General features: G+C 65.9%; 103 protein-coding genes and 2 pseudogenes (2 of these 105 running past the window's edge). 49 read left to right on the top strand and 56 right to left on the bottom strand.

The window, feature by feature from the left end:
• Positions 1-779 carry the 5' portion of a LysR family transcriptional regulator gene (locus tag ACPTTF_RS32335; RefSeq protein WP_423369719.1) on the bottom strand. It extends 112 nt beyond the left edge of the window, so the window shows 779 of its 891 coding nt (coding positions 1-779); its start codon is at positions 777-779; its stop codon lies beyond the left edge, outside the window.
• Between the two features lie 99 nt (positions 780-878).
• Here ACPTTF_RS32335 and ACPTTF_RS32330 point away from each other — a divergent pair, with 99 nt between their 5' ends.
• Entirely contained in the window at positions 879-2,264 is a 1,386-nt protein-coding gene (locus tag ACPTTF_RS32330) for a dihydroorotase (RefSeq protein ID WP_423369718.1), read from the top strand.
• Entirely contained in the window at positions 2,261-3,538 is a 1,278-nt protein-coding gene (locus ACPTTF_RS32325) for a Zn-dependent hydrolase (RefSeq protein ID WP_423369717.1), read from the top strand. Before ACPTTF_RS32330 ends, ACPTTF_RS32325 begins: the two co-directional genes overlap by 4 nt.
• Before the next feature lie 32 nt (positions 3,539-3,570).
• Here ACPTTF_RS32325 and ACPTTF_RS32320 read toward each other — a convergent pair whose 3' ends face one another.
• The 5 genes from ACPTTF_RS32320 to ACPTTF_RS32300 all read right to left on the bottom strand — a co-directional run bounded on the left by ACPTTF_RS32320 (position 3,571) and on the right by ACPTTF_RS32300 (position 9,913).
• Positions 3,571-4,593, bottom strand: a complete 1,023-nt coding sequence (locus tag ACPTTF_RS32320) for an AraC family transcriptional regulator (protein ID WP_166955486.1) — start codon at positions 4,591-4,593, stop codon at positions 3,571-3,573.
• Positions 4,594-4,693: 100 nt separating this feature from the next.
• A complete protein-coding gene (locus tag ACPTTF_RS32315; RefSeq protein ID WP_423369716.1) occupies positions 4,694-5,890 on the bottom strand; it encodes a porin in 1,197 nt (398 codons plus the stop codon).
• A 144-nt stretch (positions 5,891-6,034) separates the two neighbouring features.
• The gene (locus tag ACPTTF_RS32310) at positions 6,035-7,219 is read right to left on the bottom strand and encodes an MFS transporter (protein ID WP_423369715.1); all 1,185 of its coding nucleotides are present in this window, start codon (positions 7,217-7,219) and stop codon (positions 6,035-6,037) included.
• Positions 7,216-8,622, bottom strand: a complete 1,407-nt coding sequence (locus tag ACPTTF_RS32305; protein ID WP_423369714.1) for a D-arabinono-1,4-lactone oxidase — start codon at positions 8,620-8,622, stop codon at positions 7,216-7,218. Before ACPTTF_RS32305 ends, ACPTTF_RS32310 begins: the two co-directional genes overlap by 4 nt.
• A gap of 64 nt (positions 8,623-8,686) precedes the next feature.
• On the bottom strand, positions 8,687-9,913 hold the full coding sequence (locus tag ACPTTF_RS32300) for an amino acid deaminase/aldolase (RefSeq protein WP_423369713.1): 1,227 nt from the start codon (positions 9,911-9,913) through the stop codon (positions 8,687-8,689).
• Positions 9,914-10,343: 430 nt separating this feature from the next.
• Here ACPTTF_RS32300 and plcR point away from each other — a divergent pair, with 430 nt between their 5' ends.
• Positions 10,344-11,057: a phospholipase C accessory protein PlcR gene (gene plcR, locus ACPTTF_RS32295; RefSeq protein ID WP_423369712.1), complete on the top strand. Its 714-nt coding sequence runs from the start codon at positions 10,344-10,346 to the stop codon at positions 11,055-11,057.
• A gap of 66 nt (positions 11,058-11,123) precedes the next feature.
• On the top strand, positions 11,124-12,500 hold the full coding sequence (locus tag ACPTTF_RS32290) for a pectin acetylesterase-family hydrolase (RefSeq protein ID WP_166955474.1): 1,377 nt from the start codon (positions 11,124-11,126) through the stop codon (positions 12,498-12,500).
• Between the two features lie 108 nt (positions 12,501-12,608).
• On the opposite strand, the gene ACPTTF_RS32285 is transcribed toward ACPTTF_RS32290, so the two are convergent.
• Both ACPTTF_RS32285 and ACPTTF_RS32280 read right to left on the bottom strand, forming a co-directional pair.
• Positions 12,609-12,932: a DUF4148 domain-containing protein gene (locus tag ACPTTF_RS32285; protein WP_166955472.1), complete on the bottom strand. Its 324-nt coding sequence runs from the start codon at positions 12,930-12,932 to the stop codon at positions 12,609-12,611.
• 285 nt (positions 12,933-13,217) lie between these two features.
• Positions 13,218-14,105 carry a J domain-containing protein gene (locus ACPTTF_RS32280; protein WP_423369711.1) on the bottom strand — a complete coding sequence of 296 codons (888 nt, stop codon included), beginning with the start codon at positions 14,103-14,105 and terminating at the stop codon, positions 13,218-13,220.
• On the opposite strand from ACPTTF_RS32280, the gene ACPTTF_RS32275 reads away from it, so the two are divergent.
• Positions 14,098-14,418 (top strand): hypothetical protein, encoded by a 321-nt coding sequence (locus ACPTTF_RS32275; protein ID WP_423369710.1) that lies wholly within the window; start codon positions 14,098-14,100, stop codon positions 14,416-14,418. The genes ACPTTF_RS32280 and ACPTTF_RS32275 overlap by 8 nt on opposite strands.
• Here ACPTTF_RS32275 and ACPTTF_RS32270 read toward each other — a convergent pair.
• Positions 14,409-16,793: a DNA polymerase II gene (locus tag ACPTTF_RS32270; protein WP_423369709.1), complete on the bottom strand. Its 2,385-nt coding sequence runs from the start codon at positions 16,791-16,793 to the stop codon at positions 14,409-14,411. The two genes, ACPTTF_RS32275 and ACPTTF_RS32270, sit on opposite strands and share 10 nt — an antisense overlap.
• Before the next feature lie 335 nt (positions 16,794-17,128).
• Complete coding sequence (locus tag ACPTTF_RS32265) at positions 17,129-18,109, bottom strand: LysR family transcriptional regulator (protein WP_423369708.1); 981 nt, start codon at positions 18,107-18,109, stop codon at positions 17,129-17,131.
• A gap of 103 nt (positions 18,110-18,212) precedes the next feature.
• On the opposite strand from ACPTTF_RS32265, the gene ACPTTF_RS32260 reads away from it, so the two are divergent.
• Positions 18,213-18,587, top strand: a complete 375-nt coding sequence (locus ACPTTF_RS32260) for a nuclear transport factor 2 family protein (protein ID WP_423369707.1) — start codon at positions 18,213-18,215, stop codon at positions 18,585-18,587.
• 205 nt (positions 18,588-18,792) lie between these two features.
• Here the strand turns inward: ACPTTF_RS32260 and ACPTTF_RS32255 are convergent, their stop codons facing one another.
• Both ACPTTF_RS32255 and ACPTTF_RS32250 read right to left on the bottom strand, forming a co-directional pair.
• Positions 18,793-19,551 carry a hypothetical protein gene (locus ACPTTF_RS32255; RefSeq protein WP_423369706.1) on the bottom strand — a complete coding sequence of 253 codons (759 nt, stop codon included), beginning with the start codon at positions 19,549-19,551 and terminating at the stop codon, positions 18,793-18,795.
• A 242-nt stretch (positions 19,552-19,793) separates the two neighbouring features.
• Entirely contained in the window at positions 19,794-20,102 is a 309-nt protein-coding gene (locus ACPTTF_RS32250; RefSeq protein WP_423369705.1) for a hypothetical protein, read from the bottom strand.
• A 115-nt stretch (positions 20,103-20,217) separates the two neighbouring features.
• On the opposite strand from ACPTTF_RS32250, the gene ACPTTF_RS32245 reads away from it, so the two are divergent.
• The 5 genes from ACPTTF_RS32245 to ACPTTF_RS32225 all read left to right on the top strand — a co-directional run bounded on the left by ACPTTF_RS32245 (position 20,218) and on the right by ACPTTF_RS32225 (position 28,635).
• Positions 20,218-23,064: a type VI secretion system Vgr family protein gene (locus tag ACPTTF_RS32245; RefSeq protein ID WP_423369704.1), complete on the top strand. Its 2,847-nt coding sequence runs from the start codon at positions 20,218-20,220 to the stop codon at positions 23,062-23,064.
• A 3-nt stretch (positions 23,065-23,067) separates the two neighbouring features.
• Positions 23,068-25,089, top strand: a complete 2,022-nt coding sequence (locus ACPTTF_RS32240; protein ID WP_423369703.1) for a phospholipase D-like domain-containing protein — start codon at positions 23,068-23,070, stop codon at positions 25,087-25,089.
• Between the two features lie 3 nt (positions 25,090-25,092).
• Complete coding sequence (locus ACPTTF_RS32235; protein WP_423369702.1) at positions 25,093-26,400, top strand: SEL1-like repeat protein; 1,308 nt, start codon at positions 25,093-25,095, stop codon at positions 26,398-26,400.
• A 7-nt stretch (positions 26,401-26,407) separates the two neighbouring features.
• Positions 26,408-27,511 (top strand): SEL1-like repeat protein, encoded by a 1,104-nt coding sequence (locus ACPTTF_RS32230; protein ID WP_423369701.1) that lies wholly within the window; start codon positions 26,408-26,410, stop codon positions 27,509-27,511.
• 206 nt (positions 27,512-27,717) lie between these two features.
• Positions 27,718-28,635, top strand: coding sequence for a hypothetical protein (locus ACPTTF_RS32225; protein WP_423369700.1), 918 nt, complete (start codon positions 27,718-27,720; stop codon positions 28,633-28,635).
• A gap of 81 nt (positions 28,636-28,716) precedes the next feature.
• Here ACPTTF_RS32225 and ACPTTF_RS32220 read toward each other — a convergent pair.
• Together ACPTTF_RS32220 and ACPTTF_RS32215 are read right to left on the bottom strand one after the other, a co-directional pair.
• A pseudogene (locus tag ACPTTF_RS32220) lies at positions 28,717-29,210 on the bottom strand (2-keto-3-deoxygluconate permease); the annotation flags it as partial.
• 92 nt (positions 29,211-29,302) lie between these two features.
• Positions 29,303-30,949: an EAL domain-containing protein gene (locus ACPTTF_RS32215; RefSeq protein ID WP_208101904.1), complete on the bottom strand. Its 1,647-nt coding sequence runs from the start codon at positions 30,947-30,949 to the stop codon at positions 29,303-29,305.
• A gap of 497 nt (positions 30,950-31,446) precedes the next feature.
• On the opposite strand from ACPTTF_RS32215, the gene ACPTTF_RS32210 reads away from it, so the two are divergent.
• The gene (locus ACPTTF_RS32210; protein WP_423369699.1) at positions 31,447-31,659 is read left to right on the top strand and encodes a hypothetical protein; all 213 of its coding nucleotides are present in this window, start codon (positions 31,447-31,449) and stop codon (positions 31,657-31,659) included.
• A 35-nt stretch (positions 31,660-31,694) separates the two neighbouring features.
• Here ACPTTF_RS32210 and ACPTTF_RS32205 read toward each other — a convergent pair whose 3' ends face one another.
• Complete coding sequence (locus ACPTTF_RS32205) at positions 31,695-32,000, bottom strand: hypothetical protein (RefSeq protein WP_423369698.1); 306 nt, start codon at positions 31,998-32,000, stop codon at positions 31,695-31,697.
• 74 nt (positions 32,001-32,074) lie between these two features.
• Positions 32,075-33,121 carry an AraC family transcriptional regulator gene (locus ACPTTF_RS32200; protein WP_423369697.1) on the bottom strand — a complete coding sequence of 349 codons (1,047 nt, stop codon included), beginning with the start codon at positions 33,119-33,121 and terminating at the stop codon, positions 32,075-32,077.
• A gap of 93 nt (positions 33,122-33,214) precedes the next feature.
• On the opposite strand from ACPTTF_RS32200, the gene ACPTTF_RS32195 reads away from it, so the two are divergent.
• The 3 genes from ACPTTF_RS32195 to ACPTTF_RS32185 all read left to right on the top strand — a co-directional run bounded on the left by ACPTTF_RS32195 (position 33,215) and on the right by ACPTTF_RS32185 (position 35,717).
• On the top strand, positions 33,215-34,240 hold the full coding sequence (locus ACPTTF_RS32195; protein ID WP_423369696.1) for a sterol desaturase family protein: 1,026 nt from the start codon (positions 33,215-33,217) through the stop codon (positions 34,238-34,240).
• Between the two features lie 36 nt (positions 34,241-34,276).
• Entirely contained in the window at positions 34,277-34,957 is a 681-nt protein-coding gene (locus ACPTTF_RS32190) for an alanyl-tRNA editing protein (protein ID WP_423369695.1), read from the top strand.
• Between the two features lie 229 nt (positions 34,958-35,186).
• Entirely contained in the window at positions 35,187-35,717 is a 531-nt protein-coding gene (locus tag ACPTTF_RS32185; protein ID WP_423369694.1) for a YcxB family protein, read from the top strand.
• Between the two features lie 90 nt (positions 35,718-35,807).
• Here the strand turns inward: ACPTTF_RS32185 and ACPTTF_RS32180 are convergent, their stop codons facing one another.
• The 3 genes from ACPTTF_RS32180 to ACPTTF_RS32170 all read right to left on the bottom strand — a co-directional run bounded on the left by ACPTTF_RS32180 (position 35,808) and on the right by ACPTTF_RS32170 (position 39,724).
• On the bottom strand, positions 35,808-37,427 hold the full coding sequence (locus ACPTTF_RS32180) for a histidine-type phosphatase (RefSeq protein ID WP_423369693.1): 1,620 nt from the start codon (positions 37,425-37,427) through the stop codon (positions 35,808-35,810).
• A 179-nt stretch (positions 37,428-37,606) separates the two neighbouring features.
• On the bottom strand, positions 37,607-38,041 hold the full coding sequence (locus ACPTTF_RS32175) for a phosphatase (RefSeq protein ID WP_423369692.1): 435 nt from the start codon (positions 38,039-38,041) through the stop codon (positions 37,607-37,609).
• Positions 38,042-38,365: 324 nt separating this feature from the next.
• Positions 38,366-39,724 (bottom strand): NAD(P)/FAD-dependent oxidoreductase, encoded by a 1,359-nt coding sequence (locus ACPTTF_RS32170; protein ID WP_423369691.1) that lies wholly within the window; start codon positions 39,722-39,724, stop codon positions 38,366-38,368.
• Between the two features lie 100 nt (positions 39,725-39,824).
• Here ACPTTF_RS32170 and ACPTTF_RS32165 point away from each other — a divergent pair, with 100 nt between their 5' ends.
• Entirely contained in the window at positions 39,825-40,778 is a 954-nt protein-coding gene (locus ACPTTF_RS32165) for a LysR family transcriptional regulator (RefSeq protein ID WP_423369690.1), read from the top strand.
• 30 nt (positions 40,779-40,808) lie between these two features.
• Here ACPTTF_RS32165 and ACPTTF_RS32160 read toward each other — a convergent pair whose 3' ends face one another.
• A complete protein-coding gene (locus ACPTTF_RS32160; protein WP_423369689.1) occupies positions 40,809-41,006 on the bottom strand; it encodes a hypothetical protein in 198 nt (65 codons plus the stop codon).
• A 192-nt stretch (positions 41,007-41,198) separates the two neighbouring features.
• Between ACPTTF_RS32160 and ACPTTF_RS32155 the strand changes: the two genes are divergently transcribed.
• The 3 genes from ACPTTF_RS32155 (at position 41,199) to ACPTTF_RS32145 (ending at position 44,707) form a co-directional block, all read left to right on the top strand.
• Positions 41,199-42,122 (top strand): helix-turn-helix domain-containing protein, encoded by a 924-nt coding sequence (locus ACPTTF_RS32155; protein WP_423369688.1) that lies wholly within the window; start codon positions 41,199-41,201, stop codon positions 42,120-42,122.
• 255 nt (positions 42,123-42,377) lie between these two features.
• On the top strand, positions 42,378-43,535 hold the full coding sequence (locus tag ACPTTF_RS32150) for a PDDEXK nuclease domain-containing protein (protein ID WP_423369687.1): 1,158 nt from the start codon (positions 42,378-42,380) through the stop codon (positions 43,533-43,535).
• A gap of 284 nt (positions 43,536-43,819) precedes the next feature.
• Complete coding sequence (locus ACPTTF_RS32145; protein WP_423369686.1) at positions 43,820-44,707, top strand: NAD(P)H-binding protein; 888 nt, start codon at positions 43,820-43,822, stop codon at positions 44,705-44,707.
• 34 nt (positions 44,708-44,741) lie between these two features.
• Here ACPTTF_RS32145 and ACPTTF_RS32140 read toward each other — a convergent pair whose 3' ends face one another.
• The 3 genes from ACPTTF_RS32140 to ACPTTF_RS32130 form a co-directional block, all read right to left on the bottom strand.
• Positions 44,742-45,944 (bottom strand): benzoate/H(+) symporter BenE family transporter, encoded by a 1,203-nt coding sequence (locus tag ACPTTF_RS32140; protein ID WP_423369685.1) that lies wholly within the window; start codon positions 45,942-45,944, stop codon positions 44,742-44,744.
• A 155-nt stretch (positions 45,945-46,099) separates the two neighbouring features.
• The gene (locus ACPTTF_RS32135) at positions 46,100-46,531 is read right to left on the bottom strand and encodes a hypothetical protein (RefSeq protein ID WP_166955446.1); all 432 of its coding nucleotides are present in this window, start codon (positions 46,529-46,531) and stop codon (positions 46,100-46,102) included.
• A gap of 129 nt (positions 46,532-46,660) precedes the next feature.
• Positions 46,661-47,686: a fatty acid desaturase gene (locus tag ACPTTF_RS32130; RefSeq protein WP_423369684.1), complete on the bottom strand. Its 1,026-nt coding sequence runs from the start codon at positions 47,684-47,686 to the stop codon at positions 46,661-46,663.
• Between the two features lie 299 nt (positions 47,687-47,985).
• On the opposite strand from ACPTTF_RS32130, the gene ACPTTF_RS32125 reads away from it, so the two are divergent.
• Positions 47,986-48,810, top strand: a complete 825-nt coding sequence (locus ACPTTF_RS32125; protein ID WP_423369683.1) for a phosphate/phosphite/phosphonate ABC transporter substrate-binding protein — start codon at positions 47,986-47,988, stop codon at positions 48,808-48,810.
• Between the two features lie 162 nt (positions 48,811-48,972).
• Here the strand turns inward: ACPTTF_RS32125 and dbpA are convergent, their stop codons facing one another.
• From dbpA to ACPTTF_RS32100, 5 genes are all read right to left on the bottom strand, one after another.
• The gene (dbpA, locus tag ACPTTF_RS32120) at positions 48,973-50,370 is read right to left on the bottom strand and encodes an ATP-dependent RNA helicase DbpA (protein ID WP_166955443.1); all 1,398 of its coding nucleotides are present in this window, start codon (positions 50,368-50,370) and stop codon (positions 48,973-48,975) included.
• A 1-nt stretch (position 50,371) separates the two neighbouring features.
• Positions 50,372-50,569: a hypothetical protein gene (locus ACPTTF_RS32115; protein ID WP_423369682.1), complete on the bottom strand. Its 198-nt coding sequence runs from the start codon at positions 50,567-50,569 to the stop codon at positions 50,372-50,374.
• Between the two features lie 770 nt (positions 50,570-51,339).
• A complete protein-coding gene (mqo, locus tag ACPTTF_RS32110; protein ID WP_423369681.1) occupies positions 51,340-52,983 on the bottom strand; it encodes a malate dehydrogenase (quinone) in 1,644 nt (547 codons plus the stop codon).
• Positions 52,984-53,512: 529 nt separating this feature from the next.
• Complete coding sequence (locus ACPTTF_RS32105) at positions 53,513-53,800, bottom strand: hypothetical protein (protein ID WP_166955439.1); 288 nt, start codon at positions 53,798-53,800, stop codon at positions 53,513-53,515.
• A 65-nt stretch (positions 53,801-53,865) separates the two neighbouring features.
• Entirely contained in the window at positions 53,866-54,354 is a 489-nt protein-coding gene (locus ACPTTF_RS32100; protein ID WP_423369680.1) for an Lrp/AsnC family transcriptional regulator, read from the bottom strand.
• 115 nt (positions 54,355-54,469) lie between these two features.
• Between ACPTTF_RS32100 and ACPTTF_RS32095 the strand changes: the two genes are divergently transcribed.
• From ACPTTF_RS32095 to ACPTTF_RS32085, 3 genes are all read left to right on the top strand, one after another.
• Positions 54,470-55,507: a histone deacetylase family protein gene (locus tag ACPTTF_RS32095; protein WP_423369679.1), complete on the top strand. Its 1,038-nt coding sequence runs from the start codon at positions 54,470-54,472 to the stop codon at positions 55,505-55,507.
• A 60-nt stretch (positions 55,508-55,567) separates the two neighbouring features.
• On the top strand, positions 55,568-56,644 hold the full coding sequence (locus tag ACPTTF_RS32090) for an ornithine cyclodeaminase (RefSeq protein ID WP_423369678.1): 1,077 nt from the start codon (positions 55,568-55,570) through the stop codon (positions 56,642-56,644).
• Positions 56,645-56,720: 76 nt separating this feature from the next.
• Entirely contained in the window at positions 56,721-57,854 is a 1,134-nt protein-coding gene (locus tag ACPTTF_RS32085) for a branched-chain amino acid ABC transporter substrate-binding protein (RefSeq protein ID WP_423369677.1), read from the top strand.
• A gap of 124 nt (positions 57,855-57,978) precedes the next feature.
• Here ACPTTF_RS32085 and ACPTTF_RS32080 read toward each other — a convergent pair whose 3' ends face one another.
• The 4 genes from ACPTTF_RS32080 to ACPTTF_RS32065 all read right to left on the bottom strand — a co-directional run bounded on the left by ACPTTF_RS32080 (position 57,979) and on the right by ACPTTF_RS32065 (position 61,523).
• Positions 57,979-58,563, bottom strand: a complete 585-nt coding sequence (locus ACPTTF_RS32080; RefSeq protein WP_423369676.1) for a fasciclin domain-containing protein — start codon at positions 58,561-58,563, stop codon at positions 57,979-57,981.
• A 127-nt stretch (positions 58,564-58,690) separates the two neighbouring features.
• Positions 58,691-59,410, bottom strand: coding sequence for an anti-sigma factor (locus tag ACPTTF_RS32075; protein WP_423369675.1), 720 nt, complete (start codon positions 59,408-59,410; stop codon positions 58,691-58,693).
• Positions 59,407-60,063, bottom strand: coding sequence for a sigma-70 family RNA polymerase sigma factor (locus ACPTTF_RS32070; RefSeq protein WP_423369674.1), 657 nt, complete (start codon positions 60,061-60,063; stop codon positions 59,407-59,409). The genes ACPTTF_RS32075 and ACPTTF_RS32070 overlap by 4 nt, the downstream gene beginning before the upstream one ends.
• Before the next feature lie 590 nt (positions 60,064-60,653).
• Entirely contained in the window at positions 60,654-61,523 is an 870-nt protein-coding gene (locus ACPTTF_RS32065; RefSeq protein ID WP_423369673.1) for a mechanosensitive ion channel family protein, read from the bottom strand.
• 332 nt (positions 61,524-61,855) lie between these two features.
• On the opposite strand from ACPTTF_RS32065, the gene ACPTTF_RS32060 reads away from it, so the two are divergent.
• On the top strand, positions 61,856-63,229 hold the full coding sequence (locus ACPTTF_RS32060; protein WP_423369672.1) for a M23 family metallopeptidase: 1,374 nt from the start codon (positions 61,856-61,858) through the stop codon (positions 63,227-63,229).
• A 60-nt stretch (positions 63,230-63,289) separates the two neighbouring features.
• On the opposite strand, the gene ACPTTF_RS32055 is transcribed toward ACPTTF_RS32060, so the two are convergent.
• The 3 genes from ACPTTF_RS32055 to ACPTTF_RS32045 all read right to left on the bottom strand — a co-directional run bounded on the left by ACPTTF_RS32055 (position 63,290) and on the right by ACPTTF_RS32045 (position 65,614).
• Positions 63,290-64,117 (bottom strand): AraC family transcriptional regulator, encoded by an 828-nt coding sequence (locus ACPTTF_RS32055; RefSeq protein WP_423369671.1) that lies wholly within the window; start codon positions 64,115-64,117, stop codon positions 63,290-63,292.
• 152 nt (positions 64,118-64,269) lie between these two features.
• Positions 64,270-65,106: a fucose-binding lectin II gene (locus ACPTTF_RS32050; protein WP_423369670.1), complete on the bottom strand. Its 837-nt coding sequence runs from the start codon at positions 65,104-65,106 to the stop codon at positions 64,270-64,272.
• Between the two features lie 118 nt (positions 65,107-65,224).
• Entirely contained in the window at positions 65,225-65,614 is a 390-nt protein-coding gene (locus ACPTTF_RS32045; RefSeq protein ID WP_043178912.1) for a fucose-binding lectin II, read from the bottom strand.
• A 946-nt stretch (positions 65,615-66,560) separates the two neighbouring features.
• Here ACPTTF_RS32045 and leuA point away from each other — a divergent pair.
• Entirely contained in the window at positions 66,561-68,270 is a 1,710-nt protein-coding gene (leuA, locus tag ACPTTF_RS32040; protein ID WP_423369923.1) for a 2-isopropylmalate synthase, read from the top strand.
• Here the strand turns inward: leuA and ACPTTF_RS32035 are convergent.
• Together ACPTTF_RS32035 and ACPTTF_RS32030 are read right to left on the bottom strand one after the other, a co-directional pair.
• Entirely contained in the window at positions 68,188-69,255 is a 1,068-nt protein-coding gene (locus ACPTTF_RS32035) for a LysR family transcriptional regulator (RefSeq protein WP_423369669.1), read from the bottom strand. The two genes, leuA and ACPTTF_RS32035, sit on opposite strands and share 83 nt — an antisense overlap.
• 102 nt (positions 69,256-69,357) lie before the next feature.
• The gene (locus ACPTTF_RS32030) at positions 69,358-70,131 is read right to left on the bottom strand and encodes an AraC family transcriptional regulator (protein ID WP_423369668.1); all 774 of its coding nucleotides are present in this window, start codon (positions 70,129-70,131) and stop codon (positions 69,358-69,360) included.
• Between the two features lie 98 nt (positions 70,132-70,229).
• Between ACPTTF_RS32030 and ACPTTF_RS32025 the strand changes: the two genes are divergently transcribed.
• From ACPTTF_RS32025 to ACPTTF_RS32010, 4 genes are all read left to right on the top strand, one after another.
• Positions 70,230-71,711, top strand: coding sequence for an efflux transporter outer membrane subunit (locus ACPTTF_RS32025; protein WP_423369667.1), 1,482 nt, complete (start codon positions 70,230-70,232; stop codon positions 71,709-71,711).
• A gap of 124 nt (positions 71,712-71,835) precedes the next feature.
• Complete coding sequence (locus tag ACPTTF_RS32020; protein ID WP_423369666.1) at positions 71,836-72,954, top strand: HlyD family secretion protein; 1,119 nt, start codon at positions 71,836-71,838, stop codon at positions 72,952-72,954.
• A complete protein-coding gene (locus ACPTTF_RS32015) occupies positions 72,951-74,543 on the top strand; it encodes a DHA2 family efflux MFS transporter permease subunit (RefSeq protein WP_423369665.1) in 1,593 nt (530 codons plus the stop codon). The genes ACPTTF_RS32020 and ACPTTF_RS32015 overlap by 4 nt, the downstream gene beginning before the upstream one ends.
• Positions 74,544-74,804: 261 nt before the next feature.
• On the top strand, positions 74,805-75,209 hold the full coding sequence (locus tag ACPTTF_RS32010) for a peptide ABC transporter ATPase (protein ID WP_166955416.1): 405 nt from the start codon (positions 74,805-74,807) through the stop codon (positions 75,207-75,209).
• Positions 75,210-75,376: 167 nt separating this feature from the next.
• On the opposite strand, the gene ACPTTF_RS32005 is transcribed toward ACPTTF_RS32010, so the two are convergent.
• From ACPTTF_RS32005 to ACPTTF_RS31995, 3 genes are all read right to left on the bottom strand, one after another.
• A complete protein-coding gene (locus ACPTTF_RS32005; RefSeq protein WP_166955414.1) occupies positions 75,377-75,697 on the bottom strand; it encodes a helix-turn-helix domain-containing protein in 321 nt (106 codons plus the stop codon).
• Positions 75,694-76,035 carry a SymE family type I addiction module toxin gene (locus ACPTTF_RS32000; protein WP_423369664.1) on the bottom strand — a complete coding sequence of 114 codons (342 nt, stop codon included), beginning with the start codon at positions 76,033-76,035 and terminating at the stop codon, positions 75,694-75,696. The genes ACPTTF_RS32005 and ACPTTF_RS32000 overlap by 4 nt, the downstream gene beginning before the upstream one ends.
• Positions 76,036-76,469: 434 nt before the next feature.
• Positions 76,470-77,069, bottom strand: a complete 600-nt coding sequence (locus ACPTTF_RS31995; RefSeq protein WP_423369663.1) for an NAD(P)H-dependent oxidoreductase — start codon at positions 77,067-77,069, stop codon at positions 76,470-76,472.
• Positions 77,070-77,179: 110 nt separating this feature from the next.
• Here ACPTTF_RS31995 and ACPTTF_RS31990 point away from each other — a divergent pair, with 110 nt between their 5' ends.
• Positions 77,180-78,097, top strand: a complete 918-nt coding sequence (locus tag ACPTTF_RS31990; RefSeq protein WP_423369662.1) for a LysR substrate-binding domain-containing protein — start codon at positions 77,180-77,182, stop codon at positions 78,095-78,097.
• 105 nt (positions 78,098-78,202) lie between these two features.
• Here the strand turns inward: ACPTTF_RS31990 and ACPTTF_RS31985 are convergent, their stop codons facing one another.
• Entirely contained in the window at positions 78,203-79,012 is an 810-nt protein-coding gene (locus tag ACPTTF_RS31985) for a TlpA family protein disulfide reductase (RefSeq protein WP_423369661.1), read from the bottom strand.
• Between the two features lie 181 nt (positions 79,013-79,193).
• On the opposite strand from ACPTTF_RS31985, the gene ACPTTF_RS31980 reads away from it, so the two are divergent.
• Positions 79,194-80,156, top strand: coding sequence for a hypothetical protein (locus tag ACPTTF_RS31980; protein WP_423391197.1), 963 nt, complete (start codon positions 79,194-79,196; stop codon positions 80,154-80,156).
• Here ACPTTF_RS31980 and ACPTTF_RS31975 read toward each other — a convergent pair.
• Both ACPTTF_RS31975 and ACPTTF_RS31970 read right to left on the bottom strand, forming a co-directional pair.
• Positions 80,077-80,664 (bottom strand): DUF4410 domain-containing protein, encoded by a 588-nt coding sequence (locus ACPTTF_RS31975; RefSeq protein ID WP_423369922.1) that lies wholly within the window; start codon positions 80,662-80,664, stop codon positions 80,077-80,079. The genes ACPTTF_RS31980 and ACPTTF_RS31975 overlap by 80 nt on opposite strands.
• Before the next feature lie 260 nt (positions 80,665-80,924).
• Positions 80,925-81,932 (bottom strand): hypothetical protein, encoded by a 1,008-nt coding sequence (locus ACPTTF_RS31970; RefSeq protein ID WP_423369659.1) that lies wholly within the window; start codon positions 81,930-81,932, stop codon positions 80,925-80,927.
• 193 nt (positions 81,933-82,125) lie between these two features.
• Here ACPTTF_RS31970 and ACPTTF_RS31965 point away from each other — a divergent pair, with 193 nt between their 5' ends.
• Entirely contained in the window at positions 82,126-82,851 is a 726-nt protein-coding gene (locus ACPTTF_RS31965) for a methyltransferase domain-containing protein (RefSeq protein WP_423369658.1), read from the top strand.
• A gap of 42 nt (positions 82,852-82,893) precedes the next feature.
• Here ACPTTF_RS31965 and ACPTTF_RS31960 read toward each other — a convergent pair whose 3' ends face one another.
• The 3 genes from ACPTTF_RS31960 to ACPTTF_RS31950 form a co-directional block, all read right to left on the bottom strand.
• Positions 82,894-84,237 carry a type II toxin-antitoxin system HipA family toxin gene (locus tag ACPTTF_RS31960; RefSeq protein ID WP_423369921.1) on the bottom strand — a complete coding sequence of 448 codons (1,344 nt, stop codon included), beginning with the start codon at positions 84,235-84,237 and terminating at the stop codon, positions 82,894-82,896.
• A gap of 2 nt (positions 84,238-84,239) precedes the next feature.
• Entirely contained in the window at positions 84,240-84,503 is a 264-nt protein-coding gene (locus ACPTTF_RS31955) for a helix-turn-helix domain-containing protein (protein ID WP_423369657.1), read from the bottom strand.
• Positions 84,504-84,814: 311 nt separating this feature from the next.
• Complete coding sequence (locus ACPTTF_RS31950; RefSeq protein WP_423369656.1) at positions 84,815-85,291, bottom strand: GNAT family N-acetyltransferase; 477 nt, start codon at positions 85,289-85,291, stop codon at positions 84,815-84,817.
• A 178-nt stretch (positions 85,292-85,469) separates the two neighbouring features.
• Between ACPTTF_RS31950 and ACPTTF_RS31945 the strand changes: the two genes are divergently transcribed.
• On the top strand, positions 85,470-85,646 hold the full coding sequence (locus ACPTTF_RS31945) for a hypothetical protein (RefSeq protein ID WP_423369655.1): 177 nt from the start codon (positions 85,470-85,472) through the stop codon (positions 85,644-85,646).
• Between the two features lie 34 nt (positions 85,647-85,680).
• On the opposite strand, the gene ACPTTF_RS31940 is transcribed toward ACPTTF_RS31945, so the two are convergent.
• Positions 85,681-86,718 (bottom strand): aldo/keto reductase, encoded by a 1,038-nt coding sequence (locus ACPTTF_RS31940; RefSeq protein WP_423369654.1) that lies wholly within the window; start codon positions 86,716-86,718, stop codon positions 85,681-85,683.
• Between the two features lie 132 nt (positions 86,719-86,850).
• Between ACPTTF_RS31940 and ACPTTF_RS31935 the strand changes: the two genes are divergently transcribed.
• The 3 genes from ACPTTF_RS31935 to ACPTTF_RS31925 all read left to right on the top strand — a co-directional run bounded on the left by ACPTTF_RS31935 (position 86,851) and on the right by ACPTTF_RS31925 (position 89,585).
• Positions 86,851-87,738, top strand: a complete 888-nt coding sequence (locus tag ACPTTF_RS31935) for a LysR family transcriptional regulator (protein ID WP_423369653.1) — start codon at positions 86,851-86,853, stop codon at positions 87,736-87,738.
• 174 nt (positions 87,739-87,912) lie between these two features.
• Entirely contained in the window at positions 87,913-88,212 is a 300-nt protein-coding gene (locus ACPTTF_RS31930) for an ArsR/SmtB family transcription factor (RefSeq protein ID WP_021160594.1), read from the top strand.
• 20 nt (positions 88,213-88,232) lie between these two features.
• Complete coding sequence (locus tag ACPTTF_RS31925; protein WP_423369652.1) at positions 88,233-89,585, top strand: pyridoxal phosphate-dependent decarboxylase family protein; 1,353 nt, start codon at positions 88,233-88,235, stop codon at positions 89,583-89,585.
• A gap of 3 nt (positions 89,586-89,588) precedes the next feature.
• Here the strand turns inward: ACPTTF_RS31925 and ACPTTF_RS31920 are convergent, their stop codons facing one another.
• Entirely contained in the window at positions 89,589-90,506 is a 918-nt protein-coding gene (locus ACPTTF_RS31920; protein WP_423369651.1) for a LysR family transcriptional regulator, read from the bottom strand.
• Between the two features lie 144 nt (positions 90,507-90,650).
• On the opposite strand from ACPTTF_RS31920, the gene ACPTTF_RS31915 reads away from it, so the two are divergent.
• The 4 genes from ACPTTF_RS31915 to ACPTTF_RS31900 all read left to right on the top strand — a co-directional run bounded on the left by ACPTTF_RS31915 (position 90,651) and on the right by ACPTTF_RS31900 (position 98,036).
• Positions 90,651-91,874: a Zn-dependent hydrolase gene (locus ACPTTF_RS31915; RefSeq protein WP_423369650.1), complete on the top strand. Its 1,224-nt coding sequence runs from the start codon at positions 90,651-90,653 to the stop codon at positions 91,872-91,874.
• Positions 91,875-91,994: 120 nt separating this feature from the next.
• Positions 91,995-92,462, top strand: coding sequence for a cupin domain-containing protein (locus tag ACPTTF_RS31910; RefSeq protein WP_166955384.1), 468 nt, complete (start codon positions 91,995-91,997; stop codon positions 92,460-92,462).
• Between the two features lie 327 nt (positions 92,463-92,789).
• A complete protein-coding gene (locus ACPTTF_RS31905) occupies positions 92,790-95,261 on the top strand; it encodes a GH92 family glycosyl hydrolase (RefSeq protein ID WP_423369649.1) in 2,472 nt (823 codons plus the stop codon).
• Between the two features lie 114 nt (positions 95,262-95,375).
• Entirely contained in the window at positions 95,376-98,036 is a 2,661-nt protein-coding gene (locus ACPTTF_RS31900) for a GH92 family glycosyl hydrolase (RefSeq protein WP_423369648.1), read from the top strand.
• Between the two features lie 60 nt (positions 98,037-98,096).
• Here the strand turns inward: ACPTTF_RS31900 and ACPTTF_RS31895 are convergent, their stop codons facing one another.
• Positions 98,097-98,771 carry an ArsR/SmtB family transcription factor gene (locus tag ACPTTF_RS31895; protein ID WP_423369647.1) on the bottom strand — a complete coding sequence of 225 codons (675 nt, stop codon included), beginning with the start codon at positions 98,769-98,771 and terminating at the stop codon, positions 98,097-98,099.
• A 72-nt stretch (positions 98,772-98,843) separates the two neighbouring features.
• Between ACPTTF_RS31895 and ACPTTF_RS31890 the strand changes: the two genes are divergently transcribed.
• The 3 genes from ACPTTF_RS31890 to ACPTTF_RS31880 are packed head-to-tail and all read left to right on the top strand — an operon-like array spanning position 98,844 to position 101,075.
• A complete protein-coding gene (locus ACPTTF_RS31890; RefSeq protein ID WP_423369646.1) occupies positions 98,844-98,993 on the top strand; it encodes a hypothetical protein in 150 nt (49 codons plus the stop codon).
• Positions 98,994-98,997: 4 nt separating this feature from the next.
• Positions 98,998-100,239 (top strand): MFS transporter, encoded by a 1,242-nt coding sequence (locus ACPTTF_RS31885; protein WP_423369645.1) that lies wholly within the window; start codon positions 98,998-99,000, stop codon positions 100,237-100,239.
• A 14-nt stretch (positions 100,240-100,253) separates the two neighbouring features.
• Positions 100,254-101,075: an SDR family NAD(P)-dependent oxidoreductase gene (locus ACPTTF_RS31880; protein WP_423369644.1), complete on the top strand. Its 822-nt coding sequence runs from the start codon at positions 100,254-100,256 to the stop codon at positions 101,073-101,075.
• Positions 101,076-101,267: 192 nt separating this feature from the next.
• Here ACPTTF_RS31880 and ACPTTF_RS31875 read toward each other — a convergent pair.
• From ACPTTF_RS31875 to ACPTTF_RS31860, 4 genes and pseudogenes are all read right to left on the bottom strand, one after another.
• A pseudogene (locus ACPTTF_RS31875) lies at positions 101,268-101,399 on the bottom strand (5'/3'-nucleotidase SurE); the annotation flags it as partial.
• A gap of 48 nt (positions 101,400-101,447) precedes the next feature.
• Positions 101,448-102,224 (bottom strand): 5'/3'-nucleotidase SurE, encoded by a 777-nt coding sequence (gene surE, locus ACPTTF_RS31870; protein WP_423369643.1) that lies wholly within the window; start codon positions 102,222-102,224, stop codon positions 101,448-101,450.
• Positions 102,225-102,401: 177 nt separating this feature from the next.
• Positions 102,402-102,710, bottom strand: a complete 309-nt coding sequence (locus tag ACPTTF_RS31865) for an AzlD family protein (protein WP_342310315.1) — start codon at positions 102,708-102,710, stop codon at positions 102,402-102,404.
• The gene (locus ACPTTF_RS31860; protein ID WP_423369642.1) at positions 102,703-103,437 is read right to left on the bottom strand and encodes an AzlC family ABC transporter permease; all 735 of its coding nucleotides are present in this window, start codon (positions 103,435-103,437) and stop codon (positions 102,703-102,705) included. The genes ACPTTF_RS31865 and ACPTTF_RS31860 overlap by 8 nt, the downstream gene beginning before the upstream one ends.
• Positions 103,438-103,562: 125 nt before the next feature.
• Here ACPTTF_RS31860 and ACPTTF_RS31855 point away from each other — a divergent pair, with 125 nt between their 5' ends.
• From ACPTTF_RS31855 to ACPTTF_RS31845, 3 genes are all read left to right on the top strand, one after another.
• Complete coding sequence (locus tag ACPTTF_RS31855) at positions 103,563-104,021, top strand: Lrp/AsnC family transcriptional regulator (protein ID WP_006749370.1); 459 nt, start codon at positions 103,563-103,565, stop codon at positions 104,019-104,021.
• Between the two features lie 219 nt (positions 104,022-104,240).
• Positions 104,241-104,810 carry a hypothetical protein gene (locus ACPTTF_RS31850; RefSeq protein ID WP_423369641.1) on the top strand — a complete coding sequence of 190 codons (570 nt, stop codon included), beginning with the start codon at positions 104,241-104,243 and terminating at the stop codon, positions 104,808-104,810.
• A 144-nt stretch (positions 104,811-104,954) separates the two neighbouring features.
• A complete protein-coding gene (locus ACPTTF_RS31845; protein ID WP_423369640.1) occupies positions 104,955-105,644 on the top strand; it encodes a YebB family permuted papain-like enzyme in 690 nt (229 codons plus the stop codon).
• A 79-nt stretch (positions 105,645-105,723) separates the two neighbouring features.
• Here ACPTTF_RS31845 and ACPTTF_RS31840 read toward each other — a convergent pair whose 3' ends face one another.
• From ACPTTF_RS31840 to ACPTTF_RS31830, 3 genes are all read right to left on the bottom strand, one after another.
• Positions 105,724-106,011: a helix-turn-helix domain-containing protein gene (locus ACPTTF_RS31840; protein WP_423369639.1), complete on the bottom strand. Its 288-nt coding sequence runs from the start codon at positions 106,009-106,011 to the stop codon at positions 105,724-105,726.
• Complete coding sequence (locus ACPTTF_RS31835; protein WP_423369638.1) at positions 105,998-106,339, bottom strand: type II toxin-antitoxin system RelE/ParE family toxin; 342 nt, start codon at positions 106,337-106,339, stop codon at positions 105,998-106,000. Before ACPTTF_RS31835 ends, ACPTTF_RS31840 begins: the two co-directional genes overlap by 14 nt.
• A 215-nt stretch (positions 106,340-106,554) precedes the next feature.
• Positions 106,555-107,187, bottom strand: coding sequence for a LysE family translocator (locus tag ACPTTF_RS31830; protein ID WP_423369637.1), 633 nt, complete (start codon positions 107,185-107,187; stop codon positions 106,555-106,557).
• Positions 107,188-107,622: 435 nt separating this feature from the next.
• Between ACPTTF_RS31830 and ACPTTF_RS31825 the strand changes: the two genes are divergently transcribed.
• From ACPTTF_RS31825 to ACPTTF_RS31815, 3 genes are all read left to right on the top strand, one after another.
• On the top strand, positions 107,623-109,254 hold the full coding sequence (locus tag ACPTTF_RS31825) for a ShlB/FhaC/HecB family hemolysin secretion/activation protein (RefSeq protein WP_423369636.1): 1,632 nt from the start codon (positions 107,623-107,625) through the stop codon (positions 109,252-109,254).
• Positions 109,255-109,317: 63 nt separating this feature from the next.
• Positions 109,318-112,641 carry a filamentous hemagglutinin N-terminal domain-containing protein gene (locus ACPTTF_RS31820; protein WP_423369635.1) on the top strand — a complete coding sequence of 1,108 codons (3,324 nt, stop codon included), beginning with the start codon at positions 109,318-109,320 and terminating at the stop codon, positions 112,639-112,641.
• 608 nt (positions 112,642-113,249) lie between these two features.
• Positions 113,250-113,464, top strand: the start of a protein-coding gene (locus tag ACPTTF_RS31815) for a hybrid sensor histidine kinase/response regulator (RefSeq protein WP_423369634.1). The gene runs 2,890 nt beyond the window's last position; 215 of the gene's 3,105 nt are visible here — the first part of the coding sequence; it begins with the start codon at positions 113,250-113,252; its stop codon lies beyond the right edge, outside the window.

The raw sequence follows: 113,464 nt of genomic DNA, 5'->3' as shown, positions 1-113,464 counted from the left end.
ATCGGCTTCACGACGATCTGCGGCCACACGGGCCCCGCGACCGTCAGTTCGTCGATCAGCGCGATGCCGGTGCCGGCCTGCGCGAGCGCGCATGCTACGTGCGCCTGCTGCACCTCGATCTTGACCTGCGGCACGAGCCCTTCGTCGCTGAACAGCCGCCGCACCAGCTGCCCGAGCGGGATGTCGCTGCCATAGCCGATCAGCGGCTGGTTCGCGAGATCGCGCACGGCCAGCGTCTTGCGGCGCGCGAACGGGTGCGATGCGGGCACGGCCGCGACCATCCGGTTTTCATAGAGGCGCTGGCTTTCGACGTTCGGGTGCGTGTCCTGCAGGAACGCGATGCCGAGCTCGACCTGCTGCGTGAGCACGGCCTGCAGCAGCACGCTCGGGATCATCGTGTGCAGGATGATGCGCACGTCGGGAAAGCGTTCGTAGAACGCGGCAATCGCGCGCGGCAGCAGCGATTGCCCGAGATTGGGGCTGCATGCGATGCGCAGGTGGCCCATCCGGTTCTCGATCAGGTCTTCCGCGATTTCGTTGACGCGCTGCACGCCCTGGTACACCGCATTCACTTCGACGAACAGCCGCTGCGCTTCCGGGGTCGGGTAGAGCCGCCCCTTGATGCGCTCGAACAGCGCGAGGCCGAGCCGCTGTTCGGCATACGAAATGAGCCGCGAGACGGCCGGTTGCGAGACGTGCAGCAGCTTTGCGGCGCCGCTGATCGAGCCGGTCAGCATGATGGCGCGAAACACCTCGATCTGGCGCAGGTTCAGACGCACAGCCTTAACTCCATGTTATGTGGGGGTGATAAATCGGCATGAGACATTCTGGCAGAGCGCTGCCTAAACTGCTCGTGATCAAAAAAGCAGGAGGCGCAGATGAGCGAATTCGAACAGGTGGTGTGCGGCCGGTTGGTCGATGCGCGCGAGGTGGTCGACGACGGCTGGCTCGCGATCAGGAACGGGCGGATCGCCGCGCGCGGCGCGGGCGCGCCGCCAGCGGCACGCGACACGATCGATGCGCGCGGGCAGTGGGTGCTGCCGGGCGTCGTCGACGGGCAGGTGCATGCGGCCAGCCAGGCGAACCAGGAGGGGCTCGGTCACGCGTCGCGCGCGGCCGCCGCGGGTGGCGTGACGGTGATGGTCGACATGCCGTACGACGATCCGGAGCCGGTCGCGTCGCGCGCACAGCTCGATCGCAAGATCGATGAGGCCGAGCGCGATTGCCACGTCGACGTCGCGCTGTACGGCACGCTCAACGCGAAGCACGGCCTCGAAGCGGCGGCCGGGCTGATCGACGGCGGCGTGTGCGCGTTCAAGTTCTCGACGTTCGAGGCGACGCCCGGCCGGTTTCCGCGTGTCGAGGAGGACGTGCTGTACGACGCGTTCAGGCTGATCGCGCCGTCGGGCCTTGCGTGCGGCGTGCACAACCAGATGCAGGACATGACGCGCAAGAATGTCGCGCGGATGATCGAAGCGGGCGACACGGGCTGGGATGCGTTCCTGCGCGCGCATCCGCCGCTGATCGAGAACCTCGCGACCGCGCTGATCTACGAGATCGGCGCGGAGACGGGCGCCCGCGCGCACGCGGTGCACGTGTCGACGTCGCGCGGCTTCGCGCTGTGCAACATGTTCCGGCAGGCCGGCCATCGCGCGAGCATCGAGACCTGCGTGCAGTACCTGATGCTCGATCACGAAACGCATACGAAACGCTTCGGCGCGAAGACGAAACACTACCCGCCGATTCGCCCGCGCGCCGAGCAGGACTTGCTGTGGACGCATATCGCGCGCGGCGAGTGCACGTTCGTGTCGTCGGATCACGTGAGCTGGGGGCTCGAACGCAAGGGCGACCCGAACGTGTTCCGCAATGCATCGGGCGGCCCGGGGCTCGAAACGCTGCTGCCGGCGTTCTGGACCGGCTGCGAACAGCATGGCATCGCGCCGACGCGCGTGGCCGAACTGCTCGCTACGAATCCTGCGCGGCACTTCCTGCTCGATGACCGCAAGGGCTCGCTCGACGTCGGCGCCGATGCGGATTTCGTGATCCTCACGCCGGAACGTTATGCGTTCGATCCGTCGTGCAGCCTGTCGGCCGTGCAGTGGAGCGCGTTCGAAGGGATGGAATTCACGGTGCGGATCGCCGCCACTTACTGCCGCGGCGCGCTGGTGTACGACGGCGAGCGTATCGTCAACGCGGCAGGCTCGGGCCGCTTCCTGAAACCGCACGGCAGCCGGTCGATCGCCACGCAACAGGAGCGTGTATGAACCCGACGACTTTCTCTTTCCCGCCGCTGAACGCCGAACGCCTGAACGCGCGTGTCGAGCAACTGGCGCGCTTCACGCGGCCCGACGTTCCGTGGACGCGCCGCGCATTCTCGCCGCTCTTCACGGAGGCGCGCGCATGGCTCGCCGCGCAATTCGCCGAAGCCGGGCTCGCGGTGTCGATGGACGCGGGCGGCAACCTGATCGGCCGCCGCGAGGGCAGTGGCCGCTGCACGAAGCCGCTCGTCACGGGGTCGCATTGCGACACGGTGGTCGGCGGCGGCCGCTTCGACGGCATCATCGGTGTGCTCGCGGGCATCGAGGTCGCGCATACGCTGAACGAGCAGGGCATCGTGCTCGACCATCCGTTCGAGGTGATCGACTTCCTGTCCGAGGAGCCGAGCGATTACGGCATCTCGTGCGTCGGCAGCCGTGCGCTGTCGGGCGTGCTCGACGCAGGCATGCTGCGCGCGACGAATGCCGAAGGCGAAACGCTCGCACAAGCGCTGCTCCGCATCGGCGGCAATCCGGACGCACTGCGCGAACCGCTGCGTGCGCCGGGCAGCACGGCCGCGTTCGTCGAGCTGCATATCGAACAAGGCCCGGTACTCGAGACGCGCGGCTTGCCGATCGGCGTCGTGACCAACATCGTCGGTATCCGGCGCGTGCTGATCACCGTGACCGGGCAACCCGACCATGCGGGCACGACGCCGATGGACATCCGTCGCGACGCGCTCGTCGGCGCGGCGCACCTGATCGAGGCCGCGCATGCGCGCGCGTCGGCGCTGTCGGGCAATCCGCACTACGTTGTGGCGACGATCGGGCGGATCGCGATGACGCCGAACGTGCCGAACGCGGTGCCGGGGCAGGTCGAGCTGATGCTGGAAGTGCGCAGCGACAGCGACGCGGTGCTCGACGCTTTCCCCGAGGCGCTGCTGGCCGGTGCGGCCGCGCGGCTCGACACGTTGCGGTTGAGTGCGCGCGCGGAGCACGTGAGCCGTGCACGGCCGACCGATTGCCAGCCGCTCGTGATGGACGCGGTCGAGCAGGCGGCCACGCAGCTCGGCTATCCGAGCATGCGGCTGCCGAGCGGCGCGGGGCACGATGCCGTGTACGTGGCACCGACCGGGCCGATCGGGATGATCTTCATTCCGTGCCTGGGTGGCCGCAGCCATTGCCCGGAAGAATGGATCGAGCCGCAGCAACTGCTCGACGGCACGCGCGTGCTGTACCAGACGCTCGTCGCGCTCGATCGTTCGCTGGCCGGCGAGGCGTAAGCGCGACGTTAGCGCGACGGCGGGCGGTGCCGTTACAACGCCGCCCGCTGCCCCTCTCTCGGCCCGTGCCCGGTCCACCGCTTGAACGCGCGGCGGAAGTTGTGCGCGTCGCTGAACCCGACTTCGTGCGCAACATCCTCGATCGACAGCCTCGGATTGCTCAGCAGCGTGAATGCACGCTTGCGGCGGATCGTGTCGATCACCGTCTGGTACGACACGCCCTGGTCGGCGAGCCGCCGCCGCAGCGTGCGCTCGCTCATGCACAATTGCGCGGCGATCTCGGCGAGCGATGGCGTATGCCGCAGGTCGCGCCGCATGATCCGTTCGATCGATTCGAGAAATTCGGTGCCTTCGGGTTCGGGCGGCAGCGCGTCCTGCAGGAATTCGAGCACCTGGCGATGCGCGAGCGGATCGTGGGTCGCGATCGGGCGGTTGCCGAGCGCGGCGTCGCATGACAGCAGGTTCTGCTCCTGCTCGAAGCGCACCGGGCACGAGAACACGCGCGCGTACTGCTCTGCGTAGGGTGGCGGCGGGTAGCTGAGGTCGATGCCCTTCGGCTGGAACGCCGGGCCGACGAGCGAGCGCCCGACTTTCATGAAGCTGCCGAACGCTTCCTCGACGAGGAACGCCTCGATATCCGGTTCGAGAAAGACGTTGGTCGCGCGGATCGACAGCGTGCGCGTGTCCGATACGAGGTCGAAGCGCATCAGCGGCCCCGTGTGGCGCTGCAACTCGAGGCCGACCGTGATCGCGTCCTTCAGCGTGGGGCTCGTCAGCATCGCATAGCCGACCAGCCCGATCGACGCGATCGTCTCGCTCGTGCCGAGTTCGAGGCCGAGCGCCCGCCCCGGCGCCATTTCTAGCGCGCGGCGGATCATCGTGCTCGCCTGGCGCAATGAAATCCGGCACGACGGATTCGACAGATCCGCGACGTCGAAGCCGAGCCCGAGGCACAGCCGCGTGGGGTCGATGCCCAGCTCCTTGCTTGTCTCCGCGAGGCACCGCAACAGATGGACCGGCAGATTCGCCGTCGTATAACGGTCGGTATCGTCCATGGATGCTCCGTATTTTTTTCCATGGATTGTACTCGTCCCGCCCGGCCGGAGACCCGGTGCCTCCCCGGCCACGATCGCCCACATCCTGCGCGGCCCCGCTTCAGAAGTAGTGACGCAGGCCGACCGTCGCGCCGAGCTGGGTGGTGCTGGTGCTCGGCGCCTGCCCGTTCACGCCGACCAGCTGCGCGCCGACCAGCCCGCCGCGATAGATCGCGTAGTCGACCTCCGCATAGAGCATGCTGCGCTTCGACAGGCTGTAGCCGGCGATCACCTGGAACTGGCGCGCGCGGCCGTCGAAATCCGCCGTATAGCCGGACTGCTGGGTCCACCACGCGTTGACGGCCGCCGTGAACGCCGACGTGAAGCGGTAGGTCAGCCCTGCGAGCGCCATCTTGCGGCGGCGGAACCCGCCGGGCACCGTCGGGTCGACCACCTGCGCGGGCGAGATGATGCCGAGGCCGGCCAGATCGGTCGGGCTGAACGGGCCGTTCTCGAACGACGTGAAGTCGTTGTCGCGCGCGTTCTCGATATAGCCGGCGTTGACGGTCGCGTTGCCGATCGTCACCGAGCCGCCGCCCGTGTAGATGTCGAATTTCCCGTGCGTGACGTCGTCCCAGCTGCGCATGAACGATGCGCCGACCGTGAACGGCCCCTTGTCCGGTGCATACGCGGCGGCCGCGCCGAGCTGGCCGCCGCGCACGCCACTGCCCGCGTGGCCGCCCGGCGCGTATTGCGCGAGCAGGTAGAAGCTGCCGAGCTGCGCGCCGTACTGGATCATGTTGCTGGTGCGCGCGCCCGCGAGCATCGTCTGCTCCGGCTTGAACAGGTTGAAGTACGGGTCCTGCGGGCCGGCCCACAGGTTCGAGCCGAAGGTCAGCGACACCATCTCGAACGGCACGTTGTACTGGCGCCCGAGCGAGAGCTGGCCGAGCGACGTCGACGTGAGCCCCACGTACGCGACCTGGAAGAAATTCGGCGAGCCGGCCGGCACGATGGCGCCGCTGTTCGGGCCGAAGTGGCTTTCCACGTTGAACTGCGCGGACAGCCCGCCGCCCAGGTCCTCATTGCCCTTGAGGCCCCAGTAGCTTTCGGTGAGGCCACCGCCGTCGGCCATCGAGATCTTGCGGCCGGTCGACACCGGCGTGCCGTCGGCGCCGTAGGACACGCCGTGCGTTTCGTAGCGGATGCCCGCATCGATCACGCCGTACAGCGTCACGTTGCTTTGCGCGTATGCGCCGGTACAGGCCAGGACCATCATCGCGCAGCACGCCGCGCGAATGCTATCGGGACGATTCATTCGGGACTCCGCATCTCTGCATGGAACAGGGGGACAGGCGGCATCGCACCGCCGGAAACGAATGTAGAAAGCCAAATTTGCACGGGCCAAGGCTGCGGCGGCCAATCTCGTGGTGCGCCGCGGCCACGCGATGGCGCAGTGCGGTCAGGGCGACGCGCGCGCCACGGCGGCGGGTTCGGCGCGGCGCAGCGCGAGCCGCACGAACGGCGCGGCGGCCAGCACGGCCACGCACAGCACGTGCGCGACGTGCGTGCCGCCGAAGCGGCCGAGCAGCGCGCCGGACAGCGCGGTGCCGATGCCGGCCGCGAAGAACGTGACGACGAGCGTGCGCGCGACGAGCGAGCCGTCCGGGTCGACGTCGGACAGCATGCCGGTGAGGAACGGCACGATCACGAAGAACGCACTGTTCAGCACGAACTGGCTCAGGAAGTACGCGGCGCCGCTGCGCGCGCTGAAGAACCATTCGATCGACCCGATCATCGCGAGCTGCGCGGCCCAGATCAGCACGAGGCGGTGCTTGTGGCTGGCCGGATGTGACGGAATCGCCGCGCCGACGAAGCCGAGCAGCGACGACACCGACAGCAGCACGCCGATCGTTGTCGGCGACAGTCCGGCGCGCTCGCCGACGAAGCCGGCGATTGCCCACTGCGACGCCTGCACGCCGTAGACGAGCGCGGTCACGACCCAGATCGCGATGACCGGCCGCCACGGCAGCGCATGGCTGCGCGCGCGGGCCGGCGATTGCGCGCTCGCGAACGCGTCGATGCCGCGGATCGCGGGCGCCAGCACGGCGACGACGGCGGCCAGCAGCGCGAACACCCAGCGCCCGAGCCAGGCGGCCGGCAACGCGGAGATCAGTACGAGGATGCCGCCGTTGATGCCCCCCGCGAGCAGGTTGATTTGCCCCCACAGGCGGTCGGTCGACGCGCGCTGCGACACGCCGGACGCGACGACGACGAACAGCATCCCTTCGAACAGCCCCGTCATCCCGCGCGCGAGCGCTGCGGACACGATGCCGGGCGCGACCGCGCTGAGTGCCTGGCCGGCGATCGTGCCGGCCAGGCCGGCCAGCGTGAACGGCCGCGCGGCGCGCGCGATCCGGTGCGACAGCAGCGCGCAACTGATCGCGATGCCGAGGATCTCGGCGCTGACGAGCGCGGTCGCGGTGCCTTCGTCGAGCCGGAAGCGCGTCATCACCGCCGCGACGAGGAACGGCGACAGGATCAGGCCGTTGGTGGCCGCCGCGAACGCGAGCGCAAGGCGGACGACGGCGCCGGTCGACGGGTCGGGACGCGACTGCGCGGCCGCGTGCAGGGTGGCAGTGCTCATGAGGCCTCCTGGTTGGATCGCGGCCGATCTTGCGCGACGCCGGCCGTTTCGTGCATCGGGTGTGTCCCTCGGCGGGCTGGCGTGGCGCGAGCGGTGGCGCTTGCGCCCGCGTGTTGCGGCAGGCCGAACAGCGTGCGCAGGTACGGCGTCAGGAAGCGGCCGTGCGGGTCCATCCGTTCGCGCAGCGCGAGGAAATCGTCCCAGTGCGGGTAGCACGCGGCCAGCTCGGCGGCTTTCATCGCATGCACCTTGCCCCAGTGCGGCCGCCCGCCGTGATTGCGGCAGATGGCCTGCACGCCCGAGAAGTACGCGTCGAACGGCATCCCGCGATACTGGTGCGCCGAGATGCGCACGCTGTCGCGCCCATAGTCGGGGCTCAGCCAGATGTCATCGCCGCGCACCCAGCGGTATTCGAGCGGGAACATCAGCGGGAAGCTGCGGCGCGCGATGAACGCGCGGATTTCGCGCAGCGCGTCGGCGCCGCGCTCGGCCGGCACCGACCATTCCATTTCGTTGAAGCGCACGCGGCGCACCGTCGACAGCATCGCGTAGCTCGCATCCACGTGCCGGCCGGGCGACACGGTCGATGCGCACAGCCGGCTCAGCGCCGGGCACAGCGACGGCATGCGCCGGCCGAGCCCGCACAGCGCGCCGAACACCGTGTTCTCGAGGAACGACTCGGACGCGCGGCTCGCCCAGTGCACCGCGTCGGCCGGCTCGTCGGTCATGTTCCACGCCTTGGTCAGCACGGTGTCCGTATGCGGGAACCAGTAGAACTCGAACGAGCGATGCTTCGCGATCAGCGCGTCCGCCTGCGCGAGGCAGTCGTCGAGCTGCATGCCGCCGCGCTCGAGGCGCAGCTTGAACGCGGGCACGAGGCGCAGGCCGATCTCGGTCAGCACGCCGAGCGCGCCGAGCCCGATCCGGCCGCCGGCGAACAGGTCGGGATGCGTGTCGGCGCTCGCGCGGATCTCGCTGCCGTCCGCGCACATGAAGGTCAGGCTGTCGATCTGCGTCGCCAGGTTGCCGAGCGTGATGCCGGTGCCGTGCGTGCCGGTGCTGGTCGCGCCGGCGATCGACTGCACGTTGATGTCGCCGAGGTTCTCCATCGCGAGGCCGTGCGCGGCGAGCGCCGGGCCCAGCGCCCACAGCCGCGTGCCGGCATGCACGCGGGCGACGCGCCGGTCGCGGTCGACGTCGATCATGCCCTGCATGGCGTCGAGCGACAGGATCACGTCGTCGGTCTGCACGAGCGGCGAGAACGAATGACCGGCGCCGGCCGCGCGCACGGTGGCGCCGGCCGCCGCCGCGTCGCGCAGCACCGCCGCGAGCCCGGCGTGCGACGCAGGCGTCGATACGGTTGCATCAGGACTGCAGACATATCCCGACCAGTTACGCCACATGGCATTGTCTCCGTGGTTGTCGTTTGAACGAGTTGAATGGCCTGGACGACGGGCGCGCAGCCCGTTAGAAAAAGCTCTTGCCTTCGCCGCGATAGGTGGGCGCCTCGCCGACCACGCGGCCGCCGCGGATCAGCAGCAGCATGTTGAAGCGTTCGCACAGTTCGCCTGCCTTCGCGTGGCGGAACAGGATCGGATCGCCGATCGCCGGTGCGACGCCGTGCGGCACGCGTACGGGCGTCTGCACCTCGCCAGCGCCTTCGTTGTCGATCAGCGTGCAGCCGGCCGGCAGCCACGGGCGGGGCAGGCGGCTCTTGCCGGCCGGGCCCGACGCGATATAGCCGCCGCCCGAGCAGGTCACGATGCCCGGCTGCGGAATCCGCACGACCGGCAACGCGAAGCCGGCGGCCGGTTGAGCGTGAAACGCCGCGTAGTGATCGAACAGCGCCGGCGCGTAGAGGCCGGAGCCGGCGGCGAGCTCGGTGACCGACGCATCGCCGAGCGTGCTTTCGAAGCTGCCGGTGCCGCCGCCGTTCACGAAGCGCAAGGGGTGGCCCGCCGCCGCGAGCGCCTGCACGGCCGCCTGGCGGCGCGCGTTGATCTCACGCGCCGAGCGGCGCTTCAGGTGGCGCACCAGCGCGTTGCGCGCGCCGCTGCCGGGCTCTGTGTCGGCCACGCCGGCGATCTGTCCTTCGTAACCCATCAGCCCGTCGAGCCGCACGTGCTGCCGCTCGCCGATGCGGTGCGCGAGCGCGAGTGCGCCGGCCACGTCGCGCACCGGCGAGCGGTACATGCCGAAATACAGGCCCGGATACGCGGACGACATGTCGAGATCGATCGCGAGCGGAATCGTCACGCGCTCCGCGGCTGCGACGCGGTCGATCGCGTCGACCTGCGCGGCGTCGTCGACCATCAGCGTGATCGAGCGGCCCCGCCTGAGCTGCGCGGCCACCGCGCGAAGGTCGTCGGGCTCGACGGTCGGATACGCGACGACGATGTCGTCGAACCCGCCGTCCGCAAGCCATGCGGCTTCTGCCGCCGAATAGCACAGCAGCCCCTGCATGAACGGGCCGGCGGCGAGCACCGCGCCGATCAGTTCGCGCGAACGTACCGATTTCGTCGCGAGCCGGATCGGCAGGCCGCGTGCGCGGCGCTTCAGGTCGGCGAGGTTCGCGTCGAGGCAGTCGAGATCGACGAATGCGGCGGGAAGGCGGCGGCCCGCGAGTGCGTCGCGATAGGTCGGGTAGTCGTGGACGGCGGCGGGTGCGCGATGCGGAAGGTCTGCACGGCTCATGGAACGGGCTCGGCTGGTTGGGGTGTGTGCCGCGCCGATCGTTCGGCGCGTGTCGGAAACCAGCATAGGGCTGGCCAAAATGACGACCAAGCGCTCAGCGGGTCGTTCGATGGGTCTTATCCGGCCATCCGTATCGGCCAAGCGGATGTGCGACCGTCTTGCGCCGCGTGGGTGGATCGCTGTTTGCTTGGTGTCGCGGCGCACATGGCGCGCGTCGGCCCGAACCGCCGCCGGACGGGCGCGTGGCTCGACATCACTCGCTTGCCGAAGCGGCGACGAAATGCGTTTCAAACGTTTTGCCGGACATCGTCGGTGTGCGCAGGTTTAGTGCCTGCGTTCTAGTGCCGCTTTTGACTGCATGCCGGATTCGACCTAGAACCTACTCGCGGATGCACCGGCGAAGAACGGCATGACGTGACGAGGAGGCGACGTGAAGAAGAACAGTGCACTCTGGCGGCGCACGGGCGCGATCGCGGCGATCGGCGTGGCCGTCGTTGCAATCTGGCGATATGAGGCGGCGACACCGGCGCAAGCCGCGTCGTCCGGCACACCGGCTGTGACGGCGAGCGCGCAGCCGGGTACAGCCGATGCGTTCGGCAGCGGCGCCGCGACACCCGGCCCGGAAGAGCGGCGGCTCGACGTCGACGCGCTGCGCCGCAGCCTTGCGGGGCGCCCCGACGCGGATGCGGAAGTGCAGCGCATCGTCGCGTTCGCGCGCTTTCGCGACGAGGTCGCCGCGTACGGCGATCGCCGCAACAGCCTGCCGCAAGCCGAGCGCGCCGCGCTCGCGCGTCGGATTCTCGACGAACTCCCAGACCATGTCGCGCGCAACGAGATCGTGCCCGTGCAGGCCGAAGCGCTGAGCGCGGCGCTGCTGACCGACACCGAAGCCGACCCTGCGACGCGCAGCGCGGCGATCCGGTCGATGCGCGCGCAATGGGACACCTATGCGCAGCAGACGGTCGGCCCGTCGCCGGCGCAGGATCCGCGCTACCTCTCGTACGAACAGCAGAGCCGCGACGTCGTCCGGCAGGTTCAGGCGAGCATTCCCGATCCCGACCAGCAACAAGCCGTCATCGCGCAGCGCCTGCAGGCGTTGCGCGTCCAGCTGTTCGACGGCGCTTCACCGTCCGGCGTGCACTGAGCGCCGAATCCGCGCCGCCGGAGCGGAGCCCGGCGGCCGCGTCATGTCCATCGACAAGGAGGGGAAATGTCCACAGCACGATGCCTGCTGCGCGCGGCCGTTGCCACGCTGCTCGGTTGCGCGGCACTGAACGGCCACGCGGCCGATACGACGATGCCGGATCCGTCGATTCCATATTATTCGTGGTACGAAGTGACGTTGCCGGAGAGCACGGGTGCATCGTGCGGCAACGGCACGCCGATGCGCTTCTACATCAATCGCGCGCAGTCGGACAACCTGCTGTACATGATGGAGCCGGGCGGCGCGTGCTGGGATTACGGCACCTGCACGCAGACGTCGACCGGCGCCGAGGCCGGCCTCGGCGGCTTCAACCCGGACGGCATCCCGCACAACTACATGAACGGCACCGCGAACGAGAGCCTGCTGTCGTCGTTCCTGTCGCCGCTGCTGACGCGGATGGATCTCGCGCACATTCTCGTCGGCGAACCGAAGGTCGAGACGCAGCAGTGGACACAGGTTTTCGTGCCCTATTGCACCGGAGATATCCACATGGGCAGCGCGGTGCGCAACTACACGTCGCCGTCCGGCGACTGGCGCCTGCAGCACTACAGCGGGCTGAAGAACATCCAGGCCGTCGCGCAGTGGCTGACGTCGCACGGCTTCGGCAAGCCGAACCGGCTGCTCGTGTACGGGATGAGCGCGGGCGGCTACGGCACGCTCGCGAACTATGCGACGCTGCGCAACACGCTGCAGCCGCAGGCGCATAGTTCGCTGCTCGACGACGCCGGCACGGTGTTCAACACGCCGTTCGATGCGGACGCGGCCACGCATCCGTCGGTCGGCCTGTACGACCGGGTGCGCACCGAATGGGGGATGACGGGCCCCGACGGGATGATCACCGTGAACAGCAGGCTGACCAGCCATTTCGATCCGGGCAACATGGGGAGCGCGTACGCGGCGCTGTCGGCGACCTATCCGCACGACCGCTTCGGCTTCTCGAGCTACCAGCGCGACAAGATCATCGCCGCGTATCACTATCGCGCGTTCGTGCCGGCCGTGATCGCGGCGCCCGACGACGCGACGAAGGATGCGCTGTCGCTCACGATGTTCGACCAGGAGCTGGACGGGCTGAAGCAGACGCTGAACCCGCTGCCGAACTTCGGCTACTTCATGCCGTGGGCACGCAACGACTTCATCGACAACCATCAGGTGACGGCGGTCAGCTTCACCGGGTCGGGGATCCACGAGAACGGCATCGACGCGGATATCGGCACGTTCGTCGACAACCTGCTGAATCAACAGGACCCGGCCGATACGCCTGTGATGAAGGCGTTCCGCACGCAGCAGTGGTCGGATTTCACGTTCTCGACGTTTCTCGCGTGGATCGACAGTGTGTTCAACCTGACCGGCGAAGCGGGGCCGATCTCGGGGCACCGGGCGTGAAGCGGCGGCCGGCGTGAACGGGTGACGGCGGTGCAGTGCGGCGGCCGGGTGTCGTGGCCGCCTGCCTGCATCGATGCGTGGCCGTCCGTCGCGTGACTGCGTCCGGCGTTACGGCTTCACCACCGCAACCGCCGGCGCACCTGAATCCGTGCCGGGCGCACCGGCCGGGCCGTAGGCCGCTTCGGCGCTCTTGCGTTCGGCGAGGCGCTTGGCGGCCAGGCGTTCCTGCGCGGCGACGATGTCGCCCGGGTAGTTGTCGCCGTCGCCGGCGACCGGCTCGTAACCGACCGACTCGAGGTCGAGCAACTCCTGGCGCACCTGCGCACGTGTGAGCGTCGAGTGCGACGACTGCGCGTACGACGCGGCCGGTGCGGCGAGGAGAGCGGTGGCGGTAGCGGCGACAGTGGCGATGGTGACGATGATGGATTTCACGGTTTCCTCAGACGGTTTCGTTGCGGTTCGGCGCGATTGCGGCTGATTGCGGCTGGCTGAACCGACGAGACAAGTTTAGGAACCCGGATCGGCCGGATAAATGCCGAATCCTGGCCAGCTGTGTTCCTGAATCCGTGACAGTGGGTGACGCGCGGCGTTCGGGGTGGGCGGTTTTGACTTGTATGGGGCGTGCGGAATGCCGATCGATGCGGGGTGCGCAGCCGTTCCGTCAGACCGGCCACGCATTCGATGGTCGGCGGGTAGATGCAGGCCCGCCCGGCACGGCTAGTCGTCGAAGCGCGGGAATGCCCTCTGGCGCTTCATGTCCTTCAGCCATTCCTTGACGTTCGCTGGATCGTCGAACTCGCGCAGCGTCAGGTTCAGATCGTGGATGCTGCGCTGAGTGCCCGCGATGTCGCGCGTGAGCATGCGGACGACGGTATCGGGCGCGACCTTGACCGACGGCGCAATTCCGTAAGTCCGCCGGAATCCGGTCTCGACGTCCTGAATCTCCTGATCCAGCTCGCGAAGCTGATCTTCCAGGATGCCGTTGTAGCGCGCGAGCCGATCTTCGCCGAGGCCGTTGATCGCGTGCCGGTCGATCTGCTCGATCTCCAGTTGCAGCTCCAGCAGTTGCAGGAGCTTGCCGTTCGCATAAGCGTGGTTGACCCGCTGCATCAGCACGGTCTTGCGTTCCTGTTCCAGGGGATCGGTTTCGCGATCGGGGTGCAGCGCGCTCGCCAGCTTGCGATAGACCTCGCGGATCGACCGGCTCGCTTCGGCCTGCTCGGCTTCGCGCTTCGCCAGCGCGGCCGATTGCCGGGGCGTTTTCTTGCGCTTGGCGCGCTGTGCCTCGCGGGCCGCGTGCTCGGCCATGTCCCGCTCGAACTGCTCGTCCAGTTCGGCCTGCATGCGCGCCATGAGTTCTTCGGGCGACAGCGCGTCGAGATCGTCCGCCGCTGTCACGCCGGGCGTCGATTCCGGTTCCGGCTCGGCTGCCGCGTTGCTGCCGTGATCGGCCGCGCTGTGCCGGTCGTGGATGGCTTTCAATTGCGCATCGTCGCTGAAGTCGAGCAAGTCGCGCGCCATGTTGGCGATCATCCCGGAAAGGGTGCGCTGCTCGGCCTTGCTCAATCCTTTTTGCAGATACGCGTCGTCGAGCTGATTGAGCAACCGGATCCGCAACGCGGTCGACGTCTGTTCGAGCGGCAACAGCTCGTCGACGAATTTCTTCTGGAAGACCGGCATCACGGCTTCCCACGCGCCGAGACGCTCGCGCCGTTTCTCGATCTGCTGGACGAGCGTATTGAATGCTTTCTGGGCGTTCGACAGGCTGGCTGTCTCGTGGCCGGGCGCGATGGCGACCGCTGTTCCGCGACGTGCGGTCATGATGAATCTCCTTCGGCTGCGGCAGGACGCGCAGCAGCGCGGTATTTTAACCGGCCCGGCGCGTCTCCCGGGCCCGGCATGGCACCGCTATTCCTGAAACAACTGCCCCTGCCCGGAGATCACGCGTTCGAAGTCGTCTCGCAGGAACGGCAGGATCGCGTCGGCCACGGGCTGCAACTGGCGGCTCAGGTAGAACGCGTAGTCGATCGGCGAGCGCATCGTCTCGAGCGGTTCGGGGCCGGCCGTCGTCATCACGTAGCTGATCCAGCCGCCGCGCTGATACTGCAGCGGCCGGCCCTGTGCGTGGTTGAATTCGTCGGCGATCCGGGCCGCGCGCACGTGCGGCGGCACGTTGCGTTCATACTCGCGCAGCGGCCGGCGCACGCGCTTGCGGTAGACGAGCTGGTCGTCGAATTCGCCGGCCAGCGTGCGCCGCACGGTGTCGCGTATGAAATCCTGGTACGGCTCGCGGTTGAACACGCGCCGATACAGCTCGCGCTGGAACCGCTGCGCGAGCGGCGTCCAGTCGGTGCGCACCGTTTCGAGCCCCTTGAACACGAGATCCTCGCCGCCGTCGGCCGCTGCCGCGAGGCCTGCGTAACGCTTCTTGCTGCCTTCTTCCGCACCGCGCACGGTCGGCATCAGGAAGCGGCGGTAGTGCCGCTCGTACTGCAACTCCAGCGCGCTCTCGAGCCCGAAGTGGTCGCGCAGGTGCGCGTGCCACCAGCGGTTCACGTGCTCGACGAGCGCGCGGCCCTTGGCGCCGGCTTCGTTGTCGTCGTGTGCGCGGCCGAGCCACACGAACGTCGAATCGGTATCGCCATAGATCACTTCGTAGCCCTGCGCTTCGATCAGCTCGCGCGTGCGGTGCATGATCTCGTGCCCGCGCATCGTGATCGACGACGCGAGGCGCGGGTCGAAGAAGCGGCAGCCCGTCGAGCCGAGCACGCCGTAGAACGAATTCATGATGATCTTCAGCGCCTGCGACAGCGGCGCGTTGCGCTGCCGTTTCGCGTCGTCGCGGCCTTCCGATACGCGGCGCACGATATCGGGCAGGCAGTGCACGGTACGCGAGAAGCGCGCGCCGAGAAAGCCGGGCACCGATGCGTCGTCGCCGGGATTCGCGAGCCCTTCGATCAGCCCGACCGGATCGATCAGGAACGTGCGGATGATCGACGGATAGAGGCTCTTGTAGTCGAACACGAGCACCGAGTCGTACAGCCCGGGGCGCGAATCCATCACGAAGCCGCCGGGGCTGTTTTGCCCCGTCACGTCGCCGAGGTTCGGCGCGACATAGCCGAGCCGGTGCATGCGGGGCAGGTACAGGTGCGTGAAGGCCGCGACCGACCCGCCGGTGCGATCGGCCGCGAGGCCCGTCACGCTCGCGCGTTCGAGCGCGAAGGACAGCAGGTCCGCCTTGTCGAAGATGCGCGTGACGAGTTCGCAGTCCTTCAGGTTGTAACGCGCGAGCGCCGGCTTGTCGTGATCGAAGCGGCGCTGGATCTCGTCCATCCGCTGGTACGGATTGTCGATCGACTTGCCTTCGCCGAGCAGCGCCTGCGACACGTATTCGAGGCTGAACGACGGGAACGTCCACGTCGCGGATTTCAGCATGTCGATGCCGTCGAGGATCAGCCGGCCGGCCGCGCCCGCAAAGAAGTGGTCGGGCTGCTGGCCGTGCGCGCGCCAGTCGAGCACGCTGCCGCCGCGCCCAAGCTTCAGCGGGATGCCGTATTGCTCCGAATGCGCATGCAGGATGCGCAGGTCGAACTGCACGAGATTCCAGCCGATCACGGCGTCGGGGTCGTGTTCGTCGAACCATGCGTTGAGCCGCGCGAGCATCGCGGGCCGGCTGTCGCAGTAGTCGAGGCGGAAGTCGGCGGCGCCCGCTTCATCGCTGTCCGCCCCGTTCGGCGGGCCGAGCATGTAGACCTGCCGCTGCCCGCAGCCTTCGAGCGCGATCGAATACAGCTCGCCGTGAACACTGGTTTCGATGTCGAGCGACACGCAGCGCAGCGCCGGGCGATAGCCGTCTGCGGTTTTCAGCTCGGCGCCGGTGAGCGTGCCGTCGCGGCCGGGCTGGCCGCGAAACTGCACGCACGCGGTGATGAAGCGCTCCATCGCGTAGCGATCGGGCGGCTGCACGTCGGCTTCGTAGACGTCGACGCCGGCCGCGGCGAGGCGCTTCTGCAGCCCGGACAGGTGGCGGTAGCGCTTGCAATAGAGGCCGACGACGGGGCGCTGCCGGAAGTCGCGCAGCGCGAGCGGGCGCAACTCGGCATCGTGCTCGCCGGCCAGCGTGCGTTCGGCGAGCGCCTGCTGTTCGGCCGGGAGGAACGCGACGGCTTCCTGCGGGCGCAACCGTACGCGGCGCGGACCGTGTTCGGTTGCCAGCCAGAACTCGATCTCGATGCCGGATGCGGTGTCCCGCCAGTGGCGGGTGAGGATGAAACCCTGCTCGAACGCCGTCAAAACGCTTGCTCGTCGTGAATGCCCAGGCCGCGGATTTTAGCGCTTGAATGGAGGCCGTGCCGATGGGGGAGCGCGTGGCAACAGGTGGCAGGAAGCCATCGGGCGATGCGCGATCTTCCGCGTGCCGGCTGGCGTCCCGGTTTCTCGAGGCTGTCGACGGCAGGTGCGCCAGCTCCGGGGGCAGGCGAAGGAGGGCGCCGTTTCGGTTCCGACCGGGGACGTGTCGATGAGAAGATGAAGCGACCGTCGTATGTTGGCCGCGCAACGTAACGGAAGCGAGGACATGGCGATGACGGTCAAGTCGGTAGGTCAGGCGCGCGACGGAAAGAAGGAGACTACTCGCGACGCAGCGTTTCGAGCACGGCTGATGGCGGCTGCTGGCAGGCGACATGGCCATTCGACCGTAGCCTGGGCATCATCCCGACGACGAAGTCGATGAACGATCTTACCTTGGCCGGAACGTGGTTCCGGCTGGGGTAGTAGACGTAAAGCGGGAACGTCTCGTCACACCAGTCCGTCAGAACCGGCTCCAGTGTGCCCGCACGCAGGTGCGTGTCGATTCCGAGGTCGATCACCTGTGCGATCCCGAAGCCTGCAACGCAGGCGCCGATCTTGGTGCCCGCATCCGTGACGGTCAGGTTCCCGCTCACGGCCACTTTCACTTTCTCGTTGTCACGCCAGAACTCCCAGTCGAAGGGTCTGCCGGTAGCCGGGTCGATGGCCAGGATGCATTCATGGCCATCGTCGACCAGATCCTGCGGCGACCTCGGCCGACCGCGTTGCTCCAGGTAGGACGGCGCGGCCACGGTCAGCACCCGCGGGCTGTATAGCCTTCGACAAACCAAGGTTGAAACGGATGGGGGGCCAAACCGGATGGCGAGATCGAAGCCGTCGCTGACCAGGTCCGAGAGATCGTTCCTGGTCTCCAGCTTCAGGTGAAGCGCGGGGTGATCCTTCATGAACTGGGCCAGCTCCGGCGCCAGCACGAGGCGGGCGAACACGGCATCGCACGCCACACGGAGCGTGCCGCTGACGACCGAGGTCTGGTCGGAAGCGCCGACGGTCGCCTCTTCGATCCCCTGGAGCAACGGCAGCACCTTCGACAACAGCGCATGGCCCGCGTCCGTCACTTCGACGTGGCGGCTGGTGCGATGCACGAGCTTCGCGCGCAGGCGGTCCTCCAGTCGCTGGATCGCGCGACTGACCGCAGGCTGGGTCTTGCCGAGACGGGAGGCGGCACGACCGAAGCTCCCCGATTCGGCCAGGGCTGCAAGGACGAGCAAGCCGCTTACCAGTCCTCCATCGAGGTCTTCCATGATCCATGTGTTCCTGTAATGGCAGCGATAACCGGGTCGCCGTAGCCGAGGGCGGGGAGGAGCGCTCACTATACGAGCGGTTCACTATCGAGGAAAGCCAGCCATGACCCAGACCCAAGCCGTAGTCGCGTTGATCGACGACTACTTCAATTTGGCTTATGAGCCGAAGAGCCGTGACTTCAACAAGGTCTTTCACCCAAGCTGCATGATTCAGTGGCTGGATGAAGGGCGGTTGCGCATCCTGTCGTCGCAGGAGTATGCGGCGCTCATCGACGGTAGGCCGAGTCCGCGATCGACCGGCGCGCCCAGGGACGAGGCGATCCTCTCGATGGAAAATATCTCGGACAGCCTTTCAACGGCGACGGTGCGGGTGCGGATCGGAAGCCGGCTGTTCAACGATCACTTCGTCATGCATAAGGTGGACGGCAACTGGTTGATCGCAACCAAGGCGTCTGCCGTGGTGTGTACGTTTGACTGAAGCGCAGCGCGGCAGGTGCGCATCGGTGTCCGGATTCATGAGAGCGCGACGGAATACATGCAAACACCGGCGAACGAAACCCCCCCGGGAAATCATCGATTTCCCGGGGGGTTTTTACGCTATCGAAGATTGTGCCGGATGCGGTGTCCCGCCAGTGGAGGGACACCGCAGGCGCCTGCCACCGGAGCGTCACGACTTCGCGGCATCACGACGGCCGCATCAGCACCCGCATGCCCGGCGCGATGTACCGTGTCACTTCGCCGAACCCGGCAAAGTCGACGCGCGCGGATGCCTGCCGGTCGGCCGCGGACAACTGGCTGCGCGGCTGGACGACGATCTCGCGCATCTTGTCGGGGATGCCGTCGAACACGTCCTTTGTCGTTTTTTCCCAGTTCTTCGCCATCTGCAGCCACGACTGCAGATACCGGATCCGCGCTGCCCCTTTCAGGAAATTGCCGATTTCCGGACGGTTCGGATCGTAAGACGAGCGGAAGAACTGCCCGAGTTCGGTCGCGATCTTGTCGAACCGCAGCGATTCGGCCACGCAGAACACGACGAGCGATTGTGCGAGGAAGCGGTCGTCGGGCCGCAGCATGCGCTTGTCGCCGCCAGGCATGCGCTGCAGGCCGCGAATCGCGCTGTCGAGCGAGAAGCCGCGCTCCGCATCGTCGCCGCTGGTGGCGGTCGCTTCGAACGGCATCCTGTCGAGGTTATGTGAATAGTTCTCGAACGGATGGCCGCCGATCAGCTCGACGTACAGGTCACGCGTGCGCATGTTCAGCACGAGCGGCATGCCGCCGGTGCTGGGGAGCACGCTGATCGTGAAGGAGGGCGGCAACGCGTTCGAACAGATCCGGTAGAACGTGTTGTCGTAGCGGATCAGGTTCGTGTCTTCGGTAACGGCATCGCGAATGGCCGCGATCTGGGTGTCCCAGGTGCGCCCGACGCGCAGGATGAAATTCACGGCGATGTCTCCTGATGGCGGACCAAAGTCCGCACGGCCGGATCGGAAATAGGTGGCGGGTACGCGCGAGGCATCCCGCCGTCTCTCTATTGCTCTTCTTCGTTTCTGTCCGTGCTCGCGCGCTGGCGTGGCGGCTATTCGGTCACTTTTTTTGAAAGAGGCCGGTAACGGGCGCGAGGCGAATGATCATAGCAGGGCGTATGGGGCGGGGATCGCGGTTCGCGGGCGTGCGAGTGTGAACGTCAGGAGACAGCCAGCCGTTCGGCGACACGCCATGCCGTACACGTGGTATCGGCGGGCCGCAGCAGCCAGCAGCGCGCGATGACCTTGTGGCGCCTCTGCGTGACGTATGCGTCGACGGCGAGTTCGAGCGCGTCGTCGTCGACGCGGGAAAGCGTAGCGGTGGCGCCCGATCCATCCGCGAATTCGATCACGGCGGGATGCGGCTTCGCGTTGCGCGGCGCGTCATGGGCTAGCGTCACGATGCTGCCGGGATACAGGTGCGAACGGGTTGTGCGGAGCAGTAGGGTGCAATTACTAAATCCATTCATATGGATGAATAAATAATTACAGTTTTCAATTATTTGAATTCCACCCGATTGACGTCACAGAATCGTCATTCGTAGAATCGTCAGTCAAGAACAACATAATTCTGAGAGAGGCGCTATGGATGCGCACAGCATGATCGGGACACTCACGGGAGGGCTGGTTCAGCAGGAACGACTTCTCAAGCTCGATACACCGCTTGGCAGTAACGTTTTGATCCCGCACCGGGTGTTCGGGCAGTCCCGCATCGGTCGAGATTACCTGTTCATGATCGACTGCGTGTCGACGTCGAACGATGTCCAGCTCAAGACACTGATTTCGCAGCCCATCACGCTGTGGATTCAGCAGACCGACAAGACCTATCTTCCTCATCACGGCTACGTTCATACCGCGAGAAAACTCGGCGTGGACGGCGGCCTCGCGTGTTATCAACTCAGCTTCTCGTCATGGCTGCATTTTCTGAAATTCCGCCGCGACCAGCGTCACTGGCAAGACAAAAGCGTCGACGCGATCATTACCGATGTATTCAATGATCATCCGCAGGCGCGCGGGATGTATCGCTTTGAATTGTCGCAACCGCTGCCTTCACGCTCCTACTGCCGCCAGGACGAAACCGACTGGAATTTCGTGCACCGGCTTCTCGAATCCGAGGGCCTGTACGGCATCTGGAAACAGGCGCAGGACGGAAAGTCGCATACGCTGGTGATTACCGATCGTCTTCAGACGCTCGAGCCGCTTGCGCCGGCAACCGTCGATTTTTCCCGCGCGAGCGTTCATGGTGAAGTGGACGCCTTTACGCAGTGGGCCGGAACCCGGACGCTCCAGTCCGTCCTGCTGTCGACGCGAACGTTCGACTACAAGAATCCGGCGACGCCAGCCAATCCGAAGGCGACGTCGGTTCCCACGATGGCCAATCAGGGTGATCTCCCGTCGCAGGCCGAGGTGTATGAATACACGGGCGGCTATACGTACCCCGAACAGGAGCGTGGCGACCATCTCAGCAAGATCCGCATGGAGGAATGGGAGTCGCAGGCCAAGCGATACGACGGTGTCGGCGGGGTGCGCCGCATCGATGCGGGGCGGCGATTCACGCTGACCGGACATCCCGAGCATGATCAGGACGCGGCTGACCACCGGGAATTCGCGGTGATCGAGGTCGAGTGGATCATCGTCAACAACGTTCCGCTTTCCGGACACGAAGCGAATTACCCGCATAGCCTCTATCAGGCAGTGAAGCAGGCCGATGCGGACGACACCGACAAGCTGTTCTCCGTGTCGCATGCCGATGGCTCGACGGGCTTCTATCGAGTCGCCATCGAAGCGCAGCGCACGTCGGTCCCGTATCACAGCCCCCTCGAACACAAAAAGCCCGAAGCAAAGCTCGAATCGGCCATCGTTGCCGGTCCGAAGGGCACGCAGGCGTATACCGACGACCTGAACCGGATCAAGGTGCTGTTCATCTGGGACCGGCACAACGAAGGCGACGAGCGGGCTTCGTGCTGGGTGCGTGTCGCGCAATCCGATACCGGCGACGGGTACGGCGGCGTTCACATGCCGCGCGCGGGCGAGGAACTGCTGATTGGCCATATCGGGAACGACATCGATCGTCCGATTGCGTTGCACCGGGTGTACAACGGGGGCGCGAAGCCACGATGGCATTCGAATGCCCTGCTGTCGGGTTACCGGTCCCAGGAATTCTCGGGGAGCGGTTACAACCAGATGGTGATGGACGATTCGACGGGCCAGAACCGCGTGCACCTGTACAGCAGCAGTACGAACGCGGCGTTGCACCTGGGCTACCTGATCGACCAGACCGACAACACGCGCGGCAGTTATCTGGGCAAGGGCTTCGATCTGAGTTCTGAGGCCTACGGTGCGCTGCGGGCCGGGCGAGGGTTGTTCATGACGACGCACCCGGTCGCCAGCCAGCCGCTCGATACCACGTTGGCGACGCGTCAATTGAACGGCTCGGTGAGTATCCTCGACGGCCTGTCGCAGGCGAGCGAAACATCGAAGGCGGAAAGCCTGAAGGATGGCCATGACACCTTCAAGGCCTTTGCCGATGCGACGCAGCACAACGAGTCAGGTGCGACGGGCGGTGGCGGTGTGACAGCAGGTGGAGGGACGGGCGACGCCGGCGCGTTCAAGCAGCCCGTAATCCTGGTTGCCGCGCCAGCGGGCATCGGCCTGTCGACGCAGAAGTCGACGCACGTTGCAGCCGATCAGCACGTCAATATCGTGAGCGGACAGAGCACGCATGTTGCGACCGGCAAGTCGCTCGTTGCCAGCATTACGGAGAAACTGAGCCTGTTCGTGCAGAACGCCGGGATGAAGCTGTTTGCGGCCAAGGGGAAGATCGAGGTTCAGACCCACGCGGACAATGTCGAAGTGACGGCGCAGAAGTCGCTGTTGCTGGCGTCTGTTACCGAGAAGGTCCAGGCCTCGGCACAGCAGGAAATCCTGTTGACGTCGGGCGGCGCGTACATCCGGCTCAAAGGCGGCGACATCGAGATTCATGCGCCGGGCAAGATCGACGTGAAGGGTGCGCAGCATGCGTTCAGCGGTCCGACGAGCATGGACGTGACCAATCCCGCGTTCAAGGATTTGCCGACGCGGCGGTTGATGCTGAATACGATGGCTTCGCCGTCTGCAACCGGTGTCGTTCCGGTCGGCATGCCGTACAAGCTTTATGCGGACGGGGCGCTGGTCAAGCAGGGCGTGTTCGACAAGACGGGGCAGTTGCCGATCGATCATCAGGTCACCACGCAGAAGTACACGCTGGAGATGGCGAATGGCGTGAAGCACGAGATTCCGGTGCCGGGCGAGTATCGGGATGCGGCGAATGGTGCGCTCGCGAATCAAGGTTTCCAGTTTCACGAAAGCGCTCCGGACGACGGAGCTGCCCCTGACCGGGCGGTACATCGACAGCTTTATAGCGACCTGCTCAACCCTTCATCGGATGCATAACTCATGGCAACGCCGGACAAGCCGATTACCACGCCGATGGCGCTGAACCATACGAATACGGCGGATCTCACGCTGAAATGGTTTGTGCACCAGAGCGAATACGATCCGAGACAGGCTACGTTCCGACCACTGGTGAACGGCGAAGAGGCGTTCGGCGAGGTTTACGATGCAATCGTTGCTGCGAAGCATTCGGTGGACATCATATGCTGGGGTTTTCAGCCATCCATGTTTTTCCGGCGCGGCGGCGGTGCGAAGACGATCGGCCATCTTCTTGTGGAAAAGGGCAAGAAAGATGTGAAGGTCCGGTTGCTATGCTGGCACGATGACTGGTATCTGGCTCCGTTGAGCGAGAACAACATGCCCGGCTACGACTGGGAGACCTGGCTCAAGCAAGGCATCCCTGATTGGGCGTACGACAAGTGGTCCACGCTTCTCGCACACGACTACCAGACCACCCACGAGCGCCTTTACGATACGTGGTGGTATTACTGCGCCAACTTGAATAACGTCACCATGGCAGGTCCATGGAATTCTGCCATCCAGAAGTTGAGGTGGTTGACGCAGTATCCCTTTACGTTCTCGAATATCGAATTCGCTACGCGAGACTTCTCGATGGAAGAGCGTGGCGAGAATATGTGGCGACTGTATATGCGTGGCAAGGATACTGAACGTGACAGGCGGACCAAGCTCCAGAATGCGTATATAACTGGGTACCTCGCCCCGTGCCATCACCAGAAGACTGTGTTGATCGATTATGAAGACCCGAATCTTGCGACCGGCTTCGTGATGGGTCATAACATGCTAGATCAGTACTGGGACAAAAGCGATCACAGTGCGAAACGCAATGCGCCGAATCAAGGGCGCAACGGGCCCTATCCGTGGCAAGACATATCCAGCCTCGTGACCGGGCCGATTCTGCAAGACCTGAACGACAACTTCTGCTTGGCATGGGATGCGGCGACGGGCCAGAGTCTCGGGAAGGCGCGAACAGGCATGGGGGCGAAGCTGAAGATTCATCCGGACGCAGGTGCCTCCGTGATGGCACAGGTCGTGCGGACACGGTCCCAGGAAGAAACGAAGAAGCCGAAAGTAAAGAACGTCGCAGATATTGCGGCGATGTATCTGCAGGCCGCGAACAACGCAACGCAATGCGTTTTCATCCAGAACCAGTACTTCCGATGGGTGCCGCTCGCCCAACAACTCCGGAAAACGGCTCTCAATCAAACGAAAGGAGGGCGTGATCCCGGCCAACATGGATCAATTCATTTGTTCGTGATTACGAATTCCAGCGACGATGCGGTGGCCAACGGGACGTTCAACACGTATCGTATGCTGAACGCGCTCGGGCAAACGAATTCGATGCCGGGTGTGACAAGAGCGATTCAGAATCCCGCGCAGGATGCAGCCGTCGAGGCGAATCGAAAGGCGCTAGAGGATGCACTTGCTCAGGATGAGGCGCGCCAGAAAGCACTGGAGTCCGGTCAGGTCGTGGCATTCAACCCTGCAGATTCCGGCTCGTTTACTGCGGCCATGTCGGCGTACACGCAAAACCAGGACAGTATTCAGAAGCATCAGCAGGCGCTCTCCGATCTGGACAGCAACGATCTGGCGAATGTCGATATTCCGTCGTTGGAGACGACCAACCTGAAGGTTCATGTGTGCACTTTGGTCGCCCCTGATTCGCCGCCCGGCGGTTGGGTGCCGGTATACGTGCACGCGAAGTTGATGACTGTCGATGATGCAATGACTACATTGGGTTCCGCGAATATCAACTCGCGTAGCATGGAAGGCGATAGCGAACTGAACATCTGTACTGAGCATGCAGAAGTCGCGAAATCGTTGCGCAGGCAACTGTGGAACCTGCATACGCACGGACAAGGCGTGTCGGATGAGCCTGCAGAGGCATTCACGCAGTGGGGAAAGATCATTACGCAGAACAAGATCAACAGGAACAGGGGGCTGGCTCCCGCCGCGTCGCTTGTCGGTTTCCTGCGATCATCCAACGACATCAGCCGTAGCGATTAAGCCATGACCCGACACATTCTGATCATTGCGCTTTCCATTCTGTTGTGTGCTTGCACGAAAAAGGAGTCCTCGGTGGCCTCATCACCTGACATGAGCGCGGTGCGCGCGAATCTAGCGTTCACCTGCACGCATCAGGCGGACCATTTGCCGCCTCTCGATCCGCAAGCCGACAGCCTGTTCCGTTACGCACGGTATCTGGAAAAGAAAGATGGCCCCAAGGACTTCAACGATGTCGCTCGCTACTACAGGATTGCCGCGGCGCACGATCACTACAAGGCGAACCAGAATCTGCAATCGCTCATCTCGCAAGGGCTGGCGGACTCGCCGGATGCACGGACCGAGGTCGTCGACCTCGGCATGAAATTGGTCAAGCAAGGCATACCGAGCGGTTACTACGATATCGGGCACTATCTCGAGATCGGCTATGGCTTGAAGCAGGATGCGGAGGGTGCACTGCAGTATTTCCGCAAGGCAGCCGATCTGGGTAATCCCGAGGCGCAGTTCCATGTGGGCGACCTGCTGTTGCCCAATGACAAAGCGCCAGATATCGCAAGGCAAATGCTGGCGTGCGCCGCCGATCAGGGATTCGGTCAGGCCGCAAACTTGCTGGGTGTCGACCAAAAGACGGGAGGGCTTTACGTCGACGCCGCGAAGACTTTCCAGAAAGGGGTGAGCGCAGGCGATACCATGTCTGCGTCGTTCTTGAGAGACGGATTCAAGGGGCCGCCGAAGTCGAATCAACTCGACTATCTCGAACTGCCGAACGATCCCGAGCGCTCACGGCGTTACGATCTGATCGGCAAGTTTCTCGATGCCAACGATGGTCGCAGCCCCAAGGTTCCAGATATCGACATGATCGTTCCGCTGCCGCCTGCAACGCTTCCGCCGTGGGATGGCAGGTTTCAGTGGCAAAAGGAGCAGGACGCAGCGACGCCACCCGGGAAGCCGTCAGATGAGTTCGTCACCGAGATGGCGAAGTCCAGGCATCTCGATCCTGCGACAGGGCTTCCGCTGCCGGGTTCGGCAGACAAGCCCTCGCAGACCGGACAACCTGAAAATGTCACGTCCCGCTTGCCGCTGGGTACGGTTGCTCACACAGGTCAGCCCTGCCCGGAAGATGGTGTATGGTGCGCGAAACTCGGCATCGGCCAGGTCGGGGATACGCAGCGCCGGTTTCTCAAGGGCGATGCGTTGCCGTCTGTCGTTGTACATGAACCGAGAAAGCTGGCGGTGCTCGACAGCATGATGGGTACGCGCCGGCACGTCGAACAAGTTGCATGGGAACTCGTTGCGTACCTCGGTCAGGCTTGATCGACTCATGCCGAAATTCTGCGTGGCTAATCGCTCGCTCGATTACGACCACGGGAAGCAGGCTCGATCAAACAAGCGTAGAACGCCTGCCGTCCTACTGATTTCGTGCCTGCTGGCAGCCTGCTCGAAGAGCGAAAATGCCGTGAACCCGGTACCTGATGTGGATGCGGTACGGCTGAATCTGGCGTTCACTTGCGTGCACGAAGCAGATCACTTGCCCTCTCTCGACGCGGAAGCAGACAAGCTGTTTCGGTACGGTCGATACCTTCAGAAACTGAAGGGAGAAAAGGACTTCGATGATATCGCTCGTTACTATCGAATCGCCGCAGCATATGATCACTACAAGGCCAATGGCAACGTACAACTTTTGATTTCGCAAGGACTTGTCAGTTCTCCCGATGCGGAAAAGGAGTCGGTTGATCTTGCTGCGCGGCTAGTCGATCAACAGATACTCTCCGGATATTATGATATTGGTCATTACCTGGAGGGTGGGTATGGCTTGAAGAAAAATCCGGAAATGTCGTTGCGCTATTTCCGGAAGGCGGCCGATATGGGTAGTCCTGAGGCGCAGTACTACGTGGCGGATCTGCTTGCCCCGATTGATAAGGCTCCCACCGTAGCAAAGGAAATGCGCGAATGCGCGACAGCTCAAGGTTTCGGCAAGGCCGCGAGTGCCTTGGGAATCGACCTGAAAACTGACAAGCACTACGCGGAAGCGGTGAAGGTATTCCAGAAAGGAGTCGAATCGGGGAATATTCAGTCTGCCTCGTTCCTGGAAAACGGGTTCGAAGCGCCTCCCGAGAGTGATCGTCTGTACTATCTTGCGCTTCCCAATGATCCGGAGCGCGCTCGACGCTATGATCTGATCGAGAGATTTCTCGATCACAACGACGGTCGCAATCCCGGGATCCCGGACATCGACAAAATCGTTCCCCTGCCACCCGCAAAGCTTCCCCCCTGGGATGGCTCCTTCCAATGGCAAAAAGAACAGGACGCAGCCATTCCACCGCAGAAGCCCTCGGACGAACTCGTCAGCAAGATGGCGAAGGCCAAGCATCTCGATCCCGCGACGGGGCTGCCGCTTCCGGGATCGGCAGACAAGCCTTCGTAGGTTGCCAACCTGAAAACATCGCATCCTGCCTGCAGCTGGATACGGTCACGCATCGACCGAACTTGCTCGCAAGCCTGCGTACGGAACCCGGAACCGGCCAGATTAGTGACACTCACCACCGGTTTCACAAAGGCGGCGCGTTGCCGCTCCTCACCCGATTGGCCTAGCGCCGTTCAACTGACAACCACATCGACCCCGGAGTCCACATGAATTCACCCACCCGGCCCGTCTCGCTACCTGGTGCGGCGGCTCTCATCGCAGCGCTCATCATCACCGTGCTGTTTCTATCCGGCCTCTACGTGCAGTTGACGAGGTTCTCGCTAACCCCGCAGATGGTGGCTGTGCAACTGACCAGTTTCATCCAGAACCTGGTGTTTCGAACCGGACTGGTTTATCTGATTGTTCGCTGGCACGGCGATCATCGCGATCAGCTTGCGTTTCGTCGTCCCGCACGGCTGCTGACGGCCTATGCGTTATGCCTGCTGGTCTGGCAGATCGCGCAGATATTCATCATCCAGATGGTGGTGGTGAGCTTGGCTGGCAACGGCACGTATCTGACGGTCATCTTGAAGCTCATCGCGCCGGTGAGTGCTGCCCTGTATGCATTCGTGGCCTGGCTTGCGTGGCGGTTCGTCACGCGCGTGTTTCGCAACGATGCGTTACCCGAGGCGCCCCGCGGTCACGCAACGCGGTACATTGCGGGCCTCGCGGCCTGGCTGTTCGCAAGCGTATGGCTGCTTTTGATGACGCTAACGGTGCCGATGCTGCTCGACACCTTCGACGACGACCTCATGCGCACGATGTTCAGCTACGTTGGCGCGTTGGTGGTTCCCGCGGCGCTGATCTTTGCGGGAGCGAGGCTTGGGCTGCGTCGCGATCTCGCTCGACTGCACGGCTGGCGTTGGCTGGGCGCGTCGCTCGCGGCGATGGCATCCACCGCGGTTCTGTTCTATTTGGCGTTGCAGTTGCTTGACGGCATGCTTGCGGTGGCCGTGTTGTCCGGAACGATGGCGATCGTTGTTCTCGGCGGGGCCTTTGTGGCTTACTGGGTGTGGTTCCGCGTGTTCTACGCGCCCGTGAGCCGCGGCACTGTCGAAACGTCGCGGGGAATGTCGTCGTCGTAGAAGCCGAACGCGGGTGAGGGTGATTTGCCGGCGCACGACACGACGGCGGATCACCGGAAGATTGCGGATTCCGATGCCCCCTCAAACATGCCCCTCATGTTCGATCGGCGCGCCATGCCCCGCCCGCGCCGCAACGATAATCGGTATCCCTGACAATCTCGCCGCCCGCTTCGCCCCCATCGACGTCAGGATCGGCACGAGACACGCCGTCGGGACGATCACCGTCGCAGCCGGCACCATCGGTTTGAACTTCGGAATCATCTCGCCGATGATCGCCGGGTTCGCGACCGCGGCGCCGGCCGTCGACGACGCGGCAAGCCCGGCGGTTCCGTTACCGCCGCCAAGCAACTTGTCCGCCAGAATCAGCGGCACACCCGTCACGACGATCACCGCGAGCCCGAGCCCGAGCCCGAGCCCGAGCGCGATGCCCGGCAGCCCGGCAGCCCGCTCTTCGTGATCACGTTGAGATCGATACCGTTGCCGAGCGCGAAGCCGAAGAACGGGATCAGCGGATGCACGCAGCGCCCGAACAGCTCGCGCAGGTCTTCATCGAGGTTGCCGAGCGTGAAGCCGATCTGGCGATTTCCGCGCGACTCGGGTATCTCCGCGCAAGCGGTCGGTGTCGAGCCGGCGACGGTCGCGCAGGATTGTGCGTGCGGCGTCGCCGCTACACCGACACCCACCCGACATCGCGCTTCAGATTCTCCACCCGCTGCGGCCGCTGATACAGATACCCCTGCGCGTACTGAATCCCGACCGTATGCAGCGCGCGATGCTGCGCTTCCGTTTCCACGCCCTCCGCGATGATCTTCAGGTCGTAGTGATGCGCGACGGACGCGATGCCCTCGATCAACCCCGCGCTGCCGCCGTTCAGTTGCGAGACGAACTGCCGGTCGATCTTCACGTAGTCGAACGGAAAGCGCGACAGCATGTCGAGATTGCTGTGATGCGTGCCGAAGTCGTCGATCGCGAACTTCGCGCCTTTTGCTCTCAACGCATGGAAGATCGCGGTGGTTCGCGCATTCTTCTCGAGCAGGATACGCTCGGTGACTTCGAGCACCAGCGTAAAGCCGGGCGGCAGCGCGCGGATCGCATCCTCGACGACGGACACGAACCGCGTGCGCTCGAGATCCTTCGGCGCGATGTTGACGGCGATGCGCAGCGGCATCGACGGCGTCAGCGCGGACAGTTCCGACACGGCTGTCCGCAGCACGAATTCGGTCACTTTCGGCAGCACCGCGCTCGATTCGACTTGCGGGATGAACACGGCCGGGCTGATGGCCCCCCACTTGGGATGCTCCCAGCGCAGCAGCGCTTCGACGCCGACGGTCCTGCGCGTTCCAACCTCGACGATCGGCTGGTACACGACATGGAGTTCGTCGCGCCTGAGCGCGTTGCGGACGGCCTTCAGCAACAGCCGGCGCGGTGCCATGGCCAGCAGGTAGGCCGCCATCACGAGGCCGTCCGCCAGCAGCACGATCGTGATGCCGATCAGCCGATAGTGTTGCCGGACCTGCGACGCATAGTGCGCGGATGCGGCAACCGACACCGTGAACGGCCAGCGGGGCGACGCGATCGTGCTTCCGCCGGCGGGTTCCGCGGCCGATTCCGGCGTGAACTTTCCGTGCTGATCGAGATGGCCTGAACCCGCGATCGACAGCGTCGCGGTTTCCGTCCCGTAGCGGGCGCCGTGCGCCAGCGCGTCGGCCACGTAGTCACCTTCGATCAGGTAGAGCACGCCTGCGCCGGGCGCGGTGGCGTAGAACACGGGCAGCACCGGAATGCCCTGCTGGAACGGAGTCTGGCGCAGCAGCGTGACGAGCGTCGTTCCCGGTTCCGGCTCGTGTGTGTATGCGCCGAGCGGCAAGTCGATCGCCCCCAGCGCCGACGAGCACATGACGCGGCCGTCGTTCACCAGCGCAACGGCGCGCAGGTAGCGCAGGCGCGTGCCGATTTCGGCGAGCGTCCGGAATACCGTCGCGCACGGCCGCCCGACGAGTGCGGTCAGTTCGTCCACATGTCGCAGGCGCGCACCGTCCAGGATGCGGTCCACCGATGCCACGATGTCGTTTGCCACCACGCGTTCATGCTCGGTGACGGTATCGCGCGCGTAGCGGTCGGCCAGCGCGATCGCGAATGCCGGCACGAGCACGCAAACGATTACGGCGACGAAAAAGACAACCCGCGGCCACGCGCCGCTGCGCTGGAAAACTGGCTTCGAGCCTGGCGTGAACGCCGACATTCCCGCGGTCGCCTTGGGTGTTGTGTGTTGGGAGAGGCAAGTCGAACCGGTCGATACACCAGCGGCGCGCATGCATCATGCCCCGTTCGGGCAATGCGCTGTGCGCGCCGGTGTCGCGATGCGATCGATTCTACGGTCGCAACGGGCCTCTGTGGCAACCCCGTCGCAATCGGCCGTTCATTCCGAGGCTTGCCTCTATGAACATGCGTATGCAGTGCATATATATTGGCGTCGCGCACCGAAAAAACCCCCGGCCGCATGGTCTTGCGGCCGGGACGAAAAACACCGTCTCTTGGCACGAGGATGGTGCGCGGCAAGTATAAGATGTGATGAGAGATTACGAAATATTGTTATTCAACAATTGGTGTAGTTTTGTCATTGTGTCTCGACGAGAAACATTCTTTCGAGATGCTGTCTTCGCCGACCTGCCGGCGGCCTGCAATCGGTCGCCACGCGATACGGTCGCGCGTCTCGCCTTAGCGTCCGGATGAAAAAAATACCGTGGCTTCGGTCATCGCGACCGATGTTGCAGCGCAACCGACGGAGGCTCGCCGTGGATCCGGATTGCCGTGACCGTGCAAGCCCGCCATTACCTGCTCGATCGCGCGCTCACGTCGCGCGATACGCCGTGCTACGACACCATCAGCGGCGAGCATGGAGCGTCTTCGAAAGGTGAACGAAAGAAAATGCGCGCGCTGCTGCGCAGCATTGCGGCCCCCGCGATGCGAGCCGGCGCCGCCAGCGCGTTCATGCAGGTGCTGCAGGAATCCGGTGGTGAATGAGCGATGCTTTGCCGGAGCGTCTCGCCGGCCGCGATTCAGAAATCGTTGCGCATCTTGCGTAGCAGGTCGCCGGCCGACTGGTGGGTATCCACCGCGGTGAGGACGTCGGTCAGGAACCACGGCAGGTTCAGTTGCGTATTGGAATCGCTGACGCATACGCGGATCGGCGGCGCCTTCGACGGCGAGCGGGTGTCGGTCGTGGCGTTGCGGGACGGCACGCAGTTGTTCGCGTGCGCCTGAACGGGAACCGTCTCGGCGCTGCCGGATGTTGCGCCGGCGGCTGCCGGCAAGCTGACGGCGGCAAGCAGGGTCAGGACAACGACAGGGGCAACGCGTTTCATGGGATTCTCCGGCGATGCTCGTTCGACCGCGCGGGCGGACGCGAGTTCGTCGGCGGCACGGTTGCGAGCCGCGCTCAGCCGCGTGCGACGTTCGCTGCGCGCGCAGGTTGCCGGCTACGCCACTGTTGCGGCGATTCGCCGGTCCAGCGCCGGAAGGCGCGCGTGAATGCGCTGTGTTCCGAATAGCCGAGCAGCCACGCGACTTCCGCGAGGGTCAGCCGCGGATCGTTCAGGTGGTCGATCGCGAGCCGCCGCCGCGTGTCCTCGCGCAGTATCCGGAAGTTGAGCCCGAGTTCGGCAAGCCGCCGATGGAGCGTGCGCGACGACACATGCAGGTCCGACGCGATCTGTTCGATGCTCGCTTCGCCTTGCGTCAGCAGGCGTGCGACGGCTTCGCGCACCGACTGTTCGAGATCGTCCGTCTGCCGCAGTTCGGCAAGCAGCGTGCTCGCCTGGCGTTCCATCATCTGCAGCAGCGCGTCATCCGGTTGGCGCAGCGGCTGCGTGAGCAGGTGCAGCGGGAACGCGAGACGGTTCACCGGCTGGCCGAACCGCACCGGGCAGCCGAAATAATCGACGTACGGCCGTTCGTCGCCGGGCGACGGATGCATGAAGCAGACCTCATCGGGCCCGTCACGCGTGCCGGTGATATTGCGTGCGAACTGCACGATGGCCGTGAGCGCGACTTCGTCGACGAGCGGGCCGAGCGGCTCGGGCGCGTCGTGCCATTCGATCGCGACCGACGTCGCTTCGACGCGCACTTCCATGCGTGCGACGTTCGCGATCAAGTGTTCGTATTGCTGCCAGCGCGCGAGCGCGGCGCCGGCATCGCGGCACGCATGCAGTGCGTAGCCGAGCGCGCCGAGGTGGGCGGGTGTGATCCGCTGGCCGACGTGCAGGCCGAGCAGTGGATCGTCGAGTGCGCGCACCGCGCATTCGAGCAGGCGCCGCCAGTGCGCGCTCGCGTACAGCGTGAGGCCGCGGTCGTCCTCGGGAGGCCGCGCCTCGCCGAGCACGCGCGCGGCGTCCCTGCCCTGCTCGGACAGATAGTCGAACAGCAGCCGCACGTAGGTGCTCGAGTAGTAGACGCGCTGCGTCGATAGCGGGGAGGCGGCGGGCATGGCGGAAAGTGTCAAGTAATCGTCGGCAAGTGTCAACGCGGGGCGACCCACGCGCGACCATACTGCCGATCAATTCTTGATCGAGGCCGCAACATGCCGACCGAGTGGATGACGTGGCTCCATGCGTTCCTGGGTAACGACGTGGACTGGAAGCAGGTGCTGCTGATCGGCATGACGCCGGTCTTCCTGATCGCGTTCGCGATCGAATACGCGGTGATGACGCGGCGCGGCCATCGTGAGCCGTTTCGCTGGAAGGAGATCGTCGCGAACCTGTCGCTCGGCGCCGGCTATCAGGTGGCCGAGACGGTGATGGGGCTCCTGTTCACGGGCGCGATCTTCGCGTGGGTCTACCGGCACCGGCTGTTCGACGTGCCGGTGAACGGCTTCACGATCGTGCCGATCTTCGTCGTCGTGGAGTTCTGCTACTACTGGTTTCATCGCACGTCGCACCGCGTGCGCTGGTTCTGGGCCGCGCACGTGCCGCATCACAGCGGTGAAGTGATGAACTTCACGACGGCGATGCGGCAGTCGCTGCTGAACGCGTTCGTCGGCGTGTTCGTGTTCTACCTGCCGCCGGTCTGGATCGGCATCCCGCCTGCTGTCGTGCTGTTCCTGCTTGCGGTCGATCTCGCCTACCAGTACTTCGTGCATACCGAAGCGATCGGGCGGCTGCCGCGCTGGTTCGAGTACGTGTTCGACACGCCGTCGAACCATCGCGCGCATCACGGCCGCAACCCGCGCTACATCGACAGGAACTACGGTGGCGTGCTGATCATCTTCGATCGCCTGTTCGGCACCTATGTCGAGGAAACGGAGCCGGTCGATTACGGGATCACGCAGCAGATTCGTTCGTACAACTTCCTGGTGCTGAACCTGCACGAATTCGTCGACATGTGGCGTGACGTGTTCGCGCCGGGGCCCGTCATCCAGCGGCTGAAACACCTGTGGATGCCGCCCGAATGGGAACGGCCGGGGCATCGGCCGATCCACACGTGGAGCGTCGAGCGCAAGGACGAGGCGGGAGCCGCGACCGCGCCGGCGCCGCACGTTGCGCCTGGCGACGACGCACCGGCAGCCGGGCGCAAGATCGTACAAGCCACCCCGACGCGATTCGGCTAACCTGCGTGCTTTCCTCGGCGAAAGGCGCGGCGGGCAATGACGAAGAAAGTATTCTGGGACGATCCCTACCGGACCACGCTGGATACGGTCGTCAGCCGCGTCGACGGCGATCGCGTGCAGGTGGACGCGACCATCTTCTTTGCGTTTTCGGGCGGGCAGGAAAGCGACGCGGGGTCGCTCGGCGGCTATCCGGTCATCCGGGCCGACAAGCAGGGTCTCGACATCGTCTATACGCTGCCGCGTGATCATGCGCTGAGCGTCGGGGATCGCGTGACCTGGCGCATCGACTGGGCGCGGCGGTACCGGCTGATGCGTCTGCACTTCGCGGCTGAAATGGTGCTGCAGCTGGTCTATCGGCTCAGGCCGGGCATCGAACGCATCGGCGCGCATATCGGGCAGGACAAGGCGCGCATCGACTTCGCGAGCGACACGAGCGTGGCACCGCTCTTTCCCGAGATCGAATCGGCGGCGGCCGACCTGTCGAAGCGCGACCTGCGCATCGTGACCGACTTCAGCGATGTCGACGCGCAACGCAGATACTGGACGGTCGACGGCTTCGCGACGATGGCGTGCGGCGGCACGCATCCGGCGTCGACCGGCGAAGTCGGCATGCTGACGCTCAAGCGCAGGAATACCGGGAAGGGCAAGGAGCGGATCGAGGTCATGCTGGCCGAGCCGGAGAGTGCCGGCGGGCATCGGGGCGAGCGGGTCGCGTGACCGTCGGAAGCGCACGCTCGAAAGGTTGAATGCCGTCGCCGATACGCGATTCGGCAAGGCCTTGGGTCCGCGCATGTATATTGGCGATCCATGCATCGATTGGCCGGCGATTTCGCGTGGCTTCGTTTGCAGGTCGCCCTGCGCACGCATCACCGGCTGTCCGGATCGTGGCGCGCGCGGTGAAAGATCCAGCGCCAGCATAAAAACAGCCAACATTCCGAGCCCGCGCATGAGCGATACCGATATCGTGTTTCAACCGACCGTGGACGATCTGGTCCACGCTTACCGCCTGAATCTCTGGCGCAGATACAACTGGAAAAATCTGCTCAGGACATTCGCGATCATGTCGATTGTGTACGTCGTCCTATTGTTCGGCGGCTTCCGGGTGGCAAGCGGCGCGTTGCCCGAATGGCGCAATGTCTGGTGGATCGCGGGAATCGCGGCGGTGGTCACGATCGGCGTGCCGCTGCTCTACCATCTGGTAATGCGTCGTGTCGCTCGCAAGATCTACAGCCAGCAAAAGACCCTCCATCAGCCGCACACGGTCATCTGGCGCAGCGAATGCTTCATCGTCGAATCCCCGACTTCGCACGAGGAATTTCGCTTTGCGGATCTTGTTCACTGGAGCGAGGATCGTTACGTGATCCTGCTTTATCAGTCGGCGGTGATGTTCCGCCTCATACCGAAGCGGGCGCTTGCGGCGTCGCAGGTGGACCTCCTGCGACGGACGCTGCTACAGAACGGCGTCCGCAAGATCTAGCGGGCCGGTGCGCACACCCTGAAACCCGGACGCGGTGCTTCGTCCGGGTTGCGAAACGGGCTGGTCGCACGATGCGATGCCCGCGTCACGTTACTGATACCCGTAGCACTGCTTCAACCCCGCGTAGTCGTAGAAGTGACTCCCCGGCGCGATCTTCGCGCCGTCGCACGCAGCCTGGAAATCTGTTTCGCGCTCGTTGTACAGCATCTTCACGATGAGCCGCGACCCGTTGCGATAGACATCCCACTGCATGTTCGCGGCCATCGGCGATACCTTGTCGCCGCGCCACGGGTTGTTCGCGTACGTGTACGTCTGCGCTTGCGGCGTCGGCACGAACACGTTCTTCAGGTTCATGATCGACGCAAACGGAATCACGATCTCCGCATGCGTGAAGCGCAGCTTCGCGGCGCGGGTCAGGTCGCCGCGCGCGATCGCATCGACTTCGCCGAAGAAATCGTCCTGCAGCACCTTCGCCATCCGGTACGTGACGGGGTTCGCTTCCTGGATGCCGGGCCCCTTCTGGTAGTAGTCCTCGGCATCCTGCAGATACGCGAGATACTGCGCCTGCTCCGCGCCGATGTACTTCTCCATCGTGACGCCGCCGGTTTCCGCCGTCATCGCGGGCGCAACCTGCAGCAGGTTGTACAGCACGTTCACCGCATCGACGGCCGTCGCGATCTTCGTCTTGCCGTCGCCCTTCAGCGTGTTGCTGAACTTGCCGTCCGCCGACGTGAACGCATAGGTTCCCGTGTTCGCGAACGTGTAGCCATCGGTGCCGAGCTTCGCGATGAAGGCCTGCGACACGAGCGCGGCGAGTACCGTTTGCGCGACCTCGGCCGCCCGCGGCGCGGCCTTGATCGCGTTGAGCTTCGCGGCTACCGTCGCGTCGTTCGCATAGGCCTGGTATGCCTGGCTCGCCTGGTAGGTCGCGTAGTACGGATTGCCTGTATCGGTCACGAGGTCGGTGGCCGGCTTCAGCGAGTGGAAATACAGCAGGAAACGGTTGGTGCCGGCCGGCTGGGCGACCGGCGCGTTCGCGGGATAGCCGGACGGCGCGGCCGGCAGCGTGATCGCCCGGGCCAGCGCCGGCTGCGCGGCCACGAGTGACGCGGAGAAATAGGTCGAACTGTCGACCGCGCGATCCTGGCCCGAGTTGACGACGACGATCTGCCGGTTGCCGGCCGCGAACAGCGCGGGCAGCCGCTGCGCGAGGCGCGCGGCGAGTTGCTGGTGTTCACGGATGCCGGTTTGCGTGAGGTTGCCGTACCCGGGTGTCGAGATGCCCGCCACGCCATAGCCGAGCAGCGCATTGGCCTTCATCATCGCGTACGTATCGGCCTTGAGTTGCGCGCCGAGCGCGGTCAGCGCGCCGTCCGCCTCGGCCTTGACCAGCATCGCGTAGATCGCGCCGTCGTACTTGAAGCCCGACAGCCCGCGCGACCCGTGGCGCGCGACGAGTTCGGTGTAGACGGGCGCGTAGCCGGCGGGCGGCGCTTCGTACGTCGCGGCGTCCTGCTGCGGACGGTAGGGCGTCTTCGTCTGGTAATAGGTCGCGGGGGCCGGCGTGGGCTGGGGTTGCGGCTGCGGTGCGGGTGTCGAGCCGCTGTTGTCGGCAGAGGCCGCGGGCGGTGTCGAATCTTCCCCGCCGCAAGCGGCGAGCAGCAGGCAGGCAACGGCGAGGGCGGTGGCGGTGCGGGGCGGGCGTGTCATCGTGGCGTGCAACGGGCGGGGCGACGCGGGTTCGCGTCGTCCCGTTTCCGGGAGGGATCGGTCAAGCCCGGAAGTGTTGCAAGCGACTTTGACAGCAGAATGTCAGGATGCGGTCGGGCAATCGTCGGATTGCCGCCGGATCGCGGGTGGCCGGCTGTCGCCAGCCCGTGTGCCGGCGTTCAGTGCAGCCCGGCCGATGCGATCGAGCGCACGGTGTCGGTGACGTTCACGCAGCGCGACAGGCCGAAATGCTCGGCTTCGCGGCGCTCCGGTTCGCTGCTCGCGATCGCAAATGCGCGTTCGGGCGGTACGCCGAGTGCCTGCAGTGCGACGTCGTAAGGATGCTGGTTCGATCTGGAGTCCTGCTGATTGGCGTCCGTGACGACGACCGAGAAGCGGTCGAGATTCGCGCGGCCGAACTGGCCTTCGAACATGTCGCTGAGCCGTGCGGCCGGTAGCGTCGTGACGAGACCGAGTCGATATCCTTCTTCCGATGCCCGGTCGAGCCACTGGATGATCGCATCGCGTTGATGGCGCGATTCGTGCGAATCCGGTGTTGCTTCGATTTGCGCGAATGCAGCGTCGAGACGGGTGACGATGGCTTCGATAACCACGGTGATTCCTCTTCAGAGACGTGATGATCCGTTCGCCGACGGGAATGCCACACACCTTAGCGTCGATCCGGAAAACGCGACCAATTAATATTTTTATCCGACCTATACGGTTTGGCTAATGAATAGGCGGGCGAGCCAGAACCGGCGCGGGATGCGGGTCGCGCGGCATTTCTCGTGCGACATGCATCGCATCGACGGCCGTCGATGTGATGCACCAGATTCGAGCACGTTGTGGATGCAACCGTTATATGTATATAAAAAAACGGCATATCGGGCGATGTGCGCCCGATATGCCGTTGTGTGACGCCGGGTGCCGGTCGTCGATCAGTGCAGCTTGATCGACGGCTGGTTGCGGCTTTGCAGCCAGTGGCTCAGCGACTGGAACAGCGCGCGCTTCACGCCGACCACGCTGAACAGGTGCTTGCGATACAGGAACTTGTACAGGCCGATCGCGGCGAGCCCGTCGACGATCAGCGAGCGCGAACGCACGCCGAGGTCGGCCTGATACACGGCGCCCGCATCCCCGAGCGACACGACGGTGCCTGCATCGCGGAACGTGAAGCCGGCCACCGGCTTGCCGGCGACACGGCGCGCGAACGCGTTGACCAGATACACGGCCTGCTGGTACGCGACCTGCGCGCGCGGTGGCAGGAAGCCGCTCGCGCCGGCCGTCGGGCACGCGGCGCAGTCGCCGAACGCATACACGTGCGGATCGTCCGGCGTCTGCAGCGTATCGGTCACGATTACCTGGTTCGACCGGTTGAGCGCGATGTCGCCGATCTGCCGCAGAAGCGCGGGCCCTGCCACGCCGGCCGCCCAGATCGTGATGTCGCTCGCGAGCCGTTCACCCGTCGCGGTCGTCACGGCATCCGCGCCGACTTCTGCCACGCGGGTATCGGTCAGCACGTCGACGTTCAGCGCGCGCAACTGCGCGTGCATCTTCGCGGACAGCCGCTCGTCGAGCGCCGGCAGGATGCGCGGGCCGCCTTCGATCAGCCGGATGTGCACGTCGCGGGCCGATACCAGCGCCTTGAAGCGGTACGTCGTCAGTTGCTGGATCGCATGCCGCAATGCCGCTGCCAGCTCGACGCCCGTGGCGCCCGCACCGATCACGTTGATGCAGATCGGCGCCGCCCGCCGCGCGGGCTGCTGCTCGGCCAGGTGATTCGCCTTCGTGCAGGCCGCGAGGAACTTCCGGCGGAAATCCTCGGCCTGGTCGAGGTTTTCGAGCGGCAGCGCATGGCGCGCCGCACCGGGTACGTTGAAGAAGTTCGTCACGCTGCCGACGGCGAGCACGAGGTCGTCATAGCCGAGCTCGCGCTGCGGCAGGATCTCCGTGCCGTCCGCGTCATGCACCGCCGCGATCGTCGCCGTGCGTGCCGCGCGGTCGACCCGCTGCAGCGCGCCTTGCACGAAGCGGAAGCCGTGGCGCTTCGCTTGCGCCGCGTATTCGATCGTGTGGGAGGCCGGGTCGCGATGGCCCGATGCGGCTTCGTGCAGCAGCGGCTTCCAGAAGTGCGTCGGGTAGCGGTCGACGAGCACGACTTCGGCTTGACCGCGGCGCCCGACCGTATCGCCGAGACGCGTGGCGAGGTGCAGGCCGCCGGCGCCGCCGCCGACGATCACGATGCGCGGCAGGCGCGGTGCGCGGTCCGTTGCAAGGTTGGGCGTGGTGTTGTCCATGTTGGGCTCCCGCTGAATGACGATTCGGATGACATTGCTCAAGAACCGACGATATAGTTTCGAACCAACGCGAACAATTTAATGTTTATAAGCGACTCATATGTATTCACTTATAGGAAAGACCGCGACGTTCCGGCAGTTGAAGGCGCTGGACATGATTGCGCGTCTCGGCAGTGTGTCGCGGGCGGCCGAGGAGCTGAACCTGACGCAGCCGGCCGTGTCGCTGCAGGTTCGCCTGCTCGAGGAGGCGGTGGGCGCCGCTTTGCTGCAGCGGGTGGGGCGCGGCGTGCAGCTGACCGCGGCCGGCGAGATCGTGTCGCGCTATGCGCGCGAGATCCTGCACTTGTGGAGCGAGGCCGGCGACGAAGTGGCCGCGCTGACGGGGGATCTCGGCGGCACGCTGCGAATCGGCGCGATCACGACGGCCGAGTACCTGATTCCGCCGCTGCTCGTGAAATTCACCGCGACGCGTCCGCATGTGAAGACCTATTTCAAGGTTGGAAATCGTGACGACATCATCCGCATGCTCGCGACCCATGAAATCGATCTCGCGGTGATGGGCAGCGCGCCGAAGGAACTGCGTACGCATGCGGTGGAGTTCGCGAAGCATCCGATGGTGTTCGTCGCGGCGCCGGGCCATCCGCTGATGCAGCGCAAGCGCATCTCGCTGAAGGATCTCGAATCCTCGCACCTGCTTGTGCGCGAACGCGGCGCGGGTACGCGCTCGACGGTCGAGAACCTGTTCAAGACGGGGGGCTATCGCTTTCATGTGGGCTCCGAACTGTCGAGCAACGAAGCGATCAAGCAGATGGCCGAAGCGGGGCTCGGCATCGCGTTCCTGTCGTTGCACGCGTGTGCACTCGAACTGCGCACCGGGCTGCTCGGGCAACTGCCGTTCCCCGGCAACCCGATCGAGCGCGAATGGTATGTGGTCACGCTCGCCGACCGGCGCATTTCGCAGGTCACGGGGCTGTTCCGCGATTTCCTGATCAAGCAGGGCGCACCGGTGATCGACGGCGCGACGGTGGCGCCGCACGAGCGGCGGCGCAAGTAAGCGGACGACGCCGGCCGGTCGTCCGGTCGGTCAGACGAGCCCGAAATCGTCGTTGCTGTCGGGGATCGACGCGAGCAGCCGTTCGAGCCGGTACCAGCCGAAGATGCGCAGAAACCAGGCGGCGAGCGTGGTGCGGTTGTTGCGGGAGTCGGCGCTGGAACGAAGGCGCGCGGCGCCGGACGGCGAAGCGGCGGCGAAGGCCGCGCACTGCGGGCGGGAATGAGGCATGACGGGCTCCGTAGGTGTCGGATGGGGCCATCGTAAGCGGCGTGGCGCTCGCCGGCGCGCACGCAAGGATCGTCCTGAGCAGAAACGGATGATCTTTTTTTGTGCGGCAGGATGCGGCCCCCGCAGGCGCGGCACGCCGGCCGAAAACGCGTCACAATGCGCGTTCGACACACGATCTGGTGGAGCCAAGCCATGAGCGACCCGATTCTCGCCGCGCCGCCGGACAACGGCGTCCCGGTCAGCTTGCGTTCCAGCCGCGGGCTCGGCTGGCGGGGCTTCGGCGCGGCGCTGCTCGACATTCGCGCCGGCACATACCGGATTCCGGCGGCCGACCATCATCGCATCGGCGTGCATATCGGCGGGCCCGTTCGCGCGGATTGCGTGTGCGACGGCGAGCGCGTGTCGCGCATCCAGGCGCATGGCGACGTCGACGTGATTCCAGCCGGCCTGCCCGGCCAGTGGACCGACAGCGCCGACTGCCGGATCCTGCACATCATGCTCAGCGACACGTTCGTGCGGCGGACCGTCGAACAGCTCGAACTGAAGCCGTCGCAGGGGCAGATCCGCCGCCGGCTGCAGGTGCGCGATCCGCGCCTGCAGCACATCGCGTGGGCGATGGCGGCCGAACTCGAAGCGGACGATGCGTCGGACCCGCTCTATGCGGAAAGCCTGTGCACGGCGCTCGTCGCGCGGCTGGTCGATGGCCAGCCGGCGTTTCGCGGGCGCCGGCGCACGCTTGCGCCGAAGGCGGCGGCGCGCGTGATCGACTATGTCGAGGCGAACCTCGAGCGGCGCATGACGCTTGCCGAACTCGCGGCGATCGTGTCGATCAGCGTGCCGCATTTCAAGGTGCTGTTCCGCGAAACGCTCGGGATGCCCGTGCACCAGTACGTCGTGCGGCGCCGGGTCGAGCGGGCGAAGGCGTTGCTGCTCGAAGGCCGGCTCAGTATCAGCCAGATCGCGCTCGAAGCCGGGTTTGCACACCAGAGCCACATGGCGAACTGGATGAATCGCGTGCTGGGCGCGACACCGACGGAGATTGCGCGGTCGGGGGCGGGGGCGCGAGGCGGGCTGCGGCTGGCTTACGGTGGCGAAGGCAGCGCGAGTGACGCGTGACGGAGCAGTGGCGTCACGACGGATGTAGGTGCAGTGTCTGATCGAATCGTTGGCAGGCGAGCGGGCAGCTGCACGAGGCACTGACTTACCGACTTTCACGGGTTTGCCTATTGGGTGTGGGATGCGGTAGGGTGCGGTTTTGACTTTGTAAGTAACGCCAATCATGAATATGCAGGCGCTAAGCGAAGCGATCGCCGCAGCGATGGCTGTGAAGCTCATCGGCAACAAGGCGTTTAAGGGTGTGGTGCACGCCTCATGACGAAGCGCGACGTTCCGCAAAGAGCCTATGTGGGCCTGCACCGTGAGATTGCGGGCGTTGTGGAATCCACGCGCGCGGCCGCGGCCCGCAGCGTCAATGCATTGATGACGGCGACTTACTGGGAAATTGGTCGGCGAATCGTGGCGTTCGAGCAAGGTGGCGCGGGCAGGGCCGCGTACGGCGACGCCCTGATCAAGCGCCTTGGCACTGATTTGTCGCAGCGATTCGGCCGTGGTTTTGGCTGGCGGAACCTCGCGCAGATGCGTGCCTTTTTCCTCGCCTGGCCGGCTGGGCGGATTTTGCAGACGCTGTCTGCAAAATCGCTTGATGCTGGGATTGTGTCGACACCTTCTGCAAAATCGGCCGAACGCATGGCTGCCGACCACCCTGCTCGGCATATTCCGGACCCGGATGTCCTCGCGCAGGCCTTCCCCCTGCCTTGGTCTGCATATGTGCGCCTGCTTTCCGTGAAGACGGCTGACGCTCGGGCGTTCTATGAAGCCGAGGCGTTACGCGAAGGCTGGTCGGTGCGTCAGCTCGATCGACAGATTGGCAGTCAACTCTACGAGCGACTGGCGCTGTCGCGCAACAAGGCCACGCTCCTAGGCAAAGCATCTGGCGTTCAGAAGGGTGATCTTCTCACGCCGGAGGAAGCGATCCGCGATCCGTTCGTTCTCGAGTTTCTCGATATGAAGGACGAGTACTCCGAGTCGGACCTAGAGGCAGCCTTGATCCAGCACCTCGCTGATTTCTTGCTGGAGCTCGGCGATGACTTTGCCTTCATTGGGCGGCAGCGGCGCCTCAGAATTGATGACACGTGGTTCCGGGTCGATCTGGTGTTCTTTCATCGTCGGTTGCGATGCCTGCTGATTATTGATTTGAAGGTCGGACGCTTCAGCTATGCAGACGCGGGCCAAATGCACCTGTATCTGAACTACGCTCGCGAGCATTGGACCAAGCCTGGGGAAAATCCGCCGGTGGGCCTGATCCTGTGTGCTGAAAAAGGCGCCGCGGAGGCACATTACGCGCTGGATAACCTGCCAAACAAGGTGCTTGCGGCTGAATATCAAATGGTGTTACCAGACGAGGCTACCTTTGCGCGGGAATTGGACCGCACCCGTGTTGAGCTCGAACGACGTGGCCGCGGCAAGTGAGTCTGTGATACGAACACGGGACGAACGATGCCTTGTTCGCGAGTGATCGAGGATGGGGCGTTCGACGAATGCGGGGCTCTCGTAATTTCTGGTATCGAGTCGAACACCGAGATCACACTTCGGAATACCTTGGCATTTGACGGGATGGTCGACGCAGCGACCAATACGCGGCGCAGCCGCCAGTTAATCCGTCATCCTTTCCTGCTCCATTCATCCCTCCCTGCGCGCCGCTCCGGCCACGCAACCCGACAATCACCGCACCTTCATCCCCCCAGGAGTGGATCGTGTTCGTGATCTTCGGAGCATCAGGCAATGTCGGCCTGTCGACCGTGACGGCCTTGCGCAACGCCGGCCATCCCGTGCGCGCGGTGTTGCGCGACGCACGCCATCGTGAACGTTTCGTGCAGCTCGGCTGCGACGTCGTGATCGCCGAGCTGACCGACGCCAACGCGGTCGCATCTGCAATCGACGGCGCACAGGCCGTACAGATACTGTGCCCGGTACCCGTCGCCGACTCCGATCCGGCCGCGACGATGACGCGGACGATCGACGTCGCAGCCGCCGCGCTCGCCGCAAACCCGCCGCCCGTGCTGCTCGCACTGTCGGATTACGGCGCGGAGCGCGAAGGCAACACGGGCATCACGCGTCTGTTTCATCACCTCGAGGAGCGGTTGAAGACGATCCCGACGCAACTGACTTTGCTGCGTTCGGCCGAGCATCTGCAGAACTGGACGCGGATCCTGCCGGTCGCGCTCGGCACCGGTGTGCTGCCGAGCTTCCACCATCCGGTCGGCAAGGTGTTCCCGACGGTCTGGGCGCCCGACGTGGGCGTCGTCGCTGCGCGGCTGCTGCTCGATGCGCCCGAGGGCCGCAACGGGCCGCGCATCGTCAGCGTCGAAGGGCCGAGGCGGGTGAGCGTGACCGCGATTGCCGATACGCTCGGCGCGGCAGCTGGCCGCGCGATCGTCGCGCATGAGCTGCCACGCGAAACGTGGACTGCGACGCTATTGCGCGCGGGCCTCAGCGAAGGCCACGCGCAACTGATCGTCGATCTCTACGACGTGCACAACGCCGGGCAGATCGATGTCGAGGCAGGCGTGTCGGAGCGCGCTTACGGGACGACGCCGCCGGTAGATGCACTCTCGCAACTGGTGCGCCAGCACGCGCGCTGATCGAAGCGGCAACGCGTGGCGCACGTGACAGACATCACGCCGCCCGCCGCACCTTGTTCAGTACCGCATACGAAAGCGACCCGATCACGATCCCCCAGAACGCGGAGCCGAGGCCGAGCCACGTCATGCCCGACGCGGTTGCGAGGAACGTGATCAGCGACGCCTCGCGGTGATTCTCGTCCTCGAAGATCCCGTGCACGTTCGCGCCGATCGCGCCGATCAGCGCGAGCCCGGCGAGGATCGCGACGAACGCTTTCGGCAGCGCGAAGAACACCGTGACGATCGTGCCCGCGAAGAGCCCGCCGACCAGGTAGAACGCACCGTTCGCGAGCCCGGCGACGTAGCGCCGCCCCGCATCCTCATGCGCGTCCCTGCCGGTGCAGAGCGCGGCCGTGATCGCCGCGACGACGATCGTGATCCCGCCGAAGCACGCAACCACGAGCGACATCACGCTGGTCGCCGTGATGATCGGGCGCGCGGGTGTGTGATAGCCGGACACGCGCAGGATCGTCATGCCCGGCAGGAACTGGCCGGTGAGGCTGACGACGACGAGCGGCAGCGCGAGGCTGAGCGTCGTGCCGAGTGTCCATTCGGGCGCGATGAAGATCGGGTGCGCGATGCTCGGCGACACGTTGCCGAGATGCGTCATCCCGAGCGCCGTCGCCAGCGCGGCGCCCGTCAGCAGCACGAGCACGATGCTGTAGCGCGGCAGCAGGCGCCTGAAGATCACGTAGGCCGCGATCATCCCGAACGCGAGCGCGGGCTGCTCCGACGCGGCGGCGAATGCATGCGTGCCGAACGGCAGCAGGATGCCAGCCATCATCCCGCACGCGATGCCGCGCGGAATGTGACGCACGAGCCGGTCGAAATAACCGGTGACGCCGATCAACAGGATGATCAGCGCGGCCGTGATGTAGGCGCCGACGGCCTGGTTGAGCGTCAGTTGCGGAAACAGGCCGACGAGCAGCGCGGTGCCGGGTGCCGACCACGCGGTGATGACCGGCACCTTCAGTTTCCAGCTCGCGAACAGGCCCGATACGCCCGCGCCGATGGAGATCGCCCAGACCCACGACGACACCATCTCATTGGACACGTGCGCGGCCTGCGACGCCTGGAAGAAGATCGCGAGCGGGCCCGCGTAGGAAATCAGTACCGCGAGAAAGCCGGCGGTAATCGCGGAAACGGACCAGTCGTTGCCGATCGCGCGGATTGCGCCGGGCGGGGTGTTCGGTTGCATCGTCGTGGGGGCGTGCGGCGCGTGGCCGAGGGCAGAGCCGGGGCGAATGATTGTTGGAAGCCCCGGACGAGCCGCCATTCTGGACATTGGCGGCTCACTTGGCAATGCGCGGGGGAGACGATCGGCGCTGTCGGCATTTTGTAATATTCTGGCCGCTAGCGAGCAGGATCGACGGAGATTGAATCGACTTGCTCCACCACCTTGACCGCTTCTTTCAGATCGCCTTCGAGCGTGCGGCCGTGGCTGTCGTAGAAGACCTGCGTCGTGTAGATCGTCAGCGTGGCGGCAACGGGCCTGCCGTGGTCGCTCCAGTTGACGGGCACCGTATAGGGGCCGACTCGTGCTCCCGACAGGCCGGGGATGGCGTCGCCCGCGATGCGAATGCCCACCGGGGCTCCGCGAATCTCGAAAGTCGCCAGCACGAAGCGCTCCAACGTCGGCTTGTCGCGGAACAGCGGGAGAATGTCTTCGTTGAATCCGACTGTGCCTTCCGCAAATCCAGGCAGTGGAAGCAGGGCGAGCAGCATGGCCGCCAGAACATTCCGTAGCCCGATGCGCTCGCGAGATTTCGCGCCCTGTGTGTTCATGATCGACACTCCTCTACCGGATTCCCGTGGTTCGTGACATCGGGGGACTCTACCGGAAGCAATGTCGATGTTGTATCGGAGCGGTGGGATCGACGTGGCGCGCAAGCCGCGACGGGAATCGACCGCCCGTCACGTACTGATCTGCAGCACCTTGTCGACCACCGCCACCTTCACGCCGCTCCCCGTCGACAGCAACGCCGTGCCCTGGTCGAACGGATGCACGGGCGTATCGGTCGGTGTCCACGCATGGCGCGCGAGCAATTCGCGATACCCGCCGCGAATCACGAAGCCGCCGCATTTCCGGCCATACGCGTCGCGTCGCATCCGGTACGCGCGCGGCAGGTCGTACCACGGCAGCTTCGGCAGGTCGTGATGGACGAGGTGATAGTTGTTGTTCAGGTACAGCAGCCGCATCGCGAACCCGGCTTCGTTGATCGTGATGCGTGCCTTCGGATGCCGCGCGGCGCGGTGCTCGTACAGCGAGCGGATCATCGCGAGCGATAGCGCGGGCCACGTGACGGCCAGCAGGTAGTACCACCACGGCACGCCGATCGCCCATTGCAGCCACGCGAGCAGCGCGGCCACGCAGGCGGTGTGCGTCGCCCACATCGGCAGGTAGCGGAAGTCGCCGCGCCGGAACCCGGCGCACGCATCGGCGAACGTCGCGGCGACGCTCAGCGGCGGCCCGACGACGATTCGTCCGATGAAGGTCTTGCGCGCGACCGTCAGCGCGCGGCGCCAGCGCGGCAGCCGCGCCCAGCGTTCGCGCGTCACATAGTTCGTTTCGGGATCGACACCCGGCACGGTCAGGTCTTCGTCGCGGTGATGATCGAGATGCGTGTCGCGATACAGCGTGTACGGATACCAGACCGTCAGCGGCGGATAGCCGAGCAGCTTGTTCACGAATGCGGAGCGCGTCGGATGGCCGTGCAGCAGCTCGTGCTGCAGCGACAGGTGCCATGCGCCGAGCAGGATCAGCGGCGGCGTCGCGGCCGCGAGCGACAGGGTCCGTTCGCGCACGAGCAGCAGCACGGCGAGCCAGCCGCCGTAGATCGTGGCAACCAGCAGCCAGGTCGGCCATTCGGTGCGGGCGGTGAAGCGGGCGTGGAGCGCGGCGATCGCACGCGCGTGGTCGACGTCGAAGTATTCGGCCATGGCGTTGAGGCAGGATTGAACGGGCAGTGCGGGGAACGAGCGGTTGAACCGGTGCGCTCGGCCCGGTGCGCAGGTGTCTCGCGGATCACGGTCGGCCTGTCCGGTATCGCGACGATGGCGATGCTCGGGCAGGCACCACGACGGTACCGGGATCGCACGGCACGGCCAACCAATCGATTCGCAATTGCTTATCGTCGCGCGGCCGATAAGCTTCGGGCGCGCGGCATGACGGTCGTGCCCCCGTTCCGGCGTGATGAACCGGGTTCCGCTGTGCCGCCGTCGCTGCGTAGAATGCCCGGATGAGCCAATGGATCGCCGCCCTGCCGATGTACAACGTGACGCCGCGCCACGCCGTGCTGTGGCGCGCGCTGCTGCGCGACGCGCTCGCCGCGTTCGCGACCGCGGGCGGGCCCGCCGATGTCGCGCTGCCCGACGAACCGTTCGGCGACCTGCACGCGCTGTGGCGGCGGGGCGATCTGCTGCTGTCGCAGACCTGCGGCTATCCGTACCGGATGCTGGGCTTGCGCGACGACGTGCGATTGATCGCGACACCGTGTTTCGATGCGGACGGCTGTGACGGCGCGCAGTACCGCAGCATGCTGGTCGTGTCGGCGCGCGCCCATGCGGGCGGCGCGACGACGCTCGCCGCCTGCCGGGGGCTGCGGGCTGCATTCAACGGCGAGGATTCACACAGCGGGATGAACGCGCTCCGGCATGCGGTGGCGCCGCATGCACATGACGGGCGGTTTTTCGGATCGGTCACGCCATTCGGTTCACACCTGAACGTGCTGCGTGCGCTGGCTTCGGGCGAAGCCGATTGCGCGTCGATCGACTGCGTGACGTTTGCCTATATCGGCGACGCGTTGCCCGATCTGCTGAAGGACGTCCGGATCATCGGTACGACGGCCTCCGCGCCGGGATTGCCGTTCATCGCATCGTGCGGGCTGCCGGAAACGCTGATCGGCGCATGGCAGGATGCGCTCGATCGCGCGGTCGCCGTCGATGCGGAGCGCGCGCGCGTGCTGAGACTGAAGGGATTCGAACGGCTGTCGCCCGATGCCTACGAGGCGATCGAACGGTTTGCGCGGGAGGCCGCCGCGCACGGATATCCGGAGCTCGCGTAGCGCGCGGGAGCGGTGCGCGGCCTGACAGGGCGCCGCCCGATGGCCGATAGAAGCGGCGACAACTGTGGGTCGCCCGAGGCCATTCAGATCCGGATGTCGGTTCAGGTTCGGCGAAGGCGCCACGGCGCAGCCATGCCAGCCGCGACGCTCCCGCCATGCCGCTTACTCTTCGTCCATCAAGCGGACCTTGACCCGCTTGCCCTTGATCTTCCCCGCATTGAGCTTGCGCAGCGCGTCGCGCGCGACGCCGCGCTCGAGCGCGACATAGGTCGAGAACTCGGTCACGTTGATCTTGCCGATCTGCTTGCCGTCGAACCCGGCGTCGCCGGTCAGCGCGCCGAGCACGTCGCCCGGACGGATCTTGTCCTTGCGCCCGCCGAGGATCTGCAGCGTTTCCATCGGCGGCGTCAGCACGCCGTCGTCGGCCGGCTTCAGTTCCGCGAGCGGATGCCATTCGACTTCGCGCTTCTGCGCCTGTTCGATCCCGCCGACGCGGCCCATCTCGTCCATGCTCGCGAGGCTCAGCGCCCAGCCGTCCTGATCCGCGCGGCCCGTCCGGCCGATGCGGTGCACGTGCACTTCGGGATCGGGCGTCACGTCGACGTTGATCACGGCCTCGAGCTGCGCGATGTCGAGCCCGCGCGCGGCGACGTCGGTTGCCACCAGCACCGAGCAGCTGCGGTTCGCGAACTGGATCAGCACCTGGTCGCGCTCGCGCTGGTCGAGCTCGCCGTGCAGCGCGAGCGCGTGGAAGCCTTGCGCGTGCAGCACGTCGAGCAGGTCGCGGCACTGCTGCTTCGTGTTGCAGAACGCGATCGTGCTCACCGGCCGGTAATGGTTCAGCAACTGGCCCACCGCATGCAGCCGCTCGTCCTCCGTCACTTCATAGAAGCGCTGGCGGATCTTGCTGTCGTCATGGCGCTCCTGGAGCTTGATTTCCTTCGGATTGCGCAGGAACTGCTGGCTCAGCTTGACGATGCCGTCCGGATAGGTCGCGGAAAACAGCAGCGTCTGGCGCGTGGTCGGGCACATCCGTGCGACCTTCGCGATGTCGTCGAAGAAGCCCATGTCGAGCATCCGGTCGGCTTCGTCGAGCACCAGTGTGTTCAGTGCGTCGAGCTTCAGGTTGCCGCGATCGAGGTGGTCCATGATGCGGCCCGGCGTGCCGACGACGATGTGCGCGCCGTGCTCGAGGCTCTGCGCCTGCGGGCGCATCGGCGTGCCGCCGCAGAGCGTCAGCACCTTCACGTTCTCCTCGGCGCGCGCGAGGCGGCGCACTTCCTGCGCGACCTGGTCGGCGAGTTCGCGCGTCGGGCACAGGATCATCGCCTGCACGTCGAAGCTGCGCGCGTCGAGGCGTGCCAGCAGCGCGAGCGAGAACGCGGCGGTCTTGCCGCTGCCCGTCTTCGCCTGGGCGATCAGGTCCTGGCCGGCCAGCGCGATCGGCAGGCTGGCGGCCTGGATCGGCGTCATGTCGACATAGCCGAGCTGCGCGAGGTTGGCGAGCGTGGCGGGCGTCAGCGGCAGCGCGCTGAAGGGTGTGGCGGTCGGTTGGGTCATGTCAGGAGAGATCTCCGAGGTAAGGCTTGCCTTCCATCTGTTCGTAGGCGACGTTGCCTTCATCGTCCTCGAAGCGCTCGAGGTAGTTGCGCGCGCCGCACAGCGGGCAGCGGAACAGCAGCCCCTGGCCTTCGTCCTTGATGACGACGTCGGACTGCTCCCACTGCGTGCCGCAGCTCTGGTTTCGGCAAGTAAACACGGTTATTTCTCCAGCTGAATTCGGTTGATGGCGCGCCCGGCGGGCGCGGCAACGAGGTGCGGCACTCGCGCAGCTCGGGCGCGGGCCGCACCGGCGGTCGCGTGGACCGCGTCGATGCGGGTGGTGGATCGGTGGCGACGGCGTCGCGCGTGCCCGCAATTCTAGCGGATGCGGGCGGCTGGGGACGACTGATCGCGCGTGGCCGGTAGCGGGCGCGCGGCCGGGGCGATCGGCTGCGGTTCGGCTGGTAGCGGACGACATTGTGGGCGACCTTGCGGGCGACCGGTTGCGGGCGACCGGCAGCAAGCGACCGGCAGCGGATGACCGGTAGCGAGCGACCGGTAGCGGATGACCGGCAGCGAGCGACCGGTAGCAGACGACCGGCAGCGAGCGACCGGTAGCGGATGACCGGTAGCGAGCGACCGGTAGCGGATGACCGGTAGCAGACCACCGGCAGCGAGCGACCGGCAGCGGATGACCGGCAGCGGATGACCGGCAGCGGATGACCGGCAGCGGATGACCGGCAGCGGACGACCAGCAGCGGACGACCAGCAGCGGACGACCAGCAGCGGATGACCAGCAGCGGACGACCCGCAGTGAACGACCAGCAGCGAACAACCAGCAGTGAACAACCGGCAGCGCTGCGACGTGCAATGTAGCAGCCGACGAAGCCTCCGCAGGACGAAGCACGCCGCTCCATCCCCATCCGCCATGTAAAACGGCCGCCCCGGAGGGCGGCCGTGCGGTGCGGCGAATCGGGGCCGGACGCGTTACAGCGCCATGTCGGCCGCGGCCTTCGCCGGGCGCGCCGGGGCCGTGCCCGTCGCCTGCGACGGCGTCGCCATGTCGATCTTCGGCGGCGGCGAGAGCTGCAGCACGTCGCTCGTGTACGTCCATTCCTCGACGACCTTCGCCGGGCTGTCGTTCAGCTTCGTGCCGTAGCTCGGCACGATCTGATGGATCTTCTGCTGCCACTCGGGCGTCGCGACCTTGTCCTTGAACACCTTCTTCATCAGGTTCAGCATGATCGGCGCGGCCGTCGACGCACCCGGCGATGCACCCAGCAGGCCCGCGATGCTGCCGTCCTGCGAGCTGACGATCTCGGTGCCGAGCTTCAGCACGCCACCCTTCACCGGGTCGCGCTTGATGATCTGCACGCGCTGGCCGGCCTGCCACAGGCGCCAGTCTTCCTTCTTCGCGTTCGGGAAGTATTCCTTCAGCGCGTTGAAGCGGTCGTCGTCGGACAGCATCAGCTGGCCGGCGAGGTACTGGACCAGCGGGAATTCGTCGACGCCCACACGCATCATCGGCGCGACGTTATGCGTGTTGGTGCTCTTGAGGAGGTCGAAGTACGAACCGTTCTTCAGGAACTTGGTCGAGAACGTCGCGAACGGCCCGAACAGGATGATCTTCTTGCCGTCGATGATCCGCGTGTCGAGGTGCGGTACCGACATCGGCGGCGAGCCGACCGACGCCTTGCCGTACGCCTTCGCGAGATGCTGCTTCACGACTTCGGGGTTCTCCGTCACGAGGAACGAGCCGCCGACCGGGAACGCGCCGTAGTCCTTCGCCTCGGGGATGCCCGATGCCTGCAGCAGGTGCAGTGCACCGCCGCCCGCGCCGATGAACACGAACTTCGTGTCGACCGACTGCGCGGGTTCATCCGAGTGCAGCTTGACCCACGTCACGTGCCACGTGCCGTCGGCATTGCGCGTGATCTCGCGCACTTCGCTCGACAGCGACAGCGTGAAGTTCGGCTGCGTCTTCAGGTAGCCGACGAACTGGCGCGTGATCTCGCCGAAGTTCACGTCGGTGCCGATCGGCGTCCACGTCGCCGCGACCTTCTGGTTGCGGTCGCGGCCTTCCATCATCAGCGGCACCCACTGCTTGATCTGGTCGTAGTCTTCCGAATACTGCATCCCGCGGAACAGCGGGCTGGCCTGCAGCGCCTCGTAGCGCTTCTTCAGGAAGCGGACATTGTCGTCACCCCACACGAAGCTCATGTGCGGCGTCGAGTTGATGAACGAGCGCGGGTTCTTCAGCACGCCCTGCTTGACCTGCCACGCCCAGAACTGGCGCGAGATCTGGAACGACTCGTTGATCTCGATCGCCTTCGAGATGTCGACCTTGCCGTCCGCCTTCTCCGGCGTGTAGTTGAGTTCGGCGAGGGCCGAGTGGCCGGTGCCGGCGTTGTTCCAGCCGTTCGAGCTTTCCAGTGCGACGCCGTCGAGGCGCTCGACCATTGTCATCGACCAGTCAGGTTGAAGCTCGTGCAGCCAGACGCCGAGCGTCGAGCTCATGATGCCGCCGCCCACCAGCAGGACGTCGACCTTCTTCGTATCGGCGGCGTGCGCGGACGATGTCGCGACGCACAGCGCGAGCGCCGACAGTATTACCCGTAACGTTTTGATCACAGCAGATCCCTTTTTCAACTTGGATGCATCGGTTTGCCAAGCCGCCCGGCGCGCGTGTCGACCGCGGTGAAACGCGGATCCGGAGATCCGGATCGCGAATCCGGAATTCCGGATCGTCGCCGCGCGCCGTTGCATTTGCGCACGCGAAACCGTCGGGAAGGACACCTTCGGATCGGCTTCCTGCGGGCAGGCAAGCGCCTGCGTCACAGTGGCGCACAACGCGCCCGGGCCCTTGCGGCAAGCCTGCGCGGAACGCGCTTCAGGCTGCGTGGAAAGAGGCCGCGCGCGACGCGTTTTGCGGGGGCGGGGTGGCAAGGGGCGCGTAATGTAACCGAACTCGTTTGCTGTGTCACAAACGAAAAATACCGTTGTTTTCGTGGGGTTTTTTGCGTGTCCGGGTTTCCGGAATGACGGTCGGCGGAACCGGGAAACGTGTGGATAACTGCGCGGGATCGGGAGGGGTTTTCGGGGAACATTGTGTCGTGTCGCGGCAGCGCGCCGCGACACGATCGCGTGACGTCACGTCACTTTACTTCGCGGCACCGTTCCGGCAGAACTGGTCGTACGCTTGCGCCGAATTCGCGAAGCCCTTCTGCTTCGCCAGTTCCCACGGGCGCTCGCATTGTTGCGTTGCTTCGCACCACGAATAGCCGGCCGAGCCGATGCAGCCGTGCGCGTCGCGATCGCCGCCGACCATCGGCGGTGCGGGCGGCGCCGACGCTTGAGCCGGCGGCGCGGATGGTGCGGCACAGGCGCTCAATGCGAACGCGCAGGCCAGCGTGGCGGCCAGCGACAGGGAAGGGGTGAAGCGCATCATAGGTGGTGCTCCATGGGATGAGTATTCGGAGAGTCGGCGGACGGCCCGTGCGTTCGCCGCATCGTTCAGCCGCCCGGCACCGGCACGCGCGACGAGAACTTCACTTCGCGCAACGCGAGGCTCGACTGGATCGACGAAACCCCGCCCTGCTTGCGCAGCACGCGCTCGACGAATTCGGCGTACGCGTCGAGATCGGCCGCGACGACCTGCAGGATGTAGTCGGCCGCGCCGGTGATCTTGTGGCACGACAGCACCTCGTCGTGTTGCCGGATCACGTCCTCGAAGTGATCGGAATCCTGGTCGGAATGCATGTTGAACGTCACCTGCACGAACGCGAACACGTTCATGCCGAGCGCGCGCCGGTCGAGATTCGCCTGGTAGCCGGTGATCACGCCTTCGTCCTCGAGCCGCTTGCGGCGGCGCCAGCAGGGCGTGACGCTCAGCGACAGCTTCTCGCCGAGCGTCGCGTTCGACAGCGCGCCGTCGTCCTGCAGCAGGCGCAGCATGGCGCGGTCGACGCCATCCAGTTCAGCCGAAGCGCGATTTTTGCTCATTTCCGGGATTCCGTAGGCGGTTTTCTCAAAATTGTACGAAAGGTGCGCGTCGAAAGCAAAGCTATTGCCGGTCGCCGTCAATAAACTGTTGCCACCCTCACCGCAACAGTCAACCATGCTCACGGTCTACAGCAGCGATCACCAATTGCATCGCGGCGTCGAACTGAAAGACGGCGCGATCACCGATTCGTTCGAAAACCCCCTTCGCGCCGAAACGGTGCTCGCGCAGGTGCGCGCCGCCGGCCTGGGCGACGTGATCGCGCCGAAACCGTTCGACCGCGCGCACTACGCGGCCGCGCACAGCGCGCGCTACGTCGATTTCCTCGCCGGCGCGTGGGGCGAGTGGACTGCGACGGGCCGCACCTGCCAGGCGCTGCCGCTCGTGTGGCCGGTGCGCGCGATGCCGGCCGCCGCGACGCCGCCCGCGTTCATCGACGGCAAGCTCGGCTTCTACGCGATGGACGCCGGCGCGCCGATCAACGCGGGCACGTGGGATGCCGTGAGCGCGAGTGCGAACTCGGCGCTCACCGGTGCCGACCTGTTGTCGAGCGGCGCGGCGCGCGCGGCGTTCGCGCTGTGCCGCCCGCCCGGCCATCACGCGGGCCGCGAGTACATGGGCGGCTATTGCTACCTGAACAACGCGGCGATCGCCGCGCAGCACTGCATCGCGCAAGGCGCCGCGCGCGTCGCGGTGCTCGACGTCGATTTCCACCACGGCAACGGCACGCAGGACATCTTCTACGATCGCGCGGACGTGCTGTTCGCGTCGATCCACGGCGAACCGGCGGTGTCGTACCCGTACTTCTCCGGCTATGCGCAAGAGCGCGGCACCGGCGCGGGCGAAGGGTTCAACCTGAACCTGCCGCTGCCGAAGGGCACGCTGTGGGACACCTACTCGGCGGCGCTCGACCAGGCGGCCGCGGCGATCGCCGCGCATGCGCCCGACGCGCTCGTCGTATCGCTCGGCGTCGATACCTTCGAGCACGATCCGATCAGCCATTTCCGGCTGCGCTCGCCCGACTACCTGCGCATCGGCGCGGCGCTCGCGCGCCTGAACCTGCCGACGCTGTTCGTGATGGAAGGCGGCTACATGGTCGACGAGATCGGCATCAATGCGGTCAACGTGCTGCTGGGATTCGAAGGGCGCGCGTAACGCGCGGCGCCGACCGTTTAAACGGCGGCCCACCGGCCGCCGCAACCGTGGAGCAAGGGCATGACGCGATACCTGGATGTGACGAGCGTGTCGACGCTCGTGGCCGAAGTCGGGATGACGCAGATCCTGACGACGATGGCCTCGTATATCGAGCAGGATTACCGGCGCTGGGAGACGTTCGAGAAGACCGCGCGCCTCGCCAGCCATTCGACCGATGGCGTGATCGAACTGATGCCGACCTCGGACGCGCGGCTGTACGCGTTCAAGTACGTGAACGGCCATCCGAAGAACACCCGGGCCGACCTGCTGACGGTGATGGCGTTCGGCGTGCTGGCCGACGTCGATACCGGCTATCCGCTGCTGTTGAGCGAGATGACGCTGACGACGGCGATCCGCACGGCCGCGACCTCCGCGCTGGTCGCGCGCTTTCTCGCGCGCGCCGATGCGCGTTCGATGGCGCTGATCGGCAACGGCGCGCAGAGCGAATTCCAGGCGATCGCGTTCCACGAGATGCTCGGCATCGACGAACTGCGCGTGTTCGACATTGATCCGGCCGCGACCGACAAGTTGATCCGCAACCTCGCGCCGTTCGCGGGGCTGCGCGTAATCCGCTGCGCATCGGCGGCGGATGCCGTGCGCGGCGCGGACATCGTGACGACGGTCACCGCGGACAAGACCAACGCGACGATCCTGACGCCCGACATGATCGAGGACGGGATGCACGTGAACGCCGTGGGCGGCGATTGCCCGGGCAAGACCGAGCTGCATGCGGACGTGCTGCGGCGTGCGCGCGTCGTCGTCGAATACGAGCCGCAGACGCGCATCGAAGGCGATATCCAGCAGATGCCGGCGGATTTTCCGGTGATCGAGTTCGCGCGGATCGTGTCGGGTGCCGAACCGGGCCGTGAGTCGGATGTACAGGTGACGGTGTTCGATTCGGTCGGCTTCGCGCTCGAGGATTTCTCGGCGCTGCGCTACCTGAACGCGGCGGCACGCGAGCGCGACATCGGGATCGAGCTCGACCTGATTCCCGTGCCGCGCGATCCGAAGGATCTGTACGGCGTCGCCGTGCGCGGCGAGACCGGCAACGTGCCGGCCGCGGCGGGCCATGCGGTGCAGGCTGCGCTGCGCCATTGACTGAAACCGATTCGTCATCCGAACCACAACACGTCCCGCGTTGAACGGGACCCACGAGACTGACCAGGAGACAGACATGCTTCGACATCCCATGACGACACTCGCCGCGGCGGCGGCGCTTACGTGCGCGCTGCCCGCGCACGCGGACGAGATCGTGCGCATCGGCCACGTCGCGCCGCTGACCGGCGCGATCGCGCATCTCGGCAAGGACAGCGAGAACGGCGCGCGGCTCGCGGTCGAGGAAATCAATGCGAAGGGGCTCGTGATCGGCGGCAAGAAGGTCACGCTGCAGCTCGACGCGCAGGACGACGCGGGAGACCCGCGCACCGCGACGCAGGTCGCGCAGCGGCTCGTCGACGACAAGGTCGTCGGTGTCGTAGGCCATCACAACTCGGGCACGTCGATTCCGGCGTCGCGCGTGTATCGCGACGGCGGCGTCGTGCAGATCTCGCAGGCCGCGACCAACCCGACGTACACGCAGCAGGGCTTCAAGACGACCTATCGCGTCGTCGCGACCGACGCGCAGCAGGGGCCGGCGCTCGCGATGTATGCGGCGAAGAACATGGGCATCAAGACGGTGGCCGTGGTCGACGATTCGACCGCGTACGGGCAGGGCCTCGCGACCGAGTTCGAGAAGGCCGCGAAGGCAGCCGGCATGAAGGTCGTGTCACGTGACGCGACCAACGACAAGGCGATCGACTTCCGCGCGATCCTCACGAAGATCAAGGGCGCGAACCCGGACGCGATCATGTACGGCGGGATGGACGCGACGGGTGGCCCGCTCGCGAAGCAGGCGCGCCAGCTCGGCATGCGCGCGAAGATCCTCGCGGGCGACGGCGTGTGCTCGACCGACCTGCCGAAGCTCGCGGGCCCGGCGTCCGACAACGTCGTGTGCTCCGAAGCGGGCATCGCGCTCGAGAAGATGCCGGGCGGTGCGGCGTTCGCGAAGCGCTACGAAGCGCGTTACCACCAGCCGATGCAGGTGTATGCGCCGTTCTCGTACGACGCGGTGTACATCATCGTCGACGCGATGAAGCGTGCGAACTCGACGGACCCGGCGAAGGTGCTGGCCGCGATGCCGGCCACCGACTATCGCGGCGTGATCGGCGAAACGAGCTTCACGCCGCAGGGCGACCTGAAGCACGGCGCGATCTCGGTGTTCACGTACAAGAGCGGGAAGAAGGCGCTGCTGGATATCGTCAAGATGTGACCGACGTGGCGCGGCGCGCGCGGGCCGGCGCACGCGGGCGACCCGCATCGGGAACGGTACGGCAGGCGCGTGAAGGAATCACGTCGTGTCGCGTCGCGTGCCGTTCCCGGCTTACCGCCTGGCGTCAGGGCAACAGTACGGTGTCGACCACGTGAATGACGCCATTGGATTGCATGACGTCGCCGATCGTCACGTGCGCGACATTTCCCTTGTCGTCGGTGATGGCCCAGCCCCTTGCGTCCTTGCTGACCATCAGCGGATCGCCCTCGACCGTCTTCAGTGTCGCCTTGCCGCCGCCCTGGTCGACCGCCATCGCCAGATCGTGCGCGGTGATGCGTCCGGGGACGACGTGATAGGTCAGCACCTTGACCAGCGTTGCCTTGTTCTCCGGCTTCAGCAAGTTTTGCACCGTGCCGGACGGCAGCGCGGCGAATGCCTCGTTGGTCGGTGCGAAGACCGTGAACGGCCCCTTGCCCGACAGCGTATCGACGAGCCCGCCGGCCTTCACGGCCGCGACCAGCGTCGTGTGATCATTCGAGTTCACCGCGTTCTCGATGATGTTCTTCGACGGATACATGGCGGCGCCGCCGACCTCCACGGTTTTGTCGCCGGACATCGAACCTGCCATCGCGGCGGGTGTGGTGGCGCCTAGCGCGATCGCGAGGGCAAGCAGCGTGGCGGCCATGCTCGACTTGTTGCGGAATTCCATTTGCGTTCTCCCGAAAGATCGATGCTTCCGGCTGGAAGCAAACGGAGATACGCGTGGAACGGGGCGGCGGATGCATCCGTGACCGAGATACTTCGAGCCGCGACGGCGGCTCGCCCGGCAGACCCGCTCATGCGCCGCCGACGGCGCCCTTTGCCAGCACCGGCCCGGTCGGCTGTCCGGTCGGCGAACCGCCATGCGGTTCCAGCGACACGGCGAGTACCGCGCGAGCGTTCAGCGACACGAGCGCCGCGCGCGGCAACGGCACGACGGTCGGCCGGTCGGCGGCGATCAGGCCGAGGGACGCGGGCCGTCCATCCGGCGTAATCAGCCACAATTGCGTCGAGCGATCGGCCGCGACTGGCGTATCGCTCGCCGGCACGATCACCATGCGCGCGCGCTCGACGTCGACGGTCACGGTCCAGCCGGCGCTGCCGCCGTCCCGCACGAGGCTTGCCACCTTGTACGCGTCCTGGCCGGGCCTGGCGGTCTGCTCGCGGACGGGCAGAACGGCCAGCACGGCGAGCGCGAGCGCCGCGACGCTCGAACCGATGCCGATCCAGCGCCACCCGCTCAGGTTGTTCCAGAAGCCGATGCGCGGTCGGGACGGCGTGGCAAGCCCGAATCCCAGGTCGGACTGGATGCGTTTCCACACGTGCGGCGCGGGCTCAACCGCGACGATGTCGTCGTTCAGCGGCATCAGGTGGTTTTGCCAGCGCAGGACGCTCGCGGCCAGTTGCGGATCGAGCTGTATTGCCTGCTCGATTCGCCTGCGCTCCGCGCCGTCGAGTACGCCCAGCACGTATTCGGCGCAACGGATGTCGTTCGGGCTGGAGAGTGGGGTATTCATCGTTCGAGGCATGCCTTGAGTTGGATCAAACTGCGCCGAATCCAGCTTTTCAGGGTGCCGAGCGGCACGCGCAGGCGTTCGGCCAGTTCCGCATAGGTCGCCCCCGCGAAGAACGCTTCGCGCACGACGTTACCCTGTGCGGCCGGCAGGTTTTCCAGGCAGTGCTCCAGCCGGCGCCTCGCCTCGCTGTGCTCGGCGGCTGCGGCGGGCGACGGCTGCTCGTCGGCGGTCTCTTCCATCGTCGACTCGTCGACCGGGACTTCGCGGTGGCGCCGCAGCCGGTCGATCGCCCGGTTGCGCGCGATGGTCCCGAGCCAGGTGATCGCGCTGGCCAGCGCCGGATCGAACGTCGCCGCCCGGCGCCATACCGTGACATAGACGTCCTGCAGCACCTCTTCGGCTTCACCGCGATCTCGCAGGATCGTCAGGCATACGCCGAACAGCTTCGCGGAGGTCCGGCGGTAAAGGATGCCGAACGCGTCCTGATCGCCGGCGGCCACGTCGAGAAGGAACTGGTTCAGTTCCTCGCGGCGACGGCGCTCGGATTCGCCGGTCGGCCGAATGCCGTCGAACGCAGGGTTGCCTCTCGTGTGCACGGTGTCCCCAAGTCGGTTGTCTGAAGAATCCGGGGTGATATCTGATGCGTGAGCCATCGTATCCTGATCCCTTTCGCGTTGGGGCGGGCACACGGCCGCGATCTCCGGGCCGGCCGATTCAGCATTTACGTGCGGGGCGCGTATCCGGATGCATGAGTGGCGAAAAAAATGCGAGCTGGCCGCTCGAGCGGTGGTGCACCGTGGGCATGGGCCATTTCGGGCGGGCTCGTGGGAGCGCGGCCCGTTCAGATTTCAGCCACGTCGATCGACTCGTTTCCGGATCGCAGCGAACCGGTGTCGCGTGCCAACCGCAGGCGCGAACCTCTGGCCGCAATATCGGCGAACACGTCGTGGCCGATCACCCCAGGCACGAGGCGGGGCTGGCGCAGCCTGTCGAACGTGAGCGCGACGATGCGCGGCGTCGGCTGGCTGCAATGCAGCGACCCGAGCGATTCACGGTCGATCCATGCGAATGCGCGATCTCCTGCGCGGGACGCGCGATCGCATCCGGATCGATGTCGGCGAGGAACACGTGATACAGCTTGTGCGCGCCCGCGATCCGGAACAGAGGGCGGGCGTTGCCGCTGTCGGCCGGTTACCGTTTCCGGGTGCGCCGCGCGTGATGTGCGGCGCCACGCCCGGACGTCTTACGATGGTTGCGCGCGCGTGCCGCTACGTTGCGACTCCGCATCGTGCACGATATGCAGCTCGCGCGTGCGGATCGGCAGCGCGCAGTTCGCATCGGCGAGGGTCTGGCGCACCTGGCGCGCGAGGCGCCAGCGCATTGCCCAGAACGTGTCGGTGTGCGTCCATACGCGCATGTTCGCCACCACCGTGCTGTCGTCGAAGCGCATCACCATCACGTCCGGCGCCGGTTCCTGCAATACATCGGGATCGGCGATGGCCAACGCACGCAGCGCATCGAGCGCGCGATCGATATCGTCGTGCACCGACACTTCCACTTCGAGATCGAGGCGGCGCGTCGGATTGCGCGTGTAGTTGCGGATCGAGCTGCCCCACAGCGCGCTGTTCGGCACGTATTCGCAGATGCCGTCCGGTTTCGTCAGCCGCGTCATGAAGAGCCCGACTTCGTCGACGGTGCCCGCGACACCCGTGCCGCCGTCGATAAAGTCGCCGACCTTGAACGGCCGCAGCAGCAGGAGCATGATGCCGGCCGCGATGTTCTGCATCGTGCCCTGCAGCGCGAGCCCGATCGCGAGGCCGGCGGCGCCCAGCACCGCGACGATGCTCGCGGTCTCGATGCCGAGCTGCGACAGCGCGCCGACGATCGCGACGATCCGGATGCCCCACACGGCGACGTCGCAGAGGATCGGCCGCAGCGTGTCGTCGACGCGCTCCTTGTTCGCCAGCAGCCGGTTCAGCCAGTTGCCGATGCGTTTCGACAGCCACCAGCCGGCGACGAGCAGCGCGAGGCCGGCGCACAGCTTGATGGAGAGGGTGGACAGCGCGTTCCACAGGAACGTCCAGCGTTCCGGATGAAGTTGATCGAGAAACATGCGGGATTCCGGTTGGGTGACAGGTTGCGCGATACGCGAGGGTCCCGCCGCGTTCGGGCGGGCACGGGTTCGCGCGCAGGCAGCCTTCGACTGCAAACGTCATGCGATGGTTCGCGCGAATGCATGCATGGGGTCGGTGCGGCACGCTGTCGGACGGCGCGATCCGGATTTCGTTCTAGTACTAAGCGAAGGTTCCTGAAAATGAGACTCGTCCTATTTAGCCGTTTCAGGGACGCCGATACACTCGCTTTCAGGTTGCCGGATCGCGACGCCAGTTCCTCCGCGATATCCGGTTTCTTCCCGATTTTTCATTGATAGCGAGTGACGACGTCATGCGGTTCGACCAGCGTTTCCGTCTCGCACGCGAACAAGGTCAATCCGCCCGGCGCCGCACCTCGTGTTTTCCGATTCGTCGCGTGCTGTTGCGCGGCGTCATCGCGACGGCCTGCGCGGCCGGCGTTCACGGTGCGGCCGCGCAGGCCGCTCACGACGCCGCGCCCCTCGCGCAGGTGACGGCGGAAACGACCGACCTTGTCGACGTGCCCTTTTTCAGTTCCACGCGGACGACGTGGGGCGGCTTGCGCGCAGCGACGGCAGCGCCGCTCGATATCGCGTATCCATTGCATGCGTCGAACAGGTCGACGGGCACCGGTCGCGATGATCCGGTCGCTCGCTTCGGCGCATGCGTTGCCTACCGCGTGCTGTGCGATGCGGCGCGTGATGCGGTCGAACGCGGCTACGCGTCGCGGTTCGACTACGGGCTGGCGTCGGCGTTGCCCTCGATGGTCACGCAACCGGCGTTCGAACGGGGCGCAGTCGATCTGGCATCGGCCGAACCGTTCACGCTGGCCGAGCCGGATCGCGGCACGCGCGCCGGCACGATCGCCGGCAGCCTGCACACGTCGCTGGCACGTGCCGAGCTGCCGGCCGGTGTCGCCGCGCAAATCGTCCGCATGCTCGCAGGACGCATCGATCCGAAGCTGCGCGGCGAGATCGGCGACACCTTCCGCGTCGCATTCGAACCGGACGGCAGCGCGACGCGGCCGGGCCGCGTGCGCGTGACGGCGCTCGACATCCGCTTTCGCGGGCAGCACGTGACGGGCGTGTGGTTTGCGCCGCAAGCGGGCTCGCGGGGCGCTTACTACGACCTCGATGGCATGCCGCTCGCCGGCACCCGGTTTGCGATGCCGGTCGCCGCGAAGCGGATCAGCTCGCCGTTCGGCACGCGCGTGCATCCGGTGAGCGGCGCGCGTCACGTGCATTCGGGCGCCGATCTCGCGGCACCGGCCGGGCGCGCGGTTCATGCATCGGAGCGCGGCGTCGTGACGTTCATCGGCACCGAGCCGCGCGGCTACGGCAAGTACGTGGTGATTCGCCATGACGGCGGCTATGCGTCGTACTACGCGCACCTGTCGGCGTTCGAGCCGAAGCTGCGAACCGGCACGCGGGTCGCGCGCGGCCAGCGAGTCGGCGCGGTCGGCAGCACGGGCACGGCCACGGGGCCGCATCTGCACTTCGAGGTACGGCGGCATGACCGTCTCGTCGACCCGGTCGCGCTGGTACAGGCGGGCAAGGCGGCGAAGCTGAAGGGTGAGCAGCGCGTGGCGTTCAACCGCTTGGTGCGCGATGCGCGCACGCGCCTGGCGTCGGCCGCGTGGCCGCAGCCGGTGGCGATGTCGAAGCCTGCTGGATCGCGTGCCGGCTGACCATTGGCGAGGTGCCGCCGGCCGGGGCGACCCACGTCGCTTCCGATCAAGGCAAACCGCTTACACCGCGGGTTCGACCGGCAACCAGATTTCGAGCACGCCGGCGCCCGTCACCGGATCGTAGTCCGCGCTGTAGCGCTCGAATTCGGGCGCGTCGACCGCCTTGAACCCCGACGTCGGCAGCCAGCCGTTCCAGATGCTGTAGAAGGTCTGGTGAAGCGTCGAGATATGCCCGCCGTGTTCGAAGACAGCATAACGTTGCGGTTCGAGTTCGACGCAGCGGAACGGCGCAGGCAACCGGTCGCGAGTCTTCACCTCCACGCCCGCGATGTACTCGAAGCTGCCGTCCGCATCCGGGTTGCAGCACACGCCGTACGTCACGTCGTCGACCTGGCCGGGAAGGGTACCGATGTATGGGATGAACGCCTGCCAGAGCGCCGGAATCCCTTCGTTGGTTTCGAACGTATACCGGTCGCTCATGCCCGCGATCAGCCGCTTTTCGGCGACTTCGAAGCGTGACGGCGTCACGGCGATGAGTTTCAGTTCTTTCATGCGTAGCGGCTCCACAAGAGACAACCCGTCGAGAGTACGCCGTGCCCGCACGTCCTCGGGCGTGACGCCGAAGAGATCGCGGAAGGCGCGCGTGAACGCCTCATGGGAGCCATAACCGGCGTCGAGCGCCACATGCAGGATGTCCGGCGCGCCTTGCGCCGCGCGCGTCAGCCGCCTCGACCGGACATAGCGCATCACCGGCCAGCCGGTGTTCATCGAGAACAGGCGCGAGAAGCCGAAGCGCGTCATGTCGCAATTGGCGGAGATCCTGTCGAGCGTCAGTTCCCTGTCCAGTTTGGTTTCGATAAACCAGAGTGCTTGTCCTACCGGGTTCATGGTGTGCCAATGAGGGTGTCGGGCGGACTATATGGTATCGGCGGCGGGGGCATTTGATCGTTCTTGCGGCGCGGCGGGGAGTGGACCGGCGGGCGCACTGAAACAGGTCGCCACGCCGGGCGGCGTGGCGACGGCAGGCAGGATGGCGCTACTTAGCCCAGCGGCCAGTTCAGGAACACGATGCCGTCGTTGTAGTCGTCATCCGTGCCGTCCTCCGAGCCGACGATCCCGAAATACGACTTCTTGAAGATATCGACCTGTCTCGAGCCGAGCCGCGACGGCTTGCCGTTCACCGTCACGATCACGCGCACGCGGCCCTTGCCGGAGTCGAGCACCTTGGTGCCGAGGTTCTCGTCATGCGAGCCGGCGCCCTTGAACGTGGCGGCCGGTTTCGGGTTGTCGTCAATGTAGATGTCGATCGTCTGTTCGTTCGCCGCATTCGCGAGCGCGGTGACGCCGAACTTGATGTTCGGCGGGAGATTGAACGTGCCGTCGCGTTCGCCGCCGCCGCCGATGTTGCCGGCGCCGCCGATGCCCGTGTTGCCGCTGCCGGTTTCGGCGCCCTGATTGCCGCTGCCGTGCGACGACGATTGCCCGACCGTCTCACCGATTGCGGAAAGGCTCGCGAACGAATCGATATGGATCGTGCTGCCGCGCACGCTTTTCCACTGGCCTTTCACGAACGTGACGCCGCTGTCGACGTCGATGGCGACGACGAGCGTGAACGGCGAGCGGCCGCTGGTTGCGGGGGCTTTTTCCGAGTGGGTGAAGCAGCCGTCCGCGACGATGCCCTTGTCGGTCGCAATTGCGAAATAGGCGCCGGGGTAATTGTCGCCGGTGGCATACGGCGTCGGCACGTTGAGCGTGACGAGCAGCTTGCCCTCGCGAATCTTCTCTTTCGCGAGGTCGAGATGTAGGCCCGGAATGTCGACGTAGGCCTCGGATGTCACCACGGGTGCGCTGTTGATCGATGCCGAAAGGATGGGCATGACGGTCTCCTGAGATCGAAACGGATTTCGGTTGGCTGGCTTCGTGTGTTCGACACGCAACCGCCCGGCTGCCTTGCGGGCGGCCCGGCGGTCGTCGGTCAATTGGCGGGGCGATCGATCAGCCGATCGGCCACTGCAGCACGACGATGCCGTCGTTGTAGTCGCTGTCGTGGCCGTCTTCCGACACGACGATCCCGAAGTTGACCGTGTACGGCGAGCCGTCCGATTTCTTGCCGTTGATCGGCGCGAGGCGCGCGTCGGTGGCCGACGGCTTGCCGTTCACCGACACCTCGAAGCGGATCTTGCCGTTGCCGGAATTCAGCGTGGCTTCACGCGTGCCGTCGCGCGTCGTCAGCTTGTGATACGCGGCGGGTTCCTTGCTGTCGCCGATGAAAAGCTTGATGTGCTGTTGTTCGGCGGCATTCGCGAAGAAAATCGCGCGGAAATCGGTATTCGGCGGAATCGAAAATTCGCCGGCACGATTGGAAGACGTTTGAGAATCGGCCATGCTTTCCTCCTGATGAACAGTGGTGAGGCGTCTCGCCGCGTCGTGCAAACGGTTGCAGTTTGAAACGCGGTCTGGAAAGCATGTCGAAAAATAAATAAAAAAATAATCGCAGTTTTCTGGCTATTGTTCAGTCAATCGAAAGTGAATGCGATTTGATTGAATGAATCGAATTCAATTGACGGTGTTTTGGGATATTCGGGAAATGATATTGGCGCGTGTATCGCTTTTCGGAACGATGCGCGGCCGCGCAGGCGGATCGGGAAAGGCGGGGAAATCGGGGTTTCGGGGCAGGCGCTCGACGTTCGCATATGGCAGCGTTGTCGTTTCAACATCAGCATCTCTGTCGTGTGGCCGCGCCCACCGGCCACCACCGAACGCCCACGCCGAAACCCGATCGCAACAGGAAGGGGGTGCGGCAACCGGCGAAGTACATTGACCCACTCACTCCGAACGTGAACAGAGGCTCCACCGGCGCCGCACCCAAGAAGCATATCGACGGGGCCGCGCGTCGCCTATCGGACAGGACTGATTCTGAACGATCAAATTCGACGCCATTTGTGCTCAGCCCGTTGACAGCTCCCCTCACCCTGTGATTTGATTTCGGCCATGCAAGCCGCCCAGCCCCTCTTCTCGCTACGACTACTAGCCCGTTTCTCCGGGCTGGGTCTGCGGCTGGGCGCTTTCCATCTGCTTCTTTCCTGAAGCGCCAGATTTCCCCCGCAACACTGACCTGGCCCCGGTTGTCGACCGGCGCCTGAGTTCGTCTTTCTTCCGAATCGTTCCGCTCCGTCCCCGGTCGCTCAACCGCCAAGGCTGTCGTTTGCCGTACCGCTTTGCCGCTTTGCCGTTTTCTACCGTTTCACCGCTGTGCGCGCAGCCTGCCATCACGACGGATGGCCACCGCGCCGCGGTTTCCCGACATACCGACCGAGGACCGAACATCATGATGCTGAAGAACCCCGCGACGAAGTACCGACCGTTCACGCCCGTCAACCTGCCGAACCGCATATGGCCGACGCGCACGATCACGCAAGCGCCGATCTGGATGAGCACCGACCTGCGCGACGGCAACCAGTCGCTGTTCGAGCCGATGGACGCGGCGCGCAAGATGCGGATGTTCAAGATGCTGGTCGCGATCGGCTTCAAGGAGATCGAGGTGGCGTTCCCGTCGGCGTCCGAGACCGACTTCAACTTCGTGCGCGAGCTGATCGAAGGCGGCCACATTCCCGACGACGTGACGATCGAGGTGCTCACGCAGGCACGCGACGACCTGATCGAGCGCACCTTCGACTCGCTGCGCGGCGCGAAGCGCGCGATCGTGCACCTGTACAACGCGACCGCGCCGGAATTCCGCAAGATCGTGTTCGGCCTCGATCGCGACGGCGTGAAGACGCTCGCGGTGAACGCCGCGCGCACGATCAAGCGTTTCGCCGACGCCGCGACCGACACGCATTTCACGCTGCAATACAGCCCGGAAACCTTCACGGCGACCGAGCTCGATTTCGCGAAGGAAGTCTGCGACGCCGTGTTCGACGTGTGGCAGCCGACGCCGGAGCACAAGGCGATCGTGAACCTGCCTGCGACGGTCGAAGTCGGCACGCCGAACTTCTACGCGGACCAGATCGAATGGATGCACCGCAACCTCGCGCGTCGCGATGCGCTGATCGTGTCCGTGCATCCGCACAACGACCGCGGCACCGCGGTCGCGGCGGCCGAGCTCGCGGTGATGGCCGGCGCGGACCGGATCGAGGGCTGCCTGTTCGGCAACGGCGAGCGCACCGGTAACGTCGATCTGGTCACGCTCGCGCTGAACCTCTACTCGCAGGGCGTCGATCCGGGCCTCGATTTCTCGCAGATCAACGAAGTCGCGCGCACGTCCGAGGAATGCACGCAGTTGCCGATCCATCCGCGCCATCCGTATGTCGGCGACCTGGTGTTCACCGCGTTCTCCGGCTCGCATCAGGACGCGATCAAGAAAGGCTTCGCGGTGCAGAAACCCGACGCCGTGTGGGAAATGCCGTACCTGCCGATCGATCCGAGCGATGTCGGCCGCACGTACGACTCGATCATTCGCGTGAACAGCCAGTCGGGCAAGGGCGGTATCGCGTACCTGCTCGAGCAGAGCTATGGCGTCGCGCTGCCGCGCCGCCTGCAGGTCGACTTCAGCGCGGCCGTGCAGCGCCTGACCGACGACAGCGGGCTCGAGGTGACGAGCGCGCAGATCTGGTCGCTGTTCCAGCAGGAATACGTGGAAGGCGATGCGCCGCTGCGTTATGTCGGCCATGAGCTGACCGAGCGCGACGGCCGCGAGTCGATCGTGCTGACCGCCGACGTGCACGGCGAGCGCCGCGTGCTGCGCGGTGAAGGCAACGGCCCGCTCGACGCGCTGATGCACGCGCTGCGCACGCCGCTGCGCATCCAGCACTACGAGGAGCGCGCGTTGTCGCAGGGCGCCGATGCGAAGGCGATCGCGATCGCGGAACTGTCCGGCACGGGCGTGCGCGGCAGCGCGTTCGGCGTGGGCATCGACGCGAACCTGACGACCGCGTCGATCCGCGCGGTGATCAGCGGCGTCAACCGCGCGTATGCACGCGCGGACGAAGCGGCGCAGGCGACGTTTTTTGCCGCGCAGCCCGCGGTGAGGGCCGTCGCGTAAGCGGCGTCGTGGTGGCCGCGCCGGCGGTGTCCGGCGCGGTCGCGTTGTCGCCTTCGCCGTCATCGCCGCGGTTGCCGCTGCGCGGCCCGGCAAGCGCGGCACGCAGCTCCACCTTCATGAAATCCACCCACGCGCGCGTCTTCGCGTCGAGATGCCGGCGTGATGGATACACCAGAAACACACCCACTTCCTCCGCCCGGTAATCGGGCAGCACACGCACCAGCGCGCCTGAACGCAGCTCGTCGTCCGCGACGAACTCCGGCAGCAGGCCGATTCCCGCGCCTTCCCGTACCGCGATCGCGAGCGATGCCGCGACGTCGGTTGTCATCGTCGGCTCGAACGCGACCGTTTCCGGATCCGCACCGCGCGTCAGCGTCCATTCGCGTGCCGGGTAGGCGGGCGCAACCAGTTGCAGGCAGCGATGCCGAGCGAGTGCGCGCGGCGTATCCGGCATGCCGTGATGCGCGACATACGCGGGCGCGGCGCACAGCACGCTGCCGATCCGCCCGACGTCGATCGCGACCTGATCGGAGCTCGGCAGGTTCGGCATCGCGATCACGGCGACGTCGTAGCTGTCGCGGATCAGGTCCGGCACCTGCGGCGCGAGCGTCAGGTCGACGCTGACGTCCGGGTAGCGCGCCTGGAAGCGCGCGACGAGCGGAATCACGAAACGGTTCGCGATGCTGGCGCTGCAGTGCGCGCGCAGCCGGCCATGCGGATGCAGCTGTGCGCCGCGCGCTTCGCGTTCGCTCGCATCGACGGCGAGCGTGATGTCGCGTGCACGCGCCAGATAGCGTTCGCCGGCTTCGGTCAGGCACATCGAGCGCGTGGTGCGGTTCAGCAGCCGGATGCCGAGATGCGTCTCGAGCGACGCGATCGTGCGGCTGACATGCGCGGTGGTGAGGTTGAGCCGTTTGCCGGTTTCGGTGAAGGTCCCGGCGTCGGCGAGCGTGACGAAAACCTGCATGCTTTGAATCAGATCCATCGGCGTGGCGCGAGTGTCGTGCGATGCCGTCACTGTAGCGAGCGGCCCGTCGCGCCGCGCGCGCAGGTCTGCGATCGATCGTCGCGAAACGGACAATGCGGTTCAGCGCCGCCGGAAGTATTCGCTGGGCGGCACGCCGAGTGCCTTGCGGAACATCGCCGCGAACGCGCTGGGGCTGTCGTAGCCGTGTTCGAGCGCGAGTTCGAGAATCGGCGTGCCGGCCGCGAGGCGCGGCAGGCTCAGCAGCAGACGCGCATGGCGGCACCACGCGCCGTGCGTCATGCCCGTCTCGCGCTTGAACGTGCGTGCGAGCGTGCGTTCGTTCATGTGCGCATCGCGCGCCCACGACTGCAGCGTGACGGCCGACGACGGGTCGTTGATCAGCTGCGTGCACAGCGCGGCGAGTGCCGGATGGCGCGGCATCGGCACGTGCAGCGACAGCAGCGGTGCGATTTCGATTTCGTCGAGGATCAGCGCGAGCACGCGGCCCGCGCGATGCGAAAGATCGTAGTCGGCCGGCAGTTCGCACGCGGTCACGATCAGTTCGCGCAGCAACGTGCCGACCTCGATCACGCGGCACTCGCCCGGCAGGCTCGGCCGCACTTCGCGCGCGACGAACACCGAGCGCATCTGCACGTCGCCGGCCATCCGGATCTCGTGCTGGGTGCCGCCCGGCACCCACACCGCGCGCCCGGTCGGCACGACCCAGCTGCCGGCATCGGCATGCACGAGCATCACGCCGGAAATCGCGTGAATCAGCTGGCCGTGCCGGTGCGAATGCGGCGGATACAGGACGCCGGACGCCGCGTCGGACACGGCGACCGCGATCTGCTTGTGCTTGTCCTTGCGCTCGAGCGCGCTGAAAAATGGGTCCACTTGTCCTTTTCTCGACGACGAATGCGCTTTGCGCGCGAGATCGACTGAATGGGTCGAAATTACCATAGGCCCATCGTTTGTTCGACTGCCACTGCACGATGCGCACCTCGCTCCTTGCTTCGCTTTCCTTCGATTTACCCGTTGCCGCCGCGTTTTGCGCGCCGCGCATTGCCGCCACGCTGCTGAGCGCGGCGACGCTTGCCGCCTGCTCGGTCGGCGCGCCGTATCGCCCGCCGTCGATCGATGCGGCACATCACGCGCCGTTCGACGCTGTGGCCGATGCACCCGTCGCGTCCGGCGGCGCGTTGCCCGATCGCTGGTGGCAGCTGTTCGACGATCCGGCGCTGGACGCACTCGTGCGCGAAGCGCTGGCGCAAAACCGCGATCTCGCGGTGGCCGCGGCACGCGTCGCGCGTGCGCGCGCCGTGCTCGACGAAGCGGGCGCCGCGCGGTTGCCCGATACGACAGCGGGCTTTGGCGTCGACTACGGCAAGCACGCGCCCGACCAGATCGTCGCGAGCGCGAAGGGCACCGATGCGCGCACGCGCTGGGGCTTCGCGCCGTCGTTCGCGCTGTCGTGGGAAGTCGATCTGTGGGGGCGTGTCGGCTATCTCGTCGATGCCGCGCGCGCCGATTCGGAGGCCGTGCAGGCTGCGTCGGATGCGATGCGCGTCGCGGTGGCCGCCGAGACGACGGCCGCCTATGCGCAGGCGTGCGCGTACGGCGAGCGGATCGACGTGGCCGAGCGCTCGGTCGCGATTGCCGACCGCCTCGCCGCGCTGACCGCGCGGCAGCGCGCGCATGGATTGGTATCCGACCTGGAAGTCGCTCGATCGCGCGCGTTCGCCGACGATACGCGTGCCGAACTCCCGGCGCTCGCGGGCGCGCGCCGCGCCGCGCTGTATGAACTGGCGGTGCTGACCGGACACGCACCCGGCGCGATTCCCGATGCCGCCGCGCGTTGCCGTGCAACGCCGGCGCTGGCGCGACCGTTTCCGGTCGGCGATGGTGCCGCGCTGCTCCGGCGCCGGCCCGACCTGCGCGAAAGCGAGCGCCGGCTCGCCGCGTCGAACGCCCGGATCGGTGCCGCGACGGCCGAGCTGTATCCGTCGATCGTGCTCGGCGGCTCGGTGAACTGGCTGTCGACGACCGGCGATCCGTCGTCGCTCGGCGACAAGTACGCGATCGCGTGGGGCGTCGGGCCGCTGATTACCTGGCGCTTTCCGAATCTCGCAGCGAGCCGCGCGCAGCTCGCACAGGCACGCGCGTACGACGCCGCCGCGCGCGCGTCGTTCGATGCGCAAGTGCTGCGCGCGCTGAAGGAAACCGAACAGGCGCTCGCACGATATGGCGCGGAGTGGCGCCACAAGGCCGCGCTCGAAACCGCGCGTGCCGAGCATGCCCGCGCTTACCGGCTCGCCGAACTGAACTACGACGCGGGCGCGCTGGATTTTCTCGGCGTGCTCGACGCGCAGCGCAGCCTCGTTTCGGTGGATGCGGCGCTGGCCGCGTCGACGCAGCAGGTCGCGCTCGATCAGGTCGCCGTCTTCAAGGCACTGGGGGGCGGCTGGCAGCGTTAGGGCACGTTCCCCTGTTTTGGAAAAATTCGTTCGTGGGGCCAGCGCAAGCCCGCTATTAGCGTGAACAGGCCCTAACCGGCCGTTCGCAAATCCGCACGCACTCTCAACCATTCCGATTCCGATCATGAGCACCACAGCCGTACCCGAGAAATCCGCCCGTTTCGCGCGGCGCCACTGGATCGCCGCCGGCGCCTTCATCACCGTCATCGTGCTTGCCGGGTTCGGCTGGCGCTGGTGGACGGTCGGCCGCTTCATCGAGCACACCGACGATGCGTACGTGCGCGCCGACATCGTGACCGTCAGCCCGCGCGTGGCCGGCTATGTCGCACGCGTGGCCGTCGACGACAACCAGCCGGTGAAGCGCGGCGACGTACTCGTCATGCTCGACGATCGCGACTATCGCGCGAAGTTCGACGATGCGCAGGCGGCCGTCGCCGCGGCCGACGCGACGCTGCAGGCCGAGGAAGCCGCGGCCGCGACGCTCGATGCGCAGGTCGGTCAGCAGCGCAGCGTGATCGAGCAGGCACAGGCCGATGCGGCCGCCGCGCGTGCCGAGGCGACACGACGCGACGCGGACGCGGCGCGCTACAAGCAGTTGCTCGCCGAATCGGCCGCCAGCGGGCAGCGCTGGGAACAGGCGCATGCCGATGCGCTGAAGGCGCGCGCGGAACTGGCTCGCGCCGGCGCGGCGGTGCGCGCGCAGGACGACCAGCAGACGGTGTTGCGCCGGCGCCGCGCGCAGAGCACGGCGGCGATCGAGCAGGCACGTGCGCGGCTTGCGGCGTCCCGCGCGAAGCTTGCGCTGGCGCAGCTCGATCTCGAGCACACGGTGATCCGCGCGACACGCGACGGCACGATCGGCCAGCGGGCGGTGCGCGCGGGCCAGTACGTCGAGGTCGGGATGCCGCTGCTCGCGGTCGTGCCGCTGCGCGACGTGTACGTCGTCGCGAACTTCAAGGAGACGCAGCTCGGCGCGATGCGCGACGGGCAGCCGGTCGAGATCGACGTCGATACCTACTCGGGCCGCACGCTGCACGGCCGCGTGCTCGGGCTCGCCCCGGGCTCGGGCGCCGAATTCGCGCTGCTGCCGCCTGACAACGCGACCGGCAACTTCACGAAGATCGTGCAGCGCGTGCCCGTGAAGATCCGCCTCGATGCGCCGCCGTCGGGCCTCGTGCTGCGGCCCGGCATGTCGGTGATCGCGCGCGTCGATACGCGCGGCACACCGGGGGCCGGATCGTGACGGCCGCGGCATCACCGGCTGCGCAGGCCGCGCACGACGAAACCGTCTCGCTGCGCGCGTGGGTCGCGGTGCTCGGCGGCGTGTTCGGCTGCTTCATGGCGGGGATGAACGTGCACGTGACGAACGCGTCGCTGCCCGACATCCGCGGGTCGCTGGGCGCGAGCTTCGAGGAAGGCTCGTGGATCTCGACCGCGTACCTCGTGGCAGAGATCGTCGTGATTCCGCTCACCGGCTGGCTCGTGCAGGTGTTCTCCGCGCGCCGCGTGCTGCTCGTCGGCGCGTGCGGTTTCCTCGCGTTCTCGATCGCGTGCTCGGTTGCGCCGACCATTTCGTCGATGATCGTCGCGCGCGCGCTGCAGGGCGCGTTCGGCGGCGTGCTGATTCCGCTGTCGTTCCAGCTGATCGTCACCGAGCTGCCGCCGTCGAAGCATCCGCTCGGCATGGCGCTGTTCGCGGTCGCGAACAACGTCGCGCAGGCGGCCGGGCCGTCGCTCGGCGGCTGGCTCACCGACATGTATTCATGGCGCTGGATCTTCTATCTGCAGATTCCGCCCGCGATCGCGCTGATCGTGGCGATCGCGTGGGCGATCCGCCCGGTGCCCGTGCAGTTGTCGAAGCTGCGCCAGGCCGACTGGTTCGGGATCGCGACGATGGCGATCGGCTTGAGCGCGCTGCAGATCGTGCTGGAGGAGGGCGGGCGCAAGGACTGGTTCGCGTCCGGCCTGATCGTCGAGCTGTCGATCGTCGCGGTGGCGGGGCTCGTTGCGTTCGTCGCGATCGAGCTGCGGCGCAAGGAGCCGTTCATCAACCTGCGGCTGCTCGGCCGCTACAACTTCGGGATCGCGAGCCTGATGCAGTTCCTGTTCGGCGCGGTGGTGTTCGGCGTCGTGTTCCTCGTGCCGAACTACTTCGCCGAACTGCACGGCTACAGCGCGCGCGACATCGGCCTCGCGATGATCCCGTACGGGCTCGTGCAGTTCGTGATGTCGTTCCTGACGCCGCCGCTGATGCGCCGCACGAGCCCGCGCACGACGATCGTGCTCGGCTTCGCGCTCGTCGCGGCCGGCTGCCTGATGAACATCCACCTGAGCGCCGATGCGGCGGCGAACGTGATCGTGCCGTCGCTCGTCGTGCGCGGGATCGGGCAGTCGCTCGTCGTGATCGCGCTGTCGGTGATGGCCGTCGACGGGATCGAGAAGGCGCAGCTCGGTTCGGCGTCCGGCGTGTTCAACATGGTGCGCAACGTGGGCGGCGCGATCGGCATCGCGGTGGCGAGCCAGATCGTCGTTGAGCGGCAGAAGCTTCACGCGATGCAGATCGGCGAGGCCGTTTCGCCGTTTTCCGAGGCGTTCCAGGAGCGCATGGCGACGCTCGTGCGGCTTCTGTCGCGCGTGCATGTGCCGCGTACCGATGCGTTGCCGGGTTCGGCGACCGGCGGCGTGCACGAGCTGGCACTCGCGCTCGTGAACCAGCGCGTGATGCGCGAGGCGTTGTTGATGGCGTACAGCGATACGTTCCTGATCGCGGGTGTCGCGATGGCGGGATGTACGGCGGCGGCGTTCGTGCTGAAGGGGAAAAAGAAAGCGTGATGGGGACAGACGCCTGAGATTGAAGCCTGATATACCTGACAGGCGAAGAATTCCTGCAATGGGCGTATCTTTCACCCGGCGCAGGCGGGACGACCCGCCTGCGGCCGATATCGTGAGCCGGGCCGGCGCATGTCGCCGGCCTGTCGTTCGTGGTGGCCACGGACGCCGGGGTCGCGCAGATCCGCACTTCATGCCGGCTGCTCTCCGTGGTCCTTGTCCATTCAACCGGCCCGTTGACGGGCCCATCGCGAGGAAAGCGTCATGACGAAACCCGATTCCCTGAAAGGCGACATCAAGGAGCAGGCCCAGGAAGCCGACCGCCATAACCTGGCACGCCCCGCCGTGAACGGCGCATTGTGGGCGCGCGGATTGACGACGCAGCGGGTGGCCGACCTGTTCAGGACGCAACGGGGCCTGCCGGGGCACTGGATGCAGGTTCAGAACGAGGTCAACGCCGGGAACCGCTATTTCTATGGCGTCCAGAACGGCCACGAGACGACCGACGAAGGCAAGGAGCTGATCCGCTGGATCGCCGATGCGGTGATCAGCGCCGCGCAGCGCGCGGAGTTCGATTTTCCGTTGCAGCAGCTTCAGTTTACGGCCGATACGGGGTGGCTGAAGCTGCAGCGCGTGTCGGGGCGTGTGATGGTGTTGTCGCGGCCCTGACCATCAGGTCCGGGGCATCGTCGAAACCGGGGCGCTTGGTACGTTGCCGGTGTGTCGAGGATGCCTGCTGCGAGCCGGCACGGCGCTCCCGCTCGCCTGTGACGGGCATCCGGCGGCGGCCGGGCCCGGCCGCCACACACATGACCTTTCGTTCATTCCGCCGGCCGTCAGACTGAAACCGCGATGCCTGCCGAATGCGGTGGCCCCGCAGGCCGCACCACGATTTCCACATGCTGGCCCAACGACGCCAGCGTCTGCATCAGCAATTCCAGCGAAACGTTCCGGAGCCTTTCGCGTTGCTCGGGCGTGACGACCGGCCGGGCCATCTCCGCGAGGGCCGCCGCCTCGTCTTCGCTCAGGCCGCGCGAGACGATCAGTGCGTTGACCTTCAGTACGAGCGCGGACTTGGCCGACAGCGCTCCCGCGTCATCGAGGTCGAAGTCGGCCGGCGAGGTGTCGGCACGTTGGCGCGAGTCGTTGCGATTCATTGCGCGCCTCCCGTGATCACCGAAAACTTCGGCCGCGGCTGCGGCTGCGGTTGCGCTGTTGCGCGATCGACATCCTTTCCGGAATCGTCGCAGTGCCCGTCTTCGATCGGCGTGATCACCAGCCGCTTGTGCGTCACCTCGACCTGCAAGCGTTGCTCGGGTTCGAAACCCGCTGCGTCGATCCAGCGGCCGGACAGCTTCATCCACAGATGGAGGGCCGGCGGTGCCGTGTCGGTGAGCCTGAGGTGCGGAACGACGCGGCGAGTGTGAAAAGACGTTCGAGGGGGCACGAAACGATCAGGAAGACGAACCGGTGCGTTATGATTCGCGTCAGCCATGACTGACTCCTGTACAGAGTGGGTTGTGGTCAGCGGCCCGCAGGTGTGAGTGCACCCGCGGGCCGCGCTCGTTTACGCAGCGGATTTCGATCGGCATCCCGTCATATGTTTTGCATGACGAAATGACATGACATTCCACGCGAAAACGTGCAATCACTCTAGCCGAGATCGGTCGCTGTCAGGTGCTGGTCCGGAGCGTCGTTGTCGACACGAACGGTCGCGCCGATGTCTTGCATGCTTGCTGCGAAACGATTCCCCGGCGATTGCGCAGGCGGGCCGCGTCGTCACTTTATTGCCGATATGTCAGAAAGCGTGTCGGTCGAATGCTCCGATTCGCCGGCCACGCGGCGCACGAGGATGCCATTGGTGTCGTGCAGGTGCCGCCCGAACGTGCGCGGGAACGCCGCCGTGCTTTCCGCCACGCCGGGCGCGACTCATGCGTGCAGTGCGTCCATCTGCAAGCGTGCGTTCGCGAGTCCCGCCTCGAAGCCGTGCGGCTTCATGTCGAGCCCTTCCGCGTAGACGAATTCCACGTCGGTGATGCCCATCAGGCCGAGCACGGCACGCAGGTACGGCGTGACCGCATCGGTTTCCTGGCCGACGTGCATGCCGCCTCGAGAGCTGAACACGATCGCGCTGATGCCTTCGACGAGCCCCACCGGGTAGGTCTCCGTGTACCGGAACGTGACGCGTGCGCGCGCGACGAGGTCGAACCAGTTCTTCAACTGGGTCGGCACGTTGAGGTTGTACATCGGCGCGCCGATCAGCAGCAGGTCGCTGCCCTTGAGCTCGGCGATCAGTTCGTCGGACAACACGATGGCGCGTTGTGCGCGCTCGCTCGGGTTGGCTGCGCCGCGCAGCGCGTGAAACAGTTCGCTGTCGAGCATCGGCAGGTCGGTGTCGACGAGATTGCGCACGATCACGTCGTCGGCATGGCCGTTGGCCTGGCGCTCGGCCAGGAACGTATCGATCAGCGCGCCGGTTTGCGACTGACTGCCGTTGATGCTGGATTTGAGGACGAGGATCCGGGCCATGCGGGGTGCTCCGTTGCGATTGTGAAGACTGGAATCGATCCTAGCATCCACTTTTTATCGCCAAAAGCGATAAGATCGACGCACTGTGTCGCGTATTTATCCCCAATCGCATGCGAAACAACCTGAAGGGCATCGACGTCTTTGTCGCCGCGGCGGAAGCGAGCAGCTTCGCGCAGGCCGCCGACAAGCTGCACATCACGCGCTCCGCGGTCGGCAAGAGCATCGCGCGCCTCGAGGAGCGGCTGGGCGTCGTGCTGTTTCAGCGGACGACGCGCAGCCAGAGCCTGACCGACGAAGGCGCATTGTTCTACGACCATTGCCTGCGTGCGATGGAGCAGATCCAGGCGGGCGAGGCGCTGCTGGAAACCGGCAAATGGCAGATGAAGGGGCGCCTGCGCGTGTCGATGCCGACGCTCTTCGGTCATCTTTGCGTGGCGCCGATCCTGATCGAACTGGCGAAGGCGCATCCCGAGCTCGATCTCGACCTGTCGTTCAGCGATCGATCCGTCGACCTGGTCGAAGAGCGTTTCGACCTGGCGGTTCGCGTCGGCACGTTGCCGAACAGCAGCGGCCTGGTGGCGCGTCCGCTGGGCGAGCACCGGATGGCGTTCTGCGCGTCACCGGCGTACCTGAGCCGTTGTGGCGAACCCGCGACCTATGAAGAACTCGAACGGCACAAGGCGCTGGCCTATACGCGTTTCGGCCAGGTGCATCGCTGGCCCGTCATCGTCGATGGCCAGCGCGTGGAATTGCAGCCGGCCGTTCGCCTGCTGTCCGACGACCTGAGCGCACTGATGGATGCGGCCGTTGCGGATCTCGGTGTCGCGTGGTTGCCGTACTGGCTGGTGCGCGACGCGTTGCGCGGCGGCACGTTGCGGGAGTTGCTGCCCGATCGGCCGGGCGTGATCTTTCCGATCCAGGCGGTCTGGCCATACACGCTGCATCTTCCGCTGAAAGTCCGGGCCGCCGTCGATGCGCTGCTGGAACATCTCCCGGCCCGGCTGGCCGTGGTCGAGGCGCGGATGTGACGAAGCGATGCCCCGGCCTGTTCACGCTAATAACGGGCCCGCCTCGAGAATGAATTTATCCAGACAGGGGAACGTGCGTTGCCGGCCGCATTGCGGCGTCGCGCGCTACTGTCCGAAGCGGTCGGCCACGGCGTCCTTCAGCCGTGCGGCGGTGATCTCCCCCATGTGCGATTCGACGAGATTGCCTTTCGCATCGAAGAAGAGGGTCGTCGGCAGCCCGCGCGAACCGTAGGCCTGCATCGCGTGCAGCGTGCGATCGAGCAGCACGTGATCGAACCGCAGCCCTTTCTGTTCGAGGAACGCGCGCACGGCTTGCGCGTCTTCACCCTGGTTGAGCATCAGCACCGTCATCCCCGGATGATCCTGCTGCGCTTGCGCCAGGATCGGCATTTCGCGCTGGCACGGCGGGCACCACGTGGCCCACAGGTTCACGACGACGGGCTTGCCCGCGAAGCGCTGCACAGGCACCGGCGTGGCGTCGAGCGCTTCGAGCTGCAACGCGGCAAGCGGCGGCGCGCTGTGCTGCAACGTGGCGAGCGTGCCCTGCGCGATCCCCCATGCGGCGAGTCCCGCGAGCATGCCGGCCATCACCGGGCGACGCAGCGCGGGCAGGCGGCGCAGGCGCCAGCCGGCAAACACCAGCGCGGCCGCGAGGCCGATACGCCAGTCGAAACCGCCATCGCCGAGCGCGACGATCGATCGCGGCGCGCTCGCGTAGTCGCGCCACCATTGCGCGACATAACCGATGCGTGCGGCGAGCAGCCCGAGCAGCAGCACGTCGAGGATCAGGCTCGGTGCGGTCTTGTGATGCCCGTCAGGCGGGCGGCGCTGGACGAAACGCGCGACGAGCCACGCCAGCAACGCGGCGGCGGCTACCGCGATGACGCGGATCGAGAAGGGACCGATGCTCAGCATGAAAGGAAAAGGGTGGGTGTGATCGAGCGGGGCAAGAGAGGGGATTGTCCGCCGCGGTGATGAAGCTGTCGACGGGTGTGCGGCGTTTCGACCGGCCGTTACGTATGAGGGTTCCCATTGCGAACGTAACGGCGTATTGCGAGTTCGATGTGCGCGGTTGCGTCAGGACTGCGTGATTTTCATGTGGACGGGCAGCGAATCAGACAGGTCAGATGGTCGGCCACAGATCGTTCGACAACAATACGTATGCCGGTCTGGCTTGGTGTCCATCCGGTATCCCGAACAGGGATCTCTCCTTGACGGCCGCTCCCCCGCGAGCGGCCGATTTTCTTATCGTCGTGCATGGGGGGAATGCCTTGGCGGCGACCTGCTGACGCTCGCGCGCAACCCCAGCCTATGGGGGTTCGGGCTGATCGTGTTTGGCGGCTATCACCTGTCATGGGCGACTTTCAGCATCTCGCCGTACCTGCAGCAGGAAGGCGTCGGCATGTCGATCGTCGCGGCGGGGTTCATCGCGTCGCTGAAGCTTTGGATGCTGCTGATCGGCGGCATCGTCGGCGGCTTCGTCGGCGATCGTTTCGGCACGCTGAACGTGCTTGGCGCGGCGTTGTTCTGCGCGGCGCTCGCGTTCGTCGCGCTGATCGTGTTTCCGTCGTTCAACCAGATTGTGCTGCTCGCGGGTGCGGTGATCGTGATCGGCCTGCTGACCTATGCGGTGCGCGGCCTGTACTGGAGTGTGCTCGAACGCTGCGACGTGCCACCGCGCGTCACCGCGCGTCACCGCGCTCGCGATCGGTATCGTGTCGCTGCTCGGCTATTTGCCGGATGTGTTCCTGCCGCTGTTGAACGGCTGGCTGACGACCGCGTATCCGGGGATGCACGGCTATCAGCTGTATTTCGGGTATGTCGCGCGCCTGTTGCTGAAGGGCATGCTCGAACGCGCATCGGCGTGACGGAAATCGTGACGATCGAAAAGTGTGTCGCCGTCGCATCGCCGCCGGCGGATGCACGCCACCGCTACCGCCCGACGAGCCGCACATCCGCGGCCGGCCGGGCGCCGGGCATTACTGCGTCTTCGTCTGCGTGGCGTTCGCCTGTTGCGCGTCAGCCGCCGGTTCGAGCGTCGTCAGTGTCTTCTCGGTGAACTTCTCGTACAGCCAGTTCAGGCGCGTATCGTCCATGCCGCCGGCGATGCCGCCGAGTGCGTACGAAGCCGACACCTTGAAGCGGTCGATCTGATGATTGTCGGCGTCGACGAGCGTCACGGTGCCGTCGACATGATCGTTGCCCGCCATGAAGCCGAACATGACGGCCGAGAAGCTCGAGCGCACGCGAATGCCGCTGACTTCCACGTTCAGGTGCATCGCGTCGGCCGAATCCGCCGTTGCCAGCAGCTTGCGTGCGGCCAGTGCGCTTTCGATTTTGCCCTTCAGGTTCTCGGGGCTGAACTTCAGGTTGTCTTTCAACGCTTCCTGGGCGGCGTTGTCCAGCGTCACTTTCACGATGACGGGCTTCGTGCCGAATTTCGGCGTCGATACTGTTGCGATGGCCCCCGCCGGATCGCTGGCGTCGCGTGTCACGCTGCTGGCGCAGCCCGACAGGAAGCCGATCGTCACCAATGCCAGAGCGGCATGACGGAATACAGATTTCATGATTTGGTCTTTTTTAGTTTGGGTTATTTGAGATGGCTCTGTGGCCGGGCGGGAATCTAGCACAGGACAATCCGGTTCAAATGGTCGAATAGATCGAAACGCCCGTTCGATCCCGAATCGTCGCGGCGTTTGGTGCCGATGAAAAACATGCGCCGCTCGTGTGGCGAGCGATGACGGCGCGCGGTTCACCGGGACGACCGGTTCCGCGCAGAAGAGGGAGGCCGGCTTTCGCCGTGGCGGCGCCGGTTATGTGCGTGTCGTCACGGGCTGTTGCCTGGTGCCGCCCCGCCGAGCCGATATGCCGTGAAGAACTCGTACCACGGCGACCCTTCCGCGACCGGCACGTCGAGCGCCGCGGTTCGCCGCTTCAACGCGCCGAACACGTCGTTGATACGCGCCGTCTGCCCCGCATCGTTGAACGGATAGGGCCGTGCCCGGCCGGCTGCGAACGCGCCATATGCAATCGCGAGCAGGCGCGCGCGGTCGTCGGTCGACGCGATCGATCCGTTGATCGCTTCAGCGAGGCGCGGCCGGTCTTCGGTGCGTGATCCGGACAGGCACAGGAACACGATCGCCGACAGTTCGTGCAGGTCCTTCACGCGCAGCAGCGCCGGCAGTCGCGCGACGATTCGCTCGACTGGTTCGTCGCGCAGTGCGTCGCCGAAGTCGAGCACGGCGGTCATCGGATTCGTGTCCGCTGTCAGGCGATCGAGCGCCGACGGTGCGGTCAACGCACTGGCGCCGTCCGGCGACGATGCCGGCGCAGACCGCAACGCATCGGCCACCTGCTGCGTCCATTCCGGAAAGATCATCCGCACGTTGCCGAACTGCTCGCCGCCTTCCGCCGCCGGATTCCATCGATACACGATCGTGCCGCCGCGAATGAACGGCGAATACAGGTGTTCGGGCGTTTGCGGCAGCGGCCGCCGGTTGATCGGCAGCCACGCGAGCGTCAGCCAGTCGTAGCGGCCGGTGGCGGGCACGGCAGGGCTCGAACTCGCGACGACCTGCCACGTACCGCGATTCGCATAGCGGCGCCGCGCGTCGGGCACCGGGACGGTCCGGCCTTTCGCGGTGTCGAAGTAGGTCGTGCCGGTCACGTTCGTTCCGCTGTCCGCGGCCGGCGTGAGGGTGGAGATGACCCACGACACGCCGTCCGCCGAACGGTAGTCGGATGGCTTCAGCGTCGCGACGTCGTGCACCATGCGCGTTTCCGCCGCGACGGGGCTCGGGGGGAGATTAGCGGGCGCGGCCAGGATGCTCGGCATGGGATGTCCTCGGAATCGGGTGCGACTCGTCTAAAGGGGACGATGCACGGCGGCTCAGGTTGTTTTCTGTAACTGTAGGACTTCGCCGCCGGAAACGGAAACCGGCAACGCGGCGCAACCCGTTCACGCGTTCCGCCGCTTCGGCTTACCATGCGCATCCTGAGCCAACGACGAATACCGGGCGGGAGCGCGCATGACCGACACGAAAGCCATCACCGAACACTGGGTACAGGCCGCCGACCAATGGATCGACTGGGCCGGCAGGCCCGGCCACGATGCGTTCTGGAAATACCGCGCCGGGCTTGCGGCCTATATCGGCCGCGATACCGGCCGCGCGCTGGAGATCGGCTGCGGCGAAGGCCGCGTGAGCCGCGAACTGAAGGCGCTCGGCTACGACGTGACCGCGAGCGACGTGGTACCCGCGATGCTCGACGCCGCGCGTCACGCGGATTCCGCGCATCGCTACGAGCTGGCCGACGCGGCGTCGCTGCCGTTCGACGCGGCCAGCTTCGATCTCGTGATGGCGTACAACGTGCTGATGGATCTCGACGACATGCAGCGCGCGCTGAACGAGGCACGCCGTGTGCTGAAGCCGGGCGGGCTGCTGTTCATCTCGCTCGTGCATCCGTTTCGCGATCGCGGCGGCTTCGCAGGGCCGCAACCCGATGCGCCGTTCGTGCTGAAGGGAAGCTATTTCGGGCGCGAGCACTTCGACGGCGTGGAAACGCGCGACGGGCTGTCGATGCACTTCGCGGGCTGGTCGCTGCCGCTGCAGGCGTATATGGAAGCACTGGAAGCGGCCGGGTTCGCGATCGTGTCGCTGCGCGAGCCGCCGCCCGACCAGGCCGATACGGACCAGTTGAAGCAGTGGGCACGCGTGCCGCTGTTTCTGTGGATCAAGGCGCGGCCGGTGGGTTGAACGTGGCCCGGACTTGTTTCGGCAGGCTGAGTTGGGCCGGTGTCAGTTGTCCTTGCCGTGATTGGCCAGCAATTCCGAGCGACCAATGACCTCTCTCGTGTTGTCGGCCTGGTCGGCATCCGGGAAACCGGCGGCCTCGATGATTGGCGTGAGCGCTTTGAGTGCGACTTGCGGTTTGGTGCTGCGAAGCGATCCCATTCCTTCGTTCCATGCATGCAGCATCTGCTTGGCGATCCAATGCCACCGCGTCTCGTTTTTTGCTGCTTCGACGATATCTTTCCCTGTCGATACGGCGGAGTCGCACAGCGCTTCGACCATTTCGCGGTATTGCCTGGGCGGGATGCCGAGGCGCGTGTTGAAAAAGCGCTCCAGCGTTTTCCCCGGTGCCCACGTTTTTCGACCTTCGATGCTCAGCCCTGGCGGGTTGTTTGCAAAGCGCGGATAAGCCTCCGTGGTGACAATGTCGTAGGCGGGTGTGTAGATGACGTCGTCGATGTTCGAGTAGATGAGTGCGATGTTCTTCGCGTGACAGTCCGCGTTGCGCACGACGTAGTTGGTGATGAGTTGCCAGCCGAGTTGTTCCGCCTCTCGTCGCCAATTGGCGGGGCCGATGTAGGGCTTCGTTGCGTTGAGGACCTGTTCGGTCGACGGGCGGTATTTCTCGTGCGGAGGCAGGCCAAGCAGGCTGCAAGCGTCTTCGAGGCCAAGGGCCGGTTTGCCTTGTTCGTCGATGTCGAACCGGTCGACCACGAGCACACGGCCGTCGTCCGACATCGTGGTCTTCGCTACCCGGGCGACACCGAGTCTTGCCAGCACCTGCATCGAATAATGCTCGTTGAAACCGAGATAGGGCGTTTGCTCGTCGGATCCCTTGATGATGTGCCGGCTCGTGCGTAGCGTTTGCTTGCCTACCGTTGCCTGAGTTGACGGGAATTCAGGCGCTAGGAATTTGGGTACGGCGCCTGAAATTGCCGCGCGCGCGTAGTACCGCACCAGTTCCGCAAAGCGGTCGGTCGTGATGTCTTCGTGCAGCAGGCTTTTCAGGTCGAGCGGATCGAGCTCGCCGCCAGGTGCGCCGCCTTCGGGGATGACTGTTACCCGGCCGATACCGGAGCCGCCGATAATGGCCAGGAGCGAAAGGTCGGTTCCGTCGAGATAAGGGCCGAACTCTTCGCGGATCACTTGAAAGAGAAACCCTTCGGGCAGGTTCTGCCGGAAGAAGGGGTGCAGGTCGCGAGGCCAGACCCAGGCATCTTCGCGAACGGGCATGGTCAGGCTGGCAAAATCGGCGTCGAGGGCATCTGCGGTGTAGCGCAACGCATAGTCGTCCGCCTGGCGGTAGAGATGAGCAACGAGTTTGCCTTTGACATACACGTGGAGGCGCATGGTCACGCATCTCCCATCGTGCGCTGTTCGGCCAGCACGTCATCGAGCGTGCGCCCATGTCCGCGCTTCACGACGCGCAAGTCGTAGCCGGCGGCCTCGAGGAGACGAACGAGTGCAGATACGCTCATGTCGCCTCGCGCAAGCGTCTCCATGCGTGCGAGCGTCGTACGTGCGACACCGGCGTGCTCAGCCAGTTCTTTCTGAGAAAGCCCCGTCGCATGGCGGGCATCTCTCAGCATTTCTCCCACATCGGCCAATGTCGTCATTTGTAGCCCCAGGGCCTCATAAATTACCGAACTGGCTTTGATTGTAGCCCTTCTGCTACAAATTGGCTCGCGAGAATTGTAGCCTCAGGGATACAAGAACGGATGTAAGCAGGGATTTTGTATCCTGAGGGCTACCAATCTGCCGAGGTAACCGCGACCGCGATCGATCACGGCATTCGATTGTCCAGGTTGATCCAGGGAGCTGACGTTTGCTGGCGCTCCTGCGTTCAGTGCGTTGAAGCAAGGGGCGAGCGCTCCGCCATCTTCGTGGGCCAAGGCGATTGATGAGGTGAGCCCCCGGCCGCGCGCATTCAGCGCGACAGCTCCTTCCGGTAGAGCACGGCCCCCGGCTTTACCGCGACCGTGTCGTAGAGCCGCATCGCCGTGTGGTTCGTCTCGTGTGTGTTCCAGTACACGCGTTCGGCGCGATGCGCACGCGCGGTGTCGTACACGGCTTCGATCAGCGCGCGACCGACGCCCTTGCCGCGCTCGCTGTCGAGCGTGAACAGGTCCTGCAGGTAGCAGGTCGGCCCGGCGTGCGTCGTGCTGCGGTGATACAGGAAATGCACGAGCCCGACGAGCTTGCCGTCACGTTCCGCGACGAAAGCATGAACGGGCTCGTAGCCGTCGAAGAAGCGCGACCACGTGAGCTGCGTGATGCGCAACGGCAGGGCGGTATCGTCGAAGCGGCCGTAGAAGCGGTTATAGCCGTCCCACAGCGGGAGCCACTGGTCGTAGTCGTTTTCCGTGACCGCGCGTACGGTCAGTCCGGTGTCGTTGGTGTTCATGTTGGCGGACCTTTCGATGAGAAGGGGGTGCGCTGCCGACCCGGCCGGCGCGTCGCAGGTCTCTACGATAGGAAGTTCGCGGCACCATGGGTAGGCCCATGACGACTGCATTTCATGGTGCCACGACCAACGGTCGAGCATTCGCGCGACAGGATCATGAAGACCCGGCAACCCGACTGTGCTGTTTCTCGACGAGGCGAGTTCCGCGCTCGATGAAGCGACGGAACGCGACATCATGGAACACGTGCGGCTGCTCGCCCGCGACGTCACGGTGATCGCGATCACTCACCGGCGCTCGGTCATCGGCGCGGCCGACAAGGTCGTGCGGCTCGGCCACACAGGCGCGCCGGCCTGACGCAGGCACGCAGCCGCGTCGCCGCTGCCGCCGCTTACCCGCGAATCGGCGGATTGAGCCGCGCGAAACCCGCCTGCCGGCGATACGGGAAGTACGGATAAGGCGCTTCCACGGTGCTCGCCGCATCGAGCTTCGCGACCTGCGCATCGGTCAGCGCCCAGCCTGCCGCGCCGAGGTTCTGGCGTAACTGTTCCTCGTTGCGCGCGCCGATGATGACCGACGACACGGTCGGCCGCTGCAGCAGCCAGTTCAGCGCGATCTGCGGCACCGTCTTGCCGGTTTCCTCCGCGATCGCGTCGAGCACATCGACCACGTCGTACAGGCGTGCGTCGTCGACCGGCGGCCCGTAGCTGGCCGTTTCATGCAGGCGGCTGCCTTCGGGCAGCGGCGCGTTGCGCCGGACCTTGCCGGTGAGCCGGCCCCAGCCGAGCGGGCTCCACACAAGCGCGCCGAGCGCCTGGTCGGCACCGAGCGGCATCAGGTCCCATTCGTAGTCGCGGCCGACGAGCGAGTAGTAGACCTGGTTCGCGACATAACGCGACCAGCCGTGCCGGTCGGCCACAGCCAGCGACTTCATGATCTGCCACCCCGCGAAATTCGACACGCCGATGTAGCGCAGCTTGCCCGCGCGCACGAGATCGTCGAGCGTCGACATCACTTCCTCGACCGGCGTGCCCGCGTCGAATGCGTGCAGTTGCAGCAGGTCGATGTAGTCGGTGTCGAGGCGGCGCAGCGCGTGGTCGACGGCACGGACCAGCCGCGCGCGCGACGTGCCCGCATCGTTCGGGCCGTCGCCGGTCGGCAGGCCCGTCTTCGTCGAGATCAGCACCTGGTCGCGACGCCCCTTGATCGCGGCGCCGAGCACGCGCTCGGATTCGCCGTCCGAATACACGTCGGCCGTGTCGAACAGGTTCACCCCGGCTTCGAGGCAGATGTCGATCAGGCGGCGCGCTTCGTCGACGCCCGTGTTGCCCCATGCGCTGAACAGCGGGCCGGTGCCGCCGAACGTGCCGGCGCCGAAGCTCAGGACGGGAACCTTGAGGCCGGAGCGGCCGAGGGTGCGGTATTCCATGGCGGGTTTCCTTTGGATGATCGAAGTGCCGAGGGGGACGGCCGCGAGGCTAGGCGTCGGCACACTGTATCGCTTGCGGATATTTCGGATAATTGGGCAGGCTTCGAAAATATCCTTCGAAAGGAGCGAACAATGCTGCTGGACAATCTCGCGCTGTTCCTGCGCATCGTGGAGAAGGGCGGGCTCGCCGCGGCGGGCCGCGAGTTCGGGATGTCGCCGGCCACGGTGTCCGAGCGGCTGACCGCGCTGGAGCGTCACTACGGCGCGGCGTTGCTGGCGCGCACGACGCGCGCGATCAGCCTGACCGACGAGGGCCGCACGGTCGTGGACGGCGCGCGGCGCCTGCTGGCCGAAGCCGACGAACTCGAAAGCCGTGTGCGGCTGGGCGTGCAGACGCTGTCGGGGCCCGTGCGGCTGAGCGCACCGGCCGATCTCGGGCGCGAGCGCGTCGTGCCTGTAGTCGATGCGTTCCTGGCCGAGCACCCGGGTGTGACGGTCGATCTGCATCTCGGCGACGGTTACGTCGATCTCGTCGGGCAGGCGTTCGATTTCGCGATCCGCCGCGGCACGCTCGCGGACAGTTCGCTGCGCAGCCGCTCGCTCGGCCGCGGGCGGCGCGTGGTGTGCGCGTCGCCAGCGTATCTCGCCGCGCACGGCACGCCAACGCATCCGGACGATCTCGCTTCTCACGACTGCCTCGTGATGCGTTTCGGGCCGGACCTGTATGCCGACTGGCCGTTCAGCATCGATGGCGAACCGAAGCGCGTGACGGTGCGCGGCCGCCGCGTGGCCAACGACGGCGCGCTCGTGCGTGCGTGGTGCATCGCTGGGCACGGCGTCGCGCTGAAGTCGCTGGTCGACGTCGAGCAGGATCTGGCGTCCGGCGCGCTCGTCGAAATCCTTCGCGACTTCTCGCCAGGCGACGTCGACTTGCAGATCGTGTACCCGGGCCGTGCCGCGCAGCCGAGGCGCGTGCGTGCGTTGATCGACAGGCTGGCGCAGGCGCTGACTGCGGCGTAATGCAGGTGGCCCTGGCTGTCGCGAAACGCTGAAGCAGCGATCCCGTTGCGATTGCATCGTGTGTCGATGCGGCATCCTCGCGCGCCACGTCACCCGCTGAAATCGTCCTTCAAACCGATTGCCCACATTTCGTCATTTAGCTAATATTCGAAACGTCAAACGAAACCGCACGCCATGGACGACGTTACCCGCATCAGCGCTTTGGCCAACGAAAGCCGTCTGGCCGTGATGCGCTGGCTCAAGCAGCCGCGCAAGCATTTCCCGCCGCAGCCGCACGGCGACTTCGACGAGCTCGGCGTGTGCTGCACGTACATCACCGAGAAGCTCGGCATTGCGCCGGCCACGACCACGCGCCACATGCGCATCCTCGCGGATGCCGGGCTCGTGCGGGCGACCCGCGTCGGCAAGTTCACGTACTACAAGCGGATCGACGGCGCACTGCAGCAGCTCGGCCAAGATCTCTCGCAACTCTGATTCCCCCCGAGGCAACCGACATGGACGAACTTGCACTGCTGGCCGACGCCGACCGGCGCGCACACGCGTATCTGGCTGCAACCAACGAGCGACGCGCGTTTCCCGACGCGGCCGCGCTGGCCGGCCTCGCCGCATTCGACGAGCCGCTGCCCGACGCGGGCCGCCCGGCCGACGACGTGCTGCGCCTGCTCGACGAGCGCGGCACGCCCGCGACGGTGGCGTCGAACGGCCCGAACTACTTCGGCTTCGTGATCGGCGCAGCGCTCCCGGCGGCGGCGGCGGCCGAGCGATTGATGCTCGCGTGGGACCAGTGCGCGTCGTCGTACGCGAATTCGCCGGTCGCGGCGACGATCGAACGCCAGGCTGCGCGCTGGGTCGTCGATGCGCTCGCGTTGCCCGAAGGCAGCGCGGTCGGGTTCGGCACGAGCGCGACAGCCTGCACGCTCGTCGCGCTGGTGGCCGCGCGGCGAGCGCTGCTCGCGCGCAAGGGCTGGGATATCGACGAGGACGGGCTGATCGGCGCACCCGAAGTGAAGGTCGTGATCTCCGCGCTCGCGCACATCACGGTGAAGAAGGCGCTCCGCGTGCTCGGTTTCGGGATGAAGCGCATCATCGTCGCGCCGGTCGACGCGCACGGCCGCATCGACCCCGCCCAGTTGCCGCCGCTCGACGACATGACGATCCTCTGCGTGCAGGCCGGCGAAGTGAACACCGGCGAATTCGATCCGTTCGCGGCGCTGATTCCGCCCGCGAAGGCGGCCGGCGCATGGGTGCACGTGGACGGCGCGTTCGGCCTGTGGGCGCGCGCATCGTCGAAGCGTGCGCTGACGGACGGCATCGACGGCGCGGACAGCTGGACGACCGACGGCCACAAGTGGCTCAACACGCCGTACGACGGTGCGATGGTGATCTGCCGCGACGCGGCCGCGCTCGCCACCGCGATGAACAGCGACGCCGTCTACCTGAGCGGCGCACAGGATGCGCAGAAGAACCTGAACCTCGAATTCTCGCGGCGGGCGCGCGGCATTCCCGTGTGGGCCGCATTGCGCGCGCTCGGCCGCGCCGGCGTCGCGACGATGGTCGAGCGGCATTGCGCGCAGGCGGCGCGGGTCGCGGACGGGCTGCGTGCGGCCGGCTACGACGTGCTGAACCGCGTCGTGCTGAACCAGGTGCTCGTGCGCGCCGGCACCGACGACGAAACCGCGGCGATCCTCGAAGCCGCGCAGGCATCGGGCGACGTGTGGTTCGGCGCGACCGTGTGGCAGGGGCGGCCGGCGTTCCGGATCAGCGTGTCGTCGTGGCGCACGGAAGATGCGCACATCGATCGGCTCGTCGCGTTGCTGACGGCGCTGCGCGGCGTGCACGTGCGCTGAGCGTCATGCGGCGTCCGTGCCCGTCACGGTGGCGGACGCAACCTTCAGGCATTCGATGAGGTGCAGCGCGGCCGGCGTCAGCAGCGCATGCCGCCGCATCACGATCGCGACCGTCAACGCAGGCATCGGCTCGGCGAGATCCAGTACGGCGATGCCACGCGACTTGCGCTCGACATCGGCGAGCGGTCGCGCGAATACGCCGAGCGCATCCGTCTGCGACACGAGCCCGAGCGTCGCCGCGAACGACGGGCAGTGGACCACCCGCTTCGGTACGTCGATGCCGAACGGCTCGAAGATCGAGCGGACCAGATCGTCCCCGCCTTCGCCGTAGCGCGGCACGCACCATTGCGCATCGACGAGCTCGCGCAACGAACGGGCGCGCGCGAGCCGATGCCGGTTTTTCGCGACGACCGCGAACGCCGTCCGGAACAACGGAAGGCTCGCGAATTCGTCGGAATCCGGCATCGCGTTCGACAACTGATGCGTGACGATGAAATCGAGCGAGCCGTCGCGCAGCCGGGCGAGATCCGTCGCGGTCAGTGCGTCGTCGACGTTCAGCGTCGCGCCGGGAAGGTCGCGCGTGAACGCGGCGAACGCGCGCGGCAGGACCGTCAGCGCAGCCGTCGGACTGACCGCGATCGACACCGAGCCGGTCGTACCCAGCCGCAACTGTTCGATTTCGTCGCGCGTGCGCTGGATTTCCTCGACGATCAGTCGCGCGCGAATCGCGAATGCGCTGCCGTAATCGGTCAGTGCGATCCCCTTGACGCTGCGCACGACGAGCGGCACGTCCAGTTCCTGTTCGAGCTCGCGCACGATACTGCTGATGGCCGGTTGCGTGACGCCGAGCGCACGCGCCGCGCCGCGAATGGTGCGATGCTCGGCGACCGCGAGAAACGCGTCGAGCTGCTTGAGCTTCATGAGCGAGCGATCCGGATGCGAAGCAGGCACGGGGTTCCGGGCGGAACATCGAGTGACAAGGAAAATTTATCGTCCATAACGAAATCTTGGATTTTTCTTATTGGATCGAGTGTATATGCTCGGTGCTTTTCAGGAGCGGTCACGATGATTCTCGTTAACCAGCAAAGGCTGTGGGATTCGCTGATGGAGATGGCGACGATCGGCGCGACTGCGCAGGGCGGCAGTTGCCGGCTCGCGCTGAGCGACGACGACGCGCTGGGCCGGCGCAGCTTCATCACGTGGTGCGAGGAAGCCGGTTGCGAGATCCGCATCGATCCGATCGGCAACGTATTCGCGCGCCGGCCGGGCACGGAACCCGGCTTGCCGGCCGTGTCGTGCGGCAGCCATCTCGACACGCAACCGCTCGGCGGCCGTTTCGACGGCGTCTATGGCGTGCTCGCGGGCCTCGAAGCGATTCGCACGCTGAACGAGCACGGCATTGTGACGCGGCATCCGATCGACGTCGTCGCGTGGACCAATGAAGAGGGTTCGCGCTTCACGCCGGGCATGATGGGCTCGGCCGTCTATGCGGGCACGCTGGATCTCGACTACGCGCTGGATCGCCCCTGCATGCAGACGGGGGTGCTGCTGCGCGACGAACTCGAACGCACCGGTTTCGCCGGCCCCGCTCGCGAGCGACAGATGCCGAAAGCGTATTTCGAAGCGCACATCGAACAGGGGCCGGTGCTGGAGCAGGCCGGCTTGCCGATCGGCGTCGTGACGGGCGTGCAGGGCATCTACGAACTCGACGTCACGGTGACGGGCTTCGAGTCGCATGCGGGCACGACGCCGATGAGCGTGCGCCGTGACGCGATGGGTGCGGCGGCCGCGATGATCGCCGCGATCATCGAGCACGGCCACGCGTTCGACGCCGATGCGCGCGTGACGGTCGGCCATGTCGCGTGCCAGCCGAATTCGCCGAGCACGATACCGGGCAAGGTCCGGTTCAGCGTCGACGTGCGCCATCCGTCGCGCCCGGCGCTGCAGCAACTGGTTGCCGACATCGAAGCAATCTGCTTGCAGCGCACCGTGCTGCGCGGTGCGAGCGTGGAGGTGCAGACGATCGCCGAATACGAGCCGGTGGTGTTCGATGCGGACTGCGTCGCGCGCGTGCGGCAGGCAACGGCCGCCGCCGGCTATCCGTACCTGGAGATGTGCAGCGGTGCGGGGCATGATGCGGTGAACCTGTCGTACGTCGCGCCGTCCGCGATGGTGTTCGTGCCGTGCAAGGCCGGCTTGAGCCATAACGAAGCGGAAGATGCCGATCCGGTGCATCTCGCGCAAGGCGCGTCGGTGCTGGCGAACCTGCTGGCCGATTGCGCGCGTTAGCCGCGTGCAACGTCGGTGCGGGCGACCTGTCTGCAGGCGTGAAAATATCGGACAATAGCCGGCGCGCGCGCCGCGCCGGCGCAGCGTTCAACCGAAGCATTCACGCTTGCGAGACCCCCAATGTCGACTCCCTTTCCCCGGGAACTGCTGAAGGCCGCCGATATCGCGAAGATGGAACCGATGCGCGCGGTGCATTCGCTGAATCCCAATGCCGTCCGACTCAAGCGACAACTCAGCGACCTGACCGGCCTGACGCAATTCGGTATCCACCTGCTCACATTGATGCCCGGTCACGAATCGGCCGAGTATCACCGTCATCTGTACGAAGAAGAATTCGTCTATGTGCTGTCCGGCACGGGCTCGGTCACGATTGGCGAACGCGTCAGTGAAATCGGGCCCGGCGATTTCATCGGCTTTCCGCGCGGCGGCGAAGCGCATACGGTGCAGAACACCGGCGATGCGCCGCTGGAGCTGCTCGTCGGGGGGCAGCGGCTCGAACACGATGTCTGCGAATACCCGCGTAGCGGCAAGCGGCTTTATATCGCCGGCGAGCTTGAGGATTATGTCGAGCTGCCGAAACAGCCGTGATCGCCAATCGCATTCGCAATGTCGAATTTCGTATAAAAAACTGAATCGATCGCCTCTTGTTTAGATAAACAAAATAAAAATTCGTAAAAACACGGGGTAGAGAAATCGCGTTTATTTGGGCACGCTTGTGCGCATTGTCCGTTCCCGGGTGCCGGCTTTCGACATGCCGGCGCGTCTTTTTCGGGCACCCGAGTACGGAAATAAATACACGCGTCAGGCAGTTTCGACCGATTGACCGCGTACGCGACAAGTCACGGAAAGATTCCTGATTTAAAGATCAGTAGTTCGAATCAACAGCGTGATTCAAGAACGAAACGGAGACAGGCGATGTCGAGGAACTGGGGGTTGGGAACGGCGCTGCTGGCCCTGTGCGTTGTCGTGGCTTCGTGCGGCGGCGATGGCGATTCGCCGTCGGCAGGCGCTTCGAATCTGTCGGCCGCGGCGCAGTCGCAAGGCAACGAGGACGGCAACGGCGGCAACGGCAACGGCAATGGAAGCGACAACAGCAACGGCAACGAAGCATCGAAGAAGAACGCCGACATTCGCGTCGTTCAGTACGTCAACCCGCTGATCGGCACCGACTACGCGACCGATCAGCCGGCCGACCCGGTCGGCTCGGGTCTGGGCGGCGGCACGTTCCCGGGGCCGACGGTCCCGTTCGGAATGATGCAGTGGAGCCCGATGACGCCCACCGCCCAGTACGACAGCAGCAAGGGCGACGGCTCCGGCTTCTCCGGCGGCTACTGGTACGGCGACACGTCGATCAACGCATTCAGCATCCTGCACCTGAGCGGCACCGGCTGCTGGGCGAACGGCGGCTACCTGAACGTGATGCCGCAGCTCGCGCCCGGCGACGCCGGCACGCCGGCCAGCTTCAGCCATTCGAACGAAACCGTGCAGGCCGGCTACTACGGCGTCACGCTCGGCAACGGCATCAAGGCCGAGCTGACGACGACGGTGCGCACCGGCTTCGCGCGCTTCACGTATCCGGCACTCGCGCAGGGCCAGCAGGCGACGATCGCGATCGATCCGACCGTGCAGAACAACCGCTCGCAGGGCACGACCGCCGATACGGTGAGGCAGGTCGGCGATCGCGCGCTGTCCGGCACGATCGCGGGCAGCGGCTTCTGCTGGGCCGGGCACGCGGTGCCGCTCTACTACTACGCGGAGTTCAGCCAGCCGTTCGCGGTGAAGCCGTCGCTGGCCGCGAACAGCCCGCTCACCGTGACGTTCGCGGTCGACAAGCAGCACCCGGCCGTGATGATGAAGCTCGGTATCTCGTTCGTCAGCGAGGCGAATGCGAAGGCAAATCTCGACGCGGAAAATCCGGGCGACGAAGCGCACGGCCGTGCGGGATGGCATTTCGACAAGGTGCGCCGCGCGGCGAGCGATGCATGGAACGCGCGCCTGAACGCGATCCAGGTGAAGGGCGGCAGCGATGCCGACAAGACGAAGTTCTACACCGCGCTGTATCACGCGTCGCTGCACCCGAACGTGTTCAACGACGTGAACGGCCAGTATCCGGACTTCTACGCGTCGAACGGCGCATCGGCCGCGCCGACGCGTCAGGTCGAGAACGGCCGCACGATGTACGCGAATTTCTCCGGCTGGGACATCGACCGCTCGTTCATCCAGCTGCAGGCGCTGCTCGATCCGGTGCGCACCAGCGACATCGTGCAGTCGCTCGTGCTCGATGCGAAAGCGTGCGGCGCGTTTCCGCGCTGGGCGTATTTCAATACCGAGACGGCCGTGATGCCGGGTGATGCGGGCTCGATCATCGTCGCGAACGCACATGCGTTCGGCGCGACGAACTTCGACACGCAGGCCGCGCTGTCGATCATGAAGACCAGCACGGCGCCGGGTGCCGCGTGCGCCGGCACACCGGTGATGGGCAGCCGCGCGGACTACGACCGGCTCGGCTACGTGCCGTCGTCGGGCTCGGGCGACAACCAGACCGCGTCGAACACGCTCGAATATGCGGTGCGCGACTTCGCGGTGTCGCGCTTCGCGACGGCGCTCGGCGATACGGCGACGGCCGGCACGTTGATGAAGTCGAGCGGCAACTGGCAGAACCTGTTCGACAAGAACGCGATCCAGCCGAAGACATCGGCGGGCGCGTGGGTCACCGACGGCACCGGCTTCATGGAAGGCAACTCGGAGCAATACACGTGGTACGTGCCGCACGATCTCGGAGGCGTGGTCGCGCAGGCCGGCGGCGCCGCGTCGGTCGTCAACCGGCTCGACACGTTCTTCGCGCACCTGAACATCGGCACCGTGCAGCCGTACTTCTACGTCGGTAACGAAGTGACGATGGCCGTGCCGTGGGTCTATGCGTGGGCCGGTGCGCCGTCGCATACGCAGCGCGTGCTGCACGCGTCGCTCGCGAACGAGTTCGGCACCGGTGCGGCCGGGCTGCCGGGCAACGACGATCTCGGCGCGATTTCGGGCTGGTACGTATGGGCCGCGCTCGGTCTCTACCCGGTCGTGCCGGGCGTGAGCGGGCTCGCGCTGTCGAGCCCGCAGTTCGAGAAGATCGACGTGCGCGTCGGGCAGAAGGACGGCAGCTACCGCCTGCTGCGCATCGTTGCGCCGGGGGCGGGTTCGGGCGATACCGCGTCGTTCTACGTGAAGTCGCTGCGGCTGAACGGCGCGCCTTACTCGACCGCATGGCTGCCGTTCGAGCACATCGCGAAGGGCGGAAAGTTGTCGTATTCGATGACGGCCGACGCGAGCGCCGCGACGTGGGGCACCGACGCATCCGCGATGCCGTCGTTCCCGCAGGCGGCCAGCGCCCCCTGAGTTGACACAACGAGTAGCGAACGTAAAAACACGTTCGGCACGTGCGGGAAACGGAGGAAGTTCAACGAGCGGTCCTTGCGAACGGGATCGACACAGAGAGGGAGGGACGAACGGATGAAGCTACGTCATGTGGTGGGTATCGGATGCCTTGCCGTGTTGTCGGGTTGCGGGGGCGATCAGTCTTCGACGGATGCGAGCGTGCTCGCGCAGATGTCGAACGCGCAGGGCAACCAGAACGACCAGGGTGATCAGAACGATCAGGGCAATCAGGGCGAGCACGGTGGCGCGGGCAAGCGCTCGGTGCTGCGCAGCGTCGATCCGATGATCGGCACTGCGAACCTCGACATCAACGCGGACTGGAGCAGCGGCGTGCGCGGCCACGGCCACGTGTACCCGGGCGCGACCGTGCCGTTCGGGATGGTGCAGTTGGGGCCGGACACGACCGGCGGCGCGCACACGCTGCCATGGAACTGGGATCGCACGTCGGGCTATCAGTACGACGATCCGCTCATCACCGGCTTCACGCACACGCACCTGTCGGGCACCGGTATCGGCTCGGGCGGCGAAGTGCGCTTCATGCCGACGCTCGCGCCGGTCGACACCGCGACGCTGGCGAAGGTGGCGGCGGATTCGTCGATCACCTACAACGCGTCGTTCAGTCACGACGACGAAACCGCGAGCCCCGGCTATTACCGCGTGAAGATGGCGCCGGTCGGCAGCGGCAATACCCCGTGGAACGTCAAGGGCGCGAAGATCGTCGCCGAGATGACGGCCACAGCGCATGCAGGCGTGCATCGCTACACGTATTTCCCGAGCGCGGCCGCGCAGAAGCGCAGCATGATCGTCAGTATCGACAACCCGATCGGCGGCTCGACCGCGAGCGGCAAGATCCAGGTGATCGATGCGCAGACGATCGCCGGCTGGGAGATCACGAACAACTGGGCGAACAACAAGCCGACGTATTTCGTCGCGCGTTTCTCGAAGCCGTTCGATACGAAGAACGTCGCGTTCAGCGCCGACGGCTTCAAGGCTTACCTGACGTTCGCGGCCGACGGTAACGACGGCGGCGGCGCGGTCACGGTGAAGGTCGGCATCTCGCCGTCGAGCATCGCGGACGCGCAGGCCAATCTCGCGTCGGAAGTCGGCGCGAAGTCGTTCGACCAGGTGCGTGGCGTGGCCGAGCGCGTGTGGAGCGCCGCGCTCGACCGGATCCACGTCAAGGGCGGCAGCGCCGACCAGCGGACGATGTTCTACACGTCGCTGTATCGCACGATGCTCGCGCCGACGGTCTACAACAACGCGGACGGCAGCTACGTCGGCATGGATTCAATCAACAACGGCGCGAGCGCGCCGCCGACGACGAGCAAGCATGCGAATCCGGGCTTCGACTACTCGTCGACGTTCTCGCTGTGGGACACCTTCCGCGCCGAGTCGCCGCTGATGACGCTGGTGCAGCCCGAGCGCGTCGACGGCTGGGTCAAGTCGCTGCTGACGCAATTCAAACAGAACGGCAAGGGTGAGCTGCCGGTATGGCCGCTCGCGCAGACGGAAACCTTCACGATGGCCGGCCACCCGTCGATCCCGATGATCGCGGATGCGTACCTGAAGCATCTGACGAGCGCCGGCATCGACGACATCTGGACCGCGCTGACGACCACGCAGGCCGCGAGCGCGCACGGTTTCGACCAGTATCGTCAGGGCGGTTACGTGGTCGCGGGCGACAACGCGTCCGTTTCGACGACACAGGACTATTCGTTTGACGACTGGGCGACGGCCGCGGTTGGCAAGGCGGCCGGCAAGAGCACGGCCGATTACAGGCCTTACCTGCAACGTAGCCAGAACTACCGGAACGTGTTCAACCCGGTGCTGAACAACGGCTGGAAATTCTCGCAGCCGAAGGATTCGCAGGGCAACTGGACGACGGGCTTCGACCCGACTGCGGCGGAGAAGACGGACTTCTCCGAATCGAATTCGTGGGTCGATACGTGGAACATCTTCCACGACTTCCCCGGCCTCGTCGCGCTGCTGGGCGGCAAGAGCCAGTTCATCGCGCAACTCGATCGCACGTTCGATCCGGCCAATCCGCTGACCTTCCTCAACAACCAGGGCTTTCCGGACCTGACCGGGCGCAGCGGGCAATTCTTCGCGGGCAACGAGCCGGCGAACCACCTGCCGTATCTGTACGCGGTCGCAGGCATGCCGTCGAAGACGCAGGATCGCGTGCGCACGGTGATGGACGACATGTACTCGCTGACGCTGACGGCCGGCGATCGCGCATTGTTGAGCGGCGACAGCCTGAAGGCCGCGGTGAACGATCCGCGGCGCGTGCGCGATTCGGCGATTCCCGGCAATGACGATTGCGGGCAATTGTCCGCGTGGTATGTGCTGTCCGCGCTCGGCATCTATTCGCTCAATCCGGTGGGCGGCGTGTTCTACCTCGGCACGCCGCTGTTCGAGGAAGCGACGATCGACATCCCGGTCGCATCGGGAGGCGGGGACGGTGGCGCGTTGAAGTTCGGCAAGTCGCGGCGCTTCAAGGTGACCGCGCATACGTCCAGCGGCGGCGCGCCATCGTCGGTCAATCGTTATGTTCAGTCGGTGAGCCTGAACGGCACGCCGCTGCATCGGCCGTACATCACGTACGACGAGATGAAGGCCGGCGGCAAGCTCGACTTCGTGATGGGGGCGACGCCGAACGACGCGTGGGTCAGCACCTGGAACGGGCAGGATCCCAACAGCGCGCTCGCGCCTTCACTGGCGTTGGCGGGCAAGTAGCAGCGCGCAAGTAGCAGCAGGCAACACCAAGCGGCCCGCATCGACGCGGGCCGCATTGCTTCATCCGGCGGTGTCGGTCTCGACCGCGAGGCCGGCCGCTTTCCACTCCGGAAATCCGTCTTCCAGCCGCGCGGCCTTGAAGCCGCGCGCGCGCAACGCGGCGACGGCCTCGACCGCAAACACGCAGTACGGGCCGCGGCAGTAGGCGACGATCTCCGTCCCGGCCGGCAACTCGCTCACGCGCGCATCGAGTTCGGACAGCGGGATGTTCAGCGCACCCGGCAGGTGGCCTTGCGCGTATTCGTCCTGCGGACGCACGTCCAGCAGCGTGACGAGACCGTCCGTGAGCCGCGCGGTCAGTTCGTCGCGCGACACGGGCTCCAGCGCATCACGCGCGTTGAAGTAGTCGCCCATCACTTTGCTGACCTCGGCGACGTTGCGCTCGCCCACTCGGCCGAGCGCCTTCATCAGCGCGACGACCTCGCTGTCGCCGGCGAGGCGATACACGATGTGCTTGCCGCGCCGCTCGGTATCGACGAGGCGAGCGCGCCGCAGAATCTGCAGGTGCCGCGACGTGTTCGCGAACGTCATTCCCGACAGGGCTGTCAGGTCCTCGACCGACCGCTCGCGCTGGGCGAGGTGCTCCAGCAATTCGAGCCGGTTCGGATGGCCGATTGCCTGTGCAATCTCGGCGAGGCTTGCATAAATCGCTTGCTTGGGTCCCGTGCTTGACACGTGGCCGCTCCTCGATCAATCATTCATCAAATTGATTGAATGTTACTGCATTCGCGGGATGGGAGCAATTCGATGATCCTCAGACAATTCTTGCATCCCGACACGGGAGGCATTTCATACCTGTTCGATTGCGGCGGCAAGGCGAGCGGCGTGCTGCCCGCATCGTCGGCCGCCGGGCCACTGCGCGCGCTCGATGCGGGGCGCGAGGCGGCGAGGGGCTGATGCGATGGACAACGTAGCGGTGGCGCGCGGCGGGCGCACAGTGGCGCTCGGCCTCCGCGAGAACGGGCGGCAATTCGCGCTGCTCGTGCTGGTCAACGCGTTCGTCGGCGGGATGGTCGGCATCGAGCGCACGGTCGTGCCGTTGATCGGCGCCGAGCAGTTCCATCTCGAATCGACCGCGCTGATCACGTCGTTCATCGTCAGCTTCGGGCTGGTCAAGGCGTTCGCGAACCTCGTGTCGGGCCAGCTTGCCGATACGTGGGGGCGCAAGCGCGTGCTGATCGCCGGCTGGCTGTTCGGCCTGCCGGTGCCGTTCATGATCATCGCGGCGCCGAACTGGGAATGGGTGATCGCCGCGAACGTGCTGCTCGGGCTGAGCCAGGGCTTCGCGTGGTCGATGACGGTGATCATGAAGGTCGATCTTGTCGGCCCGAAGAGCCGCGGCCTCGCGGTCGGCCTGAACGAATTCGCCGGGTATTTCGCGGTGGGCGCGACCGCGTTCGCGACCGGATATCTCGCGAGCCGCTACGGATTGCGGCCGACGCCGATCTATCTCGGCGTGTTCTATGCGATCGCGGGCCTGCTGCTGTCGATCCTCGTCGTGCGCGATACGCGCGACCATGTGAGGCTCGAAAGCGGCCAGCCGGCCGGCGCGTCCGTGCTGTCGTTCCGCGACGTCTTCATGCTGACGTCGTTCCGCGATCGCAACCTGTTCGCGGCGTCGCAGGCCGGCATGATCAACAACCTCAACGACGGGATGAGCTGGGGCATCTTCCCGCTGTTCTTCACGACGCTCGGGCTCGGCATCGAGCGGATCGGGATCCTGAAAGCCGTTTATCCGATCGTGTGGGGAAGCTGCCAGATCGTCACGGGGCCGCTGAGCGACCGATGGGGGCGCAAGGGCCTGATCGTCGCGGGGATGTGGGTGCAGGCAGCCGGGCTCGCGTTGACCGCGCTCACCGGGCAGTTCCGCTGGTGGCTCGTCGCGAGTGTGCTGCTCGGGCTCGGCACCGCGATGGTCTATCCGAGCCTGATTGCGGCCGTGTCCGATGCGTCCGAGCCCGGCTGGCGCGCGCGTTCGCTGAGCGTGTACCGGTTCTGGCGCGATCTCGGCTACGCGATCGGCGCGTTGTCGGCCGGCCTGATGGCCGACCGCTTCGGCTTTGCCGCGGCGATCCTCGTGGTAGCCGCCGTGACGTTCGCGTCCGGGGGCATCGTCGCGATTATGATGCGGGAACGCCACTGACAGGGTTCCCCGATATGGACGCGCCGCTTCCACCGATCTCTGCCCCGATTTCCGAAACGCAGCCTGAAACCGAAACCGTCGCCGAGCCGCGCGCGTCGCGTCTGCACCGACCTGTCGCGCTCGTCACCGGATCGACGTCGGGGATCGGCGCGGCCATCGCGCGTCGCCTGACGGCGGACGGCTACGCGGTGATCCTGCACTCCCGCAGTTCGGCCGAGACAGGCCGCGCGATGGCGCGCGAACTCGGCGGGGCTTACGTGCAGGCCGATCTCGCCGACGACGCCGAACGCGTGCGGCTGATTCGCGACGCGCTCGCCGTGCACGGGCGGCTCGACGTGCTGATCAACAATGCGGGCGTCAGCCGCGTGATCCCGCACGACGATCTCGCCGCGGCCACGCCCGACGTATGGAGCGAGATGCACGAGATCAACGTGATCGCGCCGTTCCGGCTCGTTGCCGAAGCGCAACCCGCGCTGCTCGAAGCGGCGTCGCGCGGGCGGGCCGGTTGCGTCGTGAACGTCAGCTCGCATGCGGGCGTGCGGCCCAAGGGCGCGTCGATTCCGTATGCGGCGGCGAAGGCCGCGCTCAACCACACGACGCGGCTGCTGGCGCGCACGCTCGCGCCGGCGATTCGCGTCAATGCGGTCGCGCCGGGGCTGGTCGATACGCCGCTGACCGCCGACTGGACCGAAGCCCAGCAGCTCTGGCGCGAGCGCGCGCCGATGCGCCGCGCGGCGACACCGGACGACATCGCACAGACAGTCGCGATGCTCGTCGCGTCCGATTATGTGACGGGCGAGATCGTGATGCTCGACGGCGGATTGAACCTGACGTGACGGGGTGCGGGGTGTGTCGAGCGCAGACGCGGTGACGCAGCCGGTTGGCTGCGCAAGCGCTCGAACATCAGCGGCGTGACGGCGACATATTTTCCGCCGGGTGCGATTCGTCTGCGAGTCGGCATCGTCGTCACGCGGTGCGCGCGTCAGCATCACGCGCGCACTCGCCGGGGCCGCTTGCCGGATGTCCGGTCAGCCGAGGCTCGACCGTAGCCGCGCGAGCGCAGCGTCGTGCGTGCGCTCGAGCTTCAGCGGCGTGACGGCGACACGCCTGTCACCGGGTGCGACCGTCTCCAAGTTGGCATCGTCATCACGCGGTGCGCGCGTCGGCATCACACGCGCACTCGCCGGGGCCGCTTGGCGGATGTCGGATCAGCCGAGGTTCGCTCGCAGCTTCGCGAGCGCATCGTCGTGCGTGCGCTCGAACTTCAGCGGCGTGACGGCGACATACCCTTCGCCCAGCGCGACCGTTTCCGAATCCGGATCGTCCTCGCGCGGCGCGCGGGCTAGTTTCAGCCAGTGATAGTCGATCTCGCGCGGATCGCGGCCCGACACGATCTCGACGCCCCGCAGCGTGCCGGCGCCCTGGTTCGTCGCCTTCAAACCGCGCACGTCGTCGGCCGGTCGTGCCGGGAAATTCACGTTGAGGCACGCGTCGTCGGCCCAGCCGGCGGCGGCGAGCCGGCGAATGACGTCGGGCGCGAGCGCGAGCGCCGTATTCCACGGCACCGCATTGCGATCGGTGAACGCCTGGCTCAGCGCGATGGCCGGCACGCCGACCAGCATGCTCGTCATCGCGGCGCCGACCGTTCCGGAAAACACCGTTTCCGTGCCGAGATTCGCACCGCGATTCACGCCGGACAGCACGACATCCGGCCGCGCATCCTTCATCAGGTGGCTGATCGCGATCGCGACGCAGTCGCCGGGCGTGCCGCGCACCGCGAAGCGGCGCTCGCCCTTGCGATGCACGCGCAGCGGTTCATGCAGGCTCAGCGAATGGGACGTGCCGCTCTGGTCTTCCGCCGGCGCGACGATCCACACTTCGCGCGCCAGTTGCGTGGCGACCTGTTCGAGCACTTCCAGGCCGGGGGCATCGAATCCGTCGTCGTTGGTGAGCAGGACGCGGTCGAACAGCGGAGTTTCTTGCATCGGGACGATCCTCGCGGAGATGGGCGATGAGAGGGGAGTACAGCGCGGCGCAAGCCACAAGGCTAGCATTCCTGCGTGAGCATTGCCGTGTCGTGCCGCCGGCGCGGATGTGAAAACGGGCGCATCGCGCGCCCGTTGATCGGTGGAGGTGCCGCGCACGCGGCGGGTCGGAACGGTTTATCCGAGCAGGTGCCGCAACAGCCCGGCCGACGCGACGCCGACGATGACGGTCGGCAGGATCGACAGGCGGGTTGCCGCCAGCAGCGTGATGGCGAGCGCGAGCAGGTCGGCCGGGCGAGTCGACACGAAGGCCGGTGCGATCACCGAGATCAGCACGCAGCCGGGCACGTTCTCCATCACCGATGCCATGCGCGGGCTGAGCGTGCGGTTGCGCAGCAGCACGTAGCCGAGGATGCGCGACAGATAGGTCGTCGACGCCATCAGCACGATCGTCGCGACCGTGCTGAAATCCGGAAGCTCAGGCATCGCGCGGCTCCCACAGCAGCGCGGCGATCAGTCCCGCACACGCGCCGGCCGCGACGTACCACGCGCCGGGCACGGCCAGGTGCGTGGCCGCCGCGACGACGAGGCTGACGAACCACGGGCGGCTCGCGCGCATCCCTTTCCACATCCCGCGCAGCAGCACCAGAAACACGGCCGTGAACGCCATGTCGAAGCCGTACTGCTCGACGTTGCCGATCGTCGGGCCGACCGCCGCGCCGAGCGTGGTCATCGAGATCCACGTCAGGTAGAGCCCCACGCAGATGCCCGCGTAATAGGGCACGCTGATGTGCGTGGCCGAGCGCGAGCGCGCGTCGGCGAGCGACATCGCCCAGCTCTCGTCGCACATGAAGAACAGCGCGACAAACGCGCGGCGGCGCGGCAGGTGACGGATAGTCGGCTCGAACGCCGCACCCATCAGGATGTGGCGCGAATTCACGAGGAACGACATCGCGACGATCAGCGCGATGTGCGGCGGCGAGGTCCACAGATGGATCGCCGCGAATTCGGACCCGCCGCCGAAGTTCAGGCCCGTCATCATCGGCACCTCGAACAGGCTCAGCCCTTTCTGCGCGGCCTGCGCGCCCAGCACCAGCGCGAACGGCACGAAACCCAGCATGACGGGCAGCGCCGCGCGCAAACCGCGACCCATCTCGGCGACATAGGCGGGCTTGTCGCGAAGCCCGGACGACGTTGAAACGCTACTGCTCATTACTCCTCCTTCGGGGGAGGGATTGTCTGCTTTTTTGACTCGAATCGGGTTGCGTTGTGGCCAGATTTTTCTGAGAATTTGGCATTGAACGCGTGATTTGCGAATTTTTTGGAATCGGATGCCAAATGAAACTGGACGCCATCGACCGCCGGATCCTGAGCGCCCTCCAGCGCGACGGCCGCATGCAGAACGTGGAGCTAGCGCACGAGGTCGGATTGTCGCCGTCGCCGTGCCTGCGGCGCGTGCGCCTCCTCGAGGAAGCGGGCGTGATCGAGAAATACGTGGCCGTGCTGAATCCCGCGAAGGTCGGCAAGGGGCTGACGATCTTCACACGCGTGTGGCTGAAGGGGCAGGACGCGGAATCCGTGAACCGTTTCGCCGATGCGGTCCAGCAGATGCCGGAAGTCGTCGAGTGCCACCTGATGGCCGGCGATTGCGATTTCCTGCTGCGGGTCGTCGCGGCCGACATCGACGACTACCGCCGTTTCCAGATGGAAACCCTCACGCGCATTCCCGGCGTGCTGAGCGTGAAGACCGATATTCCGATGCAGAAGGTCAAGCTCACGTCGGCGCTGCCGACCTAGCGCGGCGCAGGCGTGCGTCGACGAGTCGACGAACGGTCATGGCTCGGTGACAATCGTTGGATAAACTGGCGAGTCACGCCGCATCGAACGTACGGCTCGCACCGTCGTGCGACGTTCGATGCGCAAGCAACTAACGGTCAATGTCAACGCGATCGGGCAGGCGGCGCGCGCGCCGAATCATGTGCCGGCGCGGGTGTGTTTCTTCTTGTCGGGCCATTCATGCAGCCATTCAACAATCCGTGGAATTCGCTGGAAATCGTCAAGCTCACGCTCGGCGTGCTGACACCGTTGTCGGTGGCGTGCCTCGGCTGGCTCGTCGCGCGCCGTCTGAAGCGGCTCGAACTCGTGCAGTGGACCAACCAGCGGCTGATCGAGAAGCGCCTCGCGCTGTACGACGCGGTCGCGCCGCAGCTCAATGCGCTGCTGTGCTTCTATACGTGGATCGGCTACTGGAAGGACATTTCGCCGGACGACGTGATCCGCGCGAAGCGCGAACTCGACCGCACGTTTCACATCTATCGCTACCTGTTCGACGATGACGTGTACGACGCGTATCACACGTACATCCACGCGCTGTTCGACATGCACACGGGCCCGGGCCGCGACGCGCGGATCCGTTCGCTGATCCAGGCGCCCGACGGCGACCGGAGCGTGCACGGCTCGTATGAATGGAAGCCGGCGTGGTCCGAGCGTTTCGCGACCGCGAATGTCGTGTCGAAGGACGACGTGCTGCGGCATTACACGCAGTTGATGGAACGGCTGCGCGTGGCGCTGGGCGCGACGCGCTGACTGTTCGGCGTCGAGTGTCATGCGTCACGCCGGTATCGAAATCCGCCACCCCGCGGCGCGGATTCACACCCTCGCGTATGAAGCGGATGCGGCGCGCGGTCGCGGCTGACATGCTGGCGTCTCGTTTACTCGCGCGAGGTCCGTATGCTTGTCGACACCGGCTGCCAGCCGCTCATGATCCGTTCGCCCGGCGTGGGCCTGCGGCGTCTTTTCTCCGTCGGTTCTCCCGAGTCGCATGACGTGCCGTTGCCGGTCGAGCCGGAGATCGGCGACATCGTCTTCATCCGCGTGACGGTGCGGCCGTTTCTCGAAGTGGCGAGCGCGACGCGCTCATGGACGAATCATGTCGGGATCGTCGTCGGCGAGCGCGGCGGCGAAGCGCTGGTCGCGGAGAGCACGTTTCCGCTGTCGCGCGTCACGACGATGTCGCGGTTTCTCGCGCGCTCCGATCGCGGTGCATGCGTGATCGCGCGGCTGAAGCAGCCGCTCGATGCCGCGCAGCGGCGCAGGCTCGTCGACGCGGCGATGCGCCGGATCGGCGTGGTCTACGACACGGGTTTCAATCTCGCGTCGCGCCGGCAGTTCTGCTCGCGTTTCGTGCGTGAAGTCGTGCGCGATGCGACGCGGATCGTGCTCGGCGATGTCGAGACCTTCGACACGCTGCTGCTCAGGAATCCAGATCATCCGCTCGGTTTCTGGAAGATCTGGTATTTCGGCCGGATTCCGTGGCGGCGCCGCACGGTGACGCCGGCGAGTTTGATGAACAGCCGGGAACTGTGCGTGGTGGTGGATACGCGCGATCGCGCCGACGATGGATGCGCGGGTGGGGAATAGGCGCGATACGGGGCAGGCGGGCCGTCAGTCGCTCGAGGAACTGGCGGTCGATCCATGCATGTCTGGGCCTTGGTGTGACTCAGGCGAAAGAGATCACGAGTTTCTTGCCGCACGCGGCGGCATACTTGCGTAGCGTATCGATCGACGGCGAGTGCTGGCCCGTCGCGAGCGCGCGTTCGAGCCGCGTGACGGCAGGCGCCTTCGTGCCCATTCGCTCTGCCACATCGGCTTGCGAAAGACCGGCGGCTCGCCGGGCGGCCAGCATTGCGTCGAGCAACGCGAATTCCTCGCGGTTCAGCCGTTCATATTCGGCACGTACCGTCGGATCGGCCAACGCGCGCTCGCGCAGTGCCTTATAGGTTGCCATATCGAACCTCCTTCAATCGACGGCGCGCGGTTTCCAGCGCCTTCTGCGGCGTTTTCTGCGTCTTCTTCACGAAGCAGTGAAGCATGACGATTCGCCGGTTGACGACCGCGCAGTAAAACACACGGGCGATACCCTCCAGACCCTTCAAGCGCATTTCATACAACCCGTCGCCCGTCGGCCTGGTGTGAGGTTCGCCCAGATTCGGGCCGTACTGCTCCATACGGTCAGCGAGTGCGAAGAACCTGGCGGTCAGCGTCTTCGGTAACGCAAACACGCCTGCCTCGATCTGCTCGCTGAAGAAATGGATTTCATACGCGACGGTTCGCATAGTAACAAATATGTTATTTCTTTGCAAGAAGGAGCGCCGTCGTGTTTCTCATGAGGGCGGCTCGTCGAATGCACGGAAGCACCGGAGAAACGTGCGGACGTTTCTCCGGTGCTTCGTTGCTGATGTGCGAGCCGGATTGTTTGCCCGTGGCCTGAATTCGACTAGTTATCCGAATGGATATCAGGCCTGCCCGTGTGCTTCGGGAGGGGGCGAGATCAATTCCGCCCCGCCACCGCGAGCCGTGCCGCGAGCCCCACGAACACCGTGCCGAGCAGATATTGCGGCAGCTTCGACGGGCGGCGGCGCGCACCGATCCGCTGGCTCAGTCGGCTCGCGGAGAGAATGACCGCGCCGTTGACGACGATCCCGATCAGGTTGAGCACCGTCGCGAGCACGAGAATCTGCACGGCGATCGAACCGTGCTCGGGCCGCACGAACTGCGGGAACAGCGCGAGCACGAACAGCGCCATCTTCGGATTCAGCAGGTTCGTCGTCAGGCCCTGGCGGAAGATCGTCGCGGTCGAGTGGCGCCGCTGCGATGCAACGGGCGACAGCGCGGTCGCATCCGAGCGGAACGTCCTCCATGCGAGATACAGCAGATACGCTGCGCCCGCGAAGCGCACGGCATCGTAGGCGATCGGCACCGCGACAAAGAGCTGCGACAGCCCGAGCGCGGCCGCGAGCGCGTGGCAGTAGGTGCCGGCCTGAATGCCCGCGAGCGTTGCGAAACCCGCGCGCCGTCCCTGGCTCACGCTACGGGACGCGATCAGCAGCATGTCGGGGCCCGGCGTGGCGGTCAGCGCGAGACACGCGCCGGAGAACAGTGCGAGCGTGGAAAGGTCGATCATGGGAGTCCCTTTTGCGTGAGCGACGTAAAAAGGAATGCCAGTTTAGAAGTGCCGCTGCAGGTGGTCAACCGTGCTCGCGCCAGGATTTGGCCGATAGCCGACTGGCTTCCATCCTTTCGATAAAACCGAAGCCGTCTTTACCATTCGTACGCATCGTGTGGCTACACCAGCAATTAAAAATTTAGTCACGAAATTTCGTACGTGATCTAAATACATGCGAAATGTCTGTCTGTAGCATTCGGCACTTGAGTCAAAGCTGGCAAGTGCCTTGCCGGTAAGGTCCGAACGTATTCCATGTGGGTAGATCATATGCAAGTCGTCGATCGCCGTCGGGGCGGCATCGGTAGCGTCGAAGCGATGCGATCGCACGATGCCGGTTCGTATGCGGCGCCGCGTGACGTCGGCGTGGCTCTGCGGGGCCGACACGCATTGTGCGTGGCACTGATCTGCGGCGGTGTCGCGGGCCTGTTCGAGCCGGTTCATGCGCAAGTGCCGGACGCGGGACGAGCGATGCGAGACATCGAGACACCGCGTCCGGAGTTGCCGCCGGAAGCCGCGCCCGATCTGACGACGGCGCCGTCTGAAGATGCCTCCGAGAGCGCGCCCGAGTCGGGGCCTCGCGTGCTCGTTCATGCATTCGCGCTCGACGGCAATACCGTGTTCGGCAGCGACAAACTACTGCCGCTCGTTGCCGATCTGGCCGGCAGCACGCTGAGTTTCGCCGACCTGCAACGCGCCACCGGGCGCATCACTGCCTACTATCGTCGCCATGGCTACGTGCTCGCGCGCGCCTACCTGCCCCGCCAGGACATCGACGACGGCGTCGTGCGTATCGAAATCGCCGAAGGACGCTACGGCGCAATCACGATCCAGAACCATTCGCGCGTGCTCGGTGCCGCGCTGCGCCAGCCGCTCTCGGCGCTGCATCCGGGCGATGTCGTACGCGGGCCCGATCTCGAGCGCAGCTTGTTGCTGCTCGACGACCTGGCCGGCGTCAGTGCGCGCGGCACGTTGCGTCCGGGAGCAATGCCGGGCACCACCGATCTCGTCGTCGACGCCGACAAAGGGCCGCTCGCGTCCGGATCGCTCGAATTCGACAACTTCGGCGACGTGGCGCTCGGGCGCTACCGTCTCGGCGGCAGTGTCGACGTCAATTCACCGCTGCGGCTCGGCGATCGCCTGAGCCTGCGCGGGCTCGTCAGCAACGAACTGCAGCGCTACTACCGTGCCGCTTACCAGGTACCGGTCGGGCCCGCGTCGACGCGGGTCGGCGTCGCGTATTCGTCGCTGCGCTACCGGCTCGGCGGCGCTTTTTCCGATCTCGAATCGCAAGGCCGAGCGAGCGTGCAAACCGCGTACGTCACGCAGCCGCTCGTGCGCGCGCGCAGCGTGAGCGTCAGCGCGCAGGTCCAGTACGAAAACAAGAACCTGCGCGACGACTACGGCATATTCGACATCCGGCGCGACAAGAACGTCGGCCTGTGGACCTTCGGCATCAGCGGCAACAGTCAGGACAGCTTGCTGGGCGGCGGCCGCAACGGGTTCTCGGTGATGTTCGGCATCGGACGGCTGCGCAGCAACGATCCGTTCGAAGCGGACGAGCTGAAGAAGTCGATCGGCAGCTTTGCGAAGCTGAATGTGAGTGCGCTGCGCGTGCAGGCGCTGGGGCGTCGGTTCGAGTTGTACACGCAATTCAGTGCGCAACTCGCGTCGCGCAATCTCGACGAATCGGAGAAATTCAGTCTCGGCGGCCCGTACGGCGTGCGCGCGTATGCACTCGGCGCCGGCAGCGGCGACCAGGGCTGGCAGGCCAGCGCCGAGTTGCGTTATCTCGTCGCGCCCGGATGGCAGGTCAGCACGTTCGTCGACGCCGGGCGCGTGCAGGCCGACAAGCACCCGTGGGCGCGAGGGCGAAACATGCAGCACATGCAGGCCGGCGGTGTCGGCGCGAGCTGGTACGGTGCGAAGCGCCAGGTGACGTTGACGGCTGCGTGGCCGCTCGGTGCGGCGTTCGGTTCGCCGACCCGCGCGCCGAGCGTATGGGTTCAGGCCGCTCAGTATTTCTGAGAACGCGTGATCGGTCCGTCTGGCAAGGCGGGTTTTCTACAATAAATTAAAGAGGATACCAAAATGAACAAGGCCTATTCATTGGTATGGAATGAAGTGCAGGGTGGCTGGTGCGCAGTCGGGGAAACGGCGCGCCGTCGCGGCAAGTCGGGCGGCGGCAAGCGCCTGCTCGCGGCGGGCGTGTCGCTGCTGGGGTTGGCAATGGCGTCGGGCGCATACGCGCTGCCGACGGGTGGTGAGATCAAGTCGGGTAACGCGAACATCGATACATCGGCGGACAACAAGACGATGTCGATCCACCAGCACACGGACAAGCTGATCACGAACTGGCAGGACTTCAGCGTGGGCGGCGGCGAGCGGGTGTCGTTCCGGCAGCCGACGAGCCAGTCGATCGCGCTGAACCGGGTGATCGGTGCGAACGGCAGCCAGATTCACGGTCAGCTGGACGCGAACGGGCGCGTGTTCCTGGTGAACCCGAACGGGGTGATGTTCGGCGCGGGTGCGCAGGTGAACGTGGGTGGCCTGGTGGCGTCGACGCAGAACCTGTCGGACGCGGATTTCATGGCGGGCCGCTACCGGTTCGCGGGCACGTCGGGCCAGTCGGTGGAGAACGCGGGGACGATCGCGGCGGCGGACGGCGGCAGCGTGGCGTTGCTGGGCGCGCGAGTGTCGAACACGGGCGTGATCCGCGCGCAGATGGGCCGCGTGGCGTTGGGTGCGGGCAATGCGTTCAACGTGAACTTCGACGGTAACGGGTTGCTGAACCTGCAGGTGGAAGGCGGAGCGGTGGATGCGCAGGCGCACAACGGCGGGCTGCTGAAGGCGGACGGCGGGGAAGTGCTGATGACGGCGCGCGCGGCAGGCGATCTGCTGGGCTCGGTGGTCAAGAACAGCGGCACGATCGAGGCGAAGGGCCTGAGCAGCCGCGCCGGGAAGATCACGCTGGACGGCGGCCAGGTTCATGTCGGCGGGAAGCTCGACGCGAGCGCGCAGGACGCGTCGACGGCGGGCGGCACGGTGACGACGCGCGGCGAGCGGGTGGTGGTGTCGCGCGACGTGCAGGTGGATACGCGTGCGGCGTCGGGCAAGGCGGGTCTGTGGGCGATCGAGGCGGCCAACACCGCGGTAGGCGGCAACGCCGACGCCGCGATCGACGGAGAGACGCTGTCGCGCAACCTGGGCACGACGAACGTGGCGCTGACCAACACGTCGGGCGACCTGACGGTGGGCGACGCGGTGAGCTGGACGAGCGACAACGCGCTGGCGCTGACGTCGAAAAAGGGCAACGTCGACCTGAAGCAGTCGCTGACGGCGAGCGGCGCGAACGCGGGCGTGACGGTGAACGCGGCAAAACAAATCCGGCTCGGCAACAAGCTGACGCTGACAGGCGAAAACGCGAGCCTCGCGCTGAACTCGGGCAGCGGCCACACGCTCACGAACGACGATGCGGTGGTCACGTTGTCGGGCCGCAATGCGTCGTTCTCGGCGAACGGTGAAGCGTATCGGGTGATTCACGATCTCGCAGGGCTGCGCAGCGTCGAAGGCAACATGAACGGCCGCTACGTGCTGGGTAATGCGATCGACGGCAAGGGCGCGCAATTCCGCAGCCTCGGCGGCAGCAGCGCGAGCTTCGGCGGCGTGTTCGACGGTCTGGGTAATACCGTGCGCAACCTGTCGGTCACGAATCCCGGCGTGGCGCTCGTCGGGTTGTTCGCAGCCAATACCGGCCGTATCGCCAATCTCACGCTTGAAAAAATCACGGCGCGGGCATTTGCTCCGGCCGGCGGTTCGCCCGTCAGCGTCGGCGCATTGGCCGGCTACAACATGGGCGAGATCTCGAACGTGAAGGCGAAGGACGTTCTGGTCAGCGGCAGCGGTCGTGCGATGGTCGGTGGTCTGGTCGGCAGCAACCTGAGCGGACGGATCGATCGCGCATTCGTTTCCGGTCGAGTCGAAGGCGACAAGGATGCGATGTCCGTCGGCGGTCTGGTTGGAGAAAACCTCACTGTCCTGTGGCCGAATCGCGGCGACGCGATCATCAGCAACAGCCGCGCCGACGTACAGGTCAGCAGCCAGTCGGCCGGCAACACGGGCGGTCTGGTCGGTTTCAACCGCGGCGTCATCACGGCGTCGACGGCAGCAGGCAGCGTCACCGCCATGGCCCGCGGCGCGCGTGTCGGCGGTCTCGTCGGTTTCCACGAAGGCGGGAGCATCAAGGCATCTTTGTCGTCCGCGAGCGTGCGGGCCGGCCATGACGCGACGGCAGGCGGCCTCGTCGGCTACAACACCGCATCGATCGACGCCTCCGACGCGACGGGCAGCGTGACCGTGGGCGACAACGCCAAGGCGGGCGGCCTGGTCGGGGAAAACCTCGGCAAGATCGCTTCGTCGACGGCGGGCGGCAATGTCGTTGCCGGCAAGTCGGCTATCGTCGGCGGGCTCGTTGGCGTCAACCGTGCGACGATCCTGGCGTCGATGGCGAACGGCAGCGTTCAGGCCGGCAACGCCGCGGTGGCGGGCGGGCTCGTGGGATATAACGCGGGCACGGTCAGCGCATCCACCGCGAACGGCGACGTTTTGGCGGGCGCCGACAGCGAGCTGGGTGGCCTCGTCGGCCGCAACGGCTTCCTCGGCGAGGTGATCGCATCGAGCGCGCACGGCAACGTGAACGGGCGCGACAACGTGCAGGCTGGCGGCCTCGTCGGCTCGAACCTGGGCAAGGTGGACGGTTCGTCGGCCAACGGAACGGTCAAGGTCGGTGCGCAGAGCCAGGCGGGCGGTCTCGTCGGCGGAAACTACGGCACCGTGACTGCTTCGTCGGCAGGCGGCGACGTATCGGCCGGCAATAACGGCATGGCAGGCGGTCTCGTCGGCTTGAATGCCGGTTCGGTGGCGAGATCCAAAGCAAGCGGGGCCGTGAACGTCGCCGGTACGGGCAAGGCAGGCGGCCTGGTCGGATTCAACATGGGCCGCGTGTCGTCGTCGAGCGCGTCGGGTGACGTCGTTGCGGGCGCCGATAGCTTCGTCGGCGGTCTGGTCGGCCATAACTTCATGGACGCATCGATCGATGCATCCGACGCTTCCGGTTCGGCGAAGGGCGGCGACGGCAGTTCGGTCGGCGGTCTCGTCGGCGACAACGACGGCAAGATCGCGTCGTCGTCGGCGTCGGGTTCGGTGTCCGGCGGGCGCTATGCACGGCTGGGCGGCGTAGCCGGCGAAAACTTCGGCAACGTCGATCGTTCGAACTCGAGCAGCCGTATTGCCTACACGGCCGGGTACGACCAGTTCTACGGTGGGCTGTTCGGCGTCAACTTCGGCTGGATGAGCGGCAATAGCGTGAGCGGAAGCGCGGCGACGGTGCAGCTCGTGGGCCTCAATCTCCGCTAAATCGGGAACTAATCGGTCCCGTTCCGGGAGGCGGCGTTCGTTGCAGTGCCGCTCGCCTTCCGGGCACGTCGTGCCGTCGCGGCTTCGATTCGGCGCCCGTTCGGCGCAGGTGCCGGGCGGGTTGGCCGGTCGGCGATGGTGGTACGCATACCATCGCCGACCGGTCGTCGTCGAAACGATGCCTTTCAAAGGTTCTTCACGTCGATTCGTGAAGAACCTTTTCTTTTTGGCGGCGAGCCTAGCACGCCCGCGGAATCGTCGGAACAGTCGCTATTCGCGTCGGCAGTACGCGTCAAGGTGGCAGCGCGATCGGAGCTATCTCCCAAAAAACTTCAACTCATTGCATTGCCCGAGATGTTGGCTCGCCGAACGCTCATTCAACGCAATGCGGAACAAGCGACTCAAATTTGCGGCATCAACTTTCGGTCAAGTCCGAAAGTATTTCTGCATTATGTGTGACGTGTACGAAATGGTTCATTCGATGAGGACGCCCGCGCGGGCCTTTGGCATGATCGGAAATCCCTCCTTTTTTCCAGGTGTTTTCCGAGACGATCACGGGGGCTGGAACGACGTCGTTCCGGCCGCGTTCGCGGTCGTCGCCGCGCGCCATGTCGCAGAGCCCGCTTCAATCCCTTCGTCGTTATCAGAGCATTTCGGTGTTCGGCGGCGGAATCGTCGTCACCGTCCTTGTCCTGATCGCTTGCGGTCTCGGGATGGCGTCGATCGTCTCGGGTTATGTCGAGGGGGCGCGGCGCAACTACCTGAATGGCCTGGAGCAGACGCTCAACGAAATCCAGGTGAGCGAAACCTCGTTCCGCAACGC

The organism is Burkholderia crassaminum (genome assembly GCF_964265005.1).
Taxonomy (GTDB): domain Bacteria; phylum Pseudomonadota; class Gammaproteobacteria; order Burkholderiales; family Burkholderiaceae; genus Burkholderia.
Note: the sequence above shows the minus strand (reverse complement) of the source record. Positions and strands in the feature narration are given on the sequence as shown.

Coding starts and splice junctions, on each gene's coding strand:
- ACPTTF_RS32000 (WP_423369664.1), bottom strand. CDS start 76,035: ATGGCTGACGCGAATCATAACGCACCGGTTCGTCTTCCTGATCGTTTC.
- ACPTTF_RS32250 (WP_423369705.1), bottom strand. CDS start 20,102: ATGAATGGATTTAGTAATTGCACCCTACTGCTCCGCACAACCCGTTCG.
- ACPTTF_RS31980 (WP_423391197.1), top strand. CDS start 79,194: ATGTGGACGGGCAGCGAATCAGACAGGTCAGATGGTCGGCCACAGATC.
- ACPTTF_RS32205 (WP_423369698.1), bottom strand. CDS start 32,000: ATGAAACGCGTTGCCCCTGTCGTTGTCCTGACCCTGCTTGCCGCCGTC.
- ACPTTF_RS32070 (WP_423369674.1), bottom strand. CDS start 60,063: ATGGCTCACGCATCAGATATCACCCCGGATTCTTCAGACAACCGACTT.
- ACPTTF_RS31865 (WP_342310315.1), bottom strand. CDS start 102,710: ATGCCTGAGCTTCCGGATTTCAGCACGGTCGCGACGATCGTGCTGATG.
- ACPTTF_RS32325 (WP_423369717.1), top strand. CDS start 2,261: ATGAACCCGACGACTTTCTCTTTCCCGCCGCTGAACGCCGAACGCCTG.
- ACPTTF_RS32195 (WP_423369696.1), top strand. CDS start 33,215: ATGCCGACCGAGTGGATGACGTGGCTCCATGCGTTCCTGGGTAACGAC.
- ACPTTF_RS32045 (WP_043178912.1), bottom strand. CDS start 65,614: ATGGCCGATTCTCAAACGTCTTCCAATCGTGCCGGCGAATTTTCGATT.
- surE (WP_423369643.1), bottom strand. CDS start 102,224: ATGCAAGAAACTCCGCTGTTCGACCGCGTCCTGCTCACCAACGACGAC.
- ACPTTF_RS32315 (WP_423369716.1), bottom strand. CDS start 5,890: ATGAATCGTCCCGATAGCATTCGCGCGGCGTGCTGCGCGATGATGGTC.
- ACPTTF_RS31910 (WP_166955384.1), top strand. CDS start 91,995: ATGTCGACTCCCTTTCCCCGGGAACTGCTGAAGGCCGCCGATATCGCG.
- ACPTTF_RS31925 (WP_423369652.1), top strand. CDS start 88,233: ATGGACGAACTTGCACTGCTGGCCGACGCCGACCGGCGCGCACACGCG.
- ACPTTF_RS31960 (WP_423369921.1), bottom strand. CDS start 84,237: ATGCGCCTCCACGTGTATGTCAAAGGCAAACTCGTTGCTCATCTCTAC.
- ACPTTF_RS32130 (WP_423369684.1), bottom strand. CDS start 47,686: ATGGCCGAATACTTCGACGTCGACCACGCGCGTGCGATCGCCGCGCTC.
- ACPTTF_RS32100 (WP_423369680.1), bottom strand. CDS start 54,354: ATGAGCAAAAATCGCGCTTCGGCTGAACTGGATGGCGTCGACCGCGCC.
- ACPTTF_RS31970 (WP_423369659.1), bottom strand. CDS start 81,932: ATGCCGAGCATCCTGGCCGCGCCCGCTAATCTCCCCCCGAGCCCCGTC.
- ACPTTF_RS32095 (WP_423369679.1), top strand. CDS start 54,470: ATGCTCACGGTCTACAGCAGCGATCACCAATTGCATCGCGGCGTCGAA.
- ACPTTF_RS31975 (WP_423369922.1), bottom strand. CDS start 80,664: ATGAAATCTGTATTCCGTCATGCCGCTCTGGCATTGGTGACGATCGGC.
- ACPTTF_RS31965 (WP_423369658.1), top strand. CDS start 82,126: ATGACCGACACGAAAGCCATCACCGAACACTGGGTACAGGCCGCCGAC.
- ACPTTF_RS32320 (WP_166955486.1), bottom strand. CDS start 4,593: ATGGACGATACCGACCGTTATACGACGGCGAATCTGCCGGTCCATCTG.
- ACPTTF_RS32170 (WP_423369691.1), bottom strand. CDS start 39,724: ATGGACAACACCACGCCCAACCTTGCAACGGACCGCGCACCGCGCCTG.
- ACPTTF_RS32300 (WP_423369713.1), bottom strand. CDS start 9,913: ATGAGCCGTGCAGACCTTCCGCATCGCGCACCCGCCGCCGTCCACGAC.
- ACPTTF_RS31830 (WP_423369637.1), bottom strand. CDS start 107,187: ATGATCGACCTTTCCACGCTCGCACTGTTCTCCGGCGCGTGTCTCGCG.
- ACPTTF_RS32060 (WP_423369672.1), top strand. CDS start 61,856: ATGCGGTTCGACCAGCGTTTCCGTCTCGCACGCGAACAAGGTCAATCC.
- ACPTTF_RS32185 (WP_423369694.1), top strand. CDS start 35,187: ATGAGCGATACCGATATCGTGTTTCAACCGACCGTGGACGATCTGGTC.
- ACPTTF_RS32035 (WP_423369669.1), bottom strand. CDS start 69,255: ATGGATCTGATTCAAAGCATGCAGGTTTTCGTCACGCTCGCCGACGCC.
- ACPTTF_RS32310 (WP_423369715.1), bottom strand. CDS start 7,219: ATGAGCACTGCCACCCTGCACGCGGCCGCGCAGTCGCGTCCCGACCCG.
- ACPTTF_RS31900 (WP_423369648.1), top strand. CDS start 95,376: ATGAAGCTACGTCATGTGGTGGGTATCGGATGCCTTGCCGTGTTGTCG.
- ACPTTF_RS32165 (WP_423369690.1), top strand. CDS start 39,825: ATGTATTCACTTATAGGAAAGACCGCGACGTTCCGGCAGTTGAAGGCG.
- ACPTTF_RS32050 (WP_423369670.1), bottom strand. CDS start 65,106: ATGCCCATCCTTTCGGCATCGATCAACAGCGCACCCGTGGTGACATCC.
- ACPTTF_RS32135 (WP_166955446.1), bottom strand. CDS start 46,531: ATGAACACACAGGGCGCGAAATCTCGCGAGCGCATCGGGCTACGGAAT.
- ACPTTF_RS32240 (WP_423369703.1), top strand. CDS start 23,068: ATGGCAACGCCGGACAAGCCGATTACCACGCCGATGGCGCTGAACCAT.
- ACPTTF_RS32065 (WP_423369673.1), bottom strand. CDS start 61,523: ATGTTTCTCGATCAACTTCATCCGGAACGCTGGACGTTCCTGTGGAAC.
- ACPTTF_RS32080 (WP_423369676.1), bottom strand. CDS start 58,563: ATGGAATTCCGCAACAAGTCGAGCATGGCCGCCACGCTGCTTGCCCTC.
- ACPTTF_RS32090 (WP_423369678.1), top strand. CDS start 55,568: ATGACGCGATACCTGGATGTGACGAGCGTGTCGACGCTCGTGGCCGAA.
- ACPTTF_RS31905 (WP_423369649.1), top strand. CDS start 92,790: ATGTCGAGGAACTGGGGGTTGGGAACGGCGCTGCTGGCCCTGTGCGTT.
- ACPTTF_RS32010 (WP_166955416.1), top strand. CDS start 74,805: ATGACGAAACCCGATTCCCTGAAAGGCGACATCAAGGAGCAGGCCCAG.
- ACPTTF_RS31985 (WP_423369661.1), bottom strand. CDS start 79,012: ATGCTGAGCATCGGTCCCTTCTCGATCCGCGTCATCGCGGTAGCCGCC.
- ACPTTF_RS31920 (WP_423369651.1), bottom strand. CDS start 90,506: ATGAAGCTCAAGCAGCTCGACGCGTTTCTCGCGGTCGCCGAGCATCGC.
- ACPTTF_RS31880 (WP_423369644.1), top strand. CDS start 100,254: ATGGACGCGCCGCTTCCACCGATCTCTGCCCCGATTTCCGAAACGCAG.
- ACPTTF_RS32190 (WP_423369695.1), top strand. CDS start 34,277: ATGACGAAGAAAGTATTCTGGGACGATCCCTACCGGACCACGCTGGAT.
- ACPTTF_RS31840 (WP_423369639.1), bottom strand. CDS start 106,011: ATGGCAACCTATAAGGCACTGCGCGAGCGCGCGTTGGCCGATCCGACG.
- ACPTTF_RS31860 (WP_423369642.1), bottom strand. CDS start 103,437: ATGAGCAGTAGCGTTTCAACGTCGTCCGGGCTTCGCGACAAGCCCGCC.
- ACPTTF_RS31820 (WP_423369635.1), top strand. CDS start 109,318: ATGAACAAGGCCTATTCATTGGTATGGAATGAAGTGCAGGGTGGCTGG.
- ACPTTF_RS32305 (WP_423369714.1), bottom strand. CDS start 8,622: ATGTGGCGTAACTGGTCGGGATATGTCTGCAGTCCTGATGCAACCGTA.
- ACPTTF_RS32265 (WP_423369708.1), bottom strand. CDS start 18,109: ATGGAAGACCTCGATGGAGGACTGGTAAGCGGCTTGCTCGTCCTTGCA.
- ACPTTF_RS32260 (WP_423369707.1), top strand. CDS start 18,213: ATGACCCAGACCCAAGCCGTAGTCGCGTTGATCGACGACTACTTCAAT.
- ACPTTF_RS32005 (WP_166955414.1), bottom strand. CDS start 75,697: ATGAATCGCAACGACTCGCGCCAACGTGCCGACACCTCGCCGGCCGAC.
- leuA (WP_423369923.1), top strand. CDS start 66,561: ATGCTGAAGAACCCCGCGACGAAGTACCGACCGTTCACGCCCGTCAAC.
- ACPTTF_RS32235 (WP_423369702.1), top strand. CDS start 25,093: ATGACCCGACACATTCTGATCATTGCGCTTTCCATTCTGTTGTGTGCT.
- ACPTTF_RS32245 (WP_423369704.1), top strand. CDS start 20,218: ATGGATGCGCACAGCATGATCGGGACACTCACGGGAGGGCTGGTTCAG.
- ACPTTF_RS32140 (WP_423369685.1), bottom strand. CDS start 45,944: ATGCAACCGAACACCCCGCCCGGCGCAATCCGCGCGATCGGCAACGAC.
- ACPTTF_RS31915 (WP_423369650.1), top strand. CDS start 90,651: ATGATTCTCGTTAACCAGCAAAGGCTGTGGGATTCGCTGATGGAGATG.
- ACPTTF_RS32025 (WP_423369667.1), top strand. CDS start 70,230: ATGCGCACCTCGCTCCTTGCTTCGCTTTCCTTCGATTTACCCGTTGCC.
- ACPTTF_RS31955 (WP_423369657.1), bottom strand. CDS start 84,503: ATGACGACATTGGCCGATGTGGGAGAAATGCTGAGAGATGCCCGCCAT.
- ACPTTF_RS31835 (WP_423369638.1), bottom strand. CDS start 106,339: ATGCGAACCGTCGCGTATGAAATCCATTTCTTCAGCGAGCAGATCGAG.
- ACPTTF_RS31940 (WP_423369654.1), bottom strand. CDS start 86,718: ATGGAATACCGCACCCTCGGCCGCTCCGGCCTCAAGGTTCCCGTCCTG.
- ACPTTF_RS32180 (WP_423369693.1), bottom strand. CDS start 37,427: ATGACACGCCCGCCCCGCACCGCCACCGCCCTCGCCGTTGCCTGCCTG.
- ACPTTF_RS32075 (WP_423369675.1), bottom strand. CDS start 59,410: ATGAATACCCCACTCTCCAGCCCGAACGACATCCGTTGCGCCGAATAC.
- ACPTTF_RS32055 (WP_423369671.1), bottom strand. CDS start 64,117: ATGAACCCGGTAGGACAAGCACTCTGGTTTATCGAAACCAAACTGGAC.
- ACPTTF_RS31850 (WP_423369641.1), top strand. CDS start 104,241: ATGCAGCCATTCAACAATCCGTGGAATTCGCTGGAAATCGTCAAGCTC.
- ACPTTF_RS31950 (WP_423369656.1), bottom strand. CDS start 85,291: ATGAACACCAACGACACCGGACTGACCGTACGCGCGGTCACGGAAAAC.
- ACPTTF_RS31935 (WP_423369653.1), top strand. CDS start 86,851: ATGCTGCTGGACAATCTCGCGCTGTTCCTGCGCATCGTGGAGAAGGGC.
- ACPTTF_RS32215 (WP_208101904.1), bottom strand. CDS start 30,949: ATGCGCGCCGCTGGTGTATCGACCGGTTCGACTTGCCTCTCCCAACAC.
- ACPTTF_RS31995 (WP_423369663.1), bottom strand. CDS start 77,069: ATGGCCCGGATCCTCGTCCTCAAATCCAGCATCAACGGCAGTCAGTCG.
- ACPTTF_RS32085 (WP_423369677.1), top strand. CDS start 56,721: ATGCTTCGACATCCCATGACGACACTCGCCGCGGCGGCGGCGCTTACG.
- ACPTTF_RS32020 (WP_423369666.1), top strand. CDS start 71,836: ATGAGCACCACAGCCGTACCCGAGAAATCCGCCCGTTTCGCGCGGCGC.
- ACPTTF_RS31855 (WP_006749370.1), top strand. CDS start 103,563: ATGAAACTGGACGCCATCGACCGCCGGATCCTGAGCGCCCTCCAGCGC.
- ACPTTF_RS32155 (WP_423369688.1), top strand. CDS start 41,199: ATGAGCGACCCGATTCTCGCCGCGCCGCCGGACAACGGCGTCCCGGTC.
- ACPTTF_RS31990 (WP_423369662.1), top strand. CDS start 77,180: ATGCGAAACAACCTGAAGGGCATCGACGTCTTTGTCGCCGCGGCGGAA.
- ACPTTF_RS32150 (WP_423369687.1), top strand. CDS start 42,378: ATGACGAAGCGCGACGTTCCGCAAAGAGCCTATGTGGGCCTGCACCGT.
- ACPTTF_RS32230 (WP_423369701.1), top strand. CDS start 26,408: ATGCCGAAATTCTGCGTGGCTAATCGCTCGCTCGATTACGACCACGGG.
- ACPTTF_RS31930 (WP_021160594.1), top strand. CDS start 87,913: ATGGACGACGTTACCCGCATCAGCGCTTTGGCCAACGAAAGCCGTCTG.
- ACPTTF_RS32160 (WP_423369689.1), bottom strand. CDS start 41,006: ATGCCTCATTCCCGCCCGCAGTGCGCGGCCTTCGCCGCCGCTTCGCCG.
- ACPTTF_RS32225 (WP_423369700.1), top strand. CDS start 27,718: ATGAATTCACCCACCCGGCCCGTCTCGCTACCTGGTGCGGCGGCTCTC.
- ACPTTF_RS32290 (WP_166955474.1), top strand. CDS start 11,124: ATGTCCACAGCACGATGCCTGCTGCGCGCGGCCGTTGCCACGCTGCTC.
- ACPTTF_RS31890 (WP_423369646.1), top strand. CDS start 98,844: ATGATCCTCAGACAATTCTTGCATCCCGACACGGGAGGCATTTCATAC.
- ACPTTF_RS32200 (WP_423369697.1), bottom strand. CDS start 33,121: ATGCCCGCCGCCTCCCCGCTATCGACGCAGCGCGTCTACTACTCGAGC.
- dbpA (WP_166955443.1), bottom strand. CDS start 50,370: ATGACCCAACCGACCGCCACACCCTTCAGCGCGCTGCCGCTGACGCCC.
- ACPTTF_RS31885 (WP_423369645.1), top strand. CDS start 98,998: ATGGACAACGTAGCGGTGGCGCGCGGCGGGCGCACAGTGGCGCTCGGC.
- ACPTTF_RS32125 (WP_423369683.1), top strand. CDS start 47,986: ATGAGCCAATGGATCGCCGCCCTGCCGATGTACAACGTGACGCCGCGC.
- ACPTTF_RS32330 (WP_423369718.1), top strand. CDS start 879: ATGAGCGAATTCGAACAGGTGGTGTGCGGCCGGTTGGTCGATGCGCGC.
- ACPTTF_RS31845 (WP_423369640.1), top strand. CDS start 104,955: ATGCTTGTCGACACCGGCTGCCAGCCGCTCATGATCCGTTCGCCCGGC.
- ACPTTF_RS32105 (WP_166955439.1), bottom strand. CDS start 53,800: ATGATGCGCTTCACCCCTTCCCTGTCGCTGGCCGCCACGCTGGCCTGC.